The 107,789-nt window shown below is 63.7% G+C and carries 104 protein-coding genes, 6 tRNA genes and 2 pseudogenes (1 of these 112 only partly in view); 62 read left to right on the top strand and 50 right to left on the bottom strand.

Features of this window, described 5'->3' with window-relative positions:
* On the bottom strand, positions 1-222 hold a 222-nt coding region (locus tag G3N59_RS37095; protein WP_241023722.1), incomplete at its 3' end, for a sulfotransferase.
* Between G3N59_RS37095 and G3N59_RS22120 the strand changes: the two are divergent.
* From G3N59_RS22120 to guaD, 5 genes and pseudogenes are all read left to right on the top strand, one after another.
* Positions 133-1,176 (top strand): annotated as a pseudogene (locus tag G3N59_RS22120) (amidase); the annotation flags it as partial. The gene G3N59_RS37095 and the pseudogene G3N59_RS22120 sit on opposite strands and share 90 nt — an antisense overlap.
* Positions 1,177-1,324: 148 nt before the next feature.
* Positions 1,325-1,855: a disulfide bond formation protein B gene (locus G3N59_RS22115; RefSeq protein WP_205984757.1), complete on the top strand. Its 531-nt coding sequence runs from the start codon at positions 1,325-1,327 to the stop codon at positions 1,853-1,855.
* Positions 1,856-2,343: 488 nt separating this feature from the next.
* Positions 2,344-3,420 (top strand): xanthine dehydrogenase accessory protein XdhC, encoded by a 1,077-nt coding sequence (gene xdhC, locus G3N59_RS22110; protein WP_205984756.1) that lies wholly within the window; start codon positions 2,344-2,346, stop codon positions 3,418-3,420.
* Between the two features lie 34 nt (positions 3,421-3,454).
* Positions 3,455-4,495: an adenosine deaminase gene (locus G3N59_RS22105; protein WP_205984755.1), complete on the top strand. Its 1,041-nt coding sequence runs from the start codon at positions 3,455-3,457 to the stop codon at positions 4,493-4,495.
* 363 nt (positions 4,496-4,858) lie between these two features.
* The gene (gene guaD / locus G3N59_RS22100) at positions 4,859-6,160 is read left to right on the top strand and encodes a guanine deaminase (protein WP_205984754.1); all 1,302 of its coding nucleotides are present in this window, start codon (positions 4,859-4,861) and stop codon (positions 6,158-6,160) included.
* A 114-nt stretch (positions 6,161-6,274) separates the two neighbouring features.
* Here the strand turns inward: guaD and G3N59_RS22095 are convergent, their stop codons facing one another.
* Positions 6,275-6,961 (bottom strand): DUF4136 domain-containing protein, encoded by a 687-nt coding sequence (locus G3N59_RS22095; RefSeq protein WP_205984753.1) that lies wholly within the window; start codon positions 6,959-6,961, stop codon positions 6,275-6,277.
* Positions 6,962-7,352: 391 nt separating this feature from the next.
* Here G3N59_RS22095 and pepN point away from each other — a divergent pair, with 391 nt between their 5' ends.
* The 3 genes from pepN (at position 7,353) to G3N59_RS22080 (ending at position 11,438) form a co-directional block, all read left to right on the top strand.
* On the top strand, positions 7,353-10,055 hold the full coding sequence (gene pepN, locus G3N59_RS22090; protein ID WP_205984752.1) for an aminopeptidase N: 2,703 nt from the start codon (positions 7,353-7,355) through the stop codon (positions 10,053-10,055).
* Between the two features lie 224 nt (positions 10,056-10,279).
* A complete protein-coding gene (locus tag G3N59_RS22085; protein WP_205984751.1) occupies positions 10,280-11,296 on the top strand; it encodes a class 1 fructose-bisphosphatase in 1,017 nt (338 codons plus the stop codon).
* Positions 11,297-11,362: 66 nt separating this feature from the next.
* Positions 11,363-11,438 (top strand) — tRNA-Thr (locus tag G3N59_RS22080).
* Between the two features lie 108 nt (positions 11,439-11,546).
* Here the strand turns inward: G3N59_RS22080 and G3N59_RS22075 are convergent.
* Positions 11,547-13,340, bottom strand: coding sequence for a tetratricopeptide repeat protein (locus G3N59_RS22075; protein ID WP_205984750.1), 1,794 nt, complete (start codon positions 13,338-13,340; stop codon positions 11,547-11,549).
* A gap of 701 nt (positions 13,341-14,041) precedes the next feature.
* Between G3N59_RS22075 and G3N59_RS22070 the strand changes: the two genes are divergently transcribed.
* Both G3N59_RS22070 and G3N59_RS22065 read left to right on the top strand, forming a co-directional pair.
* The gene (locus G3N59_RS22070) at positions 14,042-14,191 is read left to right on the top strand and encodes a hypothetical protein (RefSeq protein ID WP_205984749.1); all 150 of its coding nucleotides are present in this window, start codon (positions 14,042-14,044) and stop codon (positions 14,189-14,191) included.
* Positions 14,192-14,482: 291 nt separating this feature from the next.
* Positions 14,483-15,073: a chorismate mutase gene (locus G3N59_RS22065; RefSeq protein WP_205984748.1), complete on the top strand. Its 591-nt coding sequence runs from the start codon at positions 14,483-14,485 to the stop codon at positions 15,071-15,073.
* A 27-nt stretch (positions 15,074-15,100) separates the two neighbouring features.
* Here G3N59_RS22065 and G3N59_RS22060 read toward each other — a convergent pair whose 3' ends face one another.
* Positions 15,101-16,264 carry an exonuclease domain-containing protein gene (locus G3N59_RS22060; protein ID WP_205984747.1) on the bottom strand — a complete coding sequence of 388 codons (1,164 nt, stop codon included), beginning with the start codon at positions 16,262-16,264 and terminating at the stop codon, positions 15,101-15,103.
* Here G3N59_RS22060 and G3N59_RS22055 point away from each other — a divergent pair.
* The gene (locus G3N59_RS22055) at positions 16,263-16,439 is read left to right on the top strand and encodes a hypothetical protein (RefSeq protein ID WP_205984746.1); all 177 of its coding nucleotides are present in this window, start codon (positions 16,263-16,265) and stop codon (positions 16,437-16,439) included. The genes G3N59_RS22060 and G3N59_RS22055 overlap by 2 nt on opposite strands.
* A gap of 189 nt (positions 16,440-16,628) precedes the next feature.
* Here G3N59_RS22055 and G3N59_RS22050 read toward each other — a convergent pair whose 3' ends face one another.
* Complete coding sequence (locus G3N59_RS22050; RefSeq protein ID WP_027817418.1) at positions 16,629-16,832, bottom strand: cold-shock protein; 204 nt, start codon at positions 16,830-16,832, stop codon at positions 16,629-16,631.
* Positions 16,833-17,317: 485 nt separating this feature from the next.
* A complete protein-coding gene (locus G3N59_RS22045; RefSeq protein WP_205984745.1) occupies positions 17,318-17,599 on the bottom strand; it encodes a hypothetical protein in 282 nt (93 codons plus the stop codon).
* A 387-nt stretch (positions 17,600-17,986) separates the two neighbouring features.
* On the opposite strand from G3N59_RS22045, the gene G3N59_RS22040 reads away from it, so the two are divergent.
* The gene (locus tag G3N59_RS22040; RefSeq protein ID WP_205984744.1) at positions 17,987-19,138 is read left to right on the top strand and encodes a porin; all 1,152 of its coding nucleotides are present in this window, start codon (positions 17,987-17,989) and stop codon (positions 19,136-19,138) included.
* A gap of 113 nt (positions 19,139-19,251) precedes the next feature.
* Here the strand turns inward: G3N59_RS22040 and greB are convergent, their stop codons facing one another.
* Positions 19,252-19,815: a transcription elongation factor GreB gene (greB, locus tag G3N59_RS22035; protein WP_205984743.1), complete on the bottom strand. Its 564-nt coding sequence runs from the start codon at positions 19,813-19,815 to the stop codon at positions 19,252-19,254.
* Between the two features lie 196 nt (positions 19,816-20,011).
* Here greB and G3N59_RS22030 point away from each other — a divergent pair.
* Positions 20,012-20,088, top strand: a tRNA-Arg gene (locus G3N59_RS22030).
* A 76-nt stretch (positions 20,089-20,164) separates the two neighbouring features.
* Positions 20,165-20,241 (top strand) — tRNA-Arg (locus tag G3N59_RS22025).
* A gap of 91 nt (positions 20,242-20,332) precedes the next feature.
* Here the strand turns inward: G3N59_RS22025 and G3N59_RS22020 are convergent.
* The 5 genes from G3N59_RS22020 to G3N59_RS22000 all read right to left on the bottom strand — a co-directional run bounded on the left by G3N59_RS22020 (position 20,333) and on the right by G3N59_RS22000 (position 25,458).
* Positions 20,333-20,821 (bottom strand): phage protein NinX family protein, encoded by a 489-nt coding sequence (locus G3N59_RS22020; RefSeq protein ID WP_205984742.1) that lies wholly within the window; start codon positions 20,819-20,821, stop codon positions 20,333-20,335.
* 186 nt (positions 20,822-21,007) lie between these two features.
* The gene (locus G3N59_RS22015) at positions 21,008-23,371 is read right to left on the bottom strand and encodes a bifunctional (p)ppGpp synthetase/guanosine-3',5'-bis(diphosphate) 3'-pyrophosphohydrolase (protein ID WP_205984741.1); all 2,364 of its coding nucleotides are present in this window, start codon (positions 23,369-23,371) and stop codon (positions 21,008-21,010) included.
* Positions 23,372-23,487: 116 nt separating this feature from the next.
* A complete protein-coding gene (rpoZ, locus tag G3N59_RS22010) occupies positions 23,488-23,691 on the bottom strand; it encodes a DNA-directed RNA polymerase subunit omega (protein ID WP_027817423.1) in 204 nt (67 codons plus the stop codon).
* Between the two features lie 39 nt (positions 23,692-23,730).
* Complete coding sequence (gene gmk / locus G3N59_RS22005) at positions 23,731-24,444, bottom strand: guanylate kinase (RefSeq protein WP_205984740.1); 714 nt, start codon at positions 24,442-24,444, stop codon at positions 23,731-23,733.
* 81 nt (positions 24,445-24,525) lie between these two features.
* On the bottom strand, positions 24,526-25,458 hold the full coding sequence (locus G3N59_RS22000) for a YicC/YloC family endoribonuclease (RefSeq protein ID WP_205984739.1): 933 nt from the start codon (positions 25,456-25,458) through the stop codon (positions 24,526-24,528).
* Positions 25,459-25,806: 348 nt separating this feature from the next.
* On the opposite strand from G3N59_RS22000, the gene rph reads away from it, so the two are divergent.
* The 4 genes from rph to G3N59_RS21980 all read left to right on the top strand — a co-directional run bounded on the left by rph (position 25,807) and on the right by G3N59_RS21980 (position 28,583).
* On the top strand, positions 25,807-26,541 hold the full coding sequence (rph, locus tag G3N59_RS21995; RefSeq protein ID WP_205984738.1) for a ribonuclease PH: 735 nt from the start codon (positions 25,807-25,809) through the stop codon (positions 26,539-26,541).
* The gene (gene rdgB / locus G3N59_RS21990) at positions 26,541-27,179 is read left to right on the top strand and encodes an RdgB/HAM1 family non-canonical purine NTP pyrophosphatase (RefSeq protein ID WP_205984737.1); all 639 of its coding nucleotides are present in this window, start codon (positions 26,541-26,543) and stop codon (positions 27,177-27,179) included. The genes rph and rdgB overlap by 1 nt, the downstream gene beginning before the upstream one ends.
* On the top strand, positions 27,176-28,393 hold the full coding sequence (gene hemW / locus G3N59_RS21985; protein WP_205984736.1) for a radical SAM family heme chaperone HemW: 1,218 nt from the start codon (positions 27,176-27,178) through the stop codon (positions 28,391-28,393). The genes rdgB and hemW overlap by 4 nt, the downstream gene beginning before the upstream one ends.
* 100 nt (positions 28,394-28,493) lie before the next feature.
* Positions 28,494-28,583 (top strand) — tRNA-Ser (locus tag G3N59_RS21980).
* Positions 28,584-29,307: 724 nt separating this feature from the next.
* Here the strand turns inward: G3N59_RS21980 and G3N59_RS21975 are convergent.
* Complete coding sequence (locus G3N59_RS21975) at positions 29,308-29,703, bottom strand: hypothetical protein (protein WP_205984735.1); 396 nt, start codon at positions 29,701-29,703, stop codon at positions 29,308-29,310.
* Between the two features lie 80 nt (positions 29,704-29,783).
* On the opposite strand from G3N59_RS21975, the gene tssI reads away from it, so the two are divergent.
* The 13 genes and pseudogenes from tssI (at position 29,784) to G3N59_RS21915 (ending at position 37,972) form a co-directional block, all read left to right on the top strand.
* Positions 29,784-31,895 carry a type VI secretion system tip protein TssI/VgrG gene (gene tssI / locus G3N59_RS21970; RefSeq protein ID WP_205984734.1) on the top strand — a complete coding sequence of 704 codons (2,112 nt, stop codon included), beginning with the start codon at positions 29,784-29,786 and terminating at the stop codon, positions 31,893-31,895.
* Complete coding sequence (locus G3N59_RS21965; RefSeq protein ID WP_205984733.1) at positions 31,895-32,404, top strand: DUF4123 domain-containing protein; 510 nt, start codon at positions 31,895-31,897, stop codon at positions 32,402-32,404. Before tssI ends, G3N59_RS21965 begins: the two co-directional genes overlap by 1 nt.
* Positions 32,388-32,735 (top strand): hypothetical protein, encoded by a 348-nt coding sequence (locus G3N59_RS21960; protein ID WP_205984732.1) that lies wholly within the window; start codon positions 32,388-32,390, stop codon positions 32,733-32,735. The genes G3N59_RS21965 and G3N59_RS21960 overlap by 17 nt, the downstream gene beginning before the upstream one ends.
* Positions 32,735-33,352, top strand: a complete 618-nt coding sequence (locus G3N59_RS21955; protein WP_205984731.1) for a restriction endonuclease fold toxin 5 domain-containing protein — start codon at positions 32,735-32,737, stop codon at positions 33,350-33,352. Before G3N59_RS21960 ends, G3N59_RS21955 begins: the two co-directional genes overlap by 1 nt.
* 7 nt (positions 33,353-33,359) lie before the next feature.
* Positions 33,360-34,094 (top strand): immunity 52 family protein, encoded by a 735-nt coding sequence (locus G3N59_RS21950; protein ID WP_205984730.1) that lies wholly within the window; start codon positions 33,360-33,362, stop codon positions 34,092-34,094.
* A 216-nt stretch (positions 34,095-34,310) separates the two neighbouring features.
* Positions 34,311-34,444, top strand: a pseudogene (locus G3N59_RS21945) (IS3 family transposase); the annotation flags it as partial.
* Positions 34,418-34,717, top strand: coding sequence for a hypothetical protein (locus tag G3N59_RS21940; protein WP_205984729.1), 300 nt, complete (start codon positions 34,418-34,420; stop codon positions 34,715-34,717). The pseudogene G3N59_RS21945 and the gene G3N59_RS21940, both read left to right, overlap by 27 nt.
* On the top strand, positions 34,714-35,910 hold the full coding sequence (locus G3N59_RS21935; RefSeq protein WP_205984728.1) for a type VI immunity family protein: 1,197 nt from the start codon (positions 34,714-34,716) through the stop codon (positions 35,908-35,910). The genes G3N59_RS21940 and G3N59_RS21935 overlap by 4 nt, the downstream gene beginning before the upstream one ends.
* Before the next feature lie 70 nt (positions 35,911-35,980).
* On the top strand, positions 35,981-36,256 hold the full coding sequence (locus G3N59_RS21930; protein ID WP_205984727.1) for a DUF4123 domain-containing protein: 276 nt from the start codon (positions 35,981-35,983) through the stop codon (positions 36,254-36,256).
* Entirely contained in the window at positions 36,240-36,587 is a 348-nt protein-coding gene (locus G3N59_RS21925; RefSeq protein WP_205984726.1) for a hypothetical protein, read from the top strand. The genes G3N59_RS21930 and G3N59_RS21925 overlap by 17 nt, the downstream gene beginning before the upstream one ends.
* On the top strand, positions 36,587-37,024 hold the full coding sequence (locus G3N59_RS21920) for a Tox-REase-5 domain-containing protein (protein ID WP_241023720.1): 438 nt from the start codon (positions 36,587-36,589) through the stop codon (positions 37,022-37,024). The genes G3N59_RS21925 and G3N59_RS21920 overlap by 1 nt, the downstream gene beginning before the upstream one ends.
* Complete coding sequence (locus tag G3N59_RS37090) at positions 37,025-37,234, top strand: Tox-REase-5 domain-containing protein (RefSeq protein WP_241023718.1); 210 nt, start codon at positions 37,025-37,027, stop codon at positions 37,232-37,234.
* Positions 37,235-37,243: 9 nt separating this feature from the next.
* On the top strand, positions 37,244-37,972 hold the full coding sequence (locus tag G3N59_RS21915; protein ID WP_205984725.1) for an immunity 52 family protein: 729 nt from the start codon (positions 37,244-37,246) through the stop codon (positions 37,970-37,972).
* Here G3N59_RS21915 and G3N59_RS21910 read toward each other — a convergent pair.
* Complete coding sequence (locus tag G3N59_RS21910) at positions 37,969-38,322, bottom strand: hypothetical protein (protein ID WP_205984724.1); 354 nt, start codon at positions 38,320-38,322, stop codon at positions 37,969-37,971. The two genes, G3N59_RS21915 and G3N59_RS21910, sit on opposite strands and share 4 nt — an antisense overlap.
* Positions 38,323-38,350: 28 nt before the next feature.
* Positions 38,351-38,806 (bottom strand): DUF4102 domain-containing protein, encoded by a 456-nt coding sequence (locus G3N59_RS21905; protein WP_205984723.1) that lies wholly within the window; start codon positions 38,804-38,806, stop codon positions 38,351-38,353.
* Between the two features lie 469 nt (positions 38,807-39,275).
* On the opposite strand from G3N59_RS21905, the gene G3N59_RS21900 reads away from it, so the two are divergent.
* The 4 genes from G3N59_RS21900 (at position 39,276) to G3N59_RS21885 (ending at position 42,288) form a co-directional block, all read left to right on the top strand.
* Complete coding sequence (locus tag G3N59_RS21900) at positions 39,276-39,488, top strand: hypothetical protein (protein WP_205984722.1); 213 nt, start codon at positions 39,276-39,278, stop codon at positions 39,486-39,488.
* Positions 39,489-39,681: 193 nt separating this feature from the next.
* Positions 39,682-40,191 carry a TonB family protein gene (locus G3N59_RS21895; protein ID WP_205984721.1) on the top strand — a complete coding sequence of 170 codons (510 nt, stop codon included), beginning with the start codon at positions 39,682-39,684 and terminating at the stop codon, positions 40,189-40,191.
* Positions 40,192-40,646: 455 nt separating this feature from the next.
* A complete protein-coding gene (locus tag G3N59_RS21890) occupies positions 40,647-41,963 on the top strand; it encodes an MFS transporter (RefSeq protein ID WP_205984720.1) in 1,317 nt (438 codons plus the stop codon).
* Between the two features lie 145 nt (positions 41,964-42,108).
* Entirely contained in the window at positions 42,109-42,288 is a 180-nt protein-coding gene (locus tag G3N59_RS21885) for a hypothetical protein (RefSeq protein WP_205984719.1), read from the top strand.
* Between the two features lie 31 nt (positions 42,289-42,319).
* Here the strand turns inward: G3N59_RS21885 and G3N59_RS37345 are convergent, their stop codons facing one another.
* From G3N59_RS37345 to map, 8 genes are all read right to left on the bottom strand, one after another.
* Entirely contained in the window at positions 42,320-42,448 is a 129-nt protein-coding gene (locus G3N59_RS37345; protein ID WP_277397928.1) for a hypothetical protein, read from the bottom strand.
* Between the two features lie 356 nt (positions 42,449-42,804).
* The gene (gene waaC, locus G3N59_RS21880; RefSeq protein ID WP_205984718.1) at positions 42,805-43,809 is read right to left on the bottom strand and encodes a lipopolysaccharide heptosyltransferase I; all 1,005 of its coding nucleotides are present in this window, start codon (positions 43,807-43,809) and stop codon (positions 42,805-42,807) included.
* Positions 43,810-44,233: 424 nt separating this feature from the next.
* Positions 44,234-44,551: a YXWGXW repeat-containing protein gene (locus tag G3N59_RS21875; RefSeq protein WP_205984717.1), complete on the bottom strand. Its 318-nt coding sequence runs from the start codon at positions 44,549-44,551 to the stop codon at positions 44,234-44,236.
* Between the two features lie 227 nt (positions 44,552-44,778).
* Positions 44,779-45,033 (bottom strand): cell division topological specificity factor MinE, encoded by a 255-nt coding sequence (minE, locus tag G3N59_RS21870; protein ID WP_205984716.1) that lies wholly within the window; start codon positions 45,031-45,033, stop codon positions 44,779-44,781.
* Positions 45,034-45,047: 14 nt separating this feature from the next.
* Positions 45,048-45,863, bottom strand: a complete 816-nt coding sequence (gene minD / locus G3N59_RS21865; protein ID WP_205984715.1) for a septum site-determining protein MinD — start codon at positions 45,861-45,863, stop codon at positions 45,048-45,050.
* Positions 45,864-45,952: 89 nt separating this feature from the next.
* A complete protein-coding gene (gene minC, locus G3N59_RS21860; protein ID WP_205984714.1) occupies positions 45,953-46,795 on the bottom strand; it encodes a septum site-determining protein MinC in 843 nt (280 codons plus the stop codon).
* Positions 46,796-47,005: 210 nt separating this feature from the next.
* Positions 47,006-47,542: a GNAT family N-acetyltransferase gene (locus G3N59_RS21855; RefSeq protein WP_205984713.1), complete on the bottom strand. Its 537-nt coding sequence runs from the start codon at positions 47,540-47,542 to the stop codon at positions 47,006-47,008.
* Positions 47,543-47,714: 172 nt separating this feature from the next.
* Entirely contained in the window at positions 47,715-48,500 is a 786-nt protein-coding gene (gene map / locus G3N59_RS21850) for a type I methionyl aminopeptidase (RefSeq protein ID WP_205984712.1), read from the bottom strand.
* A 196-nt stretch (positions 48,501-48,696) separates the two neighbouring features.
* On the opposite strand from map, the gene G3N59_RS21845 reads away from it, so the two are divergent.
* Positions 48,697-49,521, top strand: coding sequence for a hypothetical protein (locus G3N59_RS21845; RefSeq protein ID WP_241023716.1), 825 nt, complete (start codon positions 48,697-48,699; stop codon positions 49,519-49,521).
* A gap of 95 nt (positions 49,522-49,616) precedes the next feature.
* On the opposite strand, the gene G3N59_RS21840 is transcribed toward G3N59_RS21845, so the two are convergent.
* From G3N59_RS21840 to G3N59_RS21830, 3 genes are all read right to left on the bottom strand, one after another.
* A tRNA-Ser gene (locus tag G3N59_RS21840) sits at positions 49,617-49,707 on the bottom strand.
* Positions 49,708-49,861: 154 nt separating this feature from the next.
* Positions 49,862-51,154, bottom strand: coding sequence for a serine--tRNA ligase (gene serS / locus G3N59_RS21835; RefSeq protein WP_205984711.1), 1,293 nt, complete (start codon positions 51,152-51,154; stop codon positions 49,862-49,864).
* A gap of 105 nt (positions 51,155-51,259) precedes the next feature.
* A complete protein-coding gene (locus tag G3N59_RS21830; RefSeq protein WP_205984710.1) occupies positions 51,260-52,591 on the bottom strand; it encodes a replication-associated recombination protein A in 1,332 nt (443 codons plus the stop codon).
* Positions 52,592-52,821: 230 nt separating this feature from the next.
* Between G3N59_RS21830 and cytX the strand changes: the two genes are divergently transcribed.
* Positions 52,822-54,129 carry a putative hydroxymethylpyrimidine transporter CytX gene (gene cytX / locus G3N59_RS21825; protein WP_205984709.1) on the top strand — a complete coding sequence of 436 codons (1,308 nt, stop codon included), beginning with the start codon at positions 52,822-52,824 and terminating at the stop codon, positions 54,127-54,129.
* A 96-nt stretch (positions 54,130-54,225) separates the two neighbouring features.
* Here cytX and bioB read toward each other — a convergent pair whose 3' ends face one another.
* Genes bioB through bioA form a run of 4 tightly spaced genes read right to left on the bottom strand, consistent with a single transcriptional unit; the run spans position 54,226 to position 58,564 of the window.
* A complete protein-coding gene (gene bioB / locus G3N59_RS21820) occupies positions 54,226-55,311 on the bottom strand; it encodes a biotin synthase BioB (protein WP_205984708.1) in 1,086 nt (361 codons plus the stop codon).
* A 57-nt stretch (positions 55,312-55,368) separates the two neighbouring features.
* Positions 55,369-56,094, bottom strand: coding sequence for a dethiobiotin synthase (gene bioD / locus G3N59_RS21815; RefSeq protein ID WP_205984707.1), 726 nt, complete (start codon positions 56,092-56,094; stop codon positions 55,369-55,371).
* Positions 56,094-57,287, bottom strand: a complete 1,194-nt coding sequence (gene bioF, locus G3N59_RS21810) for an 8-amino-7-oxononanoate synthase (protein WP_205984706.1) — start codon at positions 57,285-57,287, stop codon at positions 56,094-56,096. Before bioF ends, bioD begins: the two co-directional genes overlap by 1 nt.
* On the bottom strand, positions 57,287-58,564 hold the full coding sequence (bioA, locus tag G3N59_RS21805) for an adenosylmethionine--8-amino-7-oxononanoate transaminase (RefSeq protein ID WP_241023714.1): 1,278 nt from the start codon (positions 58,562-58,564) through the stop codon (positions 57,287-57,289). Before bioA ends, bioF begins: the two co-directional genes overlap by 1 nt.
* Before the next feature lie 240 nt (positions 58,565-58,804).
* Here bioA and G3N59_RS21800 point away from each other — a divergent pair, with 240 nt between their 5' ends.
* Positions 58,805-58,945, top strand: coding sequence for a hypothetical protein (locus G3N59_RS21800; RefSeq protein WP_205984704.1), 141 nt, complete (start codon positions 58,805-58,807; stop codon positions 58,943-58,945).
* 53 nt (positions 58,946-58,998) lie between these two features.
* Here G3N59_RS21800 and G3N59_RS21795 read toward each other — a convergent pair whose 3' ends face one another.
* From G3N59_RS21795 to G3N59_RS21770, 6 genes are all read right to left on the bottom strand, one after another.
* Positions 58,999-60,471: a prolyl oligopeptidase family serine peptidase gene (locus tag G3N59_RS21795; protein ID WP_205984703.1), complete on the bottom strand. Its 1,473-nt coding sequence runs from the start codon at positions 60,469-60,471 to the stop codon at positions 58,999-59,001.
* Positions 60,472-61,017: 546 nt separating this feature from the next.
* The gene (locus tag G3N59_RS21790; RefSeq protein WP_205984702.1) at positions 61,018-61,461 is read right to left on the bottom strand and encodes a YchJ family protein; all 444 of its coding nucleotides are present in this window, start codon (positions 61,459-61,461) and stop codon (positions 61,018-61,020) included.
* A gap of 75 nt (positions 61,462-61,536) precedes the next feature.
* Positions 61,537-62,214, bottom strand: coding sequence for an SDR family oxidoreductase (locus G3N59_RS21785; protein ID WP_205984701.1), 678 nt, complete (start codon positions 62,212-62,214; stop codon positions 61,537-61,539).
* 93 nt (positions 62,215-62,307) lie between these two features.
* The gene (locus G3N59_RS21780) at positions 62,308-63,537 is read right to left on the bottom strand and encodes an acetyl-CoA C-acetyltransferase (protein ID WP_205984700.1); all 1,230 of its coding nucleotides are present in this window, start codon (positions 63,535-63,537) and stop codon (positions 62,308-62,310) included.
* Between the two features lie 43 nt (positions 63,538-63,580).
* Positions 63,581-65,371 carry a bifunctional isocitrate dehydrogenase kinase/phosphatase gene (gene aceK, locus G3N59_RS21775; protein WP_205984699.1) on the bottom strand — a complete coding sequence of 597 codons (1,791 nt, stop codon included), beginning with the start codon at positions 65,369-65,371 and terminating at the stop codon, positions 63,581-63,583.
* 42 nt (positions 65,372-65,413) lie between these two features.
* Positions 65,414-65,854 carry a MerR family DNA-binding transcriptional regulator gene (locus G3N59_RS21770; protein WP_205984698.1) on the bottom strand — a complete coding sequence of 147 codons (441 nt, stop codon included), beginning with the start codon at positions 65,852-65,854 and terminating at the stop codon, positions 65,414-65,416.
* A gap of 238 nt (positions 65,855-66,092) precedes the next feature.
* On the opposite strand from G3N59_RS21770, the gene G3N59_RS21765 reads away from it, so the two are divergent.
* Positions 66,093-67,163: an MBL fold metallo-hydrolase gene (locus G3N59_RS21765; protein WP_205984697.1), complete on the top strand. Its 1,071-nt coding sequence runs from the start codon at positions 66,093-66,095 to the stop codon at positions 67,161-67,163.
* Positions 67,164-67,237: 74 nt separating this feature from the next.
* Here the strand turns inward: G3N59_RS21765 and lolA are convergent, their stop codons facing one another.
* On the bottom strand, positions 67,238-67,957 hold the full coding sequence (gene lolA / locus G3N59_RS21760; protein ID WP_205984696.1) for an outer membrane lipoprotein chaperone LolA: 720 nt from the start codon (positions 67,955-67,957) through the stop codon (positions 67,238-67,240).
* Positions 67,958-67,991: 34 nt separating this feature from the next.
* Positions 67,992-70,307: a DNA translocase FtsK gene (locus tag G3N59_RS21755; RefSeq protein WP_205984695.1), complete on the bottom strand. Its 2,316-nt coding sequence runs from the start codon at positions 70,305-70,307 to the stop codon at positions 67,992-67,994.
* Positions 70,308-70,673: 366 nt separating this feature from the next.
* Here G3N59_RS21755 and trxB point away from each other — a divergent pair, with 366 nt between their 5' ends.
* Both trxB and G3N59_RS21745 read left to right on the top strand, forming a co-directional pair.
* The gene (trxB, locus tag G3N59_RS21750; RefSeq protein ID WP_205984694.1) at positions 70,674-71,669 is read left to right on the top strand and encodes a thioredoxin-disulfide reductase; all 996 of its coding nucleotides are present in this window, start codon (positions 70,674-70,676) and stop codon (positions 71,667-71,669) included.
* 189 nt (positions 71,670-71,858) lie between these two features.
* The gene (locus G3N59_RS21745) at positions 71,859-72,623 is read left to right on the top strand and encodes a Smr/MutS family protein (protein WP_205984693.1); all 765 of its coding nucleotides are present in this window, start codon (positions 71,859-71,861) and stop codon (positions 72,621-72,623) included.
* A 123-nt stretch (positions 72,624-72,746) separates the two neighbouring features.
* On the opposite strand, the gene ugpC is transcribed toward G3N59_RS21745, so the two are convergent.
* From ugpC to G3N59_RS21725, 4 genes are all read right to left on the bottom strand, one after another.
* Positions 72,747-73,865, bottom strand: a complete 1,119-nt coding sequence (gene ugpC, locus G3N59_RS21740) for a sn-glycerol-3-phosphate ABC transporter ATP-binding protein UgpC (protein WP_205984692.1) — start codon at positions 73,863-73,865, stop codon at positions 72,747-72,749.
* A gap of 31 nt (positions 73,866-73,896) precedes the next feature.
* Positions 73,897-74,754 (bottom strand): carbohydrate ABC transporter permease, encoded by an 858-nt coding sequence (locus G3N59_RS21735; RefSeq protein WP_205984691.1) that lies wholly within the window; start codon positions 74,752-74,754, stop codon positions 73,897-73,899.
* Positions 74,744-75,688, bottom strand: a complete 945-nt coding sequence (locus G3N59_RS21730; protein WP_205984690.1) for a sugar ABC transporter permease — start codon at positions 75,686-75,688, stop codon at positions 74,744-74,746. Before G3N59_RS21730 ends, G3N59_RS21735 begins: the two co-directional genes overlap by 11 nt.
* Positions 75,689-75,823: 135 nt before the next feature.
* Positions 75,824-77,071 carry an ABC transporter substrate-binding protein gene (locus G3N59_RS21725; protein WP_205984689.1) on the bottom strand — a complete coding sequence of 416 codons (1,248 nt, stop codon included), beginning with the start codon at positions 77,069-77,071 and terminating at the stop codon, positions 75,824-75,826.
* Between the two features lie 609 nt (positions 77,072-77,680).
* Here G3N59_RS21725 and zwf point away from each other — a divergent pair.
* From zwf to G3N59_RS21710, 3 genes are all read left to right on the top strand, one after another.
* Positions 77,681-79,147 (top strand): glucose-6-phosphate dehydrogenase, encoded by a 1,467-nt coding sequence (gene zwf / locus G3N59_RS21720; RefSeq protein WP_205984688.1) that lies wholly within the window; start codon positions 77,681-77,683, stop codon positions 79,145-79,147.
* A 155-nt stretch (positions 79,148-79,302) separates the two neighbouring features.
* Positions 79,303-80,004 carry a 6-phosphogluconolactonase gene (gene pgl, locus G3N59_RS21715; RefSeq protein ID WP_205984687.1) on the top strand — a complete coding sequence of 234 codons (702 nt, stop codon included), beginning with the start codon at positions 79,303-79,305 and terminating at the stop codon, positions 80,002-80,004.
* Positions 79,985-81,901: a bifunctional transcriptional regulator/glucokinase gene (locus G3N59_RS21710; protein ID WP_205984686.1), complete on the top strand. Its 1,917-nt coding sequence runs from the start codon at positions 79,985-79,987 to the stop codon at positions 81,899-81,901. The genes pgl and G3N59_RS21710 overlap by 20 nt, the downstream gene beginning before the upstream one ends.
* 80 nt (positions 81,902-81,981) lie before the next feature.
* Here G3N59_RS21710 and G3N59_RS21705 read toward each other — a convergent pair whose 3' ends face one another.
* Positions 81,982-83,220, bottom strand: coding sequence for a Bcr/CflA family multidrug efflux MFS transporter (locus tag G3N59_RS21705; protein ID WP_205984685.1), 1,239 nt, complete (start codon positions 83,218-83,220; stop codon positions 81,982-81,984).
* Positions 83,221-83,456: 236 nt separating this feature from the next.
* Here G3N59_RS21705 and G3N59_RS21700 point away from each other — a divergent pair, with 236 nt between their 5' ends.
* The 5 genes from G3N59_RS21700 to G3N59_RS21680 all read left to right on the top strand — a co-directional run bounded on the left by G3N59_RS21700 (position 83,457) and on the right by G3N59_RS21680 (position 89,790).
* Entirely contained in the window at positions 83,457-84,068 is a 612-nt protein-coding gene (locus G3N59_RS21700) for a hypothetical protein (protein WP_205984684.1), read from the top strand.
* A 220-nt stretch (positions 84,069-84,288) separates the two neighbouring features.
* On the top strand, positions 84,289-85,587 hold the full coding sequence (hemL, locus tag G3N59_RS21695; RefSeq protein ID WP_205984683.1) for a glutamate-1-semialdehyde 2,1-aminomutase: 1,299 nt from the start codon (positions 84,289-84,291) through the stop codon (positions 85,585-85,587).
* Positions 85,588-85,685: 98 nt separating this feature from the next.
* Entirely contained in the window at positions 85,686-86,840 is a 1,155-nt protein-coding gene (ribD, locus tag G3N59_RS21690; protein WP_205984682.1) for a bifunctional diaminohydroxyphosphoribosylaminopyrimidine deaminase/5-amino-6-(5-phosphoribosylamino)uracil reductase RibD, read from the top strand.
* A 41-nt stretch (positions 86,841-86,881) separates the two neighbouring features.
* A complete protein-coding gene (locus tag G3N59_RS21685; RefSeq protein ID WP_205984763.1) occupies positions 86,882-87,517 on the top strand; it encodes a riboflavin synthase in 636 nt (211 codons plus the stop codon).
* Between the two features lie 440 nt (positions 87,518-87,957).
* Positions 87,958-89,790 (top strand): ABC transporter ATP-binding protein, encoded by a 1,833-nt coding sequence (locus G3N59_RS21680; RefSeq protein WP_205984681.1) that lies wholly within the window; start codon positions 87,958-87,960, stop codon positions 89,788-89,790.
* 26 nt (positions 89,791-89,816) lie between these two features.
* Here G3N59_RS21680 and G3N59_RS21675 read toward each other — a convergent pair whose 3' ends face one another.
* A complete protein-coding gene (locus G3N59_RS21675) occupies positions 89,817-90,122 on the bottom strand; it encodes a HigA family addiction module antitoxin (RefSeq protein ID WP_205984680.1) in 306 nt (101 codons plus the stop codon).
* Between the two features lie 315 nt (positions 90,123-90,437).
* Between G3N59_RS21675 and ribBA the strand changes: the two genes are divergently transcribed.
* The 4 genes from ribBA (at position 90,438) to G3N59_RS21655 (ending at position 93,967) form a co-directional block, all read left to right on the top strand.
* A complete protein-coding gene (gene ribBA, locus G3N59_RS21670; protein ID WP_205984679.1) occupies positions 90,438-91,598 on the top strand; it encodes a bifunctional 3,4-dihydroxy-2-butanone-4-phosphate synthase/GTP cyclohydrolase II in 1,161 nt (386 codons plus the stop codon).
* A 124-nt stretch (positions 91,599-91,722) separates the two neighbouring features.
* Positions 91,723-92,232, top strand: a complete 510-nt coding sequence (ribH, locus tag G3N59_RS21665; protein WP_205984678.1) for a 6,7-dimethyl-8-ribityllumazine synthase — start codon at positions 91,723-91,725, stop codon at positions 92,230-92,232.
* Positions 92,229-92,663: a transcription antitermination factor NusB gene (gene nusB, locus G3N59_RS21660; protein ID WP_205984677.1), complete on the top strand. Its 435-nt coding sequence runs from the start codon at positions 92,229-92,231 to the stop codon at positions 92,661-92,663. The genes ribH and nusB overlap by 4 nt, the downstream gene beginning before the upstream one ends.
* 110 nt (positions 92,664-92,773) lie before the next feature.
* Positions 92,774-93,967: a pyridoxal phosphate-dependent aminotransferase gene (locus G3N59_RS21655; RefSeq protein ID WP_205984676.1), complete on the top strand. Its 1,194-nt coding sequence runs from the start codon at positions 92,774-92,776 to the stop codon at positions 93,965-93,967.
* A gap of 92 nt (positions 93,968-94,059) precedes the next feature.
* On the opposite strand, the gene G3N59_RS21650 is transcribed toward G3N59_RS21655, so the two are convergent.
* Positions 94,060-95,280 carry a transglycosylase SLT domain-containing protein gene (locus tag G3N59_RS21650; protein WP_205984675.1) on the bottom strand — a complete coding sequence of 407 codons (1,221 nt, stop codon included), beginning with the start codon at positions 95,278-95,280 and terminating at the stop codon, positions 94,060-94,062.
* A 610-nt stretch (positions 95,281-95,890) separates the two neighbouring features.
* Between G3N59_RS21650 and G3N59_RS21645 the strand changes: the two genes are divergently transcribed.
* The 3 genes from G3N59_RS21645 (at position 95,891) to G3N59_RS21635 (ending at position 99,832) form a co-directional block, all read left to right on the top strand.
* Complete coding sequence (locus G3N59_RS21645) at positions 95,891-97,474, top strand: UbiD family decarboxylase (RefSeq protein WP_205984674.1); 1,584 nt, start codon at positions 95,891-95,893, stop codon at positions 97,472-97,474.
* Positions 97,475-97,604: 130 nt separating this feature from the next.
* Positions 97,605-99,077 carry an NAD-dependent succinate-semialdehyde dehydrogenase gene (locus G3N59_RS21640; protein ID WP_205984673.1) on the top strand — a complete coding sequence of 491 codons (1,473 nt, stop codon included), beginning with the start codon at positions 97,605-97,607 and terminating at the stop codon, positions 99,075-99,077.
* An 80-nt stretch (positions 99,078-99,157) separates the two neighbouring features.
* Positions 99,158-99,832, top strand: a complete 675-nt coding sequence (locus G3N59_RS21635; protein WP_205984672.1) for a LysE family transporter — start codon at positions 99,158-99,160, stop codon at positions 99,830-99,832.
* 162 nt (positions 99,833-99,994) lie between these two features.
* Here G3N59_RS21635 and G3N59_RS21630 read toward each other — a convergent pair whose 3' ends face one another.
* Positions 99,995-100,303, bottom strand: a complete 309-nt coding sequence (locus G3N59_RS21630; protein WP_205984671.1) for a hypothetical protein — start codon at positions 100,301-100,303, stop codon at positions 99,995-99,997.
* A 407-nt stretch (positions 100,304-100,710) separates the two neighbouring features.
* A complete protein-coding gene (locus G3N59_RS21625) occupies positions 100,711-100,872 on the bottom strand; it encodes a hypothetical protein (protein WP_167336019.1) in 162 nt (53 codons plus the stop codon).
* A gap of 739 nt (positions 100,873-101,611) precedes the next feature.
* Here G3N59_RS21625 and G3N59_RS21620 point away from each other — a divergent pair.
* The 5 genes from G3N59_RS21620 to trmB all read left to right on the top strand — a co-directional run bounded on the left by G3N59_RS21620 (position 101,612) and on the right by trmB (position 104,388).
* Positions 101,612-101,932 carry an EthD family reductase gene (locus tag G3N59_RS21620; protein ID WP_205984670.1) on the top strand — a complete coding sequence of 107 codons (321 nt, stop codon included), beginning with the start codon at positions 101,612-101,614 and terminating at the stop codon, positions 101,930-101,932.
* Between the two features lie 56 nt (positions 101,933-101,988).
* Entirely contained in the window at positions 101,989-102,552 is a 564-nt protein-coding gene (locus G3N59_RS21615; protein WP_205984669.1) for a YggT family protein, read from the top strand.
* Positions 102,553-102,680: 128 nt separating this feature from the next.
* Positions 102,681-102,755 (top strand) — tRNA-Gly (locus tag G3N59_RS21610).
* 294 nt (positions 102,756-103,049) lie between these two features.
* Positions 103,050-103,259: a hypothetical protein gene (locus G3N59_RS21605; RefSeq protein WP_241023712.1), complete on the top strand. Its 210-nt coding sequence runs from the start codon at positions 103,050-103,052 to the stop codon at positions 103,257-103,259.
* Between the two features lie 301 nt (positions 103,260-103,560).
* The gene (trmB, locus tag G3N59_RS21600) at positions 103,561-104,388 is read left to right on the top strand and encodes a tRNA (guanosine(46)-N7)-methyltransferase TrmB (protein ID WP_205984667.1); all 828 of its coding nucleotides are present in this window, start codon (positions 103,561-103,563) and stop codon (positions 104,386-104,388) included.
* Positions 104,389-104,473: 85 nt separating this feature from the next.
* Here the strand turns inward: trmB and G3N59_RS21595 are convergent, their stop codons facing one another.
* From G3N59_RS21595 to G3N59_RS21585, 3 genes are all read right to left on the bottom strand, one after another.
* Positions 104,474-105,352, bottom strand: a complete 879-nt coding sequence (locus G3N59_RS21595) for an undecaprenyl-diphosphate phosphatase (RefSeq protein ID WP_205984666.1) — start codon at positions 105,350-105,352, stop codon at positions 104,474-104,476.
* A 56-nt stretch (positions 105,353-105,408) separates the two neighbouring features.
* Complete coding sequence (locus G3N59_RS21590) at positions 105,409-105,924, bottom strand: DUF1439 domain-containing protein (RefSeq protein ID WP_241023730.1); 516 nt, start codon at positions 105,922-105,924, stop codon at positions 105,409-105,411.
* 150 nt (positions 105,925-106,074) lie between these two features.
* A complete protein-coding gene (locus G3N59_RS21585; protein WP_205984664.1) occupies positions 106,075-106,386 on the bottom strand; it encodes a YkgJ family cysteine cluster protein in 312 nt (103 codons plus the stop codon).
* A 273-nt stretch (positions 106,387-106,659) separates the two neighbouring features.
* On the opposite strand from G3N59_RS21585, the gene hemN reads away from it, so the two are divergent.
* Positions 106,660-107,789, top strand: partial view of an oxygen-independent coproporphyrinogen III oxidase gene (gene hemN, locus G3N59_RS21580; RefSeq protein ID WP_205984663.1) — the 5' portion only. The gene runs 256 nt beyond the window's last position; only the first 1,130 of its 1,386 coding nucleotides appear in the window; the start codon lies at positions 106,660-106,662; its stop codon lies off the right edge, out of view.

Raw genomic sequence — 107,789 nt, 5'->3', positions numbered from 1 at the left:
CAGAATCTGCTCGATCAGCGTGGTGCCGGAGCGCGGCATGCCGATCACGAACACCGGCATGTCCGATTGCGCGCCCGCGCCCTTCAGGCGCGCGAGCAGGTCGGCGGGAAACGCGGCGGCGACGCGCCCGTGGTCGCCCGCCTGCGCCGCGCGGGCGCTGTGCTGGTCGGCCGTACCAATATGAGCGAGTTCGCGTTTTCGGGGCTTGGCCTGAATCCGCATTACGGCACGCCGCTTTCGCCGTGGCAGCGCCACGTGAAGGGCGATGAGCGCGTCGCGGGCGGCTCGTCCTCGGGCGCGGCCGCTTCGGTCGCGGACGGCATGGCCGCCATCGCGCTCGGCACCGATACGGGCGGCTCGATCCGCATTCCGGCCGCGTTCTGCGGCCTGACCGGCTTCAAGCCCACCGCCGCGCGCATTCCGCGCACGGGCGGCGTGCCGCTGTCGACCACGCTCGACTCGTTCGGGCCGATCGGCAATACGGTGGCGTGCTGCGCGCTGGTCGACCGAATCCTCGCCGGTGTCGCGCCGCATGTACCGGCCGCGCGGCATCTGGAAGGCGTGCGCATCGGCGTGCTGACGAATTACGTGACCGACGGCGTCGATCCCGAAGTGGCGGAAACGCTCGATACCGCGCTCAAGCATCTCGATGCCGCGGGCGCGATCGTCAACGAAGTGCGTTTTTCGGCGTTCGAGCGTTTCGGCGAGATCAACCGCATCGGCTTTTCGCCGATGGAAGCCTACGCGTGGCATCGCGCGCTGATCGCGCAGCATCGCGACCAGTACGATCCGCGCGTGCTCGTGCGCATTCTCAAGGGCGAGCCGGCCAGCGCCGCCGACTATCTCGACCTGATCGCCGCACGCGCCGCTGTGCTGGAGGAAGCGCAGGCCACGCTCTGGTCGCGCTTCGACGCCGTGATCGCGCCGACCGTGCCGATCGCCCCGCCCGCCGTCGCCCCGCTCGTCGCCGACGATGAAGCCTTCGCGCGCACCAACGCGCTCGTGCTGCGCAACCCGGCCGCGTTCAACTTTCTCGATGCCTGCGCCCTGTCGCTGCCGATCCACCGCCACGGCGCCGCGCCGGTCGGGCTGATGCTCGCCGGCGCGCCCTACGCCGACGACGCGCTGCTCGCCATCGGCCGCGGTGTGGAAGCCGTACTCGCGCCGCTGCGCTGATCGAGACTTCTACGGGGCGCTTGCGCCGCCGCATGTCGCCCCGTGCACTTTCTCGCGACGCATTCCCTTCGCGCTAGAATCCCGACACGCCGTTGCAGCCGCGCCGCGGGAGCGCCGCTGCGTCATCCAACCCGAACAAAACGAACACATGAACGACGATAACGCGCTGTTGCGCCGCGAACGCAGCCTGTTGGTGCTTCTCGGTCTGATCTGCCTTGCGCTGCTGGCCGGCGCCCTGTACATGCAGTATTTCGAGCGTCAGGACCCCTGCCCGCTGTGCATTCTCACGCGTTACTTCTTCATTCTGATCGCCGTGTTCGCCTTCCTCGGCGCGCGCTTCACGAGCTGGCGCGGCGTGCGTGCGCTCGAAGGCTTGATCGTGATTTCGGCGGTAGGCGGCATCGTGGCGTCGGCGCGTCTTGCGTGGGTGCAAGCCTTCCCCAGCTTCAGCTGCGGCTTCGACACCCTGCAGCCGATCGTCGACGCCCTGCCGCCCGCGCACTGGCTGCCCGGCGTCTTCAAGGTGCAGGGTCTGTGCGAAACCACTTATCCGCCGATTCTTGGCCTGACCTTGCCGCTGTGGTCGGTGGTGGCGTTTGTCGTCGTGTTCGTCGCCGTGCTGGCGAGTCTGTGGCGTAACCGTCGCCGTCAGGTGTCGTGGCCCGGCATCCGCCGCTAAGCCGCCAGCGGGCCAGACCGTCAGAGCAGGCCGCCCCGTCAGCGGGCGGCCCATCGTCCCCCTGTTTTTCTCCCGGCTTTTCTTGCTGCTCCTACGCAGTAAAGGGCCAAATCCTTCATCCTCCGGTCATGGGCGCCGTCACATAACCCCCATCATCCGCAGGGAATACTTTCCTCGCGCTGTCAGTGTTACAGTCCCAACTGGATGGCGATCTACGTGCGCGAGGCCGGCTTCGGCCCGCCCGGTTTTCCTGCGTAACGCGCGCCTGATCCGCAATGTCTCCCGGGTTTCACATGACAACGCAAACCATCCGATACGTCCTTCGCGGCGCCGCCCTTGAGCTTCATGGCGCGCCCTCCCAGCGCTCCATCGAGCGCCATGCGTGCGCGCACGCCCCGACTCTCCTTCGCCTCGACCGCTGTGTGCACCGCGCGCATGACGCCGTGGACGAACGCGCCTTGCCGCTCGCTTCGTAGGAGCCCTGTCCGATGCAAGCCTGGGTCACCGATCTCCAACAACTGCTCGCGCATGGCGATGCCGCCGTGCTGGTGACGGTCGCGCGCGCCGAAGGCTCGGTGCCGCGCGAAGCCGGCACGAAGATGATCGTCACGCGCGAAGCCGCGCGCCACACCATCGGCGGCGGTCATCTGGAATGGAAAGCCATCGAAATCGCGCGCCAGGTGCTGCGCGACGGCATGCGCATGTCGCACGCGCGGCGTCTGGAGCGGCTGTCGCTCGGCCCGAGTCTGGGTCAGTGCTGCGGCGGCGCGGTCGTGCTGGCGTTCGAGCGGCTCGATGTCGCCGATCTCGGCTGGCTCGCCACGCTCTCGCGCCGGCTCGCCGCAGGCGCATCGACGGTTCGTAGCGTATCATTCCGCTCCTCGCGGAACGGGGCCATGCTGACCGATGCCGATGCCGGCGCCGTGATGCTCTCGGAGCCGGAACCGGGCGTCGATGCCGCCGACTGCCTGCTCTGGGATACCGCCGCTGGCGCGCAAGACGCCGCGCTGCTGCTCACCGAAACGATCGCGCCCAACGACTTTCCGGTCGTGCTGTTCGGCGCGGGACACGTCGGTGCGGCGCTGGTGCGCGTGCTCGGCACGCTGCCCTGCCGGGTGCGCTGGGTCGACCAGCGCGACGCCGCGTTTCCCTCGCCGGAGGAATTCGCCGCGCTTGGCGCGCCCAACGTCGTCATCGACGCCAGCGACGCGCCCGACCAGGCCGTCGAGGCCGCGCCGCCCGGCACCTGCTTCATCGTGATGACGCACGATCATGCGCACGATCTCGATCTGGCCGAACGCATCCTGCGACGCGGCGACTTCGTGTTCTTCGGCATGATCGGCTCGCACAGCAAGCGCCAGCAGTTCGAGCACCGGCTCGCCGCGCGCGGCATCGACCCGATGCAGATCGCGCGCATGAACTGCCCGCTGGGCGTGGACGGCATCGTCGACAAATCGCCCGAGGTGATTGCGATATCGGCTGCCGCCCAGATGCTGCAGGCCATCGAGGCCGCCACGGCGCATGCGCATGCCACGCATGCCCAGGCGGCGCCCCATTCCGCGTGATGTCACCCACCAGAAAATTTTGACCGACCAGATCATGACGATCACGACCACCGCAATCGCTGCTAATCCGCTAGTCCAGAAAGTCCTCGGCGCGCCCAAGTCCGAGCTGCATATCCATATCGAAGGCTCGCTCGAGCCCGAGCTGATTTTCGCGCTCGCCCAGCGCAACAACGTCAAGCTCGCCTACGAGTCGATCGACGCCCTGCGCGCGGCCTACGCGTTCACCGACCTGCAATCGTTCCTCGACATCTATTACGCCGGTGCGAGCGTGCTGCTGCACGAGCAGGACTTCTACGACATGACGATGGCCTACTGCGAGCGCGCGCTCGCGGACAACGTCGTGCACACCGAAATTTTCTTCGATCCGCAAACGCACACCGAGCGTGGCGTGTCGATCGACACCGTGGTCGCGGGTATCGACCGCGCGCTCGCCGACGCCGAAAAGCGCGGCCTCACCAGCAAGCTGATCCTGTGCTTCCTGCGCCATCTGAGCGAAGAAGACGCGCTGGCCACCTGGGACGCGGCGCAGCCGGCGTTCGAGCGTTATCCGCGCATGATCGGCGTGGGCCTGGATTCGTCGGAACGCGGCCATCCGCCTTCGAAGTTCGAGCGCGTGTTCGAAAAGGCGCGCGCCAAGGGCCTGAAGCGGGTCGCGCATGCCGGCGAGGAAGGCCCGCCCGCCTACATCTACGAAGCGCTCGATCTGCTCAAGGTCGATCGCGTCGATCACGGCGTGCGCAGCATCGAGGACCCGGCGCTGGTCGCCCGTCTGGCCGATTCGCGCGTGGCGCTGACGGTCTGCCCGCTGTCGAACACCAAGCTCTGCGTATTCGACGACATGACGCAGCACACGCTCAAGCAACTGCTCGACGAAGGCGTGGCCGTGACCGTCAATTCGGATGATCCGGCTTACTTCGGCGGCTACGTCAACGAGAACTACCGCGCGATCATCGAAGCGCTCGAGCTCGACGACAAAGAGGTGTACACGATCCTGCGCAACGGCTTCGAGGCGTCGTTCGTGACGTCCGACGAACGCGCCGCGCTGATCGCAAAGCTCGACGCTTACTGGGCTTAAAGCAGGAGCGAAAGCCGCCGCGCGCCGCAGTTGGGCGGCGCGGATCTTTCGGCCCGGGCATCGCCCAAGACCGTGAATGACTTGAGGGAACGGCGCACCGCGCGCCGCGCCCGGGGCGCTTTTACGCCTGGATTTAGCGCCCGGATTTAGCGCCTGGATTTTCAAGGCCCGATTAACCGCCTGTCGATCTGACGTTTATCTGACGCCGTTCGGACATGAATCGGATGGTTATCCGATGCAGATCGGGCCGAGTTTTACGCGCCGCGTTTTCAGGAGCGGCGCCCGCGATGCGCGCCAGTGCGATGACGAAGCGCGCACGCATCCTGCTCATGAATACCTGAATTCTCCGGAGACGATGTTCCCATGACTCAATCGGCTTTTCGCGCACAACTCCTGACCTTCACCGGCGACCCCGCGCAGTCGCCCGACGCGGTGCAATTCCATGAAGACGGCGTCGTGATCGTCGAGGACGGCCGCGTGGCCGCGTCCGGCGCGTGGTCCGCCCTCAAGGACCGCGTGAGCGACGGCGCGCAGGTGCACGACCTGCGCGACAAGCTGATCGTGCCGGGCTTCATCGACACGCACATCCACTACCCGCAGACCGACATGATCGCCTCGCCCGCGCCGGGTCTGCTGCCGTGGCTCGACACCTACACATTCCCGACCGAACGCGGTTTCGAGAACGAAGCGGTTGCGCAGGACACCGCGCAGTTTTTCGTCGACGAACTGCTCAAGAGCGGCACGACCACGGCGCTGGTCTACTGCACGGTGCACAAGCAATCCGCCGATGCGCTCTTCACGGCGAGCGAAGCGAAGAATCTGCGCATGGTCGCGGGCAAGGTGCTGATGGACCGCCATTGCCCCGAGTTCCTGCGCGACACGCCGCAAACCGGTTACGACGACAGCGCGGAGCTGATCGATCGCTGGCACAACAAGGGCCGCCAGATGTATGCGCTCACGCCGCGTTTCGCGCCGACCTCGACGGAAGCGCAGCTCGAAGCGTGCCAGGCGCTCGCGAAGGCGCACGGCGACATCTTCATCCAGAGCCACGTGGCCGAAAACCTCGATGAAGTGAAGTGGGTGAAGGAACTGTTCCCGCGCCAGCGCAGCTATCTCGATGTCTACGATCACTACGGACTCCTGCGTCGCCGCGCCGTGTACGGCCACTGCATCTGGCTCGACGAGGAAGATCGCCGCCGCATGGCCGAAACCGGCGCGGTCGCGGCGCACTGCCCCACGTCGAACCTGTTCCTCGGCAGCGGTCTGTTCGATTTCGACAAGGCGGCGCAATCGGAGATGCCCGTCGCGCTCGCGACCGACGTGGGCGGCGGCACTTCGTTCTCGATGCTGCAGACCATGAACGAAGCGCACAAGGTCGCGCGCATGGGCGGCCATCATCTGACGGCCACGCGCATGTTCTGGCTGGCGACGGCGGGCGCCGCGCAGGCACTCGATCTCGCCGACAAGATCGGCACGCTCGCGCCGCAGACCGAAGCCGACTTCGTCGTGCTCGATCCGAAGGCCACGCCGCTGCTCGCCCGCCGCACGGCGCGCGCGGAATCGCTCGAAGAACTGCTGTTTGCGTTCGCGCTGCTCGGCGACGATCGCGCCGTGTTCGAGACCTACGCAGCAGGCGCACGCGTGCATAGCCGCGAGGCTGCGTAACGCTTTATCCGATCGTCGTCAGCGTCGATACCAAAGCAAAGCGCGCCGGACCGCGAAGGTCCGGCGCGCTTTTTTGTCCGTCTTGCGACGCTAACGCCGCTTTGCTAACGCCGCTTATTTCGCCTGCGCAGCCGCCGGCATCGATGCCGCGGACGCTGGCGCGGCCGGCGCTTCGTTCGGCGCGCCGCCGTTCTTGTCGACCGGCAGTTTCACCTGCGTGACCGTGCCGTTCTGCAGCGGGAAGTTCGCCAGCGCGCTGCGCACCAGATACGGCATCACGCGCACGAGCGAAGGATCGTCGCCCGAAGCGCGCGCGGAGACGTTATAGAGCTCCTTGCCCGACACCTTGTCCGTAATGCGCACCGCCAGCACGTGCGAATAGACCGGATAGCTCTGGTTCACATAGGCCGGACCGTACGGACCCCACGGGCCCCACGGATTGAACGGCCCCCAGTACGGGCTCGGCCACGGGTTGTAGAACACCGGCTGGGCGACCGTCACCGTATCCATGCGGCTGCCGTACGCGAGGCCCACGAGATAGTGCGCCTGCGGTTGCGGCACCTGACGGAACGCCTGGGCCGACAGGCCATCGGCGACCAGGTTTTCATAGGTCGATTGCTCGATGCTGTGCTGCTGGTCCGGGTTGCGGGTGAACGCGTAGGTGCGCGTGGCGTCGCTGCCGCCATCCCACGCGGAGAACGCGGTCACCTGGCTCGTCACGTAGGTCGTACAGCCGGACAGCGTCACGGCAAGCGCGGCCAGCATCAGCAGGGCGCGGCGGGTCCATCGGTCGGAAATCATGGTCTTCTCTTGCAGTCTTGCCAGTGGTTGTGAAAGCGCAGTCGTGGGGGCCGCTCCTTCTCGTACATATCGGGCATAAGGCTGATACGTATCTGCCGCGGCGTTTATTCCGTCGAGCGGGCGTCGCCCTGCGATTGCGGCGATCTTCTACGCTATCGGCGTACTCCGCACGTGCTCCGCCCGGCTACGCGGGCACGCGCAATGCGTCGCGGCAGGCCCGATCATACTGACTCGCGCGGCAGCGTGAAAGTTCGCCGCCATCGCCCGACCGGAGCCGGCCAGCGCCCACGCTTCGGACAAGCCGCCCGCGCCTTTGTACAATGGGACGATCGGCCGCCAGCCGGCGGCCACCTCATCCGACTCTCCGACCGACGTTCCCCCGCACGAGACCATGTCCGATACCGCCACGCCCACCGTGATCCGCCGCGAAGACTACGCGCCGCCCGCCTTCCTGATCGATACCGTCGATCTCGAATTCGATCTCGTGCCCGAGCGCACCATCGTCAAGAGCACGCTCGCCGTGCGCCGCAATCCCGACGCCCGTTCCAGCACGACGCCCGCCGCCCACCTCGACCTGATGGGCGAGCAGCTGGAGTTCATCGGCGCGACCATCGACGGCCAGCCGTGGGAACAGGTGCGCGCGCACGAACACGGCCTGACGATCGAAAACGTGCCCGAGCGCTTCACGCTCACGCTCACCGGCGCGTGCGATCCGGCGGCGAACACCACGCTCTCCGGCCTCTACGTATCGAGCGGCAACTTCTTTACGCAGTGCGAAGCCGAAGGTTTCCGCCGTATCACGTGGTTCCTCGACCGCCCGGACGTGATGTCCACCTACACGGTCACCCTGCGCGCGGACAAAACCTCCTACCCCGTGCTGCTCTCGAACGGCAACCTGATCGCCGAAGGCGATCTGCCCGATGGCCGCCATTATGCGAAGTGGGAAGACCCGTTCCGCAAGCCGAGCTATCTGTTCGCGCTGGTCGCGGGCAAGCTGGTTGCGCTGGAAGAGCGCATCAAGAGCGGTTCGGGCAAGGAAAAACTGCTGCAGGTGTGGGTCGAGCCGCACGATCTCGACAAGACGCGCCACGCGATGGATTCGCTGATCCACTCGATCCGCTGGGACGAGCAGCGTTTCGGCCTCGAACTCGATCTCGACCGCTTCATGATCGTCGCCGTGAGCGACTTCAACATGGGCGCGATGGAGAACAAGGGGCTCAACATCTTCAACACGAAGTACGTGCTGGCGAACCCCGAAACGGCCACCGACGTCGACTTCGCCAACATCGAAGCCGTGGTCGGTCACGAGTACTTCCACAACTGGACCGGCAACCGCGTGACCTGCCGCGACTGGTTCCAGCTGAGCCTGAAGGAAGGCCTCACGGTGTTCCGCGACCAGGAATTCTCGGCGGCGATGTCGGGCGGCGATGAAAACGAAGCCGCACGCGCCACCAAGCGTATCGAAGACGTGCGCGTGCTGCGCCAGATGCAGTTCGCCGAAGACGCGGGCCCGATGGCGCATCCGGTGCGCCCCGAAAGCTACGTCGAGATCAACAACTTCTACACGATGACGGTCTACGAGAAAGGCTCGGAAGTCGTGCGGATGTATCAGACGCTGTTCGGCCGCGACGGCTTCCGCAAGGGCATGGATCTGTACTTCAAGCGCCACGACGGCCAGGCCGTGACCTGCGACGATTTCCGCGCCGCCATGGCCGATGCCAACGGCCGCGACCTCGCGCAGTTCGAGCGCTGGTACAGCCAGGCCGGCACGCCGCGCGTGAGCGTGACGACGCAGTACGACGCCGCCGCGAAGCGTTACAGCGTGACGCTCTCGCAAGGCTATGCGAACGGCTCGCCCGCCGCGCGCGAAACCCAGCAGGGCCCGCTGCTGATTCCGTTCGCGATCGGCCTGATCGGCCCGGACGGCCGCGATCTGCCGCTCAAGCTCGAAGGCGAAGCGCAAGCGGGCGCGACCACGCGCGTGCTCGAAGTCACCGAAACGCAGCAGACCTTCACCTTCGTCGACGTCGATGCCAGGCCGCTGCCCTCGCTGCTGCGCAACTTCTCGGCGCCGGTGATCGTCGAGTACGACTACGGCAACGACGAACTGGCCTTCCTGATCGCCCACGACAGCGATCCGTTCAACCGCTGGGAAGCGGGCCAGCGCCTTGCCACGCGCGAACTGCTTTCGCTGGCGGCGCGCGCATCGGCGGGCCAGCCGCTCGAAACCAGCGACGCGCTGGTGCAGGCCTTCAGCCGCGTGCTGACCGACTCGACGCTCTCGCCCTCGTTCCGCGAACTCGCGCTGATGCTGCCGTCGGAAACCTATCTCGCCGAGCAGATGGCGCAATCCGATCCGGCCGCCGTGCACGCCGCGCGCCAGTTCGTGCGCAAGCGTCTGGCCAACGCGCTCAAGGCCGAATGGCTGGCGGCGTATCAGGCCAACCTGACGCCGGGCGCCTATGAGCCGACGCCGGAAGCCGCCGGTCATCGCGGTCTGAAGAATCTCGCGCTTTCGTATCTGAGCGAACTCGACGATCCCGCCGATGCCGTGCGTCTGGCCACCGCGCAGTACGACGACGCCAACAACATGACGGATCGCGCGGCGGCGCTGTCGGCGCTGATGAACGCGTCGGCGGCCACGGGCGCGGGCTACGCGAAGAAGGCGCTCGAAGACTTCTACGTGCGCTTCGAGCAGGAACCGCTCGTGATCGACAAGTGGTTCTCGCTGCAGGCCACGCAGCGCGGCACGGCGCAGCGTCCGGTGATCGACACGGTGCGCGCGCTGATGCGCCATCCGGCCTTCAATCTGAAGAATCCGAACCGCGCGCGTTCGCTGATTTTCAGCTTCTGCGCGGCCAACCCGGCGCAATTCCACGCCGCCGATGGCTCGGGCTACGCGTTCTGGGCCGAACAGGTGATCGCGCTCGACGCCATCAATCCGCAAGTGGCCGCCCGTCTGGCGCGCAATCTCGAACTGTGGCGCCGCTTTACGCCTGCCCTGCGCGACAAGATGCGCGCCGCGCTCGAACAGGTCGCCGCACGCGTGAAGTCGCGCGATGTGCGCGAGATCGTGGAAAAAGCGCTCGCCTGACGCGTCCAGCGCGCCTGAGCATGTCGCACCGCAAGCCGGCCCCGATGGGCCGGCTTTTTTCTGCTCGATTTTTTTGCGCTTTTTTCCGATTATTTTTCCGCGCCACATTCCCTGCCCGGCCCGCCAGCGCGCGCGTCCACGGCTTTTTTGCAGCTTCGCGCCGCGGGCTGACACGGCCCAGCGGGTAGAATTGCGCTATTCCCCAAGCTCCCCGGAGTACTGCAATGGCATTGCAACGTCGTACCACTCTCACGAAATACCTGATCGAGCAGCAGCGCGAACACAAGAACCTGCCCGCCGATCTGCGTCTGTTGATCGAAGTCGTCGCGCGTGCGTGCAAGGCGATCAGCTTCAACGTCAGCAAGGGCGCGCTCGGCGATGCGCTGGGCACCGCCGGCAGCGAGAACGTTCAAGGCGAAGTGCAGAAGAACCTCGACATCCTGTCGAACGAAATCCTGCTCGACGCCAACGAATGGGGCGGCAACCTCGCAGCCATGGCCTCCGAGGAAATGGAAACCTTCTTCCCGATCCCGGCCAACTATCCGAAGGGCGAATATCTGCTGGTGTTCGATCCGCTCGACGGCTCGTCGAACATCGACGTGAACGTGTCGATCGGCACGATCTTCTCGGTGCTGCGCTGCCCGGACGGCAAGCAGGCCACCGAAGAATCGTTCCTGCAGCCGGGCACGCAGCAGGTTGCCGCCGGTTACGCCGTGTACGGCCCGCAAACCGTGCTCGTGCTGACCACGGGCAACGGCGTGAACTGCTTCACGCTCGACCGCGAACTGGGTTCGTGGGTGCTCACGCAAAGCAATATGCGTATCCCGGAAGACACGCGCGAATACGCGATCAACGCGTCGAACGCGCGCCACTGGTATGAGCCGGTCCAGAAGTACATCGGCGAGCTCAACGAAGGCAAGGACGGCCCGCGCGGCGAGAACTTCAATATGCGCTGGATCGCCTCGATGGTCGCGGACGTGCACCGTATCCTGAATCGCGGCGGCATCTTCATGTATCCGGCCGACAAGCGCGATCCGTCGAAGCCGGGCAAGCTGCGTCTGATGTACGAAGCGAACCCGATGTCGTTCATCGTCGAGCAGGCCGGCGGCGTGGCGACCAACGGCGAAGACCGCATCCTCGACATCCAGCCGACGAGCCTGCACGAGCGCGTCGCGGTGTTCCTCGGCTCGAAGAACGAGGTCGAGCGCGTCACCCGCTATCACCACGAAGCGAAAAAATAAAAAAGATGAGGAAAGGGCTTGCATTCTTCTGAGCACTTTCCTATAATCTTTCTTCTCTGATGTGCGGCCGGAATAGCTCAGACGGTAGAGCAGCGCATTCGTAATGCGAAGGTCGGGGGTTCGATTCCTCTTTCCGGCACCAAAGATTCAACAAAAAGCCCAGTCTTCGGACTGGGCTTTTTGCTTTGCAGCGAGGATTTCGTTCGTCGCTTCGACATGACGAACGAAATCACCCGCAACTTGAAGCCGCTCAGCGGGCGGCTTCCAGCGTCAGCGCTGCCTTCACGTCCTCCAGCACCGGTCCCCACTGCCCCAGTTCACGCTGCCTGAAAAGCCGCGCCGACGGATACCACGGACTGTCCGCGCGCTGCGCCATCCAGCGCCAGTCGGTGCACGCCGGCAGCAACACCCAGACCGGCACGCCCGCCGCACCGGCCAGATGCGCCACCGAGGTATCGACCGTCACCACCAGATCGAGCGAATGCACGATCGCCAGGGTGTCTTCGAAAGTCGAGATACGCGTGCCGAGCGGCGTCATGTCGATCCCGGCGGGCAAGCCTTCGAGCGCATGTTGCGCGTCGCCCTTTTGCAGCGAGAACCACGACACGCCCGGTTGTTCGAGCATCGGCAGCAAGCCATCCAGCGTCACCGATCGATAGCGGTCGAGGTGATAATGCGGATTGCCGCTCCACACCAGTCCCACGCGCAGGCGGCCGCTCTTTTCCAGCTGCTCACGCCAGCGCGCGATTTCCGGCTGCGGCGCGCGCAGATACGGCATCTCAAGCGGAAGATCGCTCAACGCGAGTTTCATATGCTCGGGCATGCGGAACATGCGGCACCAGAAGTCGTAATCGCCGCGCGGCAATGTCTCGAATACTTGATGCACGCCGCTCGCACACCGCGCTACGCCAACCAGCGCCTTATCGACCCAGACATCGACCTGTGCGCCCGCGCGATGCAGCCACGCGGCGCAACGCAGCAACTGGATCTGATCGCCGAGGCCCTGCTCGCCCAGCAACAGAAAACGCTTGCCCACCACCGGTTCGCCGCGCCATTCGGCAAACGGCGGACGCGCGAGCGTGCTGTTTTCCGGCAACTGCTCGTGCCACGCGTACTGCTTCCAGCCCGCTTCGAACGCCCCCTCGCGCAATAGCGAAACGGCCAGGTTGAACTGGATGGGCGCGTTATCGGGCGCGACGCGCGCGGCCTCGACGTTGTATCGGTGCATGCTCCCGAAATCGCCGCGCATGTGCGATGCGTACGCAGCGTTGTGATGCAGCAGCCACATCGACGGATCGACCGCCAGGCCCTGCTTCGCCACGTCGAGCGCGAGATCGAACCGATCGAGCTTGTTCAGCGCGAAAGCGAGTTCCTTGAGCGCGTAGGCATCGGCAGCGAATTCGGCACGTAGTTGCGCAATCACGGCTTCAGCCTGCGCGCGATGACCGAGCCGCGAGTGAAGCTCCAGCAAGCTCAGTCCATCGGTGAGGCGCGCATTCCCCAGACGCCAGGCGTGCTCGAAATAGCGGACGGCGTCCCGGTCCCGGCCGGCTTCGATGCCCAGATCGCCCAACCGGCGCGCCGCATGATGCAGATCAGGATCGAGCGCGAGCGCTTGCTCATAGTGATGGCGCGCTTCGTCCTGACGGCCCGCGAGTTTCAGCACATCGGCGAGATTGCGATGCAGCGTGGACGTGCTGCCCGCGAGAGCAAGCGCGCGATGGTAGGCCGCTTCCGCCACGACATGTTCGCGCGCCAAGGCCGCCATCAGACCGCGATGCTCCCAGAGCGCGGCGTTCGTCGGCTCGACGTGGATCGCCCGATCGAGATAAGCACGTGCGTCGTCGGCGCGCCCTGCCTGCATGCAGGCCAGCGCGGCACGATGCAAAGCACCAGAATGCCGCGGATCGCGCGCCAGACACTGCGCGTATTGCTGGATCGCGTCGTCTGCGCGGCCGGCGGCGAGGTGTCGATCGGCAAGCGTTAGCAGATCGTCGGTGGGATCGGAGACGGCGGAGATCGGCGCGGTATCGGATGGGTTCATCGTCGGAGCGACTGGGAGAAAGGGGCATGTGCAGGATGGCGACCAGGCGATCTGGCCTGCCTGACACCGCACGATCTTTTAAAGATAGCGAAATGCCTGGTCTGATCGAATCGGACGATTCCGAAAAGCCGCGCGCGCCGGAAGGCGATTCTGTCGGGATGTGCGAAGCATTCTCATTCTTTTGGCGACTCGCACTTTCAGTTAAATCTGAGCCCGAACGCTTTCGTCCACTTTTAATCAGTGATTTAGAAAGAAACGCTCGCTTACATTCGTTTAATTATGTTAACCACGCAGCGGTCAACGGATGCGCATAATCGTCCGTTCTAGTGGAATGGTGATGTTTTACGAGCGGCAACGAACGGAAGGACGGATTGCGGCAGTGCCCACATCGGCGCGGGCAAGCGGTTCGAGCGAAGCAGGCGTTCTGGAACTGGCACCGGAAACGCCCGACTGGCGGGCTTTGCGCACCGCAGCGTATTGCTGCGATGCACAACTCGTCAGACGTAAAAAAGCCCTCGACTGAATGCGAGGGCTTTCATCGGTTTAGCGATCAACCGAATAAGTATATTCCTGCTCGCTTAATAAATCTGTGCGCTGTGCAAATAAAGCAACACACGGACCTGAAAAGCACTTTTACGTTGGGCACCACTAGCGCGCGTGAAGGAGCGAGCCGGATAATCGTCTTACACAGGAGAAAGATCATGGATGCCAAACCGCCAAGGATTCCGACCCCGGACCAAGTTTTTAGCCCGGATCCGGAACCGGTGGCCGTCGAGTTTCTCGGCGACGAATTGCCCTCGCATGTGCGCGCATTTCTCGACGAGCAACGCAAGTCACACGAACAGAAGTAATGGGGACGCGCTACGGCGCTGACGGACCAGAAAAATCGGCAGGCCGACCATCTGCCGCGGTTTTTTCGCGCCGTCTACAGGACCAATTACGCACGCTTGCTTCAATTGCGCGCCATGCAGTCATGGCGCGTGGGAACGGCTGAGCGCTTCAACGCGCGCCCGGCCGCGGCGCTGCGTGAGAAGCGCAGCTGTGCGCGCCTCAAGCCGATGTTCCGCCGTCACACAACGTCTGCCTGATAACCGGCTATCCTCTGCTTTTGCCTTTTCGGCCAGCCGGCCACTTATCACGCAATGACTTTTCGCTTTCGCGCGCTCGCGTCCTGCGCCGCCGCCCTGCTCTTCGCCTTGCCTGCCGTTACGGCGCACGCCGACGGCGACGATACCGCCCTGACCAATCTTGTCGCCCTGGTTTCGCAGCGTCTCGCGCTGGCCGAGCCCGTCGCGCACTGGAAGTGGCTCAACCACAAGCCGATCACCGATACGCCACGCGAAAATGCGCTGCTCGCCGATGTGCAAAAGCGCGCCACAACCGCGGGCGTCGATCCGGTGTTCGCGCGCGAGTTCTTCCGCGATCAGATCGATGCGAGCACTCAGATGCAACAGGCGCTGTTCGCGAACTGGCGCAACTCGCAGCCGCCGGCGAATCCGGCGCCGGATCTGGCGAGCGTCACGCGTCCGCAACTCGATCGTCTGACGGGGCAACTGATCGGCGCACTCGCACGCGTACAAACGACGCGCGCAGCCGACGACTGCCCGGCGCGGGTCGCGCGGGCCGTCGCAAACTGGAAAGAGTTGACGCGCTACGACTCCACCCGCGCGGACGCGATGACGCGCGCGCTCGGGCACGTCTGCGAGGCGGGCGGCGTGGGCGGCATGGCCTGAACGCCGAAAGCTCGAATTAAAGCGCGATCAGATCGCGCTAGCCACGCCGTCAGCCACCGACGGCTCGAGCGGCAGCACGCTCAGACCGCGCTCGATACGCGTTTGCAGGATGCGCCACGTGGAAAGCTCGAACGGCGCGTCGGCTGCCATTGCCGCTGCGGCCAGCGTGCCCGCCTCGACCACACTCGCCGCCGCACCGAGATAACACCAGCGGTCGATCACATGAAACACCGCCGTGCCGCGCACGGCGTCCTGCTCTTCCACCAGCACCGCTGCGCCAAACGGCCAAGGCATCGAAACGGGGTCCTGCTTCGACACCTTCTGCGCGCGATTGAACGACGGCCGCAGTTGTGCGAGCCAGCGCGCCTCGACCAGCAAGGCGCCAAGCTCGCCACCCGTCGCCTGCCATTCGACCCGGCGGATCTGCTGCGCCATCCGCTGCTCGCGCGACGAACGGCGCTCGCCTGACAGATGCGAACGCACACGCTGACGCACGCGCACACTACGTCCTACATATAGAGGCGCGTCGTTTTCGCCGAAGAACGCGTAGACACCGTGGCCGGCGGGCGCGGTTTCGATCAGATCGTCGGTGATATCGCCCGCGAGGCGATGGCGGCGCGTCAGACGCTCGATCTGCGTCGCCAGCATGTCCTCGGGCACGAGACCCGGCAGGCGCTGCCAGAATTGCCAGAGCAGATCGGCATCGGCGAGCGCGCGGTGGCGATCGGCCGCCACAAGGGCATGGCGCTCGACCAGCGCATCCAGGCCGTGGCGCTTTTCGGCAGGAAAGAGCGCGCGCGAAAGCCGCACCGTACACAGCACATCGGGATTGAACGAGAGCCCGGCGCGTTCGAACTCGGCGCGCAGAAAGCCCCGGTCGAAACTCGCGTTGTGCGCGACGAAAAGCTTGCCCGCGAGGCGCTCGAACAGTGCGGGGGCAATCTCGGCGAAGGTGGGCGCGCCGCGCACCATGGCATTGCTGATGCCGGTCAACTGCTGGATAAAGGGCGGGATCGATTGCTGCGGATCGACCAGCGAGCTCCAGCGCGTGGCCTGCCCATCAATCACCTCGACGATACCGACTTCGGTGATACGGTGTTCGCCCACCGAGCCCCCCGTCGTTTCCAGATCAACAAAGACGAGGGGGACGCCGCCGGACGTGGGTTCGGCGCTCAAGAGGGTGTCGGACATGGAGAAACGGCAAGACAAAGAGAAGAAATCGGCCCAAGTATGCACCGTTTGGGCAAAGCGCGCAGCGCTTTCGCGGCGCGACGGCTTTTTTGAAGTGGCGATTGGGTTACGGCGAGGTTGCGTCAATATTGCATCGGGATTGCATTTTAATGGCGCAATTGACGGATTTTTTTAATTGGGGTTTTCCCCGTTAAAACGACTACCTTTATAAAGCCGCCTGATATTTTCAGGCAATGACCGCGATGATTGTTTTACGCCAGAAAATAAAAAAGCCCTGGATAACCAGGGCCTGCTTCAGGCAGCGGGCAACACTGCCGCTTGCCTGATCTGTCCGCACGACGCGGCCAGGTGCTGCTGCAAGAATTTACAGCGGCTGGATGTTCGCGGCCTGCTTGCCCTTCGGGCCAACCTTGACGTCGAACGAGACGCGCTGGTTCTCCTTCAGCGACTTGAAGCCTTCCGAGCGGATCTCGGAGAAGTGCGCGAAGAGGTCGTCGCCGCCGGCATCCGACGTGATGAAGCCAAAGCCCTTAGCATCATTGAACCATTTGACAATACCGGTTTCCATGTTTCCGTTTCCCTCGAAATTAAATGACGCGGGCAATACCCTCACGCCGAATTCAAACTGACTCGCCCTCACCGCTATGTCAATGCAATTGAAGCTGAAAGGCCAATTCAGAATTGCCGTTATACGGGGAACGCCAATCGGCAGTCAAGCGAATTTTTTATAACAGCATTCCCGTTTCCGAGATAAACCGGCGTGCATCAAAAAACCCGCAAAAACATATGCAAAGTAAATGGACGCGGGCGCACACCGTTTTTTACACATTTAATGGGTGCCTTTGGATTGAATCGGGAAAAGCTACCGCAAATGTAACAATCAGTGTCAAACGTAAGTGTTTTTACCGGTTGTTCGCGTGAACCAATCGACCCATGATGAATAGAGTTCGCGTGCAATGGGAGGCAATCATGCTGACGTTACTGCGACGCTGGTTTCATTGGCTCGTCGAAATCGACGGTCCGGAATCCACAAGCGATATTGAGACTTACGGGTCATGGCATGGCGATCACTGGCAGAACCTGCTGTGTTCCCCAATGGACGCCCGGCATTACGTAATGGAAGACTGGAGCCTGCAACCTGAACCGCCGGAAGACCACGCCAGGTAAGACCGGGCGGGCAGAAAGCGGAGCCAGCAGCCTGTCGTGCATGCGCGGCAGGCAAAAAAAAAGCGCAGCCAAGGCCGCGCCGACAAAGGTTTGGAGATCTTTTTCGTCAACGAAAAAGTCTGCTTCGGAAAGCAGCGAGTTCAGTATAGCCGCAGGGTTCTGGCCCATTAACTCTGCGGCACACAATCATCTGTTACGTGAGACGCAATAATCCAGGTTGACACGGATTACCACCGTTTTGTGCAATCGATTATTGTAGCGATCGCACAACGCCATTCGGTTGACACTTCTTTCACCCATGCATGTAAATCCGCTGAAAGCCTTGACCAGTAAGGCTTGAAGCCGGCCCAAATATCATTTCCGAATTCGCAATACTTTATTGCGCAAATCGGAATGCCTTGATCGCAGGCACCCTCTTCTACACTCTGCCTGTCCGGAAACCGACTGCGATGGATTTAACGCGCCACGCGGGCTTTGCCTCTCGCTGCGATTCGCGTGGACGGTTTCCCAAACAGGGTTCGACGAAACCCACCTCTGTTCTCGGAGTTTACAAAGATGAAAAAGACTCTCATGGTCGCTGCCCTCACGGGCGTTTTTGCAACGGCTGCTCACGCACAAAGCAGCGTTACGCTGTACGGCCTGGTCGACGCTGGTCTGACCTACGTGAACAACTCGGGCGGCCACAGCCTGTGGAAGGCTTCGAGCGGCACGGTCAACGGCAGCCGTTGGGGCCTGCGCGGTGCTGAAGACCTCGGTGGCGGCCTGAAGGCAATCTTCACCCTGGAAAGCGGCTTCAACATCATGAACGGCACGGCAGGTCAGTCGAGCCGCATGTTCGGCCGTCAAGCTTTCGTCGGTCTGGCAAGCAACCAGTACGGTGCTGTCACCCTCGGCCGTCAGTACGACTCCGTCGTCGACTACCTGGCACCGCTGTCGAACACCGGCTCGCAATACGGTGGCACGATCGCTGCTCACCCGTTCGATAACGACAACCTGAACAACTCGGTTCGTTTCAACAACACGGTCAAGTACTCGAGCGTCAACTACGCTGGCTTCAAGTTCGGCGGTACGTACTCGTTCTCGAACAGCACCGAATTCGCGAACAACCGTGCATACAGCATCGGCGCATCGTACAACTGGGGCGGCCTGAACGTTGCTGCGGGCTACCTGCAGATGAACAACGACGTCAACAACCTGGCGAACACGGTTTCGGGTTCGGGCGCACAGACGGGCGAATGGACGTTCGCAGCTGGCCGTCAACGCACGTTCGGCGGCGGCGTGAACTACACGTTCGGCCCGGCAACGGCTGGCTTCGTCTACACGCAGACGAACCTGACCGACGCAGTCGGCATCTCGGCAGCTCAATCGGGCCGCAGCTCGACGCTCGGCTTCGGTGCTAACAGCGCACGCTTCCAGAACTTTGAAGGCAACGTCCGTTACGCTCTGACGCCGGCTCTGAGCCTGGCTGGCGCGTACACGTACACCCGCGCAAACTTCGGCGGCGGCGTGAACCCGAACTACAACACGGTTGCTCTGCAGTCGGACTACGCACTGTCGAAGCGCACGGATGTCTACCTGCAAGGCGACTGGCAACACGTGTCGTCGAACTCGGAAGTCGGCGCAAACCTGAACGGTCTGGGCACGGGTTCGGCTTCGACCCGTCAAGACCAGGTTGCTGTGACGGTTGGTATGCGTCACCGCTTCTAAGATGCACCTCGCTGGCCCTTGCGGCCAGCTGTGCAGCTGAAAAGGCGCCGCTTGCGGCGCCTTTTTTCATTTCTACCGCGCCTGCATGCGTCCTGAACGCTTCCCGAGTGCGCTCAGGCGCTTCGCTGCGGATATTGCACATCGAGCACGTCGATCGGCGCCGGGCCCGCAGGCGTGTGCAGAATCACCTGATCGCCGATCTTTGCCTTGATGAGCGCCCGCGCAACCGGCGACACCCAGCTCACGAAGCCGCGATCCAGATCGACCTCGTCCACGCCCACGATCGTGACGGTGTGCACCTCGCCGTCCTCGGTGCCGTATTCCACCGTCGCACCGAAGAACACCTGATCCACGCTTTCTTGACGGCTGCTATCCACGACCTCGGCCAGATCCAGCCGCTTGGTCAGAAAGCGGATACGCCGGTCGATCTCCCGCAATCGTCGCTTACCGTAGATGTAGTCGCCGTTCTCGGAGCGGTCGCCGTTCGACGCCGCCCACGAAACGAGCTTGACCACCTCGGGCCGCGCCTCGTCGATCAGATGCAGCAGTTCGTTGCGCATGCGTTCGTAGCCGGCCGGCGTGATGTAGTTCTTGGCGCCGGCAGGAATGGCGGGTTGACCGGCTTCGAGATCGTCATCGTCGTTGTCGGTCGATTCTTTGACAAAGGCCTTGTTCATGATGGTTCGATTGACTGCGTTTGCTTGTCACTACGTGACTTCGAAATGGCGCCGCTGCAGCTTTGATGCAACCGCAACCGGGGCCTATAAAGATTCCAGCGCCCTTCCCACGAGGTTACACGAAGCACGCTTTCAAACAAATCGCGATAAGGGGCTTCCTTTTTCCGAAATCCCTGCTATACTCTCCTTTCTGTGTGCGGCTGTAGCTCAGTTGGATAGAGTACTTGGCTACGAACCAAGGGGTCGTGGGTTCGAATCCTGCCAGCCGCGCCACCTATTAAGAGTTTTGCGTTAGTTTGATCGGCGCAAGTCTCCAGTAACACTGCAGTATGTAGTATCGTTTTAGCGTGCGGCTGTAGCTCAGTTGGATAGAGTACTTGGCTACGAACCAAGGGGTCGTGGGTTCGAATCCTGCCAGCCGCGCCACCTCTCGAAGGGCCTTCCTGATTCAGGAAGGCCCTTTGTCTTTCTAGCGTCGATTTTTGCGCGCCCGCTTCTTTCTTCTGCAATCCGCGATTCAACGCGGCGCGGTTCCGATATCGCCGATTTGCGCGTCCGGACGCGGCAAATCCTCCACATCGCCAATATCGCCCGGCTCGGCAACGAGTTCCGTGAACACGCCCGTCAATGCCTGCGGTTGACGCAGCACCTCCTCCACCGTCTCGCCAAAGCGGCTCTGCACGAACGCACGCAATAGCGCCTCGCGCGTCGTGGCGCCATGCGCCTGCGCCGCACGGTGGCCGCCCTCGAATTCGGCCGTGCAAACTGCAGGCTCGCCCGCACGACGTTCGCGCAATTCGAAGCGCTGTGCGCGATCGAGCACGACGCCGGCGGCTTCCCACGATGTCGATGGCTCGAAGCGGCCGTCCCAGGGCTTGCCACGGTCGTTGCCGCGCACGGCGACGGTCTCGCCGCTATCGGTGAAGTAGATCTCGCGCACGAAATCGGGCAGGCTGCGCGCCACCCAGTAATCGAGCGCGAAGCCGCTCAGTTCAGCTACGTTCATGGCTTGTCCTCGTGTGTGCCTGAAAAGGTTTCGAGGGAGCGTGCCGATGCCTGACGAAAGCCAGAAGAGTGTCAGGAAACCCGGCAGACACGGGCAACGCCGGAGATGGCCGCAGAAAGTCGGGCCGCAGAGAGATGCCAGATACAACAAGGGCGGCCCGCAAGGGTGCCGCCCGTCAAACCGCTATCAATAGTCGGCGCGCTCGCGATCGATGCGCATGCCGCCGTCATGGCGATGATGCCCCTCCTCGCTCGGCCGCTCGCGCGTGATGCGCATGACGTCGGGATTCGTGCGCACGCGGCGCATGACGTTCGCGAGGTGCACGCGATCGCTCACCTGGATCACGAAACGCAGCATGTTCGACTCCTGCGCGAGATCGTCGTCCATGGCGATGTGCACGATGTTGGCATCGGCGGAGGTAATGTCGGCGGCCACACGCGCGAACACGCCCTTCGTGTTCTTCACCAGCACCTTCACGGCCACATCGAACAGACGGCCCGGCTGCGGCGCCCACGCGACGTCGATCCAGCGACCCGGATCACGGCGATGAATACGCTGCGCCACGCGGCAATCGGTCGTATGAATCGCCATACCCAAGCCGATGCCGATATAGCCCATGATGTCGTCGCCCGGAATCGGACGGCAGCATGCCGAGAGCTGCACCGACATGCCCTCGGTGCCCGTGATGACCACCGGCGGCGCATGCGGCGCGTTCGGGTCGCGCTGCGAATGATGTTCCTCGTCGTCGGCGTCGAGGCCTTTCATGAGCACTTCGATGCGCTTGGCCATCACCGCCGCCACGCGTCGGCCGAGACCGATATCGGCGAAGATTTCCTGACGATTCTTGTTGCCGGTCCACTGAACCAGCTTTTCCCACGTTTCCGGCGTGACTTCCGAAAGCTGGTAGCCATAGCCCTTGAGCGCCTGATCGACCAGACGCTCGCCAAGCTGCACGGATTCCGTGAGACGCATCGTCTTCAGATAGTGACGAATCGCCGAGCGCGCCTTGCCGGTACGCACGAAACCGAGCCACGCGGGATTCGGCTTGGAGTACGGCGCGGTGATCACTTCGACGATGTCGCCGCTCTTGAGCTCCGTGCGCAGCGGCAGGAGTTCGTTGTTGATCTTCACGGCGACGCACTGGTTGCCCAGATCGCTGTGGATCGAATACGCGAAGTCGAGTGCCGTGGCGCCGCGCGGCAGCGCCATGATCTTCGCCTTCGGCGTGAAGACATAGACGGCGTCCGGGAACAGGTCGATCTTGACGTGTTCGAGGAATTCGCTGGAGTCGCCCGCCTCGCTCTGAATGTCGAGCAGCGACTTGAGCCACTGATGCGCGCGCTTTTGCACGTCGTTCAGATCGGCGCCGCCGTTCTTGTAGAGCCAGTGCGCGGCCACGCCCGCTTCGGCGATCTCGTGCATCTTGCGCGTGCGCACCTGGAATTCGATCGGTGCGCCGAACGGGCCCACGAGCGTCGTGTGCAGGGACTGATAGCCATTCACTTTCGGAATGGCGATGTAGTCCTTGAACTTGCCGGGCACGGGCTTGTAAAGCGCATGCAGCGCGCCGATGCAGGTGTAGCACTCGAGCGCCGAATCCACCACCACGCGAAAACCATAAACGTCGAGCACCTGCGAAAACGACAGCTGCTTGTCGCGCATCTTCTTGTAGATGCTGAAGATGGTTTTTTCGCGGCCGGTGACTTCGGCGTCGAGCTTCGCGTCGGCGAGCGCGCGCTGCACCGATTCCAGAATCTTGCTGACCACTTCGCGGCGATTGCCGCGCGCCGCCTTCACCGCCTTTTCGAGCGTGGCGTAGCGGTTCGGGTTGAAGTTCTGGAAGCTGAGATCCTGCAGCTCGCGATAGGTATTGTTCAGGCCAAGACGGTGCGCAATGGGCGCGTAGATGTCGATCGTCTCGCGGGCCACACGGCGGCGCTTTTCGGGCGGCACCGCGCCGAGCGTGCGCATGTTGTGCAGGCGGTCGGCGAGCTTGACGAGAATCACGCGGACATCGCGCGCCATCGCGAGCAGCATCTTGCGGAAGTTTTCCGCTTGCGCCTCTTCGCGATTGCGAAACTCCATCTTGTCGAGTTTCGACAGGCCATCGACCAGTTCCGCGACTTTGGCGCCGAAGCGCTCGGCGATTTCCGCCTTGGTCACGCCCTGGTCTTCGATCACGTCATGAAGCAGCGCCGCCTCGATGGCCTGGGCGTCGAGCTTCCAGCCGGCGCAGATCTCTGCGACGGCGACGGGATGCGTAATATAGGGTTCGCCACTCTGACGATATTGCCCGAGGTGGGCTTCGTCGCTGAAGTGAAACGCCGCCTTGATCTCCTTGATTTCCTCAGGTGTGAGGTAACCGGAAAGCGCAGCGGTCAGATTGGCGATGGAGACGACCCCGTGTTTGCGGGGCTGTTCCGGTGTGGCGGTCGGTCCGAACAGATGGCGAAACGACTGTTCGAGAACCGCGTCGATGTAATTGCGCGCAGGGCTCGCGGTCTCCGCTTCCTGGTCCACATCCGTGGCCGGCGAGGGCGTAGTGCTCATGTTCCCCTCCGTTTCAGGTCAGGCGTTGACGTTTGGCGCACGAGGTGTGACGCCCAGCACGAATTACACGACGAGTAAAACTCAAGCTTCAACTACTACGGGACTACAAGGCGCCGTTAAACGGGCACCTTCTTCAGCATTTCCAGACCTACCTGGCCAGACGCGATTTCGCGAAGCGCGACGACGGTCGGCTTGTCGCGGCTTTCGATCTTCGGCGTGTGACCTTGGGCGAGCTGACGTGCGCGATACGTTGCGGCGAGCGCCAGTTCAAAGCGGTTCGGAATCTGTTTCAGACAATCTTCGACGGTGATGCGGGCCATGTCGGTTCCTTCTCATTCTCAGCAGGTTCTTATTCTACCTTATGTGCCCGATGCGCCGGGCTGCGGCAGGTGGATGCCGAGCTGTACGAAGAGCTCGGTGTGTCGCGCGTATTGCGAAGCGAAGCGCATACGCGTGGCGCTAACGATATTGCGCAGCTCCTGCAGCGCAGTATCGAAATTTTCGTTGATGACGACGTACTCCGATTCGCTCGCGTGCGCCATCTCGCTACCGGCGGCAAGCAGGCGTCGCGTGATGACGTTCGGCTCGTCTTCGCCGCGCTTGCGCAGGCGATCCGCGAGCGCGTCGAGCGACGGCGGCAGGATGAAGATTTCCACGGCGTTGCGGAACTGCTTCTTCACCTGTTGCGCGCCTTGCCAGTCGATTTCGAGCAGTACGTCATGGCCCTGCTTCATCTGGTCTTCGATCCACACGCGCGAAGTCGCGTAGTAGTTGCCGTGCACTTCCGCGCTTTCGAGGAACTCGCCTTCTGCATGACGCGCGAGGAAATCGTCGACGGTCGTGAAGTGATAGTGCTCGCCGTCACGTTCCTTCGAACGCGGCGCGCGCGTGGTGTACGAAATCGACAGCAGGATCGCGTTGTCTTCGGCGAGCAGCGCGTTCACGAGCGTGGACTTGCCCGCACCCGAAGGCGCGACCACCATGAAAAGATTGCCCGGATAAACGCCCGCGTACGGATTGCGCGGTTTCGTTTCAGCCTTGTGCGCACCGGGTGCGCTGGTCTGGTCGGTCATGTTCGTTGCTTCCTGTTTTACTGCTTTTTACAGCGTTAAATGCCTTCATCGGTGAGCGCATGAGTGCATGCGCTCACGCATTTATTCGAGGTTCTGCACCTGCTCGCGCATCTGCTCGATGAGCAGCTTGAGCGTCATCGACGCATCGGCGAGTTCCTTCGCCGCGGCCTTCGAACCGAGCGTGTTCGCTTCGCGGTTCAGCTCCTGCATCATGAAGTCCAGACGCTTGCCGACGCGCCCGCCCTTCTCGATCACATGGCGCGTTTCGTTCAGATGCGCGGTGAGGCGCGAGAGTTCTTCGGCGATGTCGATGCGGATCCCGTACATCGTCACTTCCTGGCGAATGCGCTCGGCGATTTCCTCGCGCGACACATTGCCGATGTTGCCGTTCGCGGCGTCCGGCGCGGCAATGCCCAGCGCTTCCTGCAGACGCTCGACGATCTTCTGCTGATGCTTGACGATCAGGTCCGGCACGAGCGGCGTGATCTTCGTGACGATCGCTTCCATCTCCGCGACATTGGCGAGCAGCATGTTGGCGAGTTGCGCGCCTTCGCGCGCACGCACGTCGATCAGATCGGCAATCGCCTGCTTGCCGCAACCGAGCACCGCATCGCGCAGCACTTCGGGCGCGACGCCGCTTTCCGCCAGCACGCCGGGCCAGCGCAGAATTTCGCCAGTACGCAGACGACCCGATTCCGGGAACGCTTCGAGCACCGCACGCTCGAGCACGGCGAGCTGTTCGAGCGCATCGCGGTTGAGCGAACCGGCGTTGGCGGCCTGCTCGCTGCGCTGGATGTTGATGCGGATGTCGACCTTGCCGCGCGAGAGTTTGGTCATCAGCATTTCGCGCAGCGTGGGTTCGATCACGCGCACGTCTTCGGGCATGCGGAAATTCAGGTCGAGAAAGCGCGAGTTCACGGTACGCAATTCGACGGAGACACTGGCGCCGCCCGTGCCCGATGCCGCAACCAGTTCGCGCGTGGCGCTGGCATAGCCGGTCATGCTGTAAATCATGGTTCGTCTCGCGATAAAGCCGCGGCGGCGCGCTTCATGGGCGCGGGTCACGGCGAAGGTATTCGAGGCGCCCGGCGTGTACGCGCGTTATCGATGACGCGCAATGACGCGGGGCGGAGAAACCGTATTATCCCATTTTTGGCCGCGCGCCCGCCGCAGCAGCGGTCTCGCTCTGCGCGCTGACGAACGCGCCGGCGCACAATGCACGGCTGTCCTGCAGCCGCCCGCGCAATTAGCGCCTGATTCACGCGATGGCGCGGCCATCGCCCGTGCATCTCGCCGGTCGCGCGAAGGCGGTAAAATTGCGTTTTCTCTCCTTCCTTGCCGTGCCCTCGCGCACATCCGACGATGACCCAGACCACCCTGCGCCCCTCCGGCCGTGCCGCCGACCAGCTTCGCGACGTTCGCATCACCCGCCATTTCACGAAGCACGCCGAAGGCTCGGTGCTGGTCGAATTCGGCGATACCAAGGTGCTGTGCACCGCGAGCGTGTCCGAAAGCGTGCCGCCGTTCCTGCGCGACAAGGGCCGGGGCTGGCTCACCGCCGAATACGGCATGCTGCCGCGCGCCACGCACACGCGCAGCGACCGCGAAGCCGCGCGCGGCAAGCAGACGGGCCGCACCCAGGAAATCCAGCGCCTGATCGGCCGTGCGATGCGCGCGGTGTTCGATCTCGAAGCGCTCGGCGCGCGCACCATCAACCTCGACTGCGACGTGCTGCAAGCCGATGGCGGCACGCGCACGGCCAGCATCACGGGCGCGTTCGTCGCCGCTCACGACGCCGTTTCGAAACTGCTGGCCGACGGCCGCATCGCACGCTCGCCGATCACCGATTACGTCGCCGCCATCTCCGTGGGCGTCTACGAAGGCCTGCCGGTGCTCGACCTCGATTACGCCGAAGATTCGCAATGCGACACCGACATGAACGTCGTCATGACGGGTTCGGGCGGCATGGTCGAAGTCCAGGGCACGGCCGAAGGCGCGCCGTTCTCGCGCAACGAACTCAACGCGCTGCTCGACCTCGCGCAAGGCGGCATCGCCACGCTGATCGGCATGCAGAAGGCCGCGCTGGGAGTCGCGTAATGGCCGCTACGCCTGATATCACCGGCAACGGCGCGGCGCTCGGCCGCGTCGTGCTGGCCTCGAACAACGCGGGCAAGCTGCGCGAATTCGCGGCGCTGCTCGCAGCCGCGGGGATCGAACTCGTGCCGCAAGGCGCGCTGAACGTGCCCGAAGCGGAAGAGCCGCACGTCACCTTCGTCGAAAACGCGCTGGCCAAGGCGCGCCATGCGTCGAGACTCACTGGCCTGCCCGCCATCGCCGACGATTCCGGCCTGTGCGTGCGCGCGCTGCGCGGCGCGCCGGGCGTGTATTCGGCGCGCTATGCGCAACTCGCGGGCGGCGAAAAGAGCGACGCGGCGAACAACGCGCTGCTCGTGCAGAACCTGCAGGAACACGCCGATCGCCGCGCGTATTACTTCTGCGTGCTGGCGCTCGTGCGTCACGCCGACGACCCCGAACCGCTGATCGCCGAAGGCCGCTGGCACGGCGAAGTGATCGACACGCCGCGCGGCGACAACGGCTTTGGCTACGATCCGTACTTCTACATTCCGGGCCTCGAAGCCACGGCTGCGGAACTCGATCCGGCGCTCAAGAACGCGTCGAGCCATCGCGCCATCGCCTTGCGACATTTGCTCGCACGGCTGGAGGAAGAAGCGTGAGCCAGCAGCACCAGACCGGCCTCGACGTCGTGCAGTCGTTCACGATGCCGGGCAGCATTCGCCTGAACGCGCTGCCGCCGCTCTCGCTTTACGTGCATTTTCCGTGGTGCGTGCGCAAGTGCCCGTACTGCGACTTCAACTCGCACGAATGGAAAGGCGAGCGCTTTCCCGAGGACGATTACCTCGACGCCCTGCGCGCCGACCTCGAACAGTCGCTGCCGCTCGTGTGGGGCCGCCAGGTGCACACGATCTTCATCGGCGGGGGCACGCCCAGCTTGCTGTCGGCGAAGGGGCTCGATCGCCTGCTGTCGGACGTGCGCGCGCTGCTGCCGCTCGACGCCGATGCGGAGATCACGCTCGAAGCCAACCCCGGCACCTTCGAAGCCGATAAATTCGCGCAGTTTCGCGCGAGCGGCGTGAACCGCCTGTCGATCGGCATCCAGAGTTTCAACGAGGCGCATCTGAAAGCGCTCGGACGGATTCACGATGCAGCGCAGGCGCGCCATGCGGTGGAAGTGGCGGCGAACACCTTCGACAACTTCAATCTCGATCTGATGTTCGCGCTGCCGCAACAGACGCTCGCCGAATGTCAGGCCGATATCGAAACGGCGCTCGCCTTCGCGCCGCCGCATCTGTCGCTCTATCACCTCACGCTCGAACCGAACACGATGTTCGCGAAGTTTCCGCCTGTGCTGCCCGACGACGACCAGTCGGCGGACATGCAGGAATGGATTCACGCACGCACGACCGAAGCCGGTTATGGGCGCTATGAGGTTTCGGCGTACGCGCAGCCGGGCCGCCAGAGCCGCCACAACCTCAACTACTGGCGTTTTGGCGATTACCTGGGCATCGGCGCGGGCGCGCATACAAAGCTGTCGTTCCCGAACCGCATCGTGCGCCAGATGCGCTACAAGCATCCGGCGACGTTCATCGAAGAAGCGCGTGCGGGCAAGCCGATCCAGGAAGAGCACGAAGTCAGCGCGAAGGATCTGCCCTTCGAGTTCATGCTCAATGCGCTGCGGCTGGTGGAAGGTTTCCCGGTTTATCGCTTCGCGGAGCGCACCGGTCTGCCGATCACGACGATCGAGCCGCAGTTGCAGGAAGCGGAAAAGCGCGGGCTCATCACGCGCGATTACGAGAAGATCGTGCCGACGGAGCTGGGGCAGCGCTTCCTCAACGATCTGCAGGAGCTGTTCTTGAAGGACGCGCAGTGATCATTCGATGATCTTTGCGTGATCCCGATGTGATCTTTTGATGTGCGCCATCGGCAACGCTGCCGGTGTGCGCATATTCCAGGTTACAATGCGCGCCTCCGGAGGTGTGGCAGAGTGGTTGAATGCACCGGTCTTGAAAACCGGCGAAGGGGTAACCCTTCCGTGAGTTCGAATCTCACCGCCTCCGCCAGAGATGAATACAAACCCCCGTAAGTTCAATGACTTACGGGGGTTTTCCATTTCTCAGCCCATTAAATAGCCCATCAGGGCGCACAAACTCACGTCCCCTCCGTGCTCCCCAGGTCGACGCATTTGCGCAATGGTGCCAACGCCGTCCGCTAGAATCCGCCTATGTCTGCTTTCCGATGGCGGCTGAGATGCGCAAGCCGTGGGAAGACGACTCCTGTGCAACGGTGCAAGCCTGCTATGCCGTCTACGCGGTTCCGGTTGCGGCGGCTTTATGGTGCGGCGTGCCCGCCGAAGAAGTTACTGAAGAACTGCGACGCGCGGTTCCTGTGGGACAAAGCAACGCGTTGGCGCGTGCCATCCTGCGACACTCCTACCTGCCCTGCCTGGAATCGCACATCCGCGAACTCGAAGAAGCGAAGGCCCGCACAGAAGCCGAGTGCGACTCCCTGAAGGGTATCGTGGACCAAATGAGTGGCAGATCAAAGGTGCACCTCCCCGCGAGCACTCCGAAGAAACCTACCCGAATATCACTGCAGCCCTGCTGCGCCTGCTGACGCCATCGCACGATCGAGACCTCTCGGGTGCACGTTACGCCAGCCGGGCAGCGCTCATAGAGGTCTTATTCACGGCGTTCGAGTCCAACCCCGGTATCTCCAGGCGCACGCGTAAGGAACGTTTCGCTGCTACCAACCGCAATATCGACGCAACCTGAAAAGCCCCTACTGTCACGCGCGCCCGCGCAACTCACCCGAGCAATGAGCCGGACATCGCGCCTGGATCGAGGAAAACACCGCGCTTCGCTTCGTGCAGCGGTGGCGGAACGCATCAGCGGGTGAGCTATGACGCCGGGAGCGGTCGAACTGAAGCCCATCTTTACAGACGTTGAGGCCGAGATACTGGTCGCACGCAACGCGTTCATGAAGCGCGGCGCGAAAATCGCTGCACACCGCCCTGCCGAGCGCGGAGCGGTCGAGCAGTGCGGCGAAGCCAGCCGAGCGCCGGGCCATGTTCCGCGCGGTTGATTGCCAATCGGGGAAATCAAAAAGCCGACACCCCAAATCGGAATTTTCCCATTTCGCCCCCAGCCATGCGCTGCTAGCTTCAAGTGGTTGTTCGCGCACTTAATGGCGCGATCGCCCGAAGCATTGGCAATGCCACCAGCTTCGGACAACTTCACCATTGTCCAGCCAGGAAAACGCGTATGCCTCGACAAAGCGACGTGCGTTTTACCTTCGAGATGTGCACCGCCCGCGTGCCTTTTGAAGTTGTGGAGTTTGAACTTGTTGAAGGTCTTTCAGAGTCCTTCAAACTTACCGTCGAACTGTCCAGTCAAAATCCCGCTGTCGATTTTCAGAAAGTCCTCGATCAGCCCGCGACGCTCACCATCTGGCGCGGCGAGACACCTGTGCGGTATGTGAACGGGGTCGTCAGCCTCTTCGAGCAAGGCGCAACCGGGTTCAGGCGAACACGCTATCGGGTGGTTATCAGCCCGATGCTCAGTCGCGCCGAGTTGTGCAGCGACTGGCGTATCCACCAGCAGGTCTCTATTGCGCAGATATTGGCGAGCCGCATCAAGGAACTGGGAATCACTGATTACGAACAGCGCATGTTTGGCGAGCACCTGACGCGCGAATATTGCGTTCAGCCTGGTGAAACCACGTGGCATTTCATCAATCGCGTGGCGGCAGACGAAGGGATCTATGCGGCGTATGAATTCTCAGAAAAAGGGCATCGGCTGATTCACGGCGACCGCCTGATCGTGCATGGAGCCATCGGCCGCGAACCGGTCGTCTATAACCCGTCGCCGGGCGCTGACCAGCCCGAACCATGCTTGTGGAACTTCCTGTACGCGGAAAATGTGCGAACCAGCCGTAGCGTGTCAAGGGATTACACATACCGGAATCCGAGATATTCGCAGGAACACCGTAGCGAAGCCGCGAGCTTCGACCGGCAAGGTGGCTACGAAAAATTCCATTATCCGGGAGGATACAAGCAGGATGCCGCTGGCAAGCCGATGAACCAGACGCGGCTGCTGGCGCTGCGTAACGACGCGCGGCTTGCCCTCATCGAAGGCGACGACGCACGTCTGATTCCTGGCATGGCCTTCAAACTGGAAGGCCATCCGCGTGAAGAATGGAACCGTAGCTGGCGTCCCGTGCGCATGACGCATTACGGCGTGCAGCACGTGAGCCAGGAGGAAGAGAGCGCGAGCGCGGAACACGGCACAAGCTATCGCTACGAGGCCGAAGTGATCCCTGACGATGTCGAATGGAAACCGGCGCTGCTGCCCAGGCCCGTGATTGAGGGTCCGCAGACCGCGTTCGTCACCGGTCCCGCTGGCGAAGAAATTTATTGCGATAACGATGGTCGCGTGGTTGTGCAGTTTGCCTGGGACCGCAGGGGCAGGAACGACGAGCACAGCACGTGCTGGATACGCGTAGCGCAGAACTGGGCAGGCGCGACCTGGGGGCACATGGCGATACCGCGCATCGGGCAGGAGGTCCTTGTCTCATATCTGGATGGGGACCCCGATCAGCCCATCATCATCGGCCGCGTATACGACGCGCTGAACCTGCCGCCCTACGAACTGCCGCGCCACAAGACGCGCATGACGATCAAAAGTCAAACGCACAAGGGCGAAGGCTACAACGAATTACGATTTGAGGACGAGGCGGGACAGGAAGAGATTTTCGTTCATGCGCAGAAGGACCAGAACCTTCACGTCAACCACGATGAAACCACATTTGTGGGCAATGACCGGAAGGAAAACGTCGAGCATGACGAAACGATCGATATCGGGCACGACCGGACCGAGAGCGTCGGCAACGATGAGCAGGTGAGCATCGGGCGCAACCGCCGCCACACAGTTGGACAGGATGCGTCTCTATTCATCGAACGCAATCACACGGTCAACGTTGGCAAGGACCGCATCGAGCAGGTCAGTAATCACCGCAAGGACCAGACTACGGCCAATCACATCGTCGATGTGGGCGGGCATGTTGAGCAGACCGTGCAAGGCCACCACAGGCTCAGTGCAGGCCAGAGCATTCGGGATCAGACGCAGCACTTCGAACTCAAGGCTGGCGACCGGGCCGTGTTTCGTGGGCCGGGCGGGTCGATTACCGTGGACGATGGCGGCATCACGATTGAAGGGATTGCTATCACGTTCAAGGGGCCGCTTGAGGGCGGCGGTGAGGGCAAGGGCAATGTATTCAGTTTCAACGGCCAGCCCAATGCTGGTGTAGCGAGCGATATCTGCCTGGAGTGTCTTATCCACGCTGCCGCAAATGGCGCGATGACCCTGGAGCGCTAATGATCCCCATTTCGGTAGCAGAACACCTACAGCGCCATTCGCAGTGCTTTAACGGCCCGTTGCGCGTGCTGGCGCTTGTGGACGGGCTCCAGTATCAGCAGCACACGGGGCAGACGCTGGATCCGCACGGCGACTATGTGGCATCGCTCTTTGCGGGAACAAAAGAAGCGGCACTTGCACCCGCGGGACCGTGGCTGATCGACCCCGAAAACTCGGGCGACCACGTTGCGGACCTGGGCAAATTCGAACTGGCTCGTCCCGGCGTTATCTGGCTGATTGCCTGGCGAGATATCGAGGAACAGGCAGCGAGGCTGCGCCCGCACCTGAACACCCTATTGCCGAACGGGCGCGCGGCCCTGTTGCGTTTCTGGGATCCCAGGGTCATCCATGCACTGAACGAAGCGTACCGAAGCGCGGACGACCGCGACCTTTTCAGGACCGCATTCGAATGGCAATACCTTCACGAAGGACAACGGCGCTACATCACCGACCATGAACCATCTAACTGAACAGCAATGGGCCATCCTGAAGGCTCATGAGGATTGCAACTATGTGGAAGCTGTTCGCGGGAATATTGTGCGCGACTACCCCTGGCTTGCCGATGATCCGAGATTGAGCGGCTGGCTTAACGAGGCCTATGCGCGAACGAAGGAGCTTGGATTTACCCACGACGGGCCAACCGTCGATTTCCTTTACCTGGAAGCGACCACGCCCGGCTTTTACCTGCTTCCGGCCATTGCCGCATGGCTGGACAAACCAGGCGCGTCAGGTGAGCAGCGCTTCGAAATGCTGTTGCAGGTCACGCGAAAAAAACAACAGGAACAAAAGGAGGATCACTGATGGGTATTCCCTTTCCCGCTACGCTTGCAAGCGCCGCTAACTCACTTCTTCAGACCATGCCCGTGCCGCTACCTTCGCCGGTTCCGGCTACGGGTTCTGCCGGTGGCACTGGTGCTGGCACGAGCGCCGATGGTGGCCTGGACAGCCTTCCACGCGACCGGACCCGCGAGCGCGATAGGCCGTGCAAGTGCCCGCCGGAGAAGACCGGCAAGAAGGTGCGGAGGAACCACAGCATGAACCCGGAGCCACGGCGCTATCAAGCGCGCATTACGGGCTTTGAGTATGGAGTAACAGCGGATGGAAAAGGCCGCGAGACCAACGAAGGCTGGAATATGGAATGGGACTGGCTTGACATCGACTTTGATGGATTTCAGGCTTCCCAATGCCTCTTGCAGGAAGCCAAGGGAAACTACGATCAATTTATCGGTGCAAATGGGAAGCCGTTTGATTTCTTTAAGGGATTTACAAGCATGGCCGAACAAATTAAGAAGCAAGGAGCAATCGTACGCAGCAATCCACCCGCCAAATTAATATGGTATTTTCAGACATCAAAAACGAGAGAATATATGTTGCCAATACTGCAAAGGTTTGGCGTTTCTTCCGTTCTTCAGCAGTGAGGAAATAATGAATCTGTCAGAGCAACATCGTGATCGCACCGATCTAACTAATGCAGATTGGCAGTTTCACTTGAGCCGCCTGCGGCCAATCATAGATTTATTGAAAAATAAGGATCGGACGTTGGGCGAATGGTATCTACAGGGCGAAAGCGAACAGGAAGCACTTCAGTATCGAGCCTATGATGACAAAGATCCATCATCAACCGCCGTAGATGTTCTATCAAAAGAGTATGCGAGAAAAAACAAAGATGACCCAAAATCAATTGGAATATGGAATGGAATTAAATCGGACCGAGTTGGTGCATCAATAACAGTGGAAATCGATGGCGGAGATGTTTTCCCAAAATCGCTTGATATCTCTCTGAACGAGGGAGGTGAAAATCGGGATTCCCGTCTTGGCGACTACAAATCAGCTGCAGATGTTATTGCTCAAGTTGTAGAAATTTACGGCTCGTTCTACATCACATTTGGTCCGTATTATTATTTCAAGGAAAAAATGTTTGAAGATCGCCCCGGCGTAAGCTGGATACTCTACCTACCGCACGCGCTCACATCGGCCCAAGTGCCCGAAGCACGCGCCCTGATTCCGGTCATGCGCGACGGCCAGCAGCAAGGCACAATCATTGTCAGCGTGACGGATGAAGTGTTCGATGTGAACAACCGGGCTCACGTCAAGGCTGCGAACGACATTGAAATCCGTCTTGCCGATCAGGACCTGTTGCCGCGATTCGTAGACCTTTAAGGTCAACTGTGATGACAAACCAGGTAGGACCGTGACTCGTCAAGCCTGAACTGGTCGTAGAGCCTTGAGCTCGCCGGAGGAGTGAGGCACGAGCCAGCGGATCTCATAGGGGCCCGCAGCGGTAGTACTGGCTGCAAACAGGCCGAATATAGAGCCGCAACCCAACCTGTCCGTTAACACGCGAAAACCTGCTCAAACGGGAGACGTTCATATAGACAACCAGGGAAGCTGCTCTGTGAAGTCATCGGCGTGTCGCGCTCGAACGTATCGGCACGACTGTCGCGTCCAGCTACCGTCAATCAAGGCAGACCGGCGATGCGAGCATGGTCGAGGAAATCCGCCGCGTTGTTTCGGCTAGTGCGGGAGCCAAGGTCATTCAGTTTGATCGCTACCTGCGCGCCGCCCGCGTAGCCCGCGCGGCGGGAACGGCAGGAGCAGCGGCCACTGCCACCGACAAGTTGGCGGCGCAACCCGCCAACGTGCCGAGAGTAACGCCTGCCCTGACGCCCGAGCAACAGCGCTGTTCAGAGGCTTACCGGGAATGGGAAAGACAGCAGCAATATCAACTCCAAAGCGAGAAGCGTTATCTCTTCTGGCCTGATGCACCGGGAAGCACAAGATGAACGAAAAAGAATTCTTCGATGCGTTTGACGCCGAACGCTGGCACGTCACCTTCATGGATGAAGCCGACACGGCCAAGCCTGTGCAGCAGGTTGGGCTAGTAGCTGTGTTCTATCTGGTGGACGCTTATTTGCCGATTCGACGCAAGCACATAGCCGAAGCGCTAAAGACATTCCACAACTCATTCCGTAACGAACTGACTTGGGGCTTCGTCTTGTCGCCGGAAGAAAAAATGATCGAACAGGCATGCACTGACGATGCCATTAAAAAATGCATTCATTTCATTGAAAACTGCGGTCCCAATACGCCGCTGTCTTTTCGTTGGTCATCGAATGCGGGATTTTCACAAACAAGCAGCTACTTGTTTTCCGCTTATTCTCCCGCCGGCTGGTTTGAAAGAACGCACAAAGATATGACATGCATCCGTATCTATCTTCCCGTTGACGTGCTTAAAGGGGATGGACGCAGAGAGCTAAGAGAGATGTTAAAAGCGTACTGTCAACTGCTTCGCCCACTGCACGGAGCAGCAGGATTCGGTGTCCAAGAATCTTTCGAGTGGGAAGACTTCCAACATACCGAATACGAAACCGCTTGGGCATATCGCGGGGTTGATATCTGCGGCCCTTTCGCTCCGAAGACGGGGCAAACCGGCTACCGCTCCCTCAACTGGTACACCTTCATCGCTCACCATTGGCTCGCCAAACTCGGCACGCCCGAAGAATTGAAAGCCAAGCTCGATGACGATCGAATCGAAGTGATCCCTTACGAATGGGGCAGCATGATTCGGGCAGGCAACTGGCCACAATTAGGCAAAGCCGATGTCGATCCAAAACCTGAACTTTACGTCAAAGTGAATGAAGCCATCAGGCCGCTGCGCGTAGATGACATCGGCTCACTGCACTACGGTTCGGTGGGAGGTGAAATGCGCTTTAATCAGCGCACCAGCAATCTATGGCTACGGCGCTTTGATGCCCCGCCACCATCGCAACAAGAAAGCGCTGATGATCCATCGGCGACCAAAGTCAAGGCCGAATCCTTTTATCTCCGCATCAGGTCGGGTACGCCGTGCCCATATCCGGGCGTGTGGCTGTGCGAGGAGGCCAAGCACTTAGGCCCACAGACGATCGCTCACGGTGTACCGATGCCCGAAATCGACGGCCGAGTAGTGACCTGGCAACTTCTCAGGGCACTTTGATTGATGGCGTGATGTGCAAGCCGTAGGGGGTAATGCCCTATGGACTGGCGTGCACTAGATTAAGGTGGACATGGGCAAATTCGAACTGGCTCGTCCCGGCGTTATCTGGCTGATTGCCTGGCGAGATATCGAGGAACAGGCAGCGAGGCTGCGCCCGCACCTGAACACCCTATTGCCGAACGGGCGCGCGGCCCTGTTGCGTTTCTGGGATCCCAGGGTCATCCATGCACTGAACGAAGCGTACCGAAGCGCGGACGACCGCGACCTTTTCAGGACCGCATTCGAATGGCAATACCTTCACGAAGGACAACGGCGCTACATCACCGACCATGAACCGTCTAACTGAACAGCAATGGGCCATCCTGAAGGCTCATGAGGATCGCAACTATGTGGAGGCTGTTCGCGAGGATATTGTGCGCGACTACCCCTGGCTTGCCGATGATCCGAGATTGAGCGGCTGGCTTAACGAGGCCTATGCGCGAACGAAGGAGCTTGGATTTACCCACGACGGGCCAACCGTCGATTTTCTTTACCTGGAAGCGACCACGCCCGGCTTTTACCTGCTTCCGGCCATTGCCGCATGGCTGGACAAACCAGGCGCATCAGGTGAGCAGCGCTTCGAAATGCTGTTGCAGGTCACACGAAAAAAACAACAGGAACAAAAGGAGGATCACTGATGGGTATTCCCTTTCCCGCTACGCTTGCAAGCGCCGTTAACTCACTTCTTCAGACCACGCCCGTGCCGCTACCTTCGCCGGTTCCGGCTACGGGTTCTGCCGGTGGCACTGGTGCTGGCACGAGCGCCGATGGTGGTCTGGACAGCCTTCCACGCGACCGGACCCGCGAGCGCGAGAGGCCGTGCAAGTGCCCGCCGGAGAAGACCGGCGAAAAATTACGGAGAAACCACAGTATGAATCCCGAGCCGCGACGTTATCAGGCACGCATCACTGGATACGAGTACGGGATAACGACGGATGATAAGGGCCGTGAGACCAATCAAGGCTGGAACATGGAATGGGCGTGGCAACCTACGGGAGAACCAACGCCAATAAATTTTGATGGCTTTGTAAAGCCGCAATGTCTTTTGCAGGAAGCAAAAGGAAACTATGACTAATTGTTAGATAAATTCTTTGATGAAGAAGGGACGCCAATCTATAAATTCGATGGATTTAGCAGCACGACGAAGCAGGTTTATACGCAAGGTCGGGCAGTTAAAAGCAATCCGCCTAGCCGCCTGATGTGGTATTTCGAAACTCCCCGCTTTCGACGGTATATGCTGCCGGTACTTACCGAAGCCGGGGTTCCATCTGTCTGCACAGGATAAAGCTAGATCATGTACTTGAATGCTTCGTTCAGAGATAGCAATACCGTAAGAGAGGCGGATTTCTTGTTCCAACTGCGCCGATTGCATCCGATTATCAAAGAGCTTTCTAAGCGAGAGCGAACGCTCGGAGAGCCGTGGTATTTGCGTGCGGCATTCGAAGACGACTCGTCAGAAATACCCGTATTTGATGGCCCTGAGCCGCGCTTGGCTGCCGTTCAAGAATTAACGAAGCGGAGCCAAGATGAGTCCGGTCAGCCGAAAATCGTTGACCTTTGGAACGGTTCGCCCGGTCGCGGCAGAGCGGCTTCATTTTCAATCTTGATTGATTGTGGAAGCCTTGCAAATAGGTTTGAATTTTCCATTAGCGAACCAAAGGCGGGAGAGTCTCGGCTGGGTCTCTTCGATCCCGTAGCAAAACTTGTGACTGAGGTCGCCATAGTCTATGCCTGTCCATATGCAACGTTTGGACCTCGCCCATACTTTGAAAATCAGGTATTCGAAGACCGTCCAGGCGTAAGCTGGATGCTTTACCTGCCCCACGCTCTCACACCGGCCCAGGTCCCCGAAGCGCGCGCCCTGATTCCGGTCATGCGCGACGGCCAGCAGCAAGGCACAATCATTGTCAGCGTGACGGATGAAGTGTTCGATGTGAACAACCGGGCTCACGTCAAGGCTGCGAACGACATTGAAATCCGTCTTGCCGATCAGGACCTGTTGCCACGATTCGTAGACCTTTAAGGTCCACCCGGCACGGTCCAGATACCGGCCTCGAGGTCGAATTCGCTCCATGTCGCGCCGCGCACTTTGCCGCTGCTGGTTGTCGTGAGAATTGCGAACAGCATCGCCGCGCGGGTGCTGTCGCCGGGTTCGATATCGCGAAGTTGCGCCTTTGCGCTGGAATTTCGCGCCAAGGCATCGCCGGTTGATGCTCTTTCGTGGCGTTCTGCTTCGGCAACAGGTGCTCGACCACGCCGACCAGGTTCGCAGCGATAGGGCCGTGCGCCCAAGCCCGTTGCATCACGGCGATGCATACCCTGGCGGGTGCGGCTGGCGGTTTCCGCCTTCTCCAGCGAGAGAGCCCGCAGCACGTCGGCGCAGTCGCCGGGCGTAAGTGCATCACGCGGCTTCGTGCCGATCTTGGGGAAACACGTAAGCCTCTAGCGTGCCGATCAACTGAACCGCGTGCTTTTCATCTCGCCAGCCCGGTTTCGGTTCCTCGTGAACGCTGCGCGCAGCCTTCTCGAAAGTGAGCGCGACGACGGCGATGCTGGCGGCCGCCTGTTCGCGGTTGCGTTCGTCAATCGGGGGGACTTTGCCCACGTCGCGCTGACCGCGCATTGCGAGCGCCTTCTCTGGCGCGTCGACAATGGTGACCTCGGGATTGACGCCGAGTCCCGCATCGCGGCGCTTGCCCGTTGCCGGGCTGGTAAAGCGCAACGTCCATTTGCAGCCGTCTTGCCGGGCGTAAGCATCAACCCCGTTACGTTGCCATCGAAAACCGGTTTGTCGCCGGGTTGCAGTGCTTTCGCCTGCCTGTCCGTAAGTGCCATCTGAGCCCATCGATTGGCCCATCGAAAAATGATGGATAGAGCCGGAATACTGCAGCCTGTCCCGGTGGCGATATGACTACAATCCGCTGATTCACTTGATTTTTATTGAGTTGCACCGAAATTCGTGTATTAAGTTTTCACGGATAATTGGTCCGCCAGCATCGCGCAACGTCCACACCGCTCGTTGTCCAGCACCTCTCCCTGCTTTCAGCCGACGCCGTCCTGGCGGTCTGCCGACTCCCCTTCCCGCATTCCGATTAGCGACACAACGTCGCAGCTAAAACACTGTTTCGCGCCGCGACCTCCGCATTCGTCTTTTACCAGGCGGCAGCAATGGCGGCCCTCGAGCACGGCATCGGTACGCGCGCCTCTCGCGTCAGGGGTCGCAAGCGATTTTTAGCGTTCATACGCCATACCTGCTCCACAGTATTTAAGTAGGTGAAAACCCTAGGATTGCGGTAAAATCCCAACCTTCGAAGGGATCAACCGCTATGCCGCACCGTTTCCAACTACTTGAAAAGTTTGCCTTTTCCATCGTCGTCATGTTTGCCGTGATGTGCTCGAGCTACATCGCGTGGGAAAGCTCGCCCGATCTGCGCGAGAACGTCCAGGTGGGCAAGGAACTGTTCCTCAAGAGCGGCGAATACACCTACGCCTGTTCGACCGTGACGGCCGATCCCTGCGCGCAATTCCCGGTCGAGTAAGTTTTCGAAATGCAGTAACACGCGACTTCAGACACCGCGCTGAATTCGCCGCGCGCGCCCACGGCGCCGCGCTTCCAGGCCAATGCGTCTGCCCGCTTTCGCGCTCGCAGCGCAGCCCACGGGTGACTCGGGATTGATTCCCTTCCCGTATCGACTAAGCTCGAATCTGGTTTCGCCTCCGAGCCTGGTCGACATGCTCATCCGCGTCCGTACGCGCAGCGGCCTTGTGGCCGTGAGCGCCGCCTTCCGCCGTCTTGGCCCGGCTCTGCTGCTCGCGCTTGCAAGCGCCTGCACGGTCACGCCGCCGCCTCGGCCGTTGCTCATCATTCCGCCGCAAGCGATCAACAGCACGACACTCGACGACTATCGCGCACAGGTTGCGAAGCGCATCGTCGAGCGCAATCCGTCCCGCGTGCTGCGCGGCTCGCCGCAAGCGATGCTGCGCTCGCTCGTGGTGGTGTCGTTCACCGTGAACCGCGAGGGACAGGTTGTGAAGTCATCGGTCTATCGCACCAACGGCGACGACGATGCCGAAACCACCGCGCTCGCCACGCTGCGCCACGCGCAGCCGCTGCCCGCGCCGCCGCCGCGCCTGCTCAACTCGGTCGGCCAGATCGAGTTGTTCGAAGACTGGCTCTTCAACGACGACGGCAAGTTCCAGTTGCGCACGCTCGCCTCGCCGCAGGCGCAGAACTACAACTGAACCGGCGTCGATCCGCGCAACGCGCAGGCTTGCAGCCGCCTTGCTGCGGGCCGCATCCGATCGTTATAATTTTTCGCTATCCCCTGCCGGCTTCGCGCCGGCTTTGCCTGTGTGCCGCGCCCATCCGCGTGGCGGCGCAGCGCCTCCCGACCGTGATGTAAAGCTGGATCCCGCTCGCCTTGCGCGAGCCTTGCGCCTATCCGGCGCGCGCGCCAGCCGGTCCCGCTTTCGCGCGCACAGTTGCCGCTGTGCGATGCATACTGACGAATCGTTGCCGGATCAAGGATGCCGCCGTCGCGCACGCTGCGCCTCGCCCGCCCTGCCGCTTCGAGTCATGAACAAAGACGCCCGCGCCGTGCCGATTGCGCAAAGCGCACCCACCGCGCCCGCCGCCGCCTCATCAAACGGCGACGCCCGGCACGTCAGCGCGCGTCACAACGACTGGAGACCCTTCGATGTCCACCTCACCGCTTTCGTCGGCGAGCGCCGATCAGCCCGACGCCGCCCGCCAGCAGAGCACCGCACGCGTGATCTTCGCGAGCTTTATCGGCACCGCGATCGAGTTTTACGACTTCTATGTGTACGCAACGGCCGCCGCGCTCGTGATCGGTCCGGTGTTCTTCCCGCACGGTTCGGCCACGGCGCAGGCGCTCTCGGCGTTCGTCACCTTCGGCATCGCCTTTATCGCGCGTCCGATCGGCTCGTTCCTGTTCGGCCATTTCGGCGACCGTATCGGCCGTAAATCGACGCTGGTGGCTTCGCTGCTCGTGATGGGCCTCTCCACCACGCTGATCGGTTTCGTGCCCGGCTACGACTCGATCGGCAGCCTCGCGCCGATCCTTCTCTGCGTGCTGCGCTTCGGCCAGGGCATCGGTCTGGGGGGCGAATGGGGCGGCGCGGCGCTGCTCGCCACCGAATACGCGCCGCAGGGCAAGCGCGGCTGGTTCGGCATGTTTCCGCAGCTTGGGCCGTCGGTGGGCTTTCTCGCCTCGAACGGCCTGTTCTTCGGCCTCGCCTCCACGCTCTCCGACCAGCAGTTCCGCGACTGGGGCTGGCGCGTGCCGTTCATCGTCTCGGCGGTGCTCGTCGCGCTGGGGCTCTACGTGCGCCTGAAGATCGCCGAAACGCCCGCGTTCAAGGCCGCGATCGAGCGCGAAGAACGCGTCAAGGTGCCGGTCGCGACGCTGCTCGGCAGCTACTGGTGGCCGACGATTCTCGGCGCGCTGGCGATGGTGGTCTGCTACACGCTGTTCTACAACGCCACGGTGTTCTCGCTTTCGCACGGCGTAACGGCGCTGCATATTCCGCGTCCGACTTTCCTCGGCATGCTGTGTATCGCGGTGGTGTTCATGGGCATTGCCACGCCGATCTCGGCGGCGTTGAGCGATCGCTTCGGCCGCCGCCCGGTGCTGATCGTCGGGTGCATTCTGGCGATTCTCTCGGGCTTCACGATGCAGCCGCTGCTCGGTAGCGGCTCGCTGCCGCTGGTGCTGCTGTTCCTCGTGATCGAGCTGTTCCTGATGGGCGCGACCTTCGCCCCGATGGGCGCGCTGCTGCCGGAACTGTTCCCCACCAGCGTGCGCTACACGGGCGCGGGCGTGGCCTACAACCTGGGCGGGATTCTGGGCGCGTCGGTGGCACCGTATATCGCCCAGCAACTGGCCGCGCGCGGCGGTCTGTCGTGGGTCGGCGCGTATGTGTCGATCGCGGCCTGCGTGAGCCTCGTGGGCGTGCTCTGCATGCGCGAGACGCGTCATACCTCGCTGACCTGATTCGCTGCATCGCAGAAACGAAAAAGCGGAGTCCGCATCGGCAGACTCCGCTTTTTTTTGATCTTTTTGATCACTAGGGACGCGCGCGCGGCGTGGCTATACTCGATTCAACGAGGTCAGCGCATCTGCGCACGGGAGGCCGACGATGAACCTGCATCTGAGCAATGCCGATGTCGTTCTGATGATCGCCCTTGCGCTGGGCATCTCCCTGTTTCTCGCCTTCCGTTTGCGCACCACCACCTGGCGCGCCGTGGTGCTGGAAGCGCTGGTGGCTAACGTCGCGGCTGTCGCAGCGGTCGTCGCCGTCGAGATGCTGCTGGCGTAACGGTCATTGCCAGCCGCATCCCGGCAGGCGCTCATCGATAGTAGTAGCCGTGGTGATAGCCGCCGCCGTAGTAGCCGGGGCCGCCCGGAACAACGATGCATCCGGCCAGCGACGCTGCAAGCACTGCACCCGCAATCAGGGTAAGCGTCAATCGTTTCACTTCGTTCTCCCATCGAGTCAATGTCTGGTGTCCTGCCCGGCCGTGATTGGCGTTGCGGGCTGCGGACAGTTCAGATTGAACACGACGGCGATCCCCTGAGGCGTTGCAATTTGTAAGCAGCAGTGTGGCCTGTGTTACAGCCGGCGCGCGCCAGCCCGCCGCTACGAGCTATTCACGCCGCATGCTGCACGCAACGGCGACACTTTTAACAACTTCGTAATCGAGTTACGGCGCGAGTTAAGGCGCGAGTGACTGCACGAGCAAGCACTTAGAGATCGCTCGCGCCCAACGAAAACGGCCCGCCGTCTGCATCAGACGAGCGGGCCGTTCGGCGTACGAATAGCGATTCGAGCCGATCAATGCACCGAATCGAGCGGTCCTTGTGCGTCGCCGCCGGTACGCGCGGGATACACGCGATCGACCGCATCGAGCGCCACGGAAACCGGCGGCACGTGATGGCCGTCGCCGATCGAAATCGAACGGTTGGGCGCGCGCACGCCCAGATGCTCGGCGTTGGTCGCGATAAAGATCATCACCGTGGGCTTGAGCAGCGCGTGGCCCAGATGCACGAAGCCGGTGTCCGTGCCCACCACGAGCGCGCTGTCTTCGATGCGCTGCGCCACCTGCGTCACGCTCAGACGCGGCAGGATCGTCGCGCCGGGCACGAGCGCGGCGATCTGCTTCGCCGTCTCGTGTTCGGCATCCGAGCCCCACGGCAGCTCGATACGCAGGCCGCGCTTGACGAGTTCATTGCACAGCTCGCCCCAGTGCTCGACCGGCCATTTTTTCTCTTCCTTCGACGTCGCGTGGAAGATCAGCGCGGTAGGCGCATCGGGCGCGGGCAGCGCGTTACCGTCGCGCGGAATGCGCATCTGGAAATCGGGCGGCGTATCGATGGTGTAGCCGAGCGCCTCGCCCGTGCTGATGCGCATGCCCAGCCACGCATCGCACTTCGGACGCGGCCCGAAACGGCCGTTGTACGCGAACGCCGCGCCCTGCTCGCCCAGATCCTGCGCGAGATAGCCAAAACGCCGCTTGCCGCGCGCAATGAAGGCGATGATCGCGCTCTTGTAGACACCATGAATATCGATGATGGCGTCGTAACGTTCGGCGCGCAGTTCGGCGATCGAATCCCAGATCGCCTTGAAATCGCTCCAGCGGCGCGCCTTCTTGAAGCGGCGCAGCGGCGCGCAGAGCACGCGGTCGATCCCCGCATTCCAGTGCACGATCTCCGCGAAAGCGTCGTCCACGGCCCAATCGACCTTGGCGCCGGGGAATTTGCGCTGGACATCGGCCACGACGGGAAGGGCCTCGACGACATCGCCAAGCGAGGTCACCTTGACTATCAAAACTCGTTTCATTGTGCTGCGGACCGCGAGATCCGATTTCGATGATTTGCCGGCATTTTTCCCGAGATTTTAGCGGACCGGGGCGTCCGTCAGAGGCGAAATCTGCGAACGTTTGCGTATTTCATCGGACCCCGCTTTGGCGAGAACGAAAAAAAGCCCGGCGACATGTCGACAGCCGATTGCTCGAACCGCCAACATGCGCCGGGCCGGGTGTGGCATGGCTGATCTACGCCAGCGCGCCTTGCACCAGAATCAATAGATCACGACGGGCGCGGGCCGCATGTACATCGGCCGCGCCGGAACGACGACGCAACCCGCCAGCACGATGGCCAGCGCCGCCGCAGCGAGCAGTTTTCTGCTCATGGTGTTTCTCCTTGCCGATGGAACCGCTTATGCACGCTCAAGCGGATTCAAGCGATCTCAAGCGATCTCGAACTCAAGCGGCCCAGTGCCCTTCGACCCAGCGCCAGTTCGGGCCGTGTGCGATCCAGTGGCCCGGTACCCAGTGATAGCCGACGCGCTCGGCCTGCCAGTGGCCGGCGATCCACACATAGCGGCCGTGGTCCCAGCGCCAGTGGCCCTTGTCCCACGCATAGCCGACACGCGGTGCGGGCACGACTTCGACGCGCTCGACGGGCGGCGGCGCGCTCGGCTCGACCACGACGATTTCAGCGAAAGCGGGAGCGGCGACAGCGCACGTGCCGGCAGCGACGATAGCGGCCTTCGCAATCAGCAGGCGGATGGAATTATTCATGTTGATCACCCTTCGAGTTGGACGCCATGAGTGGCGTTACCCGATCAATGCGCGAGCGCGCACCTGGGCTGACAACGGCCGTGTAACCGCTGCGGGTCAAGTGAAACTGAATATTTCGGTAAGGTAAGGAATGCTGCGCGCGTTCCCGCCTTCGAACGAAGGCGGGAACGCGCGCAGCGTGGGAACGCGGCGCACCGGAAACATCGGCGCCGCGCTCGCCGCGAGGCTCAGGCCTGCGGAATTTCGATCTTGACCTCGAGCACTTCGAGATCGTCCTGACGCTCCAGGCTCACGCGGATGTCTTCATCGGAGATCTTCACGTACTTCGAGATCACCGCAACCAGTTCGCGTTGCAGGGCCGGCAGATAATCGGCGGGCGGATGACCGCCTGCGCGCTCGTGAGCGATGATGAGCTGCAGGCGTTCCTTCGCTACCGAGGCGGACTTCTTCTTCTCGCCGATAAAAAACGAAAGAAACGACATGACGTGCGCCTCCCTTACTTGCTACCGAACAGGCGCTGCAGGAGCCCCGGTTTCTGGTAATCGGTGAAGCGAAGCGTCTTGTCTTCGCCGAGAAAGCGCGCAACGACGTCCTTATAGGCTTCAGCGACGTCGGTGCCGTCCAGATGAACGGCGGGCAGGCCCTGGTTCGATGCGTGCAGCACCGCTTCCGATTCCGGAATCACGCCGATCAGCTCGATGCGCAGGATTTCCGAGATATCGGCGAGCGAAAGCATTTCGCCTTCGTTCACGCGTTTCGGGCTGTAGCGCGTAATGAGCAGATGTTCCTTGATCGGGTCCTTGCCGTCGATCGCGCGCTTGGTCTTCGACGACAGCATGCCCAGAATGCGGTCCGAGTCGCGCACCGACGACACTTCCGGATTCGTCACGATCAGCGCTTCGTCGGCGAAATGCATCGCCAGCATCGCGCCCGATTCGATACCCGCCGGCGAATCGCAGACGATGTATTCGAAGTCCATCTTGCGCAGGTCTTCGATCACCTTCTCCACGCCTTCCTTCGTCAGCGCGTCTTTGTCGCGCGTCTGCGAGGCCGGCAGGATGAAGAGGTTTTCGCACTTCTTGTCCTTGATGAGCGCCTGGTTCAGGTTCGCTTCACCCTGGATCACGTTGATCAGGTCGTACACGACGCGGCGCTCGCAACCCATGATCAGGTCGAGATTGCGCAGGCCGACGTCGAAGTCGATGACCGCGGTCTTATGGCCACGCAACGCGAGGCCCGATGCGAAACTCGCGCTCGTGGTCGTTTTGCCAACGCCACCCTTGCCCGAAGTCACCACAATGATTTTTGCCATTCCCTTACCTTGCGTTCGTCAGTTTCCCAGTTTGGTCTCATCGCGTGCCGCTCGCACGCGCGCGCAGTTCGCGACGCGTCAGCGGCGACTCAGGTGAGCCTCAACGGTTCGATCAACAGCTTTTCTTCGTCGAGCCGGATCTGCGCCGGCTTGCCACGCACGTCGTCTGAGAGAGGAACTTCAGTGGTACGGTAGATGCCCGCAATCGAAATCAGTTCCGCTTCGAGGCTCGTGCAAAAAATGCGTGCGTCGTGGTTGCCGTGCACACCCGCGAGGGCGCGGCCACGCAACGGCGCATAAATATGGATGTTGCCTTCGGCGATCACTTCCGCGCCATTCGACACCATGCCGAGCACCACCAGATCGCCCTTCGCGTAGACGCGCTGGCCCGAACGCAGCGGACGGTCGACCACCAGCGTGGCTTCGCGCGGCGCGCCGCCGCGCGTGTCGGCGTCGGCATCGTCGTTGCCGGCTTGCGGCACGCGCTCGAGTGCGTCCTGGTCGAACAGTTCGGGTTGGGTGGCGGCGCTGGGCGCGCCTGTAGACTTACCAGCGGCGTCGGAGGCGATCTCTTCGATCTGCGCTTCGGCTTTGGCCGCGCCGCCCGTCACGCGCTTGTCGCGCGCTTCGAGAAACGGCAGGCCCGCTTCCGCGGCCCAGCCATGCTGTTCGGGATGAGCCACCACGCCTATCGGGCGCATGCGCACGCTTTCGAGCAGGCGCGCGATGTCGCCCAGCGCAACCTGCTCGCCATCGGCGAGACGGCGCAGGTCGATGGCTACCGTGTCATTGGCGAAGAACTCCGGCGTCGCCTCGAAGCGCCGCGTGAGTTCGGCGCGCATCGCATCGAGTTCCGTCGTTTTGACGACGAACAGGAGCGTATCGACTGAACCGCTCTTCAGTTCAAAATATGGCGATTTCTTGGGCGACATGGCGATCGGCGAAAAATTTTGCGTATTTTACAGGCGTCGACGCGCACGGCCATTATTTTTAATGGCGCAAAATGCTGCAGCGAAGGGAATGATGAAGGAACAGCGTGCGAACCGCCAGGAGAAGCCGCCGCATGACGCGCGGTGCGCGCATCAGGGCAGCAAAACCCGGCGAGGCAAAGCGGGAATCAGCGCGAAAAAAATGCCGCGCGCCTACTGTGCCGAAGCACGCGGCGCTGCACCGGCGAGATCGCGCATCAGCAGCGTTTCCCATTGCTCGGGCGTCTGCGCGCTGCGCGCGTGGTCGCCGGTGGCGACAAAGCCGAGACGCTCGTAGAAACGCATCGCGGTGATGTTGGTATCGGTCACCCACGCATAGACCTGGGTGGCATTTTCGCTCGCGAGCCAGTCGATGGCCGCATTGACGAGCAGCTCGCCGCCACGCAGATGCCGCACCGCCGGCGCCACCCACAACGCGAACACGAACGCCCGGCGCGCAGGCGCGCTCTCGAAGTTCGCGCCGATCAGGCCGGCCGGATGGCCTTCCGTGTAGAGGATGAACGTGGTGGCGGTATGCGAATCCGCATGACGGGCGGCCGCGGCGTCAAAGACGGCTGCATCGGCAGACAAGGCGTCTTCGAGCGAGTCGCCGAACGCGTAAGGTGCGTCGCGCAGCGAAGCAGTTCGAAGCTCGCGGAGCACGGCACCCTGATCGGCAACGATACGGCGAACGGTCAGTGACGGACTCATGCAGTCGTAAACCCCAATAAAGCACTAACGCGTAGCTTTAACCGAACTGGCCAGAGAGTCAAATCCTTATTTGACAAAAAAGTTCCTTGCACGCCGCGCGCGCAGGACTTGACAGACTGGTCGATGCGCCGCACAGGCCGCTGTATCGCGGCACTCACGCCGCTCAGGTCACTCACGGAGCCTCGTACGCACCCGTGCCGTCCGGCCAGGGCGTGAGCAGTTCGTAGCCGTCGTCGGTGACGGCGACCATGTGTTCCCACTGCGCGGACAGCGAGCGGTCCTTCGTCACGACGGTCCAGCCGTCGCGCTGCACGGCCGTGCCCGCACGCCCCGCATTGACCATCGGCTCGATCGTGAAGACCATGCCGGGCTTCAGGCGCACGCCTTGCCCCGGCTGGCCGTAGTGCAGCACCTGCGGCTCTTCGTGATAGACCTTGCCGATGCCGTGGCCGCAGTACTCGCGCACGATCGAAAAGCCGTCGGCCTGCGCGCGCTTCTGGATCGCGTGGCCAACGTCGCCGAGCGTCGCGCCCGGCTTCACTTCGCGGATGCCCGCGAGCATCGCCTCGTAGGTCGTGTCGATCAGTTGACGGCCCACCGAGCTCGGCGTGCCGACCGCGTACATGCGGCTCGTGTCGCCGAAATAGCCGTCCTTGATCACGGCCACGTCGATGTTGATGATGTCGCCGTCCTTGAGCACCTCGTTGCGGCTCGGAATGCCGTGGCAGACCACGGAATTGACCGAGGTGCAGATCGTCTTGGGAAAGCCGAGGTAGCCGACGTTGGCGGGCACCGCCTTGAGCGTCTTGACGATGTAGTCGTTGCAGATTGCGTCGAGATCGTCGGTGGAGACGCCGGGCTTGACGTGTTCGCCGATCATGGCGAGCACATCGGCGGCAAGCCGGCCGGAAATGCGCAGACGCTCGATGTCGTCGGCGGATTTGTAGGTGATAGCCATCTGAGAACCAAAGTGGGCGCGACGGCGCGCGTAGCGCCTCGCCGCGAATTCATGGGAGCGCCGCTCGAAGGCGCCATTGTACCGGGCGACCCGCGCGGGCCGGACCGCGAATATTCAGATACGTCCGATTGTCTGGGCGCAAGCCGGCAACAAGAATGGGAAATATCTTACAACGACGTGAGCAGAACGCCAGATCATGACCCAATCGCCCTCTTCCTTACCCCTTTCTTCCAGCGCCGATGCCGGCATCGCCGCACCGGTTCAAGCGCCGTTGAACATCCTCATCGCGCTGCCGACCTACGACAACTCGGTGCACTTCGACTTCGCCATGGCGCTGGCCGGCCTGATGGAAACCTTCAAGGCGCGCGGCATCGGCTTCGAGTACATCCATACGGCGTCGTCGCACATCATCCGCGCGCGCAACTTCTTTGCAAACTATTTCCTGAGCCATCCGCAATTCACGCACGTGTTGTTCCTCGACACCGACATGGACTTCTCGCGCGAGGCCATTCCGCGCCTGCTGGCCGGCGACAAGCCGGTAGCGGGCATCGCCTGCCCGTATCGCTACTTCGACGTGGAAAAGAAGATCAGCGCCGACGACGCGGGCCTCTCGCTGCGCGAGTGGCAGGAAAAGACCGTGGACTACAACACGGCGATCCGCACCGATGCGAACGGCAATAGCAGCGTCGATCAGGGCTGGGTCGAGGTGAACCACATCGGCACGGGTATTTTTCTCGTTCGCCGCGACGCCATGGAGGCGATGGCGCCGCTCACGCAGCTTTACCGGCCGCCTGCGCAATACGCCGGCTATCTGCCCGACGGGCGCTTCTACGCGTTCTTCGACACCGTCGGCGAAAAAGGCGTGTATCTCTCGGAGGATCTGTCGTTCTGCCAGCGCGTGCGGGCAGCCGGAATGAGCGTGTGGGCGCTGATCGACGAGAAGATCGTTCATCACGGCGCCTCGGCGATTTCGGGCACCTTCATGCGTTCGCTGGAACGGCGCGGACATGTGCCGGGCTGATGCCGCGTGAATGCAATGCGTGCAAAAGCGCCTGAAAACAGGCGCTGAAAAGCAAAAACCCCGTAGGCCTTTCGGCTTACGGGGTTTTCTAAATTTGGCGGAGAGGGTGGGATTCGAACCCACGGTACGGGGTTACCGTACGCCTGATTTCGAGTCAGGTACATTCGACCACTCTGCCACCTCTCCGGGGTACTGCTGGTTACTGCTTCTTCGGTCTTGGTCGTCGACCGGAGAAGCGAAGATTATAGAACATAAATCAGATCTTGCAAGCCCTTTTTCGAAAAAATTTTCGAGGGTTGCGCAATCCTTGTTCCAGCAACCTTCGCAACCGATCCGAACCTTAGCCAGCCACCGACAGGCGAGCCACGCCGTTCATATACGGACGCAGCACTTCGGGCACGGTGATCGAGCCATCGGCTTCCTGATAGTTCTCCAGCACGGCCACCAGCGTGCGGCCCACGGCCAGACCCGAACCGTTGAGCGTGTGCACGAGTTCCGGCTTGCCCTGGGCGTTGCGGAAGCGCGCCTGCATGCGGCGCGCCTGGAACGCTTCGGTATTCGAGCAGCTCGAGATTTCGCGATACGTGTTCTGCGCCGGCAGCCAGACTTCGAGGTCGTAGGTCTTGGCGGCCGAGAAGCCCATGTCGCCCGTGCACAGCGACATCAGGCGATACGGCAGGCCGAGCTTCTGGAGGATCGTCTCGGCGTGGACGACCATCTCTTCGAGCGCGTTGTACGACGTTTCCGGCGACGTGATCTGCACCATTTCGACCTTGTCGAACTGATGCTGGCGGATCATGCCGCGCGTGTCGCGGCCATACGAGCCCGCTTCCGAGCGGAAGCACGGCGAATGCGCGGTCAGCTTGATCGGCAGCGCGTTGCCTTCGACGATGCTTTCGCGCACCGTGTTCGTCAGCGAAATTTCCGACGTCGAGATCAGATATTGCGTGACGGTGTTTTCCGCGCCGCCCTTCTCCACGCGGAACATGTCCTCGGCGAACTTGGGCAGTTGGCCCGTGCCGTAGAGGATTTCCGGGTTCACGATGTACGGCGTGTAGGTTTCCGTGTAGCCGTGATTGAGCGTGTGCGTGTCGATCATGAACTGCGCGAGCGCACGATGCAGGCGCGCGATCTGGCCGCGCAGCATCGTGAAGCGCGCGCCCGAGAGCTTCGCGCCCGTCTCGAAGTCCAGACCCAGTGGCGTGCCGACATCGACGTGATCCTTCACTTCGAATTCGAACGTGCGCGGCGTGCCCCAGCGGCGCACTTCTACATTGCCGGATTCGTCGCGGCCCAGCGGCACGCTTTCGTGCGGCAGGTTCGGCACGCCGAGCAGCAGATCCGAGAGCTTCGCCTGGATCTCGTCGAGCTTGGCGGCCGACGCCTTCATTTCGTCGCCGATGCCGCCCACTTCGGCCATGACCGCCGAGGTGTCCTCGCCGCGGCCCTTCATCGCGCCGATCTGCTTCGACAGGCTGTTGCGGCGTGCCTGGAGTTCTTCGGTGCGGGTCTGGATGTCACGGCGTTCCGCTTCGAGCGCGGAGAAAGCCGCGACGTCGAGGGTGTAGCCGCGGTCGGCGAGGCGCTTGGCGACGCCGTCGAGGTCTTTGCGCAGCAGCTGGATGTCGAGCATGGGATTGTGAGACGCAGTTTCGTTGTGTGAAGTGTCGATTTTAGCGCACCGGCGCGGGCGGCCCGTGCGCCGTGGCGGTTTTAGGCTGCCGCCGTCAGCCCGCCGCTAACCTTTGCGCTTGCGCTCGCGGATTTCGTCGCGATGCTCCTCGCGCCATTGCGCGTCGAGCTCAGCCAGCCGCGCAAGCTTCTCGCCGATCTTGCCCTCGAGCCCGCGCGGCGTGGGCCGATACCAGTTCGGTTCGCGCATGCCATCGGGAATATAGGTCTCGCCGGCGGCATAGGCGTCCGGTTCGTCGTGCGCGTAGCGGTACTCGTGGCCGTAGCCCAGTTCCTTCATGAGTTTGGTGGGCGCGTTGCGCAGATGGATCGGCACCGCGCGCGACTGGTCCTTGCCGACAAAGCGACGCGCCTCGTTATAGGCGTTGTAGCCGGCGTTCGACTTGGGCGCGACGGCCAGATAGATCACGGCCTGCGCGAGCGCCAGTTCGCCTTCGGGCGAGCCCAGCCGCTCGTAGGTTTCCGAAGCGTCGAGCGTGATGCGCGCCGCGCGCGGATCGGCCAGACCGATGTCTTCCCACGCCATGCGCACGATGCGGCGCGCCAGATAGCGCGGGTCGGCGCCGCCGTCGAGCATGCGGCAGAACCAGTAGAGCGCGCCGTCCGGGTTACTGCCGCGCACCGATTTATGCAGCGCGCTGATCTGGTCGTAGAAGGCGTCGCCGCCTTTGTCGAAGCGGCGCAGATTCTCGGCGAGCGCGCTGCCGAGCAGTTCGCCGTCGATTTCGGTCTTTTTCTGCTGGGCCGCCGCACGCGCGACGATCTCCAGATTGTTGAGCAGCTTGCGCCCGTCGCCATCGGCGGAACCGATCAGCGCGGCCTTCGCTTCGTCGGTGAACGTCAGGCCGCCCAGTTCTTGCGCGGCGCGCGCGAGCAGTTCGCCCTGCTCGTCTTCGTCGAGACTGCGCAGCACATAGACCGCCGCGCGCGAGAGCAAGGCGCTGTTCACCTCGAACGACGGATTTTCCGTAGTCGCGCCGATAAACACGAACAGGCCCGACTCGACGTGCGGCAGGAAGGCGTCCTGCTGGCTCTTGTTGAAGCGATGCACCTCGTCGACGAACACCAGCGTCTGATGCCCGTGCGCGCGGTGCATCTGCGCCTGCTCGACGGCCTCGCGGATATCCTTCACGCCCGACAGCACGGCGGAAAGCGCGATGAATTCGGCGTGGAACGCGTCGGCCATGAGGCGCGCGAGCGTGGTCTTGCCCACGCCCGGCGGCCCCCACAGGATCATCGAATGCGCCTCGCCCGACTCGAAGGCGACGCGCAGCGGCTTGTTGGGCCCAAGCAGATGCTTCTGGCCGATGACTTCGTCGATGGTGCGCGGACGCAACCGTTCGGCGAGCGGAACGTTGCCACGGGTTTCTTCAAACATGTCGTTTTCGCGATAATGTCGGCTTTTCCGGCGGGTGGGTCTGGGCAGCGCCATGAACAGGCTGTTCGCGCCCCTGAAAACGGCCCGCCGCGCCGGATGTAGTCGTGCATTATGACAGTCCGCGCCGCCGCGCGATGTCTGGGGTCAGCTCGAACTTTGCGTGAACCCTACGCACACCATACGAATTCAATACAGATTCAATATAGACAACGCAGAGGACAGCTTTTCCCATGACTGAAAACACGCAAGCCGGTTCGGCCTACGCGCCCAATGTGCCGGTGCCCGACGCGCGCCGCCAGTTCCGCACCGGCGACGCCTTCGCGCTCTGGTTCTCCCTCGGCATCGGCCTGCTGGTCGCGCAGGCGGGCGCCCTGCTCGTGCCGGGCCTGTCGCTGCCGCACGCGCTGCTCGCCATCGGCATCGGCAGCGTGATCGGCGTGGCGCTGCTCGCGCTCGCGGGCGTGATCGGCACGGACACGGGTCTCGCGGCGATGTCCTCGCTGCGCCCGACGCTGGGCATTCGCGGCGCTTCGGTGCCCGCCGTCATCAACATGGTGCAGCTGGTGGGCTGGGGTTCGTTCGAGATCATCGTGATGCGCGATTCCGCCGATGCGCTCGCCAAACAGGCCTTCAATCTCTCGATGCCGCTGGTCTGGACCGTGATCTTCGGCGTGCTGGCGACGCTGCTGGCCGTGAGCGGCCCGCTCTCGTTCGTGCGCCGCTTCCTGCGCACCTGGGGCATCTGGCTGCTGCTCGCGGGCGCCGCCTGGCTCACGTGGAGCCTGCTGGCGCAGCACGACATCGGTGCGCTGATGAAGCGCCCCGGCACCGGCGATATGCCGTTCGGCAGCGCCATCGACCTCGTGGTGGCAATGCCGCTCTCGTGGCTGCCGCTGATCGCCGATTACACGCGCTTCGGCCGTAAAGCCGGCGAAACCTTCCGCGGCACGCTGTTCGGCTATGGCATCGCGAATCTGTGGTTCTACGCGCTGGGCGCGATCTACGGTCTCGCGGCCGGTGGCGGCGATGCGCTGCTCACCACGGCGCTTGCGCAAGCCGGTGGCGGCCTCGCGCTGCTGCTGGTGCTGATCGACGAAATCGACAACGCTTTCGCCGATATCCACTCGGCGGCTGTGTCGACCGGCACGGTCTGGACGCGCGCGGGCGTGCCGTTTCTCTCGGCTGCGTTCGGCGCGATCTGCACGCTGATCGCCCTGATCGTGCCGATGGCGAAGTACGAAAACTTCCTGCTGTTTATCGGCTCGGTGTTTGCGCCGCTGTTTGGCGTGGTGCTCGCCGATCACTTCATCGTGCGCCGCCGCCGCATCGACACCCAGGCGCTCGCCGATATCAACGGCGTCTACGGCTACTCGGGCGGCTGGCACGTGAGCGCGTTCGCCGCGTGGGTGGTGGGCTTCGGCGCGTATCAGGCGCTCAACCAGTGGCTGCCGAATCTGGGCGCGACGTTGCCTTCGCTCGTGATCGGCGCGCTTTGCTATCTCGTGCTCGCGGGGCGCAGCCGCGCGGCTTACGCTTGACGCGCACGCTTTAAAAGCGCAATAAAAAAACGCCACGCTGAGACAACCAGCGTGGCGTTTTTGCTTTCAGGCCTTGAACGAAGGCTTATTCGCGCTTCATTCGCAGTGGCCGCAGCCGCCGTGCGAGTGATCGTGACCATGCGCGTGACCATGATCGTCCGACGGCAGATGCTGCGCAGCCTGCGCCGAGATCCCCAGACGTTGCAGCAGCTTGCGGTCGGCTTCGGCTTGCGGATTGCTGGTCGTCAGCAGTTGGTCGCCGTAGAAAATCGAGTTCGCGCCGGCCATGAAGCACATTGCCTGCAGCGCGTCGTCCATCTGCTCGCGGCCCGCCGACAGACGCACCATCGCCTTGGGCATCGTGATACGCGCGACCGCGATCGTGCGCACGAATTCGAACGGATCGATCGGCTCCGTGCCTTCGAGCGGCGTGCCGGTGACCTGCACGAGATTGTTGATCGGCACCGATTCCGGGTACGGCTCCATGTTCGCCAGCTGCGCGATCAGGCCCGCGCGCTCGCGGCGCGACTCGCCCATGCCGACGATACCGCCGCAGCACACGTTGATGCCCGCGTCGCGCACGCGCTCGAGCGTCTCCAGACGGTCTTCGTACGTGCGCGTCGTGATGATCTTGCCGTAGTACTCCGGCGAGGTATCGAGGTTGTGGTTGTAGTAGTCGAGGCCCGCATCGGCGAGTTCCTTCGCCTGGTGATCTTCGAGCATGCCGAGCGTCACGCAGGTTTCCAGACCCATCGCCTTCACGCCGCGGATCATGTCCTTGATCGGCTCGAGGTGGCGATCCTTCGGATTGCGCCACGCCGCGCCCATGCAAAAGCGCGTCGCGCCGTTGGACTTGGCCGCGCGGGCCGCGTCGAGCACGGCGTCGACCGCCATCAGCTTGCCGGCTTCGAGTTCGGTTTCGTAATGCGACGACTGCGGGCAGTACGCGCAATCTTCCTCGCAACCGCCGGTCTTGATCGACAGCAGCGTGGAAAGCTGCACGGCGTTGGCGTCGAAGTGCTCGCGATGGACCTGCTGGGCGCGGAACATCAGGTCGTTGAACGGCAGCTCGTAAAGCGCCGCAACGTCGGCGACTTTCCAGCGTGCAGCGTCTTCAGCGGCAGCGTGGGCGCTCGGCGCGGTGGCCTTCAGCGAGGTGAGGTCGATGTGGGTTTGCGTCATGGTGTCGAAGTCCTTCGTGACGTTTGACTGTGTTGTTCGCTTCGTCTTGCTGCTTTTTTAGCGCGCCGCCACAGCGGACAGGCGTGCAAGCAACAGATCGATGTTCAGATGTCCGGCCGCGTCGTCGGCGCTCGCACCGCGCATATGCGGCACGACGCCGAGCAGCGGCGCGTCGAATTGCGCCGCCAGCAGCGTGCGCAAGGTATCGATGTTTTCCTCGGGGAAAGTCATGTTCGGGTCGATGCGGTTCGCGACCCAGCCCGCGATCTTCAGCCCGCGCGCGGCAACGGCTTCGGCTGTGAGCAGCGCGTGGCTGATGCAGCCCAGCCGCATGCCGACCACCAGCACGACCGGCAGACCGAGTGCAACAGCCAGATCGGCCGTATCCTCGCGCGGCGTGAGCGGCACGCGGAAACCGCCGACGCCTTCGACCACGACTGCATCGGCGCGCTCGCAGGCGGCGCGATGGCAATCGACGATGCGCGCCATATCGAGCGTCACGCCTTCCAGCGCAGCGGCGATATGCGGCGCGGCCGGCTCCTTGAGCAGGAAAGGCGTGCGCATGTCGGGCGGCAGCAGCACGCTGGCGGCGGCGTCGAGCTGATCGGCGTCTTCGTTGTGCCAGACGCCGTCGCGCTCATACGCGCCCGCCGCGACCGGCTTGAGCGCCGCGGCGCGCAGGCCCGCGTGCGTGAGGCCGCGCAAGAGCGCCGCGCTCACGAAGGTCTTGCCGATCTCGGTATCGGTGCCGGTGACGAAAAAAGAAACCTTGGCCTGGCTCATTACGCGCCCTCCTGTGCCGCGCGGCTTGCGCGTTGCAGCGATTCGTTGAGTCGGTCGAGATCGCCATCCGCATGCGCGGCCGAAAGCGAAATGCGCAGCCGCGACGTGCCCACCGGCACGGTCGGCGGACGAATGGCCGGCACCCACAGGCCATCGCTTTCGAGCGTGGCCTGCAGCGCCAGCGTCGCATCGTTCGAGCCGATCACGAGCGGCTGCACGGCGCTGATCGAATCGACCGGCATCCAGCAGGTGGCCTTGAGCATCGCACGCGTGCGCGCGATCAGATGATTCAGATGCGCGCGCCGCGCGTCGCCCTCTTCGCTGGCGATCAGGCGCAGGCTGGCAGACACCGCATGCGCCACCGCCGGCGACGACGCCGTCGTGAAGATATACGGACGCGCGCGCTGCACGAGCCATTCGATCACGGTCGCATGCGCGCAAACGAATGCGCCCGACACGCCCGCCGCCTTGCCGAGCGTGCCCACCATCACGAGATACGGCGAGCGCAACGCCGCTTCGGCAATCGCGCCGCGCCCTTGCGGGCCGAGCACGCCCAGACCGTGCGCATCGTCGACAACCAGCCACGCGCCGTGTTGCTCCGCCAGTTCGACCAGACGCGCGAGCGGCGCGACATCGCCGTCCATGCTGAATACGGTGTCGCTCACGATCAGCCTGGCGCTAGCGTCGCTGGCGTCGAGCATCGCGCTGAGCGCGTCCATATCCGAATGCGGATAGATCTGGATTTCGGCGCGCGACAGACGCGCGCCGTCGATCAGCGAAGCGTGGTTCAGCGAATCGGAAAAGATCGTCGTGCCGCGGCCCGCGAGCGCGGTGAGCACGGCGAGGTTCGCCATATAGCCGGTGCTGAAATACAGCGCGCGCGGCGCGTCGACGAAACCGCCCGCAAACGCGGCCAGATCGTCTTCGAGTTGCGCGTGCGCGCGCGAATGGCCGCCCAGCAGATGCGAGCCGCCGCTGCCCGCGCCGTAGCGCTGCGCGCCTTCGGCCAGCGCGGCAACCAGTTGCGGATGGGCGGCGAGGCCCAGGTAATCGTTGCTCGCGAAGCCGATCGTCTCGCGGCCATCGACGGTCATGTGCGCGTCGCACGGCGTATCGATGGTGCGGCGGCGGCGGCGCAGGCCGTGCGCGTCGATCTCGCGCAGGCTCGCTTCGAGCGTGTCCAGCAAATGCATCAGAGGTCCTCCGCGACGGTCGCGTCGAAAGTCTCGCGCGTGCGCGCCGCGAGCAGCGCCTGCGTTTCGGTGTCCAGAATATATGGCGGCATCACGTAGACCGTGGTGCCGATCGGGCGCAACAGCAACTCGCGCTGCAAGGCGTTTTCGAAGAAACGGCGCGAGAACGTGCTCGCGCGTGCGGGATCGTCGAGCGCCACGTCGAACGCGAGAATCGTGCCGCACTGGCGCAGATTGCGCACGAGCGGATGCGTTTCGAGCGGCGCGAACGCCGTGCGCAGTTGCGCGGATTTGCGCGCGTTCGACTCCAGCACGCCTTCGCGCGCGAACAGGTCGAGCGTGGCGAGCGCCGCGCGGCACGCGAGCGGATTGCCGGTGTACGAGTGCGAATGCAGGAAGCCGCGCGTGGTGTCGTCGTCGTAGAACGCCGCGTAGATTTCGTCGCGCGAAAGCACGATCGACAAAGGCAGATAGCCGCCGCTGATGCCCTTCGAAAGCGTCAGCAGATCGGGCCAGATGCCGGCCTGCTCGCAGGCGAAGAACGTGCCGGTGCGCCCGCAGCCGACGGCGATTTCATCGGCGATCAGGTGCACCTTGTACTGGTCGCACAGCGCGCGCAGGCCGCGCAGATACGACGCATCATGCATCGCCATGCCGGCAGCGCACTGCACCAGCGGCTCGACGATCAGCGCAGCGATACGGCCTTCGCGTTCGGCGAAGAGTTTTTCGACATCGGCGAGGGCGCGGCGGGCGACATCGGCGGCGCTTTCGCCTTCGCGCGCGAGGCGCGCGTCGGGCGAACCGACTACGTGCGCGTGCGTGAGCAGCGGATCGTAAGCATCCCTGAAGAGCTTCACATCCGTCACGCCGAGCGCGCCGATGGTCTCGCCGTGATAGCTGTTGGCGAGGCAGACGAATTCGCGCTTGTCGCTCGCGCCCTGATTACGCCAGGCGTGGAAGCTCATCTTCAGCGCGATCTCGACCGCCGACGCGCCGTCCGAAGCGAAGAACGCGTGGCCGAGCACGTTGTCGGTGAGCGCCTGGAGATGTTCCGCCAGTTCGACGGCCGGCTCGTGCGTGCAGCCCGCGAGCATCACGTGCTCGAGCGTGTCCAGCTGCGCCTTGAGCGCGGCGTTGATGGCCGGATTGGCATGGCCGAACAGATTCACCCACCACGAACTGATCGCGTCGAGATAGCGCCGGCCTTCGTGGTCGTAGAGCCACGGGCCTTCACCGCGCGAGACGGCGACGAGCGGCAGACGCTCGTGGTGTTTCATCTGGGTGCAAGGGTGCCAGACGGCGCGCAGGCTGCGCGCGATCCAGTCATCGTTGCCTGGTTTGTTTTGCAAGTTCTTGTTTTGCGAGTCCAATTACGGCTCCCGATACGACAGCGCAGCCGAATTTAGCGCGTTCGTTCGCGCAATGCACTACCCCCAAAATGGGCTTTCGAGGCCCGTGGCAGCGGGGTTCGGCGGGGTTTGCGGCAGCTACGCGCACTTCGTTTGCAAAGTGCGGAAATGCGCGTAGATGACGACGACAAAGTGACGCGCGCTTATGCAAAAAAATATGCGCTCGTGCAGGCGAACCAGCGGCTCGCGGGCGGCATCGACCTGATTAATTGGGGATTGAACATGAGATCGCCGCAGGATCGGGCATGAAAAAAGGCGCCGCGTGGCGCCTTTCGAGGTGATCGCGAACGAGCCGGACGCGCTTAGCGGCTCGCCAGCGAGTGCGCGGTATCGGCGGCGTTGATTGCGTTGATTGCGTTGATTGCGTTGATTGCGTTGCTGGCGCCGCTGCCGTTGTTGTCGGCCACGGCATGGCCTTCGTCGCGGGCATCGTTCTGTGCGGTCGTGGCGTTCTCGTTCGCCCACACCACGTTGCCGTTCACCGCGTAGAGGCGGCACGGATCGGAACTGTGCTTCTGGCAGTTCGCAATCGCCACGTCCATCGGGTTGTCGCCGCCTTCGGCCCACGACCAGGCGCCCGAATCGGACACCGCGAACGCGCGGCTCGGGTACTGCTTGAGGAAGTTGCGATAACCGTCGCGGCCCGACTGATCGAGGAACGGCACCGCACCCACCGAATCGATCGACGCATAGCCGCTCGCACGCGGCGCGGCCGGCGTTTCCACGCGGTACTGCACCGAAGTGGGCATGCCCTGATTCGCGAGGAAGGCTTCGACCTGCGGCCACCAGACCTGCACGCCGTCGCGGTCGCCCACGAGGCGATGCGCGTCGTTCTTGTAGGCGCCGAAATCGACCAGCTTTGCAGCCGAGCCCGTATGCGCGTCGCCCGCCTGAGCGGTGCGGAACGCCGCGTACATCTTCGTGACGAGTTCCGGCGTCCACACGGAATCGTTGTCGCCGTAGAGCCAGAGCGAGGCCACGCGGGCCTTGCCGCCGTAATCGCCGAACGCCTGGCTCAGGTTGTCCTGCCAGCCCGTGCAGGCGTCCTGACGCAGACCGCCCGAGAAGTTGATGAGCGCGCGCACGCCATGCGCGGCTTCGGTGCCGTAGGCCATGGTCGCGAGACCGCCGTGCGAGGTGCCCGCCACGGCGATGTGGTTCGCGTCCACGTACGGCTGCTTCGACATGTAATCGACCGTCGTGGCGACATCGGCGGCCTGGCCCATGCCGTTGCTCGCTACATCGCAGCCGTCCTGTTCGTAGGTGCCGCCCGAGCCCGCGAAGCCGCGACGATTCGGCGCGACCACGACGTAACCGCGACGCACGAATTCGCGCGCGAACGACATCGGGTCGCTACGCGGCTGCATGCGCGGATCGCCGGGAATCTTGCCGTGGTTGAAGATCACCATCGGGAACGGGCCTGGGCCGTCCGGGCGATACACGGTGGTTTCGAGCGTGACGTCCGATTCGCCGGGAACCGGAATCTGGATGATCTGGGCGTTCATGCCCGCGTGCACCATGGGCAGATACGCGTCGTCGAGCGCGAGGCGCGGCACGCGTGCGCTGCCGAGCGGGCCGCTTGCGTTGCTGGGGAGCGAGGATTGCGAAGCGGTGCTGGCGCGCGCCGCAGCGTTTGAAATCTGCGTGGAAACCTGAGCGGGAACTTGCGCACCCGCCACAGCGGCCTGATCCGAAAGTGAGGCTGCGTGTGCCACCGACAGCACACATGCCGTGCTGGCCACCGCAAATCCGGTAAGAAGCTTCCTGAACGCCATGCGCTACACCCGCCTGCGAAAATCCCGCTGTGAATCTGACTACCGAGCAACTGTCCCCGTCCTTTGCGGACACAACGGAACACTGGCGCGCCTGGCCCGAAAGCCTGGCGTGGCATGACCCGTTGCAGGGAAGTAAAACCGATCGGAACACCTTAGCGGCGCCTTTCTGTCATCGATCAGACTCGCCGCCAGCATCCGCTTTTGAAGTCGCCGTGAAGATGTTTTTCAACAAGCTCTTAATGGCGAAACGGACACCGTGATTGGATACTCGCACGACAAATAATTGTTGTGCAATTCAGGGGTAACCCGGCATAACACGTGCCAGGCGCGCGCAGCCCTTGAGCCACGGCGGATCGGCGGATTTCGAGGTAATGCGAGGTAACGGAAGGCGAAAATAATGACGGATGAGACGTGTCGCGCAGCGCCAACGTCCCCGTTTTTTGCGGCGTGATTGCAGGGTTTTCGCGGTGCTTTTTCAGTAAGCGCGTGTTTGCAAAAGCGCGGATTCAGGCAATCCGGCGCGCTTTTGCTTCGGCGCCCACGCATTCAACCTTCGATGATGTCGCCGTCTACGTAACGCCAGCGGCCATCGTCGCCGCGCGTGAAACGGCTCAATTCATGCAGCCGGTACGCGCGCCCTGCACTCTTGTAACGCGCGACGAATTCCACGCGCGCATGCGTTTCGTCGAGCGGCTCATGGCGCTTCACCGCAAGACCGAGCCAGCGCGGCGCGCCCGGCTCGTTGGGATCGACATCGAGATCGGCGGGACAGGTCTCGCTGGCCCACGTCGCGCGCAGATAGGCGACATCGCCCAGCACGTAAGCCGAATAGCGCGAGCGCATCAATTCGAGCGCGCTCGCCGGCAGCGCCCCGCCGTCGATAAAACGGCCGCAGCAGTCGGCAAAACGCGGCGTCTTCGCGCCCGATTTTTGATTGGGCACCGCGCCGCCGCACGGACATTCGAGGGGACGTGTGTTGTCTGCGCTCATGGAAAAACCATTCCTTCTGCAAAATAAAAAAGCCGCCCGCTCACGCGAGGCGGCCCTGATTATCCACTGCCCGGCTTACCAGTCGAGTTCAGTGCCGTCGTACTGGAAGAAGCGGCCGTTGAACACTTCGCGCGCGGCGGCGGCTTCCGCCACCACTTCGCGCATGCCCGCCACGCTCGCCTGCGGATCGATGGCCGCGTGCGCGCCGCCCATCTCGGTGCGCACCCAGCCCGGATGCAGCGCGATGCAGGTGGCGCGGCGCGTCTGCAGCGACGTGATCTTGAGCACGTCGTTCACGGCGGCCTTGCTCGCGCGATAGAGCCAGCCGGTCGTGCCGGTGGTCTGCGTGATGCTGCCCATGCGGCTCGACAGCACGCCCAGCACGCCATGCGCCGCGTCGACGAGCGGCAGCAGGATCGGGATCAGTTGCATCGGCCCGCGCACATTGGTGTTCATCACGTATTCGAAGTCTTCGGCCGTGATGGTTTCCACGCCTTCGGTACGCGGCCCGTAAACGCCCGAGACGATCAGCGCCACATCCAGCCGCTCGCCGTCGAGCTTCCAGCCGAGCGCCGCGATGTCCTCGGGCCGCGCGATATCGCACGGATAAGTCTGCGCGCCGAGCGCGCGCAAATCCGCGAGCGCCTGTTCCGAACGGGCCGTGGCCAGCACGCGCCAACCGGCTTTCACATACTGGCGCGCGAACTCGAGCCCGAGCCCGCGCGACGCACCCACGATCAACGCTGTCTTCATCTTGCACCTGTCTGGTGTGCCGCGGCCTTTGCCCAGCGCCGCATGCGGGTGTTGCGATGCGCCGCCTCCCTGCGGCGCACGTCAGGCATGAGCCTACATGAGTTCGACGCCCATTGCCGTCGCCTCGCCGCCGCCGATACACAGGCTCGCCACGCCGCGCCGGCCGCCGCGCGCGCGCAACGCGCCGATCAGCGTGACGAGAATGCGCGCGCCCGAAGCGCCGATCGGATGGCCGAGCGCGCACGCGCCGCCGTTCACGTTGACCTTCTCGTGCGGCAGATCGTGCGCTTTCATCGCCGCCATCGTGACTACGGCGAAGGCTTCGTTGATTTCGAAAAGATCGACGTCTTCGGCTTTCCAGCCGGTCTTGTCGAACAGCTTCGCAATCGCGCCCACCGGCGCGGTCGTGAACTTCGCGGGTTCCTGCGCGAAGGTCGTGTGGCCGGTCACGCGCGCGATCGGCTGCACGCCCAGGCGCTTCGCCGTCGATTCGCGCATCATCACGAGCGCCGCCGCGCCATCCGAAATCGACGATGCATTCGCCGCCGTCACCGTGCCCGTTTTGCTGAACGCGGGCTTGAGCGTGGGGATTTTGTCGATGTTGGCCTTGAACGGTTGCTCGTCGCGTTCGATGGTCGTCTCGCCCGCGCGCGAGGCCACTTTCACCGGCGCGATTTCCCAGCCGAACGAGCCGTCTTCGTTGGCGCGTTTTGCGCGCCTGAGCGATTCGATGGCGAAGGCGTCCTGGCGTTCGCGCGAAAAGTCGTATTCGCCCGCGCATTCCTCGGCGAACGTGCCCATCAGACGCCCCTTGTCGTAGGCGTCTTCCAGACCGTCGAGGAACATATGATCGAGCACCTGGCCGTGGCCCATGCGCATGCCCGCACGCGCTTTCGGCAACAGATACGGCGCATTCGACATGCTCTCCATGCCGCCCGCGACGATCACATCGGCGGAACCGGCCAGCAGCATGTCGTGCGCGAACATCGCCGCGCGCATGCCCGAGCCGCACATCTTGTTCACCGTGGTCGCGCCCGCGGCAAGCGGCAAGCCCGCACCCAACGCCGCCTGGCGCGCGGGCGCCTGTCCCTGGCCCGCGGGCAACACGCAGCCCATCACCACTTCTTCGATCTGTTCGGGCTTGAGGCCCGCGCGCTCGACAGCGGCCGCAATCGCCGCAGCGCCGAGTTGCGGCGCCGTCAATGCTGAGAGTTCGCCCTGAAAACCGGCCATCGGCGTACGTGCCGCCGCGACGATCACGATTGCGTCCTGCTGCGTCTGTGTCTGTGTCTGTGTCTGCGTCTGTGTGTTTGTCTCGCTCATGTCCATCCTCCTTGTGTTCGGTTCGATGATCGGTTGCCGCGCGCTATGCGCTCAAAAACCGCTCCGGAAAGCGCATACAAAAACGCTCCGTTTCTTCATAAGGCAAACAGTCGGGCACATCGCCCGCGAGCAGCCGCGTCTTGCTGTCCTGCCAGATCGCGGGCTCGAAAAAATCCGCGTGATGCGCGAGAAAATAGCGCTTCACACGCGGATCGCCGAGCAAAAACGTGCCGTACGTTTCCGGAAAAATATCGCGCGGTCCGACGGCGTACCACGGCTCATCCGATAGTTCGTCATCCTCATAACGTGGCGCGGGCACGGCGCGCACGTTGCAGTCGGTGAGATATTCGATTTCGTCGTAGTCGTAGAACACCACGCGGCCATGGCGCGTCACGCCGAAATTCTTGTAGAGCATGTCGCCCGGAAAAATATTCGCGCGCATCAGGTCCTTCACCGCGTTGCCGTATTCGCGGATGCCGTGCTCCACCTGCTCGTCGCTGCCGTTCTGCAGCCAGAGATTGAGCGGCACCATGCGCCGCTCGATGTACAGATGGCGAATCACGAGCTTGTCGCCGTCGTACTCGATCATCGAAGGCGCGTGCGTTTCCAGCTCCTTCACGAGCGCTGCGTCCAGCCGCGCGATGGGCAGCGCGACGCTCGAATATTCGAGCGTATCGGCCAGACGCCCGAGGCGATCGTGCCGCTTCACCAGTTGATACTTCGCCACCACCTGCTCGCGCGTGGTTTCCTTCGGCGCGGGAAAACGGTCCTTGATGACCTTGAACACATAGGGAAACGACGGCAGCGTGAACACGATCATCACCATGCCGCGAATGCCGGGCGCCGCCTCGAACAGATCGCTCGAATGCGAAAGGTGATGCAGCAGATCGCGATAGAACAGATTCTTGCCCTGCTTTTGCAGCCCGAGCGAGGTATAGATTTCGCCCTTCGCCTTGCGCGGCATGATGCTGCGCAGAAACGCCACATACGCCGACGGCACTTCCATATCGACGAAAAAATACGAGTGCGCGAAGCTGAACATGATCAGCACCGGGTCCGAACGCAGCAGCACGGTATCGAGCGCGAGCTTGCCCTTCCCGGCACCTTCGGCGACATGCCGGATCGGCACGACAAAGGGCACGACGATATCGCCGTTGATGATGCGCCCGACGATATACGCCGACTGGTTGCGCAAGAACAGCGAAGCCAGCGTGTGAATCTGCAGATTGGCCTTGGGCTCGACCACGCCGAAGGTGTCGCGCATGCTCTGCATCACGCAGGCGACATCGCGTTCGAGATCTTCGAACGGCGTCTCCAGCTGGAAGTTCGTGACGATGCGCGCAAGCGTGACAGCCATCCCGTCTTTGGCCGGGTAATACGCGCGATAGGTCGGCCGCGCGGCCGGTTCGTCGTTCTCGATATATTCGGTCGAGATCGCGGGCCGCACGAAAATGAACGCGTTCTTGAAGTACGAACGATGCAGGATCTTGCAGCACACCGAATTGAAAAACGTCTCGGCGCATTCGGGCTGACGGTGGGTGGTCAGCAGGCCGATGTAGTGCAGCTTGATCTGCTCCCAGACGTCATCGTCGATGCTTTCGGCGTCGTATTCGTCTTCGAGCGCATGCACGCATTCGCGCACGCGCTGGTCATACGAGGCGATACGCTCGCGCGCGAGTTGCTGCTGGCCGCGCCAGTCCGCCGCTTCGAAACACGCCTGCGCCTGCACGGCGGCCGCACCGAAGCTGCGGTAATGGAGGTTGAAACCGTCGAGGATGGTCTGCGCCACGTCGAAGCCGATCTGCGAAGAGAGCAGTTTCGGGAAATGTCTCATGGCGCGATCCTGGCTTCGTGTGTCGATGGCGTGCGGGGTCGCTTACTTCGTGTCGGCGGTGCTGGCCGGCGCGGCTTCGGCGGCCTTGCGCGGATCGCCCGGCGCGTTCTTTTCCAGCAGCACGCGCGCCTGCGCTTCGTACTGCGCGAGATCTTCGAGCGTGGCGTCGAGGTCGTCGCGCTGGCGCTCCAGGATTTCGCGGTGGCGCACGACGGTGTCGAGGAAGGCCTGAAGCTGCGGCAAGGTATCCGTGGGCGATTCGTAGAGATCGAGCAGCGCGCGAATCTCGTTGAGCGTGAAGCCCAGGCGCTTGCCGCGCAGCGTGAGCCGCAGACGCGTGCGGTCGCGGCCCGAGAACACGCGCTTGAGGCCGCCAGCGCCTTCGCGGCTCGGCGCGAGCAGGCCCTGGTCTTCGTAGAAACGGATCGCACGCGGCGTCACGTCGAATTCGCGGGCGAGTTCGGTAATCGTGTACTGGTTCATGTCGGGAGGCGCAGCTCGCGAGGGCCAGAGATTCTGGCCGGGCAGCCTGGCTTTATTTCGTTGGAATCGACGTTTACGTTATCGTCAAGCGCAAGCTTGTGCAACCGTCGATGAAAAGCGCCCGCGCGCCGGTCTTTGTTCCGCCAGCCGGAACAGTCCGCCGGTCCGCCAGCAGAAATGGCGCAATGCGGCGACAATGACAGCCGAACCCACATAACGACACGAGACACCCTCCACGATGAACGCCCTCGAACACCAGCTCGACTACCCTTTCGCCGATACCCTGCCCGATTCGGGCATCGCCTTCGATGTCGCGCCCGGCGTGAAATGGCTGCGCATGCCGCTGCCGTTCGTGCTCGATCACATCAATCTGTGGCTGCTGCGCGATGAGATCGACGGTCAGCCGGGCTGGACCGTGGTGGACTGCGGCATCACCGACGACACCATCAAGGCGCATTGGGAAAAGGTGTTCGACAGCCAGCTCGAAGGCTTGCCGGTGCTGCGCGTGCTGGTCACGCACAGCCATCCCGACCACATCGGGCTGGCGCACTGGATCTGCGCGGGCGGCGACAAAAAGCGCTGGGACGTGCGCCTGTGGACGACGCTCGGCGAATACATGAGCGCGGCGGTGCTGGCTTCGGGCAATGGCTCGAACGCGGGCGGCGAAGGCGCGGCGCGCCACTTCGCGCGTCACGGCGTCACCGACGAAGCCTCGCTCGATCAACTGCGCACGCGCCGCAACTACTACTCGAATCTCGTGCCGGCGCTGCCGTCGCAATATCGCCGTCTGCGCGACGCCGATGTCGTGAAGATCGGCGGGCGCGACTGGCGCGTGGTGACGGGCTTCGGCCATTCGCCCGAGCATTGCGCGCTGCTGTGCGAGCAAACCGGCGTGCTGATTTCCGGCGATATGGTGCTGCCGCGCATCTCGACCAATGTGTCCGTGTTCGACATGGAGCCGGAAGGCAATCCGCTCGGCCTCTACCTCGAATCGCTGGGCCGTTACGAAACGATGGCCGCCGACACGCTCGTGCTGCCCTCGCACGGCAAGCCGTTCCGCGGCGTGCGCACGCGTATCGCGCAATTGCGCGAGCACCACGTGGCGCGGCTGGCCGAAGTGCTGGAAGCCTGCACGAACGCGCCGCAAAGCGCCGCCGATATCGTGCCGCTGATGTTCAAGCGCAAGCTCGACATGCACCAGCTCACCTTTGCGATGGGCGAAGCGCTCGCGCATCTGCATCTGCTGTGGTTCGAAGGCCAGCTCACGCGCCGGATCGGCGAAGACGGCGTGATCCGTTTTTCCGCGTGATTCACGGCGGCTAAAAACAAAGGGGCGACTCGTTTCAAGCCGCCCCTTTGCATGTCATCCGCACGCTACGCGTATCAGTTCGCGCCGCCCGTGATCAGGTCGGCGCCCTTGGGACGCACGAACTTGAACGTCGAAGCCGGCAGCGACGGGTTCTTCTCGATGTTCGAGAAAGTCAGCAGCGTCACGTTGCCGAATACGTCGTGCAGTTCCATCGCTTCGAGATTGCCGTCACGAAAACCAATGCCGACGCTCTTGAACTGCGTGTCCTTCGACTTCGGAATCAGTTGCAGCCAGTCGATGCCGTTCTTCACGCCCGCATCCGACAGCGTGAAGTTCTTGTCCAGATCGTTGCTGCCGAACAGGATCGCCGCCGGGCTCGCGCCCAGCGCGCCGCCCAGCTTGCGCTCGGTGACCTGGTTCAGGTCCTTGTCGTAGACGTAGAGATTGTCGCCGTCCGACTGCAGCAGTTGCTGGTACGGCTTCTCGTACGACCAGACGAACTTGCCCGGACGCGAGAACACGAAGGTGCCGCTCGACACCTTGGCGTTGAGCGTGGCCGTGGCGATGGCGTCGCTGGTGTTTTTGGCGTTCGACGGCGTCTTGAGTTCGCGCTGCACGAACGCGCCGCGCGCGGCGTGCACCTGGCTGACGAACTGCTTGAGTTGATCGGTGCCGCTGGCGTAGGCGTGGCCCGCCATCACGAGCGTCGTGCCCAGCGCGACGGTCACGGCACGCGCCGCGCGGCCCAGCGTCGAACCATTCAAACGGGCCGTATGTCCTGCGAAAAACTGCATCTATCGTTCTCCAATAGCGAAATAGGGGGCGTCTTCAGTCGGCGTCGCGCGTGGGCGCGAGGATTTCACGGTTGCCGCTCGACGACATCGCCGAAACCAGCCCCGACTGCTCCATCTGTTCGAGCAGCCGCGCAGCACGGTTATACCCGATGCGCAGATGCCGCTGCACAAGCGAGATCGACGCGCGCTTGTTCTTGATAACCACCTCGACGGCCTGATCGTAGAGCGGATCGGACTCGTCGCCCGTACCGGAAGCACTTGCCGTGCCCTCGTCGCCCTCGCCCGACACGCCGCCTTCGAGGATGCCTTCGATATAGTTCGGCTCGCCCTGTTCCTTGAGCTTGTCGACCACGCGATGCACTTCGTCGTCGCCGACGAACGCGCCGTGCACGCGCACCGGCAGGCCGCTGCCCGGCGGCAGATAGAGCATGTCGCCCATGCCGAGCAGCGATTCCGCGCCCATCTGGTCGAGAATCGTGCGCGAGTCGATCTTCGACGACACCTGGAAGGCCATCCGCGTCGGCACGTTGGCCTTGATCAGACCGGTGATGACGTCCACGGAAGGCCGCTGCGTCGCCAGAATCAGGTGGATGCCGGACGCGCGCGCCTTCTGCGCGATACGTGCGATCAGCTCTTCGACCTTCTTGCCGACCACCATCATCAGATCGGCCAGTTCGTCGATCACGACGACGATATTCGGCAGCTTCTGGAGCGGTTCCGGGTCGTCCGGCGTGAGGCTGAACGGGTTCGGAATCTTCTCCTCGCGCTTGTTCGCTTCCTCGATCTTGTTGTTGTAGCCCGCGAGATTGCGCACGCCCATCTTGCTCATGAGCTTGTAGCGGCGCTCCATCTCGGCGACGGTCCAGTTCAGCGCGTTGCCGGCCTGGCGCATGTCGGTCACGACCGGGCAAAGCAGATGCGGAATGCCTTCGTAGACGCTCATTTCGAGCATCTTCGGATCGATCAGGATCATGCGCACCTGGTCGGCGCTGGCCTTGTAGAGCAGCGAGAGAATCATCGCGTTGATGCCCACCGACTTGCCCGAGCCGGTCGTGCCGGCCACCAGCAGGTGAGGCATCTTGGCGAGATCGGCGCACACCGGCTTGCCGCCGATGTCCTTGCCCAGCCCCATGGTGAGCGCCGAAGACGCATCGGCATACACCGCCGAGCCGAGAATTTCCGACAGGCGCACGGTCTGGCGGCGCTGGTTCGGCAGTTCGAGCGCCATGCAGTTCTTGCCCGGAATCGTCTCCACCACGCGGATCGACACCAGCGACAGCGAGCGCGCCAGGTCCTTGGCCAGATTGACGATCTGGCTGCCCTTCACGCCGGTCGCGGGTTCGATTTCGTAGCGCGTCACGACCGGGCCGGGATAAGCCGCCATCACCGCGACATCGACGCCGAAGTCCTTGAGCTTCTTCTCGATCAGGCGCGAGGTGAATTCGAGCGTGTCGTCCGAAATGGTTTCCTGGGCGGCCGGCGCGGGGTCGAGCAGCGAGATCGGCGGCAGCGTGGAATCGCCCGGCAGGTCGGTGAAGAGCGGCACCTGGCGCTCTTTCTCGACGCGCTCTGAGCGCTGCGGCGTGACCACCGGTGGCACGATCGTGACCGGCTCGTGCTCCTCGATCTTCACGCGGCCGCGCTCGACCTTGCCTTCGCGCTTGACCGCCGCGGCTTCGCCGAGCTTGCGGTCGCTGCGCGCTTCGCGGCGCAGGCGCGCCATCGTCACGGCATTGATGATCGATTCGCCGACTTTCTCGGAAACGGAAAGCCAGGAGAAACGGAAGTACAGCGACAGGCCGATGCCCAGCGCCAGCAGCAGCGCGAGCGTGCCGCCCGTAAAGCCGAGCGCATGCGAGACGCCGCGCGCGACGGCCTCGCCCACCACGCCGCCGGGCGCGCGCGGCAACTGCACCTTGAGCGACCACATCCGCAGCGCTTCGATGCCATCGCAGGCGAGCAGCACCAGCACGAAGGCGAAGGCTTCGGCGACCCAGCTATGGTCGCGCGGCTTGTCTTCATCGTCGTCGGGCAGCGCTTCGTGGCGCGTGATGCGCCGGTAGTTCTTCGAGATGTGGCGCGCGAGAATCACCACCCACCAGTAGGCGGACAGGCCGAACAGCAGCAGCAGGATGTCCGAGGTCCAGGCGCCGACGCGCCCGGCCCAGTTCGAGATATGGTCGACCTGGGCGGCATGGGTCCAGCTCGGATCGCGCCGGCTGTAGCTGATGAGCGCCATCAGCAGGAACACGCCTAGCGCGACCTGCAGGATCCAGCGGATTTCGGTGAAAAGACGCGACATGCGGTGAGGCAATGCCTGCGCCTGCGCGGAAAAGGGAGTTTTGGCCATTGAATCCCGGTGATTCTTGATGCTTGCGCGGCGCGGGCGCGCTGCCGGAACGCCCCGGCAGACGGGCGCGGCGGCCGTCCGATGCGGCCTATTGTAAACGCGTTGTTTCGGCCCCGGCGGCCCCACGCTGTAAATGACGGTAACTGACAACGGCGTGGGCGCGGGCTTTACGACGCAGGCGCGGCCCCGCCAGGCTATCGCCGCGATGAGAAACCCTCATGACGCATCGAACTCCCCCGGCCTTTATAATTGCGGGCTGATACCCAACTACCTTGCCTGAGCCCCGCCGCACTGCGGGCGGCCCACGCGAACCCCGGCAGCCGCGCAGGCTTACCCGCCGCGCAGCGCCTTCTACGGAATTCGACCATGTCCGCAACCAAACACGCCAAAGTCCTGATTCTCGGTTCCGGCCCCGCCGGCTACACGGCAGCCGTTTATGCGGCACGCGCGAACCTCTCGCCGCTGCTCGTCACCGGTCTCGCCCAGGGCGGCCAGCTGATGACCACGACCGACGTGGAAAACTGGCCCGCCGACCCGAACGGCGTCCAGGGCCCGGAACTGATGCAGCGTTTTCTCGAACACGCTGAGCGCTTCAACACGGAAATCGTGTTCGATCACATCCACACGGCCAAGCTGGACGAAAAGCCGATCCGCCTGATCGGCGATTCGGGCGAGTACACCTGCGATTCGCTGATCATCGCCACCGGCGCATCGGCGCAATACCTCGGCCTGCCCAGCGAAGAGCTGTTCATGGGCCGCGGCGTGTCGGCCTGCGCGACCTGCGACGGCTTCTTCTACCGTAACCAGCACGTCGCCGTGATCGGCGGCGGCAATACGGCGGTCGAAGAAGCGCTGTACCTCTCGGGCATCGCGAAGAAGGTCACGGTGATCCATCGCCGCGACAAGTTCCGCGCCGAACCGATCCTGATCGACCGTCTGCTGGAGAAGGAAAAGGAAGGCGTGGTCGAGATCAAGTGGGATCACGTGCTCGACGAAGTCAAGGGTAACGAAGGCGGCGTGAACGGTCTGCGCATCAAGAGCACGAAGACGGGCGAAACGACCGATCTCGATCTGCAAGGCGTGTTCGTCGCGATCGGCCACAAGCCGAACACCGACATCTTCGAAGGCCAGCTGGAGATGAAGAACGGCTACATCATCACGAATGGCGGCCTGAACGGCAACGCCACCGGCACGAGCGTGGCGGGCGTGTTCGCGGCAGGCGACGTGCAGGATCACGTCTATCGCCAGGCGATCACCAGCGCCGGCACGGGCTGCATGGCCGCACTCGACGCGCAGCGTTACCTCGAAACGGTGAACGAACTGGGCCAGGCGCACGTGATGAGCGCCGAAGCGGATCGTTAAGCCGTTCAGCCAGTCGTCTGGCCACTCGCCAGTCAACCGGTAAAATAGCGCGCTGCGGCTAGATCTAGCCCGGCGGCGCTTCGCAAGAGGGCCGCGGCCAGCCAGCCGGCGGCCCTTTTTCATTTGCCGCGAGCGTGCATGGACACGCTCGACGATCCGATTCAACCAGCGCCTCGCGTTTCATTCGTCATGCCCAAGAACGTCCCCCATCCGGGCGAACCCAAGCGCCCCGCTTCTGCCCGTCCGGTCGCGGCGCCCGTCGCGCCCGCGCCCGTGCTCGAACCCGGCAAGCCAGCCAGCGGCTTTTCGGGCCTCGGCAGCCTGCGCGACGCGCTCAAGACCCAGACGCGCCAGCGCGAGCGCGAACGCGTCGTCGCTCAGGCCGCGCGCGTCGAAGCCGCCGCCGACAGCGATCTGTTCCGCCGCGAGATCGGCTCGGTCGCGCCGCTCAACGCGCCGCCGCGCGCCCAGCCGCGCCGCCAGGCGCCCGTGCCGTTGCCGTTGCAGACGCAACTCGACGAGCAAGCGGTCCTGCACGAAGCGATTTCCGACGAATTCGATCCCGAAGCGCTGCTCGAAACCGACGATTCGCTGTACTACCACCGCCCCGGCATCAGCGAGGAAGTGGTCAAGAAGCTGCGCCGCGGCACGTGGATCGTGCAGGCGCAACTCGACCTGCACGGCATGCGCCGGGAAGAAGCGCGCGAGGCGCTGCAGAATTTCATCCGCGAAGCCGGCAAGCGCGGGCTGCGCTGCGTGCGCGTGATTCACGGCAAGGGGCTGGGCTCCGCGGGCAAGGAACCGGTGCTCAAGGGCAAGGTGCGCGCGTGGCTCGTGCAGAAGGAAGAAGTGATCGCGTTCTGCCAGGCGCGTCCGCATGACGGCGGCGCCGGCGCGGTGCTCGTGCTGCTGCAGCCGCACACGCATGGGCACGGCCAGCACGGTCATCCCTGATCTTCGACGTTCGACGTTCGACGTTCGACCTGACGTCAGCCCGACAAAAAACCCGTTCCTGCTAGCGCAGCGAACGGGTTTTTCTATTACAGCAACCGCCGGATCAAGCCGGTTCAAGCGCGATCAGGCAATCCGCTCTTCCGTCTTCGGATCGAACAGCACGGCCTTCGACACGTCAAACAGCAGTTCCATGTTGTTCAGCGGCTGCGGATTCGCGCCCGGGTGCACGCGGCTCACCACGCGCTTGCCGTTGACCTGCGCGAACACCAGCGTGTCCGGGCCGGTCGGCTCGATCACATCGACCTTGACCGTGTGACGTTGCAGTTCGTGGCCGTGACCGTCGTGCGAGCTGCGCGCGTCGGTGATGCGTTCCGGGCGCAGGCCCAGCACCACTTCCTGGCCGATATGGCCGCGCACCTTGTTCGCCTCGAACGGCAGATTCAGCACGTTGCGCGCCACGCCCGTGTCGAGTTCGAGACCGACGCCCGAGCCCTGCTCCACCAGCCGGCCGTTGATGAAGTTCATCGGCGGCGCGCCGATAAAGCCCGCCACGAACAGGTTCGACGGCGAATCGTAGATGTCCTGCGGTGCGCCGAACTGCTGCACGATGCCGTCCTTCATGACCGCGATGCGGTCGCCGAGCGTCATCGCCTCGATCTGGTCGTGCGTCACGTAGACGATGGTCTTGCCCACGCGCTGATGCAGCAGCTTGATTTCCGAACGCATCTCGATACGCAGCTTGGCGTCGAGGTTCGAGAGCGGTTCGTCGAACAGGAACATGATCGGGTCGCGTGCGAGCGCGCGGCCCATCGCCACACGCTGGCGCTGGCCGCCCGACAGCTGGCCCGGCTTGCGATCGAGCAGATGCTGGATCTGCAGCATGCTGGACACGCGATCGACGATCTGCGCCTGTTCCTGCTTCGGCACCTTGCGGATGTTCAGGCCAAACGAGATGTTCTCGCGCACCGTCATCGACGGGTAAAGCGCGTACGACTGGAACACCATGGCGATGTCACGATCTTTCGGCGAGAGGTTGTTCACCACCTTGCCGTCCATCATGATTTCGCCCTTGGTCACGGTTTCGAGACCCGCGATCATGTTGAGCAGCGTCGACTTACCGCAGCCCGAGCCGCCGACCAGAATCAGGAACTGGCCGTCTTCGATGTCGATGTTCACGCCCTTGAGGACGGGCACCCCGTTCGGGTAGGTCTTGTAGACGTCGCGAATGGAAAGGCTTGCCATGCTATGAATCCTTTTAATCGAATAGAGCTTCTTAGCCCTTCACCGCGCCCGCCGTGAGGCCGCGCACGAAGTAGCGGCCGGCGATCACGTAGACGAGCAGCGTGGGCAGCGCGGCGATGATCGCGCCGGCCATGTCGACGTTGTATTCCTTCACGCCCGTGGACGTGTTCACGAGATTGTTCAGCGCCACCGTGATCGGCATCGAATCGACGCCCGAGAACACGATACCGAACAGGAAGTCATTCCAGATCTGCGTGAATTGCCAGATCAGGCACACCATGAAAATCGGCAGCGAGATCGGCATCATGATGCGCGTGAAGATCATGAAGAAGCCGGCGCCGTCGATGCGCGCGGCCTTCACGAGTTCAGCCGGCACGCTCACGTAGAAGTTGCGGAAGAACATCGTGGTGAACGCAATCCCGTAGACGACGTGCACGACCACCAGACCGCCGATCGTGTTCGACAGGCCGAGCATGCCTTCAAGACGCGCCATCGGCAGCAGGATCGCCTGGAACGGGATGAAGCAGCCCACCAGCAGCATCGTGAACAGGGCGTCCGCGCCACGGAAGCGCCAGTGCGTGAGCACATAACCGTTGAACGCGCCGATGATCGACGAGATCAGCACGGCCGGAATCACCATCTTCACGGAGTTCATGAAGAACGGCTGCATGCCGTCGCAACGCACGCCGGTACAGGCTTCGCTCCACGCCTTCACCCACGGCGCGAAACTCGGGTGCGCGGGCAGCGTGAGCATGTTGCCCGTGTGCAGTTCGTCGAGCGTCTTGAACGACGTCGACAGCATCACGTAGAGCGGGAACAGGAAGTACAACGCGAACAGGATCAGCACCGCGTAGATAAACACGCGGCTCACCGTCATCTTAGGCTGCATTGCGCGTGCTCCTCGATTCCAGGTACATCAGCGGCACGAGCACGGCCACGACGGTGGCGAGCATCATCATCGACGACGCTGCGCCGACGCCAAGCTGCCCGCGGTTGAACGAAAACGTGTACATGAAGATGGCCGGCAGCGACGACGACGTGCCCGGGCCGCCCGCGGTGAGCGCCACCACCAGGTCGAACGTCTTGATCGTGATGTGGCAGAGAATCAGCAGCACCGAGAAGAACACCGGACGCATGCTCGGAATCACGATCTTGCGATAGATCGTGGGCAGCGTCGCGCCGTCCACCTGGGCGGCCTTGAAGATTTCGCTATCCACGCCGCGCAGGCCCGCGAGGAACAGCGCCATGCAAAAGCCCGTGGACTGCCATGCGGCCGCGACCACGATACAGAAAATGGCTTTGTCCGGGTCGTTGAGCCAGCCGAGCTGGAAGCTCGTCCAGCCCCAGTCGTGCAGCACCTGCTGGATGCCCAGATCGGGATTGAAGATCCATTGCCAGGCCGTGCCCGTCACGATGTACGAGAGCGCCATCGGATAGAGGAACACCGCGCGCAGCGCGCCTTCCTGACGAATCTGCTGGTCGAGCAGGATCGCGAGAAAAAGCCCGAGAAACACGCAGATGGCGATAAACGGAATGCCGAACCAGCCGAGGTTCTGCGCCGACGTCCACCACACGTCGTTCGAGAACAGCTCGCTGTAACGGTCGAAGCCTGCGAAATCGTAACGCGGCATCAATCGCGAATTGGACAGCGATATATAGCCGGTGATGGCGATGAAGCCGTAGACGAACACAAGGCTGATCAGAATGCTGGGCGAAAGCACCAGCTTCGGAATCCAGCGGTCTGCAAGCGCCGCCATCGGCGACGCGCGGCGCGATTCAGCAGGCGATGCCGCCTTGCCGTTGCCGCTAAGAGAAGCAGTCACTGCGCAACTCCTGTTACGGTGCGAAAAATCGAAGGGGATTCTGCGCACGATGATGGGGTTCGGGTTGAACCGTCATGCCCGGGGTGCGCCGCCTGAGCGGCCCACCCCGTCTTGCTTCACACGCTCACTGCGTTCTTACTTCGTCTTCGCAGCCTTCGCGAGCGCTTCGACCGCGCTCTTCGAATCCTGCGTCGAGTTCATGAACTTCGTGACGACGTCGGTGATCGCACCGGCCGTGGCATCGGCTTGCGCCATGCCGTGAGCCAGCGACGGCACGTAGCCGCCGGCCTTGATGGCCGTCTGCTCATCCGCGTACGACTGCTTGCCGCAATCGTCGAACTTGCTCATATCGACGCCCAGACGCACCGGGATCGAGCCCTTGTACAGGCTGAACTGTTCCTGGAAAGCCGGGCTCATGATGGTCTTGGCGAGCGCGAGCTGACCCGGCGTCGCCGTCTTCTGGCCCTTCTGCTGGAAGAACACGAACGAGTCGACGTTGAAGGTGTAGCCCTTCGAGGTGCCAGGCACCGGTGCGCAGATGTAGTCCGCGCCCGGCTTCTTGTTCGCGTTGGCGAACTCGCCCTTGGCCCAGTCGCCCATGAACTGCATGCCGGCCTTGCCGTTGATGACCATGGCCGTGGCGAGGTTCCAGTCGCGACCCGTGCGGCCGTTATCCATGTACGACTCGATCTTGCGGACCGTGTCGAACACGCCGACCATCTGCGCGGAAGTGAGCGTCTTCTGGTCCAGATCGACGATGGCCTTCTTGTAGAAGTCCGCGCCCTGCGAGAGCACCACGTCTTCCCACAGCGTCAGGTCCTGCCACGGCTGGCCGCCAGCGGCGACCGGCTGGATGCCGGCGGCCTTGAGCTTGTCAGCCAGTGCGAAGAATTCCGGCCACGTTGCAGGCGGCTTGGCGCCAACCTTGTCGAGTGCAGCCTTGTTGATCCACAGCCAGTTCACGCGGTGCACCGAGAACGGCGCGGCAACATAGTGACCGTCTGCGTGGATGATCTTGTCGATCTGCGGCGGCAGATTGGCCTTCCAGTCGCCGGCGACCGAGTCGATCGGCACCAGCACGCCCTGCTCCGCCCATTCCTGGATCAGCGGACCCTTGATCTGGGCTGCGCTCGGCGCATTGCCCGAGATCACCTGGGTCTTCAGTGCGGTCATTGCAGCCGCACCCGCGCCACCGGCAACGGCGAAGTCCTTCCAGGTGTAGCCCTGCTTCTGCATGTCGTCCTTGAGCACGCCGACGGCCTTCGATTCGCCGCCCGACGTCCACCAGTGCAGCACTTCGATCGACTCGGCAGCTTGCGCCGTGGCAACGCCGCCCATCAGACCTGCTGCGCACAGGGCGCCCATGATCGCTCGGAATTTCATTGCTTATCTCCTCCAGACACCTGAACAAAAAAGACGGTTGGCCCCTGATACCCAGGGTGCGGTGTAGTTCAAACAGGCAAAACACTGGACGGACTGGCGCCGGAGTACCACGCGCGCGTGTTGTCTTTGGATGCGCGCGGGCCGCGGGCCGGTGTCCGGCCGCTGGACGCTCAAGAGATGAGTGGTTCGGGATGCAACTGACTGTCTCCTCTTTTGATTTTCTCCGGCCGCGCCCGCCAGGTTGATGCGCGACCAGTCGAGGTGCCGCCCGCATTTTTCATGCGCGTGCAGCCCAACGTTTCCCTGCCGCTTGCCCGCGTGGTTCGCCGGGCTCGCCGATGGACGGTTTCATTGTCCATTAACATGAGAGACGTTCCGTCCCACTCTCGAAATTCGCCTGAAGACCGCCGCAAACCCTCACCGGGCCGCGCTTCCCCACGCTTTTTTCATCGAATGAACGTTACCTCTTGATTTGGATTGTAGTTAAACTACAATTCAGTGTCAAAAAAAATTTTATCGGACTACGGCCGCTCGACGGACCCTCGCCCGCGCCTGGCTGGCGCGGCTTCCGCGGACCGCTTCCGGCCCATCTGGACTGTGACGGAGACTATGCAATTCCCTACCGATTCAGGCTTCACGTTCGTGCTGTTCGGCGCCACCGGCGACCTGGCGATGCGCAAGATCCTTCCGGCACTGTTCGAAGCGCACCGCTCGGGCATGCTGGCCGAGTCCGGCAAGATCGTGGGCGTCGCGCGTCATGAAGACGACCGCAATCACTATCTCCAGTGGGTCGAGGAACACGTCAAGCCGCACGTCTCGAAGAACGGTCTGGACGAAGCCGCGTGGGCGAGCTTTCTGGAACGCATCGTCTATGTAAAGCTCGATCTGTCGCGCGCCGAAGACTTCGGCACGCTGCGCGACGGCATCGCCGGTCTGCCCGGCATCCGCGTGTTCTATCTGGCCACCGGCCCGTCGCTGTTCGTGCCGATCTGCCGCGCGCTCGCCGCGGTCGGCCTGAACGAGAACTCGCGCATCGTGCTGGAAAAGCCGCTGGGCTACGACCTGAAGTCGTCGAATGCGATCAACGATGCGGTCGGCGAAATCTTTGCGGAAGAACAGATCTACCGCATCGACCATTACCTCGGTAAAGAGCCGGTGCAGAACCTGCTGGCGCTGCGCTTCGGCAATGCGCTGTTCGAGCCGCTGTGGCGCCGCGAATGGGTCGAAAGCATCCAGATCACCATCGCCGAAGAACTGGGCGTGGAAGCGCGCGGCGACTTCTACGACAACACCGGCGCGCTGCGCGACATGGTGCAGAACCACTTGCTGCAGTTGCTTTCCATCGTCGCGATGGAGCCGCCGCACTCGATGGATTCGGATTCGGTGCGCGACGAAAAGCTGCGCGTGCTGCGCGCGCTCAAGCCCATCGATCCCAACGAAATCAGCAAGGTCGCGGTGCGCGGCCAGTATCACGCGGGCGTGATCCGCGGCACGCCGGTGCCGGCCTACGCCACCGAAAAAGGCGTCAAGCCCGACAGCCGAACGGACACCTTCGTCGCGCTGAAGGTGGAAATCGAAAACTGGCGCTGGGCTGGCGTGCCCTTCTTCCTGCGCACGGGCAAGCGGCTGGCCGACCGCGTCGCGGAAATCGTCGTGAACTTCCGGCCGGTGCCGCATTCGGCGCTTGGGCCCACGGCGCTGCGTCCGGGCTCCAACCGCCTCGTGATCCGCCTGCAGCCGAACGAAACGATTCGCCTCTATTGCCTCGCCAAGCAGCCCGGCGAAGGCATGAACCTCGCGAGCGTGCATCTGGATCTCGCCTTCGATCGCTTCTTCCGCGAAGGGCAGATGGAGGCGTACCAGCGTCTGCTGCTCGACGTCATCAACGGTCGTCTGGCGCTGTTCGTGCGCCGCGACGAACAGGAAGCCGCGTGGAAATGGGTCGAGCCCATTCTCAACGAGTGGAACGCGTCCACGAGACCGCCCAAGCCGTACGCGGCGGGCACGTGGGGACCGGCGGCGGCGAGCGCGATGCTCGCGCAGCACGGCACCTGCTGGCTCGAAGAAGAGAATTGACGCCTTGATGCAGACGCAGTTGTAAGTGCGCAAGGCGCGGCAGGTTTTCGTAGGCGTTAGCCGCGCCATGATGGATCGATGCAGGACATCGGCGCACACCGTAACGGACAGATGAACGACCCCGAAGACCTACAAAAAAGCAGCCTGGAGGAGAAGTGATCGAGCTTCACGTATTCGACGACCCGCGCGTCCAATCCGACGCGCTGGCGCGAGCCGTGGGCGACGCGTTACATGCGTCGCTCACCGCTCTTGCAGCCGCGCCCGGCACCGGTGCGCGCCGTGCGACGCTCGCCGTCTCCGGCGGCACGAGCCCGCGTCCGTTTCTCGAGAATCTGTCGACGCATCGCTTCGACTGGGCGCATACCGACGTCACGCTGGTCGACGACCGCTGGGTGCCGCAAAGCGATGCCGCCAGCAACGCGCGTCTCGTGCGCGACACGCTGCTGCAGCATGAAGCCGCGCATGCGCACTTCCTGCCGCTCGTCGACGTGAATCAGGATCTCGACGCGCACGTCGCCGCGCTCAACGCCGATCCGCGGCGCTTTGTGCCGAACGTGGCCGTGCTGGGCATGGGCGAGGACGGCCACACCGCCTCGATCTTCGCCGATGCCCCCGAGTGGCACGAAGCCATCACCACCGCGCGCCCGTTCGTGGCCGTGCATCCGCAGGCCGCGCCGCACGCGCGCGTGTCGTGGTCGATGCAGGCGCTGCGCCAGGTCGATCGCCTGTTCCTGCTGATCGCGGGACAACGCAAGCTCGACGTGCTGCAACAGGCTGCTGCAACAGAACAAAACAACGCCATCTCGAAGCTGGCGAACGACAAGGGAGTGAGACTCGATGTCTACTGGTGCGCCTAACAAATCCGCCCCTGGCGCGGGCCAGCACGCCGACGGAGCACGGCTGCTCGCCGATATCGGCGGCACCAACGCGCGCTTTGCGCTGGAAACCGCACCCGGCGATATCGGCCAGGTGCGCGTCTATCCGTGCGCGCAGTATCCGGGCGTCGCCGAGGTGATCCAGCAGTATCTGAAAGATACGAAGATCGGCCGCGTGAACCATGCGGCGATCGCCATCGCGAACCCGGTCGACGGCGACCAGGTGCGCATGACCAATCATGACTGGACCTTCTCGATCGAAGCGACGCGCCGCGCGCTCGGCTTCGATACGCTGCTGGTCGTGAACGACTTCACCGCGCTCGCCATGGCGCTGCCGGGTCTCACCGACGCGCAGCGCGTTCAGGTGGGCGGCGGCCAGCGCCGCCAGAACAGCGTGATCGGCCTGCTCGGGCCGGGCACGGGTCTGGGCGTGTCGGGCCTGATTCCCGCCGACGACCGCTGGATCGCGCTCGGTAGCGAAGGCGGCCACGCGAGCTTCTCGCCGCAGGACGAGCGAGAAGACATCGTGCTGCAGTACGCGCGCACGAAATGGCCGCATGTGTCGTTCGAGCGCGTGTGCGCGGGGCCTGGCGTCGAGCTGATCTATCGCGCGCTGTCTGCGCGCGACAAGAAGAAAGTGCCCGCCGATCTCAACCCCGCCGAAGTCGTCAAGCGCGCGCATGACGGCGAAGCGCTCGCGCTGGAAACGGTCGAATGCTTCTGCGGCATTCTCGGCAGCTTCGCGGGCAATATCGCCGTGACGCTCGGGGCGCTCGGCGGCATCTATATTGGCGGCGGCGTGGTGGGACGTCTGGGCGAGCTGTTCATGCGCTCGTCGTTCCGTCAGCGTTTCGAAGCCAAGGGCCGCTTCGACGTCTATCTGTCGAACGTGCCCACGTACGTGATCACCGCGGAATACCCCGCGTTTCTGGGCGTTTCCGCGATTCTCGCGGAACAGTTGTCGAACCGCGCGGGCGGTGGATCGTCGGCGGTGTTCGAGCGCATCCGCCAGATGCGCGACGCGCTCACGCCCGCCGAGCGACGCGTGGCCGATCTCGCGCTGAATCATCCGCGCTCGATCATCAACGATCCGATCGTCGATATCGCGCGCAAGGCCGATGTGAGCCAGCCGACCGTGATCCGCTTCTGCCGCTCGCTGGGCTGCCAGGGTCTGTCGGACTTCAAGCTCAAGCTCGCGACCGGCCTGACCGGCACGATTCCGGTCAGCCACAGCCAGGTGCATCTGGGCGATACGGCCACCGACTTCGGCGCGAAGGTGCTGGACAACACCGTGTCCGCCATTTTGCAGCTGCGCGAGCATCTGAACTTCGAGCAGGTCGAGCAGGCCATCACGCTGCTCAACGGCGCGCGACGCATCGAGTTCTATGGCCTCGGCAACTCGCACATCGTCGCGCAGGACGCGCACTACAAGTTCTTCCGCTTCGGCATCCCGACGATCGCTTATGGCGATCTGTACATGCAGGCGGCGTCGGCCGCGCTGCTCGGCAAGGGCGATGTGATCGTGGCTGTGTCGAAGTCGGGCCGCGCGCCGGAACTGCTGCGCGTGCTCGATGTGGCAATGCAGTCGGGCGCGAAGGTGATCGCCATCACGTCGAGCAACACGCCGCTCGCCAAGCGCGCAACCGTGGCGCTGGAAACCGATCACATCGAAATGCGCGAGTCGCAGCTCTCGATGATCTCGCGCATCCTGCATCTGCTGATGATCGACATTCTCGCCGTGGGCGTCGCGATCCGTCGCGCTTCGCCGGATAACGACGTGAGCAATGCGGTCGCGCAGGCGCGCGAACAGGCCGACGACGATGCATCGGCCGTGCTCGACTGGCTGAGCCACGGGGCGTCGTCTTCGCCGCGCGAATAATCGTTCGCGCTGCACCTATGAAAACGGGACGTCGCATGACGTCCCGTTTTGTTTTCCAGCCGCGTTCCAGCCGATCTCGGTCAGGCCTGCGTGGAACTAGCCACCGGCGCACCTGGCGCCGGATGCGCGTGCCACTTCACGACCAGCACGCGGCCCACCCAAGTGAGCGCGCCGCAACTGCCGATCGTGATGCCCATGCCCAGCGGCGACACGCCCGGAAACCAGCCGACCACCGCGCTCGCAAACGCGCCCAGCCCGAGTTGCGCCGCGCCGAACACGGCCGCCGCCGCGCCCGCATTCTTCGGATAGCGATACATCAGATCGGTCGCGCAGTTCGCGCCCAGCAAACCGACGACGCTCACCACGAAGAACAGCCCGAACACGATCGACCACAGCCCGCCCCACCCCGTCACGCACATCAGCGCGACAAAGAACGACGCGACGATGCTGACCGTCGACGCCATCGAGATCATCTTCAGCGTGCCCAGCCGGCCGATAAAGCGCGTGTTCAGGAAGTTGCCGAGCATGATGCCGAACACGTTCATGCCGAAGAACAGCCCGTAATGCTGCGGCGAAACGTGGAAGTACTCGATATAGACGAAGGGCGTGGCCGAGATATAGGTGAACATCGACGCGAACGCCATGCCACCGCAGAGCATGTGCCCCCACACCAGCGGATCGCGCAGCAGCCGGCCATAGGCCGCGAACGAACGCAGCACGGCGGCGCTTTCGCGCTTTTCGCGCGGCCAGGTTTCGGGCACGCGCCACCACGCGGCGGCGCCGCACGCGAGACCGAACAGCGTCAGCGCGACGAACACGATGCGCCAGCCGCCCAGCAGCAGCAACTGCCCGCCGATCAACGGCGCGAGCAGCGGCCCGATCGACGTGACGATGGCCACCATCGAGAGCACCTTGGCCGCATCCGACGGTTCGTGCGCATCGCGCGCAATGGCCCGCGCGAGCACCGAAGCCGCGCCCGCGCCGAGCGCCTGCAAAAAGCGCACGAAGGTCAGTTCGCCCACCGAATACGACAGCCAGCACGCGATGCTCGCGAGCGTGAACAGCGCGATGCCGCCGAGCAGCACCGGACGGCGGCCATAGGCATCGGAAACGGGACCGTACAGCAGCATGCCGATCGAGAAACCGGCCATGAAGCTCGTGAGCGTGGCAGCGGCCGCCGACGCCGACACGCCGAACGACTGGGCGATGGCGGGCAGACTCGGCAAGTACATGTCGGTGGCGAGCGGGCCGCAGGCGGCGAGCGCGCCGAGCAGCAGGATCAGCCGGCCATCGGGCCGGCGTCGCGGGGAATGGGACATGGGAGTCGGCTGGGAGCGGAACGCGCGTGAGGCGCGCTCTGGATGGTTCGATGTCATTGGCCGGATCGCGCGGTGCGGGCCGTCAAGCCCGGCGAAGCGCGGCGCCAACGTAGCGCGAACATTGTACCCGAGGGTTTCAACCCGCTTACGTGGGCCGGACCGCGCAGGCCCGCCATGCGCTAAGCTGCGCGCTTTGCCTCGCGGCACGCCGCATCGAAATACATCATCGGAAACCCATGAGCGCCTATCTGCTGATCTGGAGCCCCAAAAAGTGGCCCTGGCCCGAACTGCCCGACTTCGCGCGCCGCGTGCAGGCCGGCGAAACCGTCACCGATACCTGGGGCTGCGGCTTCGCGCGCGGCATCCTGCCGGGCGACCGCGTGTTCGTGCATCGCGTCGCCGCCGAGCCGCGCGGTCTGTTCGGCTCCGGCTACGTCACGCGCGGGCCGTATGAAGTGCCCGATGCGGCGTATAAGCGCGGCTATCGGCTCTGTATCGACTTCGTCTATGACTGGCTGGTCGATGCGTCGGCTGAAGTGGTGATCGCGCGCGACGCGATGCGCGTGCATCCGTGGTCGGTACAGACCTGGGACGCGCAAAGCTCGGGCACCGTCATCAAGCCGATCGCGCTGGGCGCGCTGGAAAAGCGCTGGGCCGAATTGACCGGCAAGCGGCCGATGCCCGCGCTGGCGGTCGCGGCCATGCATGCGGCGGAGAACGCGCGCATGGCGCAGGAACAGGCCGAAGCGCAAGCCCAGACACAAATGCAGGCACAAGCCCACGCCAAAGCGCCGCCAGCGAAACCCCGCAAACGCGCCGCCCCCGCCCGAACGCGCGGCGTAACCTGAGCCGGCAACGCGCGGCGCGCCGTCCAGTCCGGCCCCCGGCCCGTTCGGCGTGAGTCCGGTACAATTTCAGACGCAACGCCCCTCGCCCGCGGCCCGCGCCGGCCCGCCCTCTCGCAGGCCCGAGCGCAACCGCACGACGCCGGGCGTCGGCACGCCGCCGACCCGTTCGCCCCGCGCGCCGCAACCGACATCCGACACCACTCTCGCAGGTCCAGCACTCATGTCTTCCACGTCCAGCACCCAGACCACGAACCAGGCCCTCTTCGATCGCGCCCAGCGCACCATTCCGGGCGGCGTGAACTCGCCCGTGCGCGCGTTCCGTTCGGTGGGCGGCACGCCGCGCTTCATCGAACGCGCGCAAGGGCCGTACATGTGGGACGCGGAAGGCAAACGCTATATCGACTACATCGGCTCGTGGGGCCCGATGATCCTCGGCCACGTGCACCCGGAAGTGCTCGAAGCCGTGCAGCGCGTGCTGGCCAACGGCTTCTCGTTCGGCGCGCCGACCGAAGCCGAAATCGAGATCGCCGAGGAAATCTGCAAGATCGTCCCGTCGATGGAACAGGTGCGCATGGTGTCGAGCGGCACCGAAGCGACCATGAGCGCGCTGCGTCTGGCGCGCGGCTACACGAAGCGCGACCGCATCGTGAAGTTCGAAGGCTGCTACCACGGTCACGCCGACAGCCTGCTGGTGAAGGCCGGTTCCGGCCTGCTCACGTTCGGCAACCCGACTTCGGCGGGCGTGCCCGTCGATATCGCGAAGCACACCACGGTGCTCGAATACAACAATGTCGCGGCGCTGGAAGAAGCGTTCAAGGCGTTCGGCGACGAGATCGCCGCCGTGATCATCGAGCCGGTCGCCGGCAACATGAACCTCGTGAAGGCCACGCCCGAATTCATCAACACGCTGCGCGCGCTGACCTCGAAGCACGGCAGCGTGCTGATTTTCGACGAAGTGATGTGCGGTTTCCGCGTCGGTCTGCGCGGCGCGCAGGCGCTCTACAACGTCGAAGCCGACCTCGTCTGTCTGGGCAAGGTGATCGGCGGCGGCATGCCGGCGGCGGCCTTCGGCGGTCGTCGCGAAATCATGGATCATCTCGCGCCCAACGGCACGGTCTACCAGGCGGGCACGCTCTCGGGCAACCCGATCGCCGTCGCCGCCGGTCTGAAGACGCTGCAACTGATCCAGGCGCCGGGCTTCTACGAGAACCTGACGGCAAAGACCACGCGCCTCGCGCAAGGTCTGTCGCAGGCCGCGCGCGAAGCCGGCGTGCCGTTCGTCGCCGATTCCGTGGGCGCGATGTTCGGCCTCTACTTCGCCGAGAAGGTGCCGGGCAGCTTCGCCGAAGTCACGAAGAGCGACGTCGCGCGCTTTAACCGCTTCTTCCATCAGATGCTGGACGCGGGCGTGTACTTCGCGCCGTCGGCATACGAAGCGGGCTTCGTGTCGAGCACCCATGACGACGCGATCCTCGACGAAACGATCGCCGCCGCACGCCGCGCGTTCGCCGAGAAGTAAGCCGAAAAGCAAGCTCGAAGCGCCGTAACAAATCAGCCGCAGGCGAGGCGCGTGCCTCGCCGGTTCCACCCGACCGCCGCCGCGGAGAAAGTTCGACGATGTTCTCGCAATCCGATTTCGTCCATATGGAGCGCGCGCTCGCCCTCGCGGTGCGCGGCCTTTACACGACCGATCCCAACCCGCGCGTCGGCTGCGTGCTGGTGAAGGACGGCGTGGTGATCGGCGAAGGTTTCACCCAGCCCGCCGGTTTCGATCACGCCGAAATCCAGGCGATGAAAGATGCCCGCGCGCGCGGCCACGACCTGCGCGGCGCGACCGCCTACGTGACGCTCGAACCGTGCAGCCACTTCGGCCGCACGCCGCCCTGCGCGAACGCGCTGATCGAGGCGAAAGTCGCACGCGTGATTGCGGCGATGGAAGATCCGAACCCGATGGTGTCCGGGCGCGGCCTGTCGATCCTGCGCGATGCGGGCATCGACGTGCGCTGCGGGCTGCTCGCCAATGAAGCGCGCGAGCTGAACATCGGCTTCGTTTCGCGCATGACGCGCAAGCGTCCGTGGGTGCGCATGAAAGTGGCCGCCACGCTCGACGGCCGCACCGGCCTGCCCTCGGGCGAAAGCCAGTGGATCACCGGCGAAGCCGCACGCGCCGACGGTCATGCCTGGCGCGCCCGCGCTTCGGCCATTCTCACGGGCATCGGCACGGTGAAGGAAGACGATCCGCGCATGACCGTGCGCGCGATCGACACGCCGCGCCAGCCCCGCCGCATTCTGATCGACAGCCGTCTCGACGCCTCGCCGCTCGCGCAGATCTTCGTGGGCGCGCCTACGCTGGTGTTCTGCTCGAAGCTCGACGCCAGCACCGAAGAACGCGCCGAAGCGCTGCGCGCACGCGGCGCGGAAATCGTCGCGCTCGGCAACGAGCACGGCAAGGTCGATCTGCCCGCGATGCTCGGCGAACTCGCCGCACGCGGCGTGAACGAACTGCACGTGGAAGCGGGCTACAAGCTCAACGGCTCGCTGCTGCGCGAAGGCTGCGTGGACGAGTTGCTGGTGTATCTCGCGCCTTCGCTGCTCGGCACGCAGTCGCTCGGCATGGTCGATCTGGCCGCGCCGGGCTCGCTCGACGCGCGCACGCGCCTGAACTTCCACACGATCGATCGCGTCGGCGACGATCTGCGCATTCTCGCGCGCCTCGTGCCGAACCCCGGCGCCGACGAGGCCGCGCAGGACGCCGGCGAGGACGCACAATGAATCTCTTGAACGTACTGAACGAACCGTCAAAGGACAGCCAGATGTTTACCGGAATCGTCGCGGCCGTGGGCCGCATCGAATCGATCAAGCCCCTCGGCGCCGACGCCGATGCCGGCGTGCGCCTCACCGTCAACGCGGGCGGCCTCGACCTCGACGACGTGCAGATGGGCGACAGCATCGCCATCCAGGGCGCGTGCATGACCGCGATCGCCAAGACCGCGACGACCTTCGACGTCGACGTCTCGCGCGAAAGCCTGAACCGCACCGTGGGCCTCGCGCAAACGGGCGAAGTGAATCTGGAAAAGGCGCTGCGCGCGCATGACCGCCTGGGCGGCCATATCGTCTCGGGCCACGTCGACGGTCTGGGCACGGTCACGCGTTTCGCGCCGGTGGGCGAGTCGCACGAACTGCGCATTCTCGCGCCGGTGGAAATCGGCCGTTATCTAGCCTACAAGGGCTCGGTCACCGTGAACGGCGTGAGCCTGACGGTGAATTCCGTCGACGATCGCGGCGATGGCTGCGAGTTCTCGATCAACCTGATTCCTCATACGGTGGAAGTCACAACGCTCAAGCATCTCGCGGCGGGCACCCAGGTCAATCTGGAGATCGATCTGATCGCGCGCTATGTGGAGCGGATGCTCTCGGCCGGCGCGAAGACCGGCGCGGCGCAGGATTGATCGCCGCTTGGTTGGTGCTTGATTGACGGTTAGTTGAAGCGCGCGCCGTGTCTCACGCAGCGCGCAACCAGCAAGCGCAAGATCGATCGCGCTGCTAATATTCGGACTATTCCTCTCGCGGTATGCGCCAGCATGCCGCACTCTTATTCACCCGAACTTCGCAAGGAGGCACAGATGGCAACGATCGAGATGGCTGCTGTCATGCCGCCGGTTTGGGTGATGTCTCGTGGCGCTATCGGCGCCGGCATCCTCCGTCGAGCGGGTCGACCGCAGCCGTAGGTTGTCGCGGCGCAGCGGGCTTGTTCCCGCCGCGTCATTTTCCAGCGATTTTTTGTGGCTTGGCGTCCGGTGCATTCCTGCCGGAATGCGTTGCCGTCGCTCTTCGTTTTTTCCTCTCTTTCAGGGAAGTCTCCGGGTCTTTTGGCCGGGGCACGCTGTCCATGACAGATCAAGACAAACACTCCGTTTCCGGCGGCCACACCTTCCGCAAGGTGCTGGGCTTTGCTTTCCGGCACTGGTCGCGCCAGCCGTGGCGCGTGAGCGCGGTGGCGCTGGCCGCGCTGCTCGGCGCGCTCGCCGACGTCTTCACGCCGCACTACGCCGGCCAGCTCGTCGATGCTCTGGCACATGACGCCGCCAGCGGCAACGATGTCGCCTGGCATGCGGCCGTCTTCGCGTTCTGGGCGCTCACGGCGCTCGGACTCGCCGGCACGCTGATGCGTCAGGCTGCGTTCCAGAACATCATCGTGCTCACGCTGCGCATGATGGGCGAAGTCGCCACGCACGCGTTTCATCGCGTGCAGCGCTTCTCGACCGACTGGCACGCCAACAGCTTCGCGGGCTCGACCGTGCGCAAGATCACGCGCGGCATGTGGGCGCTCGATCTGCTCAACGACACGCTGCTGGTCGCCCTCTTCCCGTCGCTCGTGATGCTGGTGGGATCGACGGTGCTGCTCGCGGTGCAGTGGCACCTGATGGGGCTCGTGGTGGGGATCGGCTCGGCGCTTTATCTGGCGATTACGGTCTCGCTGTCGCTGTTCTACGTGGCGCCTTCCGCGCGGCTGGCGAACCAGTGGGACACGAAGATGGGCGGCGCGCTCGCCGATGCGGTCTCGTGCAATCCGGTCGTGAAGGCCTTCGGCGCCGAGTCGCGCGAAGAAGCCCGGCTCGCGCGCGTGATCGACAAGTGGGATAGCCGCACGCGGCGCACGTGGCGGCGCGGCACCTTCAACGGCGGCGTGCAGGGCGCGCTGCTGGTGGCGATGCAGGCGGCGATTCTCGGCTCGGCGCTGCTGCTGTGGTCGCGCGGGCTGGCGAGCGTCGGCGACATCACGTTCGCGCTCACGTTGTTCTTCCTGCTCAAGGGTTATCTGCGCGATGTGGGCATGCACGTGCGCAATCTGCAGCGCTCGGTCAACGACATGGAAGAACTGGTGATGCTCGACGCGCAGCCACTCGGTATCGAGGATGTGCCGGGCGCGCCGCCCATCGTGATCGATCGCGGCGATATCCGCTTCGAAAACATGACGTTCCGCTATGGCGCGCTGGAGCGGCCGCTCTACGCGAACCTGAATCTGCGGATCGCGCCGGGCGAGCGCGTGGGTCTGGTCGGCCATTCGGGCTCGGGCAAGACCACCTTGATCAAGCTGATCCAGCGCCTCTACGACGCCTCGGAAGGCCGCATCACGATCGACGCTCAGGATATCGCGCGCGTGCAGCAGGCTTCGCTGCGCGCGCAGATCGCCATCGTCCAGCAGGAGCCGGTGCTGTTCCACCGCACGCTCGCGGAGAACATCGCCTACGCGCGGCCCGGCGCGACGCATGCCGAAATCGTCCACGCCGCGAAGCTGGCGAGCGCGCACGATTTCATCATGGCGCTGCCGCGCGGCTACGACACGCTGGTGGGCGAGCGCGGCGTGAAGCTTTCCGGCGGCGAGCGCCAGCGTGTGGCGATTGCGCGCGCGTTCCTTGCGGATGCACCGATCCTGATCTTCGACGAAGCCACGTCGAGCCTCGACAGCGAAAGCGAAGTGCTGATCCAGCACGCGATGGAGCGCTTGATGGAAGGCCGCACGACCGTGGTGGTGGCGCACCGGCTGTCGACCGTGCGCTCGCTCGATAGGTTGCTGGTGCTGGAGCGCGGACGCGTGGCCGAAGAAGGCACGCACGACGCGCTCGTGCGCCGCGAGAACGGGCTGTATCGACGCCTGTTCGAGCGCCAGGCGCTGGAGCTGACGAAGGGTCTCGCCGACGACGATGTGATCCTGCGCTAAACGTGCAGCCGAAGCCGCGCGGTACGTCAGGCGGCTTCGGCGCGCACGTGCGGCTGGATGCCGGCGAGCACGTCCGCCAGCGCCTCGCGCGCGCGTTCCGTGTCGTAGTGCGCCTGCAGTTCCATCCAGCGATGCGCGTCGGTGCCGAAGTAGACGGCGAGACGCACCGCCGTATCGGCCGTGATCGCACGCTTGCCGAGCACGATCTCGTTGATGCGGCGCGGCGGCACGCCAATCGCCTTGGCGAGCGCGTACTGGCTGATGCCCAGAGGCTTGAGCCAGTCTTCGTTGAGGATCGCGCCCGGCGTGGCGAGCGGAACGTCCCGTGCCATGTTCAACCTCCCTGCTGATAGTCGATAACGCGCGCCTGCAAGGCCGCGCCGCCTGTCATGTCATCGCCATGAATAGTAACGCTCTGCGTTAATAACGCAAAACGTTACTATTGTCGCGACCGCGCCACGACTCGACGCGCTAGCCGTTCGGCCAATGCTGGCGCGGGCGGCGGCCCGTGAGGCCACGCCGCCGTTGCGCGGGCACAGGCCGCCGGGAGCGTGCGCGGCGCCGAAAACCCGCCGCATCGCCCCCGTTCTGGGCGACGCGCCCGCCCGCCTGGCGTAAAATGTGCGCTTTCCAGTCAGAATCCCACCATGACGCTCGCCTCCACCCTTGAGATCATCGCCGAACTGAAAGCCGGCAAGATGGTGATCCTCGTTGACGAAGAAGATCGTGAAAACGAGGGCGACCTCGTCATCGCGGCGGAATTCGTCACGCCCGAAGCCATCAACTTCATGGCGAAGTACGGCCGCGGGCTGATCTGCCTCACGCTCACGCAGGAGCGCTGCAAGCTGCTGAACCTGCCGCTGATGACCTCGCGCAACGGCACGCAGTACGGCACGGCGTTCACGGTGAGTATCGAAGCAGCCGAAGGCGTCACCACGGGCATTTCCGCCGCGGACCGCGCGCGCACGATCCAGACGGCCGTGGCGCACGACGCCCGCGCCGAGCATATCGTGCAGCCGGGCCACGTGTTCCCGATCATGGCGCAACCGGGCGGCGTGCTGGTGCGCGCGGGCCACACGGAAGCGGGCTGCGACTTCACCGCGCTCGCGGGTCTGACGCCGGCTTCGGTGATCTGCGAGATCATCAAGGACGACGGCACGATGGCGCGCCTGCCCGACCTGATGGAGTTCGCGCAGGAACACGGCATCAAGATCGGCACTATCGCCGACCTGATCCACTATCGCAGCCGCACCGAATCGATCGTCGAGCGCGTGGCCGAACGCACCATGCACACGGCTCACGGCGCCTTCCGCGCGATCATGTATGTCGATCGCCCGACGGGCACGCCGCACATCGCGCTGGTGCGCGGCACGCCCTCGCCGGATACGGAAACGCCGGTGCGCGTGCACGAACCGCTGTCGCTGCTGGATCTGCTGGAAACGGGCTCGTCCACGCACTCGTGGACGCTCGACGCCGCCATGCGCGAGATCGCCGAACGCGATCTCGGCGTGATCGTCATGCTCAACTGCGGCGAGAGCAAGGAACATCTGGTCGATGTCTTCAAGGCGTTCGACCAGAAAGAGCGCGCGGAGGCGCTCGCACGCCGGCCCGTGGACTTCAAGACCTACGGTGTCGGCGCGCAGATCCTGCGCGAACTCGGCGTGGGCCGCATGCAGGTGCTCTCGAAGCCGCGCCGGCTGGGCAGTATGTCCGGCTACGGTCTCGAAGTCACCGGCTTCGTGCCGATGCCGGGCGGTGGCGCCGAAGCGCCCTGCCCGCCGGAAACGGCCGAGCGCACGGCGCAGTAAGGCAAGCCCAGTCAGTCGAAGTCAGGCCGCGAAATCGGCCTGGCCGGCAAAGCCCGATACACTACGCCGCGTCGCACGCACACTTTCACGCGTCACCACGCTCAACCGAACCTACGGATATCACATGGAAATCGGACAATACCAACCGAACCTCGACGGCGACGGCCTGCGCATCGGCATCGTCCAGTCGCGCTTTAACGAACCCGTTTGCAACGGCCTGGCCGACGCCTGCATCGAAGAACTCGAACGCCTCGGCGTGACGGGCGAAGACGTGCTGCTCGTCACCGTGCCGGGCGCACTCGAAATCCCGCTGGCGCTGCAAAAGCTCGCCGAAAGCGGCCAGTTCGACGCCCTGATCGCGCTCGGCGCGGTCGTGCGCGGCGAAACGTACCACTTCGAACTGGTCTCGAACGAGAGCGGCGCGGGCATCACGCGCATCGGCCTCGACTTCGGCGTGCCGGTCGCGAACGCGGTCCTGACGACCGAAAACGACGAGCAGGCCGTCGCGCGCATGACCGAAAAGGGTCGTGACGCCGCACGCGTCGCAGTCGAAATGGCGAACCTGACGGTCGCCCTGGAACAACTCGACGGCGGTGACGACGACGAGGAAGAAGACGAAGAGGAACAGCAATGAAGAGCGCGCGCCGCCGCTCCCGCGAACTGGCCACGCAGGGCTTGTATCAGTGGCTACTGTCGGGTGTGCCCGCCGGTGAAGTCGATGCGCAACTGCGCGGTTCGCAGGGCTATGACAAGGCCGACCACGAGCATCTGGACGCGCTGCTGCACGGCGTGATTCGCGAAGCGGACGAACTGTCCACCGCGATCGCGCCTTGCCTCGACCGTCCGATCGAGCAGCTTTCGCCCGTCGAACGCGCGGTGCTGCTCGTGGCGACCTACGAGTTCAAGCATCACGTCGATATCCCGTATCGCGTCGTCATCAACGAAGCAGTCGAACTCACGAAGACGTTCGGCGGCTCGGACGGCTACAAGTACGTCAACGGCGTGCTCGACAAGCTCGCGGCGCAACTGCGCGCCACCGAAGCGCAGAACGCCCGCAAGTCGTAAGCCGTCGCAGTTCGTCATTGCGTGACATGGCGTAGCTGGCGTGGCGCCGGGCCTTGAGGCCCGCGCCCGCCCAGCGGCCCGCCATGCGCGCCAGCACTGGAATTTCCCGCATGAACACCGTTGCCGAACCGCTCCTGCGGCTTGCCGCGCGCGTCGACGCGATCCAGCCCTTCTACGTCATGGAACTGGCGAAGGAAGCTGCGAAGCTCGAACGCGCCGGACGCGACATCATCCACATGGGTATCGGCGAGCCGGATTTCACGGCGCCCGAGCCTGTCGTAGAAGCCGCGGCCGCCGCGTTGCGCCAGGGCATCACGCAGTACACCAACTCGCTTGGCATTCACCCGCTACGCGAGGCGATCGCCGCGCATTATCAGCACGCTTATGGGCTGACGATCGATCCGGCGCGCATCGTGGTGACGGCTGGAGCATCGGCTGCGCTGCTGCTCGCCTGCACGGCGCTCGTCGATCGCGACGACGAAGTGCTCATGCCGGACCCGTGCTACCCGTGCAACCGCCACTTCGTGGCCGCCGCGGAAGGCAAGCCGGTACTCGTGCCGAGCGGCCCCGAAGCGCGTTTCCAGCTGACCGCCGACGATGTCGAGCGTCTGTGGACGCCGCGCACCCGCGGCGTGCTGCTGGCTTCGCCGTCCAATCCCACCGGCACCTCGATCGAAGCCGACGAACTCAGGCGCATCGTGCACGCCGTACGCGCGCGCGGCGGCTTTACGATCGTCGACGAGATCTATCAGGGGCTGTCGTACGGCGAACCGCCGGTCTCGGCCCTCTCGTTCGGCGACGACGTGGTGACGGTCAACAGCTTTTCGAAGTACTTCAATATGACGGGCTGGCGTCTGGGCTGGCTCGTGGTGCCGCCTTCGCTGGTCGGCGCGTTTGAAAAGCTCACGCAGAACCTGTTTATCTGCGCATCGGCGCTCGCGCAGCACGCGGCCCTCGCCTGCTTCGAGCCCGACACGCTCAAGATCTACGAAGCGCGCCGGCTGGAGTTCAAGCGCCGCCGCGACTTCATCGCGCCCGCGCTCGAATCGCTCGGTTTCACGGTGCCCGTGATGCCGGACGGCGCGTTCTATGTCTACGCCGATTGCACCAAGGTCAACCATCCCGCCGCCGGCGACAGCGACGCGCTCACCCGCGCGATGCTGCACGACGCCGGCACGGTGATGGTGCCGGGCATGGACTTCGGCGTGGCCTGGCCACGCGAATATGTGCGGCTTTCCTACGCCACGGCCTACGAACGGCTGGAAGAAGCCGTCGCGCGACTGCGCACCCTGTTCGAGCGCTGATCCGCCGTCGGTTCAGCAATGGAAAAAGGCACCCGAGGGTGCCTTTTTCGTTACGTCCGGTCTTTCCAGTGGCTGGGCTCGATGCTCAGACTTTAAGCGCCAAGCTCGGGCTGGCCGTGCTTCTGGGCCGCCGCACCGCTGGTGCTGGCATCGTCCTGCGAAGGCGCAGTCGAAGCCGAGGTCTTTTCGATCAGCGCGTGGGCGCCTTCGAGCGTCATGTGCACGCGCTTGTCGCCGTTCGTGCCGTTGATGCTCGCCACCTTCTGCGTGCCCGTGGTGCTGGCCGTCGTGGTGGGCGCTTGCGGCCCGTTTATCGGCACATTGCGGCCGTGCGCGACATCACGCAGACGCGAGCGTTCGGCCATCACCTTGGCGCCGTAGCCGCCGTCGTCCTGCGAGGTCGAGCCGACGTACAGGCGCAGACCGCCCGGCAGCGAACCGCCGCGCGCGATGCAGTCCTTCAGGACCAGCGCGCCAACCTTGATGTTGGCAAGCGGATCGAGCGCCGCGCTCTGGCCGCCGAAGTACTGGAACTTGTCCGAGTGCACCTTCGACATGACCTGCATCAGGCCTTGCGCGCCCACGCCGCTTTCGGCGTACGGGTTGAAGCCCGATTCGATCGCCATCACGGCGAGCAGCAGCAGCGGATCGAGCCCCACTTCGCGGCCCGTGTCGAAGGCGGCCTTCACGAGTTCGCCCACCGGCTCCTGCGCCACGCGGTAGCGGCGCGAGATATAGGTGGCGACCATCGCCTGTTCACGCGCCGAAACCAGCACGCGGTCGTCGCGAGCGTCGGGCGTGATGCGTTGCGACGGAATCATGCGCGCCAGCGTGCCGACGCTCGGCAGCGAACGCGGATCGAGACCGTTGAGCGTGACCGCGTCGAGCGTGGCCATGCCGCCGTTCGAGACGCTGCTCGCCACATGGGCGACTGCGCCGTTCGAGCCGGCCGGCGAGATACCCGCGCCATGCAGGCCGGTATCCGGGACGAGCGCCGTGGGCAGGGTCGCGCCATCGGCTGGGTTGTTGTCGTCGCTGGACGCCGTGCCCGAGGGCATCAGCGAAGGCAGCGGATTGCCTTGCAGCAGGCGGGCGGGACCAGCCTGCACGGCGGCGGAAACGAAAGGCATCATGCGTGCGGCCAGCGTGCCGCGCCACGTGGGCAGAAGCCACACAGCGAGCGCGAGTACGACGGCGCAACCGCCGACGATGCTGAACAGGTGATGACTCAGACGCGTGCCACGCCGCAGCAGCGCACGCAAGCCAAGAGCGAGACGCTCATCGGCGCGCCACCACGATAACCAGGTATTCATCTAACAGATCTCCCCATGGTGCATGATCCGACGACCGAAGTCGGCGCGAGGCCGAAGGCCAATCGCAGGATCAAGACGCCGCGCGCCCTGGCTGGTGCGGCAGCGACGTCGGGAAAACGGCAAAGTACGCCGTGGGTGGAACCCCTCAGGAACAACTGACACGCCGTGAGCGGCGCGTGGGGGTTCTCACGCGAACAGCCGGCGCAAAGGCGCCGGCGAGGACAGCCAATCTAGACCGTGAAAAAGCCGTGCAGGGAATCGGCTAACGGTGACGCGTTGCGTCTGAAGGACCGGGACGGTGGTTAAAAATTGCAAGCCCTGCAACCAATGTGGGCGAATTCTAGCAGGGATTTATAGACCGTCAACACTATAGAATGTCAAATCTATAACTAATTGTAATAATGAACAGTGTTCAATCCGGGCAGACCCGCGTGGTACGCGCGTCTGCGGCCAGTTGCCGGATCTGCCTGCCAACGTGCGTCAGGTAACGCAGGTAAAATCGACAATCGAATCCGGCTGGTTTGGGATGCTTTTTAGTCTGTTAAGTCCCTTTTAAAAGCCCCGCTTTGATATCTGCACTGCCGCGCGCTGCGGCTCCGACCCTATCCTGATGAAATACAAAGACTTGCGCGACTTCGTCGGTCGCCTGGAGACGATGGGCGAACTGCGCCGCGTGCCGCAGGCCGTCTCTCCGGTACTGGAAATGACCGAGCTGTGCGACCGCGTGCTGCGCGCCGGTGGCCCGGCCCTGTTGTTTGAGAACCGCTCGACCCATGCGTTCCCCGTGCTCGGCAATCTGTTCGGCACGCCGCGGCGGGTTGCGCTCGGCATGGGTATCGACGCGCCGGCTTCCGGCAGCGACGGTGACAGCGCCGCGCTCGAGTCGCTGCGCGACGTGGGCCGCCTGCTCTCCGCGCTGAAAGAACCCGAACCGCCGCGCGGCCTGAAGGACGCGGGCAAGCTCTTCACGCTCGCCAAGGCCGTCTGGGACATGGCGCCGAAGACGGTGAGCGCGCCGCCCTGCCAGGAAATTGTGTGGGAAGGCAACGATGTCGATCTCGCGAAGCTGCCGATCCAGACCTGCTGGCCCGGCGATGCCGGTCCGCTGATCACCTGGGGTCTCACGGTCACGCGCGGGCCGAACAAGACGCGCCAGAACCTGGGCATCTACCGCCAGCAGTTGATCGGCCGTAACAAGCTGATCATGCGCTGGCTCGCGCATCGCGGCGGCGCACTCGATTTCCGCGAGTTTGCGCTGCGTAATCCTGGCAAACCTTACCCCGTGGCCGTGGTGCTCGGCGCCGATCCGGCGACGATCCTCGGCGCGGTCACGCCGGTGCCCGACACGCTCTCCGAATACCAGTTCGCCGGCCTGTTGCGCGGCGGCCGCACCGAACTCGCGAAGTGCCTGACGCCCGGCGTCGACACGCTGCAGGTGCCCGCGCGCGCCGAGATCGTGCTCGAAGGTTTCATCTATCCGCAGGAAGGCGCACCGTCGCCCGCCCCGGCCGGCGCGCCGCCGCGTCCGGTCAAAGGCGCGAGCGCCGCGTACGAGCACGCGCTCGAAGGTCCGTACGGCGATCACACCGGCTATTACAACGAGCAGGAGTGGTTCCCCGTCTTCACGGTCGAGCGCATCACGATGCGCCGCGACGCGATCTATCACTCTACGTATACAGGCAAGCCGCCCGATGAGCCCGCCGTGCTCGGCGTCGCGCTCAACGAAGTGTTCGTGCCGCTGCTGCAAAAGCAGTTTCCGGAGATCACCGACTTCTATCTGCCGCCCGAAGGTTGCAGCTATCGCATGGCGATCGTGCAGATGAAGAAGAGCTACGCCGGCCACGCCAAACGCGTGATGTTCGGCGTCTGGAGCTTCCTGCGCCAGTTCATGTATACGAAGTTCATCGTCGTGGTCGATGAAGATGTCGATATCCGCGACTGGAAGGAAGTGATCTGGGCGATTACGACGCGCATCGACCCGGCGCGCGATACAGTGCTCGTCGAAAACACGCCGATCGACTATCTCGATTTTGCGTCGCCGGTGGCGGGTCTCGGCTCGAAGATGGGCCTCGACGCGACCAACAAATGGCCCGGCGAAACCGACCGCGAGTGGGGCCAGGCCATCGAGATGAGTCAGGACGTAAAAATGCGCGTAGACCGTCTCTACGACGAACTCGGACTCGGCCGCGCCTGAGGCGCGAAGCGTCGTGGCCCGCAACGGGCCGCGGCGCGCGCCCTGCCCTTCATCCGCGACGCCTTTGCGACGCCGCGCCCGCTGCGGCTCGCCGTGAGCCGCAGCGCTCATGCATTGAGGAGTAACGACGATGAGCCAGTTGGCATCCGAACGCCTGACGCAGCTAAACGATCCTGCCCTCTTCAAGACGCGCGCCTGGATCGACGGCGAGTGGAGCGGCGGCGCCGCGACCTTCGCCGTGCTCGATCCCGCCGATAACTCGGAGATCGCGCGCGTGCCGGACTTCGGCGCGGCCGAGGCGAGCCGCGCGATCGGCGCCGCGCATGCCGCGCTGCCGGCGTGGCGCGCCAGGACCGGCAAGGAACGCGCCGCCGTGCTGCGCCGCTGGTACGACCTCGTGATCGAACACGCCGACGATCTCGCCGCGATCATGACCGCCGAGCAAGGCAAGCCGCTCGCCGAAGCGCGCGGCGAAGTGATCTACGGCGCATCATTTCTCGAATGGTTCGCAGAAGAAGCCAAGCGGGTGAACGGCGACGTGCTCGCGAGCCCCGCCGCCGACCGCAAGCTCGTCGTGCTCAAGCAGCCGATCGGTGTGTGCGCATCGATCACGCCGTGGAATTTCCCGATCGCGATGATCACCCGCAAGGTCGCGCCGGCGCTCGCGGCGGGCTGCACGATCGTCGTCAAGCCTGCCGAACAGACCCCGCTGTGTGCGCTCGCGCTCGCCGAACTCGCGCAGCGCGCGGGCGTGCCCAAGGGGGTGTTCAACGTGATTACCGCCGATTCGGCGAACTCGATCGAGATCGGCAAAACGCTTTGCGAAAGCGATGTCGTGCGCCATCTTTCGTTCACGGGATCGACGCCGGTGGGCCGCATCCTGATGCAGCAATGCGCGCCGACGGTGAAGAAAATAGCGCTGGAACTGGGCGGTCACGCGCCGTTTATCGTGTTCGACGACGCCGATATCGAAGCCGCCGTCGAAGGCGCGATGATCTCGAAATATCGCAATGCCGGGCAGACCTGCGTGTGCACGAACCGCTTCTACGTGCACGATTCGGTCTATGACACGTTCGTCGACAAACTGGCCGCGGCCACGCGCAAGATCAAGGTGGGCAACGGCTTCGAGGCGGGCGTGAATCAGGGCCCGCTGATCGACGACGACGCCGTCGCCAAGGTCGCGAAACACGTGGAAGACGCCACTGCGAAAGGTGCAAAACTGATCGCGGGCGGTCAGGCCAGCGCGGGCCGTTTCGTCGAGCCGACCGTGCTCGCCGAGGTCACGCGCGACATGCTGATCGCGCGCGAGGAAACCTTCGGGCCGGTCGCCGCCGTGTTCCGTTTCAAGGACGAAGCGGAGGTGATCGAACTCGCCAACGACACCGAATTCGGCCTCGCCTCCTATTTCTATAGCCGCGATATCGGCCGCATCTGGCGCGTGGCCGAAGCGCTCGAATACGGCATGGTCGGCATCAATACCGGGCTGATCTCGAACGAAGTCGCACCGTTTGGCGGCGTGAAACAGTCGGGCCTCGGGCGCGAAGGTTCGAAGTACGGCATCGACGAATATGTCGAACTGAAGTATCTGTGCATCGGCGTCTGAAGGCGCGACCGCACGATGACGCAACCGCCGCGTGACCGCCATGACGGCACGCGGCGCACGACAACAACAAACCGGGTTTTATGTCTCACGTTTCTCTGCTGTCCGACGGCTTTTTTCTGTCGCTTTCGTTGTGCCTCGATATTGGTCTCGTCAACGTCGCGATCCTCTCGCTCACGCTCTCGCATGGTTTCCGGCCGGGCTTCTGGCTCGGCTTCGGCTCGTGTTTCGGCGATCTGATTTACGCCGCGCTCGCGCTGGCCGGCATGGCCGCGCTGCTGCAGTTCGAGCCGGTGCGCTGGATCGTGTGGATCGGCGGCGCGGCGGTGCTGCTGATGCTCACCTGGAAGATGGCGCGCGAGGCGCTCAATCCCGCCAAGGCGCCGCCCGTCGAGGGCGAGGAAGACAGCGCTTCGCCGCTGCCGCACCCGTGGCGCAGTTTCATGCGCGGCGTGCTGCTGGCGATTTCGTCGCCCAGCGCGATTTTGTGGTTCGCGGCGGTCGGCGGCGCGCTGATCGCCAAATCGGGCGCGACGAGCGCCGGTTCGGCCGCGCTATTTCTGTCGGGATTTTTTCTCGGCGGGCTGGGTTGGACGCTGTTTCTGTGCGGGCTGGCGAGCCATGGGCGCAAGCGCGCCGGCACCGGGCTGCTGCGCGCGTGTCACGTGCTGTCGGCGCTGCTGTTTGCGTGGTTTTCTTATAGCGTGATCGTGCATGGCTATCGCGATCTGATCCTGCACGGCACGGGCGCGTCGTAAAGCGTGGCGGCGGGAAGTACGCTGAATCGGCGCGAATTCGACGCAAAATCAGCGCAAAAACGACAAAGGCGCAACGCGGTATGAACCGGCGTTGCGCCTTTGCAAATCAGGTGATCAAGACGGGCAGATGGCCCCCGCCATCCGCCGCCTCACCCTCAAACCTTAGTGGCGATACCAGCCGCCGTGATAGCCGCGGTAGCCATAGCCATGGTGATAGTACGGACGGCCATAGTAGCCATAGCCACCGTAACCGCCCACGACAACGGCGGGCGGCGGCGCGTAGACCACCGGCGGCGGCGGTGCGTAGTACACGGGCGGCGGCGGCGGTGCATACACCGGCGCGGCGTAGACGGGATAAGCCGGTGCGACCGGAATGCCAATGCCGATACCCACCGAAACGTGTGCCTGCGCCGCGCTAACCAACCCCAAACCCAGCGCAGCAGCAACGATAAACGGAACGGTCTTTTTCACTTCTCTTCTCCTGGCGGCCGACGACAGCGTCGCTCCACATAACGGGCAGTGCCCACGTCCTTACTCTATCTAAATCGGACGTCGCCAAAGGTCAGCATTTGTTGCAAATTGCAATTGCTTAAAGTGCGTTCAGTGCGACGCATCAAGGCAAACAGGAAAATTTCTGCTACGAATCGACACAAAAGGCGCCGCATCGCGCCGTCCAGACGGCGCAGGCCGCACGCCCGGTCAGAGTTACCGGACCTGCGCGTCGAGGCGTCTGATACTCAGGTAATGTTTGATTACAAATTGACTGGGGGAACGCGGCCCGGCGTGTCGCGAACGCGCATCGGCGCCCGGAAACGACGAAGCCCGGCGCAACGGCCGGGCTTCGTCTCAAATACGTCGATCAAACGGGATGTCGCGTACTAGCCAACCTTCACATAGGCAAATTCACGCGAGACGCTTGGCGGCACATACGCGCCGCTGATCTGCACGCGGGGCGTGAGGCGCTTCTTCTGATCCCACCAACGACGGCGTTGATGGGGCGTGAGAAACCGCAGATGTTTACGGTAAGCGAAGATGCTCATGGTGACCTCCCGAATCGGACTACCGCCAGGAAACAGCCCAATTGCACGACAGCAACAGGAAAACCGCAGTCATGGAAATCATTGTGCGCAGGTCGGCGAACCGCGACCGCGCTGTGGCGAGATAGCCGGGCACACCGGACATATCGCTGGACACCTGTTCGTGGCGCGCCGGCCGTGCTGGCGCTCGCGGGTGCTTGCGGATACTTATCGGCTTGATACAGCCGACAAGCATGGGCGGCCTTGAGATTCGCCGCCTGCGCCCCGGGGCTTCGACCGCGCGCGCCTGGCACTCGCGCAGATCGTTCGATCTGCGCCTGCCGGCTGCGTCCTGCGATCGTCACCTCAAATATGCGCGCCCACGTTCGCGCAGCAGAATCCGTGCCACGGATCTTTCATGAATTCTGTCAGCGGCTGACTGCCGCTATCCGGCGCTATCTGTCGTTCTGGCGCGCCGCCATTTGCCCACGCACTCTTTTTAACTGCAGTATGCGGATCGCTTCGGTTCGTCAGCGAACATTGCGCGACGCTGCGATCGTCCGAACCACTGTAACGGTTTACCAAAAACACTGTCAGAATCGTGTGCGCGACGCCAATACGCCGGCAAGGGCGGCCGCGTCCTGCGCCCATACTGACGAGGCGTAAGCCGTGGTAATGTGGCAACGCCAGTGGCCGGCGCGCATTTGCCGGCACAGGACCGCACAGCGCTATACGCTTCAGGATTCATCGACGAGAACGCACAATGATCAAGGTCAGCATCCTTTATCCGTATCGGGAAAACGGCCGGTTCGACAGCGAGTACTACACCACGCGGCATATGCCGCTCGCTGCGCAGCTGTTCGGGGCAGCCTGCAAAGGCTGGTCGGTCGACATCGGCATCAACGCGGGCCCGCCGGGCACGCCGCCGCCCTACGTGGCGGCCGGGCACTTCCTGTTCGAAACGCTCGACGCCTTCTATGAGGTGTTCGCAGCGCACGACAAGGTGCTCATCGACGATATTCCCAATTACACCGACGGCGGCAACGGCACGATCCTGATCAGCGAGATCAAGATCGAGGTCTGATTCGCCCGCACGCGTCGCCGCGTGCCGTCATTCACCACAAGAAGGAAAAGACACCGATGTTCGGCGATATCGCCCGTTTTCTGCTCAATACCGTCTTCACCTTGTTCGGCGCCGCGCTGCTGATGCGCGCCTGGCTCCAGTACGTGCGCGTGCCACCGTATAACCCGGTGACGCACGCCATCCAGCAGGCCACCAACTGGCTCGTGCTGCCGCTGCGCCGCGTGATTCCTGGCGTGCGCGGCATCGACTGGGCGAGCGTGGTCGCGGCGCTGCTCGCGTCCGTGGTGTACGTGCTGCTGATGGTCTGGCTCGTGGGCGTCGACCCGATCGGCCTGCTGCCTACGCTGCTGATCGTCGCGGTGCTCACGCTGGTGAAGTGGGCGCTCAACCTGTTGATCTGGCTGACGATTCTGATGGCGCTGCTGTCGTGGCTGAATCCGCGCTCGCCCGCCATGCCCGTGCTGTTCCAGGTGACCGCGCCGTTTCTCAACCCGCTGCGACGCATCCTGCCGAACCTCGGCGGCCTCGATCTCTCGCCGATCCTGCTGTTCGTGATCGTGCAGGTGCTGCTGATGGTCGTCACGCGCGCGGCGGTGTCGCTGACGCTGTTCGGGATCTGACGGCTGATCCGATGCGTAATCGAAGCCGGGTTTGACGTCCGGCTTTGACGTAACACCCAGTGAAATCACTGCGCCGGGTTGCCCATATTTGCGCAACCCGGCGAAATCCGCGTAAAATGGCGCGCTCTGCGGGCGTCGTATAATGGCCATTACCTCAGCTTCCCAAGCTGATGACGTGGGTTCGATTCCCATCGCCCGCTCCAGAATTTCACGCTGATTTTCACGCCGTTCCCTGCCGCAGTCAGTACGCAGCAGGTCGGCATCAAGCGCCACGCTGGCCGCGCCTTCGCTGCACCGTTCCCCTCTTTTGTCGTGTTGCGCTGCTGCCTTCGTGCGTTCAGCCGTCGTTGCGCCTGCGCGCTTCGCTGCGTGGATCGGGGTCGTTGCGCTAGCATCTGTGCCTCGGCGATCGACCCGCCCGCAAAAATACCCGCAAATCACCCGCGCTTTTCCCCTGCGTGCCCGCGCGCAGGACTTCATCGATGGAACGATTCTTCATGTCCCGCCGCAGTGCCGTTGCGTTGATTGTGAAAATACGCACGTCACTGCTCGCCAATAAAGACGACCGCCCGCCTGCCGAAGTGCAGCGTCAGCAGGCACGCGCCGCCGATCTCACGCGCCTGTTGTTCGACGTGCGCGCGGGCCGCATCGGCGAATTCGAGCTGAGAGATCCCACGCGGATGCACGTGACCATTTCCTCGGACTGACCCCGGACTGGCCTCGCGCCGACGCCGCACGCGCCTGGCCTCACCGGCCGCACTGATATAATGCGCGTCGCCCGGTCGTGCCCCGCTGACTGCCAGTGGACACCGACCTGCCCGAATCCGCGGCCTTTGGCCTTTGTCGCCTTGAGCCCGCTTGCAGCGACCAACAGTGACCAACAGCGATCATCGGCGGCATTGCGTCCGTCAAGCGCCGCCTGCGACTGAATAAACCGGGCATGACCGCCAGCCTGTCGGGCCTGCGAGTTCAGCCGCCCTGCGCTGCCTTCACCTGCCATCCTCGAAGATGAACCACGATCCGAACGACGCAGCCCGTCCTGGCTGCACGCCGTCCGACCCTGCGGACGAGACGCACGAAGCACCGGCCGCTGCCGATGCAGAAACCGGTGCCGAAGAAGGTGCTGAAGACAGTACCGAAGAAGGTACCGAAGCAAACGCCCTGCACCATCGCCGCATCCGCAGCTTCGTGACGCGCGCCGGCCGCGTGTCGACCGGCCAGCGCCGCGCGATGGACGAACTCGGTCCGCGTTTCGTGGTGCCGTACACGCCCGAAGCCGCCAACTGGGACACCACGTTCGGCCGTCAGGCGCCGCGTATTCTGGAAATCGGCTTCGGCATGGGTGCGAGCACAGCGGAAATCGCCGCGCTGCGTCCGAACGACGACTTTCTCGGCGTGGAAGTACACGAGCCGGGCGTGGGCGCGCTGCTCAAGCTGATCGGCGAGCAGGAACTCACGAACATCCGCATCATCCAGCACGACGCGGTCGAAGTGCTCGAACAGATGATCGCGCCCGACAGCCTCGACGGCGTGCACATCTTCTTCCCCGACCCGTGGCACAAGGCGCGCCATCACAAGCGCCGCCTGATCCAGCCGAAGTTCGTCCAGTTGCTGATCTCGCGCATGAAGCCGGGCGCGTATCTGCACTGCGCGACCGACTGGCAGAACTACGCCGAACAAATGCTCGAAGTGCTCGGCGCCGAAGCCGCGCTCGAAAACACGGCCGCCGATTACGCGCCGCGCCCCGACTATCGTCCGGTGACGAAGTTCGAGCGCCGCGGTCTGCGCCTCGGCCATGGCGTGTGGGATCTGGTGTTCAAGCGTCGCGTGGTCTGATAGCCGTCTGCGCGCACAGCCAGCAAACAGAACGGGCGCCCTCGCGGCGCCCGTTTTGCATTTCTGGAATATCGAAAAACCGGCGTCAATCGCCCCAGTCGAGCCCGCCGCCATAGCCGACCAGCAGGATCACCAGCCCGAAGACGATGCGATACCAGGCAAACGCAGTGAAGTCGTGTGAAGCCACGTAGCGCAGCAGCCAGCGCACGCAGGCGAACGCGCTCACGAACGCGGCGATAAAGCCCACGCCAAACAGGCCGAGCCAGTCGGCGGACAGCGTCTGCCACGTCTTGTGCAGTTCGTAGAGCGTCGCGCCGAAGATCACCGGAATCGCGAGAAAGAACGAAAACTCGGTGGCGACGCGCCGTTCGACACCAAACAGCATCGCGCCGATGATCGTCGAACCCGAGCGCGACATGCCCGGAATCAGCGCGCAGCACTGCGCGCAGCCCACCTTGAAGGCGTCGAGCAGCGTGATTTCGTCGAGCGAATTCACGCGCGCGGGCCTGGCGGTTGAAACGGCGACACTGCCCGCCGCGCTTCCGGCAACACCGGCCGCCGCGCGCATGCGCCCTTCCACCCAAAGGATGATCAAGCCGCCGACAACCAGCGCGCAGGCCACCGGCACCGGCGAGAACAATGCCGATTTGATCGCCTTCTCGAACATCAGCCCGAGCACGACGGCGGGAATCGTCGCGACGATCACATTGAGGGCGAAGCGCCGCGCATCGGGTCGGGTCGGCAAACCGCCCACCACCGTGCCGATCTTGCGGCGGAATTCCCAGCACACCGCGAGGATCGCGCCGAACTGGATCACCACGTCGAAGGTTTTTTCGTACTCGCCGTCGAAACCGAGCACGCTGCCGGCCACGATCAGGTGTCCCGTGCTGGAAACCGGCAGAAACTCCGTCAGCCCTTCGACAATGCCCAGAATCAGGGCCTTGCACGTCACGATCCAGTCCATCCCTGCTCCTTGCTGAAGTGGCGCCGCGCGTGCCGGGCCTGACCTGGCCGATGTCGCTATTTCTCGACGATCTGCACGCGTATGCCGTTTGTAAGGATGGTGATTGTACCGGGTTCGTAATTCACACCGGCAAACTGAAGCTGATCGGGCTTGAAGGTATAGACGGGATAGTTGGTCAGCAACTGCGTGGCGGCCAGCGCGGCCACGGCGTTGACCTGCTGGGCGTAGGCGGCGGCATTGCCCGACATATCGACGCTATCGACGCTCGGCGAGCGCAGCACGACCGAACGGCTCGCGGCATCGTAGGCCAGCTCGCTCGACAGCGTGAATGCGCCATTCACAGGCTGCTGCATGAGCGGACTTTCGAGGTGCGCATCGACATGCACGGCCACGCGGTTGCGATCCGGCAGCAAGGTGACGACGGGATTCGCCAGCGCGACTTCGAACAACTGCTGCACCGAGCGGTGATACGGGAATTTGCACTGCACCGCGTCCTGCACCTGCTGCTGCGAGAAGGTGTAGTGATCGGGGATGAACGGAAACGTGCCCGTCGCGCACGCGCCGAGCGACATGGCCGCGCCCGCCGCAGCGCAGGCCGAGAGCAGGAAAGCGCGCCGCGTGGCGCGGGGCGCATCGGGGCTGCGCGAGATCTGGGGGGCGCGCGGCGCGCGTCGGATCATGCGAAATCTCCTTGAAGAACAGCGGGATACGGTGAGGCGCGTCTAGTGCGCAAGCGGCGTTTTCAGCACAGGCTGCGTGGCGGCTTCGAGCCGGTCGAGCCAAAGCAGCGCCGCTTCGCGCGTTTCGCCGCACATGTCTGCCTGCGGCTGCAGGCCCGAGCAGCAGGCCGGCCGCAACGGCGAGCCGAATATTTTGCACTGCAGGTCGTCGCCGAGCTGTGCGCAGCGCACGCCGGCGGGCTTGCCGTTCGGCATGCCGGGGATCGGCGAGCTGATGGAGGGCGCGATACAGCACGCGCCGCAACCGGGACGGCAGGCGTGCGCAGAGGCGCTGGAGGGGGAAACGGCACTCACATCGGCTTCCTGAAACGGGACTGTTACGGATTCAAAACAGGGCGCGCGGCAACGCGAAGGAGGCGCGGCGCCAGTCACCCCGCATTGTGCCATTTCGCGCTGCACGGCCCCCGCTGCGACCTTTTTACACAAACGGTGCGGCCCATCGGCCTCTTACACTGGGTTTATCCGGCGCTGTCGGAGCCGCCTGCCACGCCCGCTCTCACGATGCGAAGTGATGCGATTGCGATGCGTACCGCGACGCCGCCCGCGCCCCATCCCAGAGAGCCCCGCATGAGCGACGCCGATCTCCTCTTCCGCCCCGACCTGCTCGCCAGATACGGCACCAACGGCCCACGGTATACGTCCTATCCGACCGCCCTGCAGTTCCGCGACGATTTCGACCTCGACCACTACCGCCGCGCAGCCGGCGACGCCGGCGCCGCCGACACCGACCTCTCGCTCTACTTCCACATTCCGTTCTGCGACACCGTCTGCTTCTATTGCGGCTGCAACAAGATCGCGACAAAAAACCGCGGGCGCGCGAAACCTTACGTGAAGCAACTCGTGCGCGAAATGGAATTGCAGGCGGCGCTGTTCGACACGAAACGCCCGGTGTCGCAGTTGCACTGGGGCGGCGGCACGCCCACCTTCCTCTCGCTCGACGAAATGAGCACGCTGATGGCGGCCACGCGCGAACACTTCGCGCTGCTGCCCGGCGACCAGGGCGAGTACTCGATCGAAATCGACCCGCGCGAGGCCTCGGCCGAGACGATCGCGCATCTGCGCGGCCTCGGCTTTAACCGGCTCAGTCTGGGCGTGCAGGATTTCGATCCGGTCGTGCAGCACGCCGTCAACCGCGTGCAGCCGCTGGAAATGACCGTCGATGTGATGAACGCCGCGCGCGAACAAGGCTTCGAATCGATCAGCGTCGATCTGATCTACGGCTTGCCGCATCAGAACGTGACCAGTTTCCGGCGCACGCTCGACACCATGCTGCTGCTCGCGCCCGAGCGCATTTCGGTGTTCGGATACGCGCACATGCCGCAGATTTTCAAGATGCAACGCCATATCGATTCCAGCGCGCTGCCCACGCCCGCCACGCGGCTTGCGCTGCTGCAACTCGTGGTCGAGCAGTTGACCGACGCCGGCTATGTGTACATCGGCATGGATCACTTCGCGCTGCCCACCGACGAACTCGCGCGCGCCCAGCAGCAACGCACGCTGCATCGCAATTTCCAGGGCTACAGCACGCGCGCGGATTGCGATCTGATTGGCTTCGGTGCGTCGTCGATCGGCAAGGTCGGCGATGTCTATGCGCAAAACGCGAAGGATCTGCCGGGTTACGGCGCGGCCATCGACGCCGGGCGGCTGGCGATCTCGCGCGGCGTGCGCCTCACCGCCGACGACCGCCTGCGCCGCGA

It is taken from the genome of Paraburkholderia sp. Ac-20340, assembly GCF_017104965.1.
Taxonomy (GTDB): domain Bacteria; phylum Pseudomonadota; class Gammaproteobacteria; order Burkholderiales; family Burkholderiaceae; genus Paraburkholderia.
This window is presented reverse-complemented; position numbering and strand designations above follow the sequence as displayed.

Excerpts from the sequence above, each read along its gene's own strand:
- G3N59_RS22115 (WP_205984757.1), top strand. The coding sequence starts at position 1,325 with ATGAACGACGATAACGCGCTGTTGCGCCGCGAACGCAGCCTGTTGGTG.
- xdhC (WP_205984756.1), top strand. The coding sequence starts at position 2,344 with ATGCAAGCCTGGGTCACCGATCTCCAACAACTGCTCGCGCATGGCGAT.
- G3N59_RS22105 (WP_205984755.1), top strand. The coding sequence starts at position 3,455 with ATGACGATCACGACCACCGCAATCGCTGCTAATCCGCTAGTCCAGAAA.
- guaD (WP_205984754.1), top strand. The coding sequence starts at position 4,859 with ATGACTCAATCGGCTTTTCGCGCACAACTCCTGACCTTCACCGGCGAC.
- G3N59_RS22095 (WP_205984753.1), bottom strand. The coding sequence starts at position 6,961 with ATGATTTCCGACCGATGGACCCGCCGCGCCCTGCTGATGCTGGCCGCG.
- pepN (WP_205984752.1), top strand. The coding sequence starts at position 7,353 with ATGTCCGATACCGCCACGCCCACCGTGATCCGCCGCGAAGACTACGCG.
- G3N59_RS22085 (WP_205984751.1), top strand. The coding sequence starts at position 10,280 with ATGGCATTGCAACGTCGTACCACTCTCACGAAATACCTGATCGAGCAG.
- G3N59_RS22075 (WP_205984750.1), bottom strand. The coding sequence starts at position 13,340 with ATGAACCCATCCGATACCGCGCCGATCTCCGCCGTCTCCGATCCCACC.
- G3N59_RS22070 (WP_205984749.1), top strand. The coding sequence starts at position 14,042 with ATGGATGCCAAACCGCCAAGGATTCCGACCCCGGACCAAGTTTTTAGC.
- G3N59_RS22065 (WP_205984748.1), top strand. The coding sequence starts at position 14,483 with ATGACTTTTCGCTTTCGCGCGCTCGCGTCCTGCGCCGCCGCCCTGCTC.
- G3N59_RS22055 (WP_205984746.1), top strand. The coding sequence starts at position 16,263 with ATGGAGAAACGGCAAGACAAAGAGAAGAAATCGGCCCAAGTATGCACC.
- G3N59_RS22060 (WP_205984747.1), bottom strand. The coding sequence starts at position 16,264 with ATGTCCGACACCCTCTTGAGCGCCGAACCCACGTCCGGCGGCGTCCCC.
- G3N59_RS22050 (WP_027817418.1), bottom strand. The coding sequence starts at position 16,832 with ATGGAAACCGGTATTGTCAAATGGTTCAATGATGCTAAGGGCTTTGGC.
- G3N59_RS22045 (WP_205984745.1), bottom strand. The coding sequence starts at position 17,599 with ATGGGCCAGAACCCTGCGGCTATACTGAACTCGCTGCTTTCCGAAGCA.
- G3N59_RS22040 (WP_205984744.1), top strand. The coding sequence starts at position 17,987 with ATGAAAAAGACTCTCATGGTCGCTGCCCTCACGGGCGTTTTTGCAACG.
- greB (WP_205984743.1), bottom strand. The coding sequence starts at position 19,815 with ATGAACAAGGCCTTTGTCAAAGAATCGACCGACAACGACGATGACGAT.
- G3N59_RS22020 (WP_205984742.1), bottom strand. The coding sequence starts at position 20,821 with ATGAACGTAGCTGAACTGAGCGGCTTCGCGCTCGATTACTGGGTGGCG.
- G3N59_RS22015 (WP_205984741.1), bottom strand. The coding sequence starts at position 23,371 with ATGAGCACTACGCCCTCGCCGGCCACGGATGTGGACCAGGAAGCGGAG.
- rpoZ (WP_027817423.1), bottom strand. The coding sequence starts at position 23,691 with ATGGCCCGCATCACCGTCGAAGATTGTCTGAAACAGATTCCGAACCGC.
- gmk (WP_205984740.1), bottom strand. The coding sequence starts at position 24,444 with ATGACCGACCAGACCAGCGCACCCGGTGCGCACAAGGCTGAAACGAAA.
- G3N59_RS22000 (WP_205984739.1), bottom strand. The coding sequence starts at position 25,458 with ATGATTTACAGCATGACCGGCTATGCCAGCGCCACGCGCGAACTGGTT.
- rph (WP_205984738.1), top strand. The coding sequence starts at position 25,807 with ATGACCCAGACCACCCTGCGCCCCTCCGGCCGTGCCGCCGACCAGCTT.
- rdgB (WP_205984737.1), top strand. The coding sequence starts at position 26,541 with ATGGCCGCTACGCCTGATATCACCGGCAACGGCGCGGCGCTCGGCCGC.
- tssI (WP_205984734.1), top strand. The coding sequence starts at position 29,784 with ATGCCTCGACAAAGCGACGTGCGTTTTACCTTCGAGATGTGCACCGCC.
- G3N59_RS21965 (WP_205984733.1), top strand. The coding sequence starts at position 31,895 with ATGATCCCCATTTCGGTAGCAGAACACCTACAGCGCCATTCGCAGTGC.
- G3N59_RS21960 (WP_205984732.1), top strand. The coding sequence starts at position 32,388 with ATGAACCATCTAACTGAACAGCAATGGGCCATCCTGAAGGCTCATGAG.
- G3N59_RS21955 (WP_205984731.1), top strand. The coding sequence starts at position 32,735 with ATGGGTATTCCCTTTCCCGCTACGCTTGCAAGCGCCGCTAACTCACTT.
- G3N59_RS21950 (WP_205984730.1), top strand. The coding sequence starts at position 33,360 with ATGAATCTGTCAGAGCAACATCGTGATCGCACCGATCTAACTAATGCA.
- G3N59_RS21940 (WP_205984729.1), top strand. The coding sequence starts at position 34,418 with ATGGTCGAGGAAATCCGCCGCGTTGTTTCGGCTAGTGCGGGAGCCAAG.
- G3N59_RS21935 (WP_205984728.1), top strand. The coding sequence starts at position 34,714 with ATGAACGAAAAAGAATTCTTCGATGCGTTTGACGCCGAACGCTGGCAC.
- G3N59_RS21930 (WP_205984727.1), top strand. The coding sequence starts at position 35,981 with ATGGGCAAATTCGAACTGGCTCGTCCCGGCGTTATCTGGCTGATTGCC.
- G3N59_RS21925 (WP_205984726.1), top strand. The coding sequence starts at position 36,240 with ATGAACCGTCTAACTGAACAGCAATGGGCCATCCTGAAGGCTCATGAG.
- G3N59_RS21920 (WP_241023720.1), top strand. The coding sequence starts at position 36,587 with ATGGGTATTCCCTTTCCCGCTACGCTTGCAAGCGCCGTTAACTCACTT.
- G3N59_RS21915 (WP_205984725.1), top strand. The coding sequence starts at position 37,244 with ATGTACTTGAATGCTTCGTTCAGAGATAGCAATACCGTAAGAGAGGCG.
- G3N59_RS21905 (WP_205984723.1), bottom strand. The coding sequence starts at position 38,806 with ATGGGCCAATCGATGGGCTCAGATGGCACTTACGGACAGGCAGGCGAA.
- G3N59_RS21900 (WP_205984722.1), top strand. The coding sequence starts at position 39,276 with ATGCCGCACCGTTTCCAACTACTTGAAAAGTTTGCCTTTTCCATCGTC.
- G3N59_RS21895 (WP_205984721.1), top strand. The coding sequence starts at position 39,682 with ATGCTCATCCGCGTCCGTACGCGCAGCGGCCTTGTGGCCGTGAGCGCC.
- G3N59_RS21890 (WP_205984720.1), top strand. The coding sequence starts at position 40,647 with ATGTCCACCTCACCGCTTTCGTCGGCGAGCGCCGATCAGCCCGACGCC.
- G3N59_RS21885 (WP_205984719.1), top strand. The coding sequence starts at position 42,109 with ATGAACCTGCATCTGAGCAATGCCGATGTCGTTCTGATGATCGCCCTT.
- waaC (WP_205984718.1), bottom strand. The coding sequence starts at position 43,809 with ATGAAACGAGTTTTGATAGTCAAGGTGACCTCGCTTGGCGATGTCGTC.
- G3N59_RS21875 (WP_205984717.1), bottom strand. The coding sequence starts at position 44,551 with ATGAATAATTCCATCCGCCTGCTGATTGCGAAGGCCGCTATCGTCGCT.
- minE (WP_205984716.1), bottom strand. The coding sequence starts at position 45,033 with ATGTCGTTTCTTTCGTTTTTTATCGGCGAGAAGAAGAAGTCCGCCTCG.
- minD (WP_205984715.1), bottom strand. The coding sequence starts at position 45,863 with ATGGCAAAAATCATTGTGGTGACTTCGGGCAAGGGTGGCGTTGGCAAA.
- minC (WP_205984714.1), bottom strand. The coding sequence starts at position 46,795 with ATGTCGCCCAAGAAATCGCCATATTTTGAACTGAAGAGCGGTTCAGTC.
- G3N59_RS21855 (WP_205984713.1), bottom strand. The coding sequence starts at position 47,542 with ATGAGTCCGTCACTGACCGTTCGCCGTATCGTTGCCGATCAGGGTGCC.
- map (WP_205984712.1), bottom strand. The coding sequence starts at position 48,500 with ATGGCTATCACCTACAAATCCGCCGACGACATCGAGCGTCTGCGCATT.
- G3N59_RS21845 (WP_241023716.1), top strand. The coding sequence starts at position 48,697 with ATGACCCAATCGCCCTCTTCCTTACCCCTTTCTTCCAGCGCCGATGCC.
- serS (WP_205984711.1), bottom strand. The coding sequence starts at position 51,154 with ATGCTCGACATCCAGCTGCTGCGCAAAGACCTCGACGGCGTCGCCAAG.
- G3N59_RS21830 (WP_205984710.1), bottom strand. The coding sequence starts at position 52,591 with ATGTTTGAAGAAACCCGTGGCAACGTTCCGCTCGCCGAACGGTTGCGT.
- cytX (WP_205984709.1), top strand. The coding sequence starts at position 52,822 with ATGACTGAAAACACGCAAGCCGGTTCGGCCTACGCGCCCAATGTGCCG.
- bioB (WP_205984708.1), bottom strand. The coding sequence starts at position 55,311 with ATGACGCAAACCCACATCGACCTCACCTCGCTGAAGGCCACCGCGCCG.
- bioD (WP_205984707.1), bottom strand. The coding sequence starts at position 56,094 with ATGAGCCAGGCCAAGGTTTCTTTTTTCGTCACCGGCACCGATACCGAG.
- bioF (WP_205984706.1), bottom strand. The coding sequence starts at position 57,287 with ATGCATTTGCTGGACACGCTCGAAGCGAGCCTGCGCGAGATCGACGCG.
- bioA (WP_241023714.1), bottom strand. The coding sequence starts at position 58,564 with ATGAAACACCACGAGCGTCTGCCGCTCGTCGCCGTCTCGCGCGGTGAA.
- G3N59_RS21800 (WP_205984704.1), top strand. The coding sequence starts at position 58,805 with ATGCGCGTAGATGACGACGACAAAGTGACGCGCGCTTATGCAAAAAAA.
- G3N59_RS21795 (WP_205984703.1), bottom strand. The coding sequence starts at position 60,471 with ATGGCGTTCAGGAAGCTTCTTACCGGATTTGCGGTGGCCAGCACGGCA.
- G3N59_RS21790 (WP_205984702.1), bottom strand. The coding sequence starts at position 61,461 with ATGAGCGCAGACAACACACGTCCCCTCGAATGTCCGTGCGGCGGCGCG.
- G3N59_RS21785 (WP_205984701.1), bottom strand. The coding sequence starts at position 62,214 with ATGAAGACAGCGTTGATCGTGGGTGCGTCGCGCGGGCTCGGGCTCGAG.
- G3N59_RS21780 (WP_205984700.1), bottom strand. The coding sequence starts at position 63,537 with ATGAGCGAGACAAACACACAGACGCAGACACAGACACAGACACAGACG.
- aceK (WP_205984699.1), bottom strand. The coding sequence starts at position 65,371 with ATGAGACATTTCCCGAAACTGCTCTCTTCGCAGATCGGCTTCGACGTG.
- G3N59_RS21770 (WP_205984698.1), bottom strand. The coding sequence starts at position 65,854 with ATGAACCAGTACACGATTACCGAACTCGCCCGCGAATTCGACGTGACG.
- G3N59_RS21765 (WP_205984697.1), top strand. The coding sequence starts at position 66,093 with ATGAACGCCCTCGAACACCAGCTCGACTACCCTTTCGCCGATACCCTG.
- lolA (WP_205984696.1), bottom strand. The coding sequence starts at position 67,957 with ATGCAGTTTTTCGCAGGACATACGGCCCGTTTGAATGGTTCGACGCTG.
- G3N59_RS21755 (WP_205984695.1), bottom strand. The coding sequence starts at position 70,307 with ATGGCCAAAACTCCCTTTTCCGCGCAGGCGCAGGCATTGCCTCACCGC.
- trxB (WP_205984694.1), top strand. The coding sequence starts at position 70,674 with ATGTCCGCAACCAAACACGCCAAAGTCCTGATTCTCGGTTCCGGCCCC.
- G3N59_RS21745 (WP_205984693.1), top strand. The coding sequence starts at position 71,859 with ATGCCCAAGAACGTCCCCCATCCGGGCGAACCCAAGCGCCCCGCTTCT.
- ugpC (WP_205984692.1), bottom strand. The coding sequence starts at position 73,865 with ATGGCAAGCCTTTCCATTCGCGACGTCTACAAGACCTACCCGAACGGG.
- G3N59_RS21735 (WP_205984691.1), bottom strand. The coding sequence starts at position 74,754 with ATGCAGCCTAAGATGACGGTGAGCCGCGTGTTTATCTACGCGGTGCTG.
- G3N59_RS21725 (WP_205984689.1), bottom strand. The coding sequence starts at position 77,071 with ATGAAATTCCGAGCGATCATGGGCGCCCTGTGCGCAGCAGGTCTGATG.
- zwf (WP_205984688.1), top strand. The coding sequence starts at position 77,681 with ATGCAATTCCCTACCGATTCAGGCTTCACGTTCGTGCTGTTCGGCGCC.
- G3N59_RS21710 (WP_205984686.1), top strand. The coding sequence starts at position 79,985 with ATGTCTACTGGTGCGCCTAACAAATCCGCCCCTGGCGCGGGCCAGCAC.
- G3N59_RS21705 (WP_205984685.1), bottom strand. The coding sequence starts at position 83,220 with ATGTCCCATTCCCCGCGACGCCGGCCCGATGGCCGGCTGATCCTGCTG.
- G3N59_RS21700 (WP_205984684.1), top strand. The coding sequence starts at position 83,457 with ATGAGCGCCTATCTGCTGATCTGGAGCCCCAAAAAGTGGCCCTGGCCC.
- hemL (WP_205984683.1), top strand. The coding sequence starts at position 84,289 with ATGTCTTCCACGTCCAGCACCCAGACCACGAACCAGGCCCTCTTCGAT.
- ribD (WP_205984682.1), top strand. The coding sequence starts at position 85,686 with ATGTTCTCGCAATCCGATTTCGTCCATATGGAGCGCGCGCTCGCCCTC.
- G3N59_RS21685 (WP_205984763.1), top strand. The coding sequence starts at position 86,882 with ATGTTTACCGGAATCGTCGCGGCCGTGGGCCGCATCGAATCGATCAAG.
- G3N59_RS21680 (WP_205984681.1), top strand. The coding sequence starts at position 87,958 with ATGACAGATCAAGACAAACACTCCGTTTCCGGCGGCCACACCTTCCGC.
- G3N59_RS21675 (WP_205984680.1), bottom strand. The coding sequence starts at position 90,122 with ATGGCACGGGACGTTCCGCTCGCCACGCCGGGCGCGATCCTCAACGAA.
- ribBA (WP_205984679.1), top strand. The coding sequence starts at position 90,438 with ATGACGCTCGCCTCCACCCTTGAGATCATCGCCGAACTGAAAGCCGGC.
- ribH (WP_205984678.1), top strand. The coding sequence starts at position 91,723 with ATGGAAATCGGACAATACCAACCGAACCTCGACGGCGACGGCCTGCGC.
- nusB (WP_205984677.1), top strand. The coding sequence starts at position 92,229 with ATGAAGAGCGCGCGCCGCCGCTCCCGCGAACTGGCCACGCAGGGCTTG.
- G3N59_RS21655 (WP_205984676.1), top strand. The coding sequence starts at position 92,774 with ATGAACACCGTTGCCGAACCGCTCCTGCGGCTTGCCGCGCGCGTCGAC.
- G3N59_RS21650 (WP_205984675.1), bottom strand. The coding sequence starts at position 95,280 with ATGAATACCTGGTTATCGTGGTGGCGCGCCGATGAGCGTCTCGCTCTT.
- G3N59_RS21645 (WP_205984674.1), top strand. The coding sequence starts at position 95,891 with ATGAAATACAAAGACTTGCGCGACTTCGTCGGTCGCCTGGAGACGATG.
- G3N59_RS21640 (WP_205984673.1), top strand. The coding sequence starts at position 97,605 with ATGAGCCAGTTGGCATCCGAACGCCTGACGCAGCTAAACGATCCTGCC.
- G3N59_RS21635 (WP_205984672.1), top strand. The coding sequence starts at position 99,158 with ATGTCTCACGTTTCTCTGCTGTCCGACGGCTTTTTTCTGTCGCTTTCG.
- G3N59_RS21625 (WP_167336019.1), bottom strand. The coding sequence starts at position 100,872 with ATGAGCATCTTCGCTTACCGTAAACATCTGCGGTTTCTCACGCCCCAT.
- G3N59_RS21620 (WP_205984670.1), top strand. The coding sequence starts at position 101,612 with ATGATCAAGGTCAGCATCCTTTATCCGTATCGGGAAAACGGCCGGTTC.
- G3N59_RS21615 (WP_205984669.1), top strand. The coding sequence starts at position 101,989 with ATGTTCGGCGATATCGCCCGTTTTCTGCTCAATACCGTCTTCACCTTG.
- G3N59_RS21605 (WP_241023712.1), top strand. The coding sequence starts at position 103,050 with ATGTCCCGCCGCAGTGCCGTTGCGTTGATTGTGAAAATACGCACGTCA.
- trmB (WP_205984667.1), top strand. The coding sequence starts at position 103,561 with ATGAACCACGATCCGAACGACGCAGCCCGTCCTGGCTGCACGCCGTCC.
- G3N59_RS21595 (WP_205984666.1), bottom strand. The coding sequence starts at position 105,352 with ATGGACTGGATCGTGACGTGCAAGGCCCTGATTCTGGGCATTGTCGAA.
- G3N59_RS21590 (WP_241023730.1), bottom strand. The coding sequence starts at position 105,924 with ATGTCGCTCGGCGCGTGCGCGACGGGCACGTTTCCGTTCATCCCCGAT.